111 protein-coding genes and 2 tRNA genes (2 of these 113 running past the window's edge) are annotated in these 110,504 nt (G+C 62.1%); 64 read left to right on the forward strand and 49 right to left on the reverse strand.

Features of this window, described 5'->3' with window-relative positions; all coding sequences use genetic code 11:
• The 4 genes from ACJJVH_RS17080 to ACJJVH_RS17095 all read right to left on the reverse strand — a co-directional run.
• On the reverse strand, nt 1–31 hold the beginning of the coding sequence (locus tag ACJJVH_RS17080) for a glucokinase (RefSeq protein ID WP_412064403.1). The gene continues 992 nt to the left of window position 1, outside the view; only the first 31 of its 1,023 coding nucleotides appear in the window; it begins with the start codon at nt 29–31; its stop codon lies off the left edge, out of view.
• Nucleotides 32–65: 34 nt separating this feature from the next.
• Nucleotides 66–446, reverse strand: coding sequence for a methylglyoxal synthase (locus tag ACJJVH_RS17085; RefSeq protein WP_112801465.1), 381 nt, complete (start codon nt 444–446; stop codon nt 66–68).
• A 100-nt stretch (nt 447–546) separates the two neighbouring features.
• Nucleotides 547–1,581: a penicillin-insensitive murein endopeptidase gene (gene mepA / locus ACJJVH_RS17090; RefSeq protein ID WP_412064404.1), complete on the reverse strand. Its 1,035-nt coding sequence runs from the start codon at nt 1,579–1,581 to the stop codon at nt 547–549.
• 141 nt (nt 1,582–1,722) lie between these two features.
• The gene (locus tag ACJJVH_RS17095; protein ID WP_412064405.1) at nt 1,723–2,292 is read right to left on the reverse strand and encodes a hydrolase; all 570 of its coding nucleotides are present in this window, start codon (nt 2,290–2,292) and stop codon (nt 1,723–1,725) included.
• Nucleotides 2,293–2,328: 36 nt separating this feature from the next.
• On the opposite strand from ACJJVH_RS17095, the gene ACJJVH_RS17100 reads away from it, so the two are divergent.
• From ACJJVH_RS17100 to pncB, 7 genes are all read left to right on the forward strand, one after another.
• Complete coding sequence (locus tag ACJJVH_RS17100; protein WP_412064406.1) at nt 2,329–2,964, forward strand: TetR/AcrR family transcriptional regulator; 636 nt, start codon at nt 2,329–2,331, stop codon at nt 2,962–2,964.
• A gap of 109 nt (nt 2,965–3,073) precedes the next feature.
• Complete coding sequence (locus ACJJVH_RS17105; RefSeq protein WP_412064407.1) at nt 3,074–4,927, forward strand: extracellular solute-binding protein; 1,854 nt, start codon at nt 3,074–3,076, stop codon at nt 4,925–4,927.
• A 172-nt stretch (nt 4,928–5,099) separates the two neighbouring features.
• Nucleotides 5,100–6,191 carry a microcin C ABC transporter permease YejB gene (locus ACJJVH_RS17110; protein ID WP_112801455.1) on the forward strand — a complete coding sequence of 364 codons (1,092 nt, stop codon included), beginning with the start codon at nt 5,100–5,102 and terminating at the stop codon, nt 6,189–6,191.
• Nucleotides 6,191–7,345 (forward strand): ABC transporter permease, encoded by a 1,155-nt coding sequence (locus ACJJVH_RS17115; protein ID WP_112801453.1) that lies wholly within the window; start codon nt 6,191–6,193, stop codon nt 7,343–7,345. The genes ACJJVH_RS17110 and ACJJVH_RS17115 overlap by 1 nt, the downstream gene beginning before the upstream one ends.
• Nucleotides 7,342–8,979, forward strand: a complete 1,638-nt coding sequence (locus ACJJVH_RS17120) for an ABC transporter ATP-binding protein (protein ID WP_412064408.1) — start codon at nt 7,342–7,344, stop codon at nt 8,977–8,979. Before ACJJVH_RS17115 ends, ACJJVH_RS17120 begins: the two co-directional genes overlap by 4 nt.
• A gap of 11 nt (nt 8,980–8,990) precedes the next feature.
• Nucleotides 8,991–9,950: a 2-hydroxyacid dehydrogenase gene (locus ACJJVH_RS17125; protein ID WP_113501984.1), complete on the forward strand. Its 960-nt coding sequence runs from the start codon at nt 8,991–8,993 to the stop codon at nt 9,948–9,950.
• Between the two features lie 178 nt (nt 9,951–10,128).
• Nucleotides 10,129–11,433 (forward strand): nicotinate phosphoribosyltransferase, encoded by a 1,305-nt coding sequence (pncB, locus tag ACJJVH_RS17130; RefSeq protein WP_112801449.1) that lies wholly within the window; start codon nt 10,129–10,131, stop codon nt 11,431–11,433.
• A gap of 32 nt (nt 11,434–11,465) precedes the next feature.
• Here the strand turns inward: pncB and ACJJVH_RS17135 are convergent, their stop codons facing one another.
• The gene (locus ACJJVH_RS17135) at nt 11,466–12,434 is read right to left on the reverse strand and encodes a hypothetical protein (RefSeq protein ID WP_412064409.1); all 969 of its coding nucleotides are present in this window, start codon (nt 12,432–12,434) and stop codon (nt 11,466–11,468) included.
• Nucleotides 12,435–12,603: 169 nt separating this feature from the next.
• On the opposite strand from ACJJVH_RS17135, the gene ACJJVH_RS17140 reads away from it, so the two are divergent.
• Both ACJJVH_RS17140 and ACJJVH_RS17145 read left to right on the forward strand, forming a co-directional pair.
• Nucleotides 12,604–14,766, forward strand: coding sequence for a mechanosensitive ion channel family protein (locus ACJJVH_RS17140; protein ID WP_112801447.1), 2,163 nt, complete (start codon nt 12,604–12,606; stop codon nt 14,764–14,766).
• Nucleotides 14,767–14,856: 90 nt separating this feature from the next.
• A protein-coding gene (locus tag ACJJVH_RS17145; protein WP_412064054.1) for an IS630 family transposase occupies nt 14,857–15,805 on the forward strand; the annotation gives its coding sequence in 2 pieces (ribosomal slippage) (nt 14,857–15,192 and nt 15,194–15,805; 948 coding nt in all).
• Nucleotides 15,806–15,951: 146 nt separating this feature from the next.
• On the opposite strand, the gene ACJJVH_RS17150 is transcribed toward ACJJVH_RS17145, so the two are convergent.
• Nucleotides 15,952–17,010, reverse strand: coding sequence for a LacI family DNA-binding transcriptional regulator (locus tag ACJJVH_RS17150; protein ID WP_112801445.1), 1,059 nt, complete (start codon nt 17,008–17,010; stop codon nt 15,952–15,954).
• 154 nt (nt 17,011–17,164) lie between these two features.
• On the opposite strand from ACJJVH_RS17150, the gene ACJJVH_RS17155 reads away from it, so the two are divergent.
• Nucleotides 17,165–17,452 carry a hypothetical protein gene (locus ACJJVH_RS17155; RefSeq protein ID WP_113356078.1) on the forward strand — a complete coding sequence of 96 codons (288 nt, stop codon included), beginning with the start codon at nt 17,165–17,167 and terminating at the stop codon, nt 17,450–17,452.
• 18 nt (nt 17,453–17,470) lie between these two features.
• Here the strand turns inward: ACJJVH_RS17155 and ACJJVH_RS17160 are convergent, their stop codons facing one another.
• From ACJJVH_RS17160 to ACJJVH_RS17175, 4 genes are all read right to left on the reverse strand, one after another.
• Nucleotides 17,471–18,199 carry an SDR family NAD(P)-dependent oxidoreductase gene (locus tag ACJJVH_RS17160; protein ID WP_412064410.1) on the reverse strand — a complete coding sequence of 243 codons (729 nt, stop codon included), beginning with the start codon at nt 18,197–18,199 and terminating at the stop codon, nt 17,471–17,473.
• On the reverse strand, nt 18,196–19,317 hold the full coding sequence (locus ACJJVH_RS17165; protein WP_113423891.1) for an alkene reductase: 1,122 nt from the start codon (nt 19,315–19,317) through the stop codon (nt 18,196–18,198). Before ACJJVH_RS17165 ends, ACJJVH_RS17160 begins: the two co-directional genes overlap by 4 nt.
• A 136-nt stretch (nt 19,318–19,453) precedes the next feature.
• Nucleotides 19,454–20,254 (reverse strand): alpha/beta fold hydrolase, encoded by an 801-nt coding sequence (locus tag ACJJVH_RS17170; protein ID WP_412064411.1) that lies wholly within the window; start codon nt 20,252–20,254, stop codon nt 19,454–19,456.
• A gap of 86 nt (nt 20,255–20,340) precedes the next feature.
• On the reverse strand, nt 20,341–21,222 hold the full coding sequence (locus ACJJVH_RS17175) for a LysR family transcriptional regulator (protein WP_412064412.1): 882 nt from the start codon (nt 21,220–21,222) through the stop codon (nt 20,341–20,343).
• A gap of 98 nt (nt 21,223–21,320) precedes the next feature.
• Here ACJJVH_RS17175 and ACJJVH_RS17180 point away from each other — a divergent pair, with 98 nt between their 5' ends.
• The 3 genes from ACJJVH_RS17180 to ACJJVH_RS17190 all read left to right on the forward strand — a co-directional run bounded on the left by ACJJVH_RS17180 (nt 21,321) and on the right by ACJJVH_RS17190 (nt 23,572).
• Nucleotides 21,321–22,070: a sulfite exporter TauE/SafE family protein gene (locus tag ACJJVH_RS17180; protein WP_412065189.1), complete on the forward strand. Its 750-nt coding sequence runs from the start codon at nt 21,321–21,323 to the stop codon at nt 22,068–22,070.
• A gap of 171 nt (nt 22,071–22,241) precedes the next feature.
• Nucleotides 22,242–22,694 (forward strand): RrF2 family transcriptional regulator, encoded by a 453-nt coding sequence (locus tag ACJJVH_RS17185; RefSeq protein ID WP_412064413.1) that lies wholly within the window; start codon nt 22,242–22,244, stop codon nt 22,692–22,694.
• A complete protein-coding gene (locus ACJJVH_RS17190; protein ID WP_113385970.1) occupies nt 22,691–23,572 on the forward strand; it encodes an NAD(P)/FAD-dependent oxidoreductase in 882 nt (293 codons plus the stop codon). Before ACJJVH_RS17185 ends, ACJJVH_RS17190 begins: the two co-directional genes overlap by 4 nt.
• 49 nt (nt 23,573–23,621) lie before the next feature.
• Here ACJJVH_RS17190 and ACJJVH_RS17195 read toward each other — a convergent pair whose 3' ends face one another.
• Entirely contained in the window at nt 23,622–24,074 is a 453-nt protein-coding gene (locus tag ACJJVH_RS17195) for a winged helix-turn-helix transcriptional regulator (RefSeq protein WP_112801428.1), read from the reverse strand.
• 226 nt (nt 24,075–24,300) lie between these two features.
• On the opposite strand from ACJJVH_RS17195, the gene ACJJVH_RS17200 reads away from it, so the two are divergent.
• Nucleotides 24,301–25,494: an MFS transporter gene (locus tag ACJJVH_RS17200; RefSeq protein WP_412065190.1), complete on the forward strand. Its 1,194-nt coding sequence runs from the start codon at nt 24,301–24,303 to the stop codon at nt 25,492–25,494.
• Between the two features lie 85 nt (nt 25,495–25,579).
• Here ACJJVH_RS17200 and ACJJVH_RS17205 read toward each other — a convergent pair whose 3' ends face one another.
• A complete protein-coding gene (locus ACJJVH_RS17205; RefSeq protein WP_412064414.1) occupies nt 25,580–26,461 on the reverse strand; it encodes a LysR substrate-binding domain-containing protein in 882 nt (293 codons plus the stop codon).
• Nucleotides 26,462–26,589: 128 nt separating this feature from the next.
• Here ACJJVH_RS17205 and attM point away from each other — a divergent pair, with 128 nt between their 5' ends.
• The gene (attM, locus tag ACJJVH_RS17210; RefSeq protein ID WP_412064415.1) at nt 26,590–27,381 is read left to right on the forward strand and encodes a quorum-quenching N-acyl homoserine lactonase AttM; all 792 of its coding nucleotides are present in this window, start codon (nt 26,590–26,592) and stop codon (nt 27,379–27,381) included.
• 77 nt (nt 27,382–27,458) lie between these two features.
• Here attM and ACJJVH_RS17215 read toward each other — a convergent pair whose 3' ends face one another.
• Nucleotides 27,459–28,352, reverse strand: coding sequence for a helix-turn-helix transcriptional regulator (locus ACJJVH_RS17215; RefSeq protein ID WP_412064416.1), 894 nt, complete (start codon nt 28,350–28,352; stop codon nt 27,459–27,461).
• Nucleotides 28,353–28,445: 93 nt separating this feature from the next.
• Between ACJJVH_RS17215 and ACJJVH_RS17220 the strand changes: the two genes are divergently transcribed.
• Nucleotides 28,446–29,342 carry an SDR family oxidoreductase gene (locus ACJJVH_RS17220; RefSeq protein ID WP_412064417.1) on the forward strand — a complete coding sequence of 299 codons (897 nt, stop codon included), beginning with the start codon at nt 28,446–28,448 and terminating at the stop codon, nt 29,340–29,342.
• Nucleotides 29,343–29,532: 190 nt separating this feature from the next.
• Here the strand turns inward: ACJJVH_RS17220 and ACJJVH_RS17225 are convergent.
• Nucleotides 29,533–29,622: transfer RNA gene (locus ACJJVH_RS17225), tRNA-Ser, on the reverse strand.
• Nucleotides 29,623–29,853: 231 nt separating this feature from the next.
• Here ACJJVH_RS17225 and ACJJVH_RS17230 point away from each other — a divergent pair.
• The 9 genes from ACJJVH_RS17230 (at nt 29,854) to deoA (ending at nt 38,500) form a co-directional block, all read left to right on the forward strand.
• Complete coding sequence (locus ACJJVH_RS17230; RefSeq protein WP_112801419.1) at nt 29,854–30,171, forward strand: hypothetical protein; 318 nt, start codon at nt 29,854–29,856, stop codon at nt 30,169–30,171.
• 371 nt (nt 30,172–30,542) lie between these two features.
• On the forward strand, nt 30,543–31,538 hold the full coding sequence (locus tag ACJJVH_RS17235; protein WP_412064418.1) for a BMP family lipoprotein: 996 nt from the start codon (nt 30,543–30,545) through the stop codon (nt 31,536–31,538).
• An 80-nt stretch (nt 31,539–31,618) separates the two neighbouring features.
• Nucleotides 31,619–33,130, forward strand: coding sequence for an ABC transporter ATP-binding protein (locus ACJJVH_RS17240; protein WP_113356089.1), 1,512 nt, complete (start codon nt 31,619–31,621; stop codon nt 33,128–33,130).
• Nucleotides 33,131–33,137: 7 nt separating this feature from the next.
• Nucleotides 33,138–34,241: an ABC transporter permease gene (locus ACJJVH_RS17245; RefSeq protein ID WP_112801413.1), complete on the forward strand. Its 1,104-nt coding sequence runs from the start codon at nt 33,138–33,140 to the stop codon at nt 34,239–34,241.
• A gap of 10 nt (nt 34,242–34,251) precedes the next feature.
• A complete protein-coding gene (locus ACJJVH_RS17250) occupies nt 34,252–35,223 on the forward strand; it encodes an ABC transporter permease (RefSeq protein WP_112801411.1) in 972 nt (323 codons plus the stop codon).
• A gap of 3 nt (nt 35,224–35,226) precedes the next feature.
• Nucleotides 35,227–35,619 carry a cytidine deaminase gene (locus ACJJVH_RS17255; protein ID WP_112801409.1) on the forward strand — a complete coding sequence of 131 codons (393 nt, stop codon included), beginning with the start codon at nt 35,227–35,229 and terminating at the stop codon, nt 35,617–35,619.
• Complete coding sequence (locus ACJJVH_RS17260; protein WP_113371860.1) at nt 35,616–36,422, forward strand: purine-nucleoside phosphorylase; 807 nt, start codon at nt 35,616–35,618, stop codon at nt 36,420–36,422. Before ACJJVH_RS17255 ends, ACJJVH_RS17260 begins: the two co-directional genes overlap by 4 nt.
• On the forward strand, nt 36,419–37,189 hold the full coding sequence (deoC, locus tag ACJJVH_RS17265; RefSeq protein WP_113356091.1) for a deoxyribose-phosphate aldolase: 771 nt from the start codon (nt 36,419–36,421) through the stop codon (nt 37,187–37,189). The genes ACJJVH_RS17260 and deoC overlap by 4 nt, the downstream gene beginning before the upstream one ends.
• Before the next feature lie 3 nt (nt 37,190–37,192).
• Nucleotides 37,193–38,500 carry a thymidine phosphorylase gene (gene deoA / locus ACJJVH_RS17270; RefSeq protein WP_412064419.1) on the forward strand — a complete coding sequence of 436 codons (1,308 nt, stop codon included), beginning with the start codon at nt 37,193–37,195 and terminating at the stop codon, nt 38,498–38,500.
• Nucleotides 38,501–38,564: 64 nt separating this feature from the next.
• Here the strand turns inward: deoA and ACJJVH_RS17275 are convergent, their stop codons facing one another.
• From ACJJVH_RS17275 to ACJJVH_RS17305, 7 genes are all read right to left on the reverse strand, one after another.
• Nucleotides 38,565–39,089, reverse strand: coding sequence for a TIGR02281 family clan AA aspartic protease (locus ACJJVH_RS17275; protein ID WP_412064420.1), 525 nt, complete (start codon nt 39,087–39,089; stop codon nt 38,565–38,567).
• A gap of 126 nt (nt 39,090–39,215) precedes the next feature.
• Nucleotides 39,216–39,845 carry a uracil phosphoribosyltransferase gene (upp, locus tag ACJJVH_RS17280; protein ID WP_112801400.1) on the reverse strand — a complete coding sequence of 210 codons (630 nt, stop codon included), beginning with the start codon at nt 39,843–39,845 and terminating at the stop codon, nt 39,216–39,218.
• 121 nt (nt 39,846–39,966) lie between these two features.
• Nucleotides 39,967–40,935, reverse strand: a complete 969-nt coding sequence (locus ACJJVH_RS17285) for an adenosine deaminase (RefSeq protein ID WP_412064421.1) — start codon at nt 40,933–40,935, stop codon at nt 39,967–39,969.
• Nucleotides 40,932–42,152: a phosphopentomutase gene (locus tag ACJJVH_RS17290; protein WP_412064422.1), complete on the reverse strand. Its 1,221-nt coding sequence runs from the start codon at nt 42,150–42,152 to the stop codon at nt 40,932–40,934. Before ACJJVH_RS17290 ends, ACJJVH_RS17285 begins: the two co-directional genes overlap by 4 nt.
• A gap of 134 nt (nt 42,153–42,286) precedes the next feature.
• Nucleotides 42,287–42,859 (reverse strand): TadE/TadG family type IV pilus assembly protein, encoded by a 573-nt coding sequence (locus ACJJVH_RS17295; RefSeq protein ID WP_112801394.1) that lies wholly within the window; start codon nt 42,857–42,859, stop codon nt 42,287–42,289.
• Nucleotides 42,860–42,873: 14 nt separating this feature from the next.
• The gene (locus tag ACJJVH_RS17300; RefSeq protein ID WP_112801392.1) at nt 42,874–43,509 is read right to left on the reverse strand and encodes a TadE/TadG family type IV pilus assembly protein; all 636 of its coding nucleotides are present in this window, start codon (nt 43,507–43,509) and stop codon (nt 42,874–42,876) included.
• 154 nt (nt 43,510–43,663) lie between these two features.
• Nucleotides 43,664–44,086, reverse strand: a complete 423-nt coding sequence (locus ACJJVH_RS17305) for a pilus assembly protein N-terminal domain-containing protein (protein ID WP_112801390.1) — start codon at nt 44,084–44,086, stop codon at nt 43,664–43,666.
• 402 nt (nt 44,087–44,488) lie between these two features.
• Here ACJJVH_RS17305 and ACJJVH_RS17310 point away from each other — a divergent pair, with 402 nt between their 5' ends.
• From ACJJVH_RS17310 to ACJJVH_RS17355, 10 genes are all read left to right on the forward strand, one after another.
• Entirely contained in the window at nt 44,489–44,671 is a 183-nt protein-coding gene (locus ACJJVH_RS17310) for a Flp family type IVb pilin (protein WP_113501927.1), read from the forward strand.
• Nucleotides 44,672–44,766: 95 nt separating this feature from the next.
• Nucleotides 44,767–45,279 (forward strand): prepilin peptidase, encoded by a 513-nt coding sequence (locus ACJJVH_RS17315; protein ID WP_412064423.1) that lies wholly within the window; start codon nt 44,767–44,769, stop codon nt 45,277–45,279.
• A 163-nt stretch (nt 45,280–45,442) separates the two neighbouring features.
• Nucleotides 45,443–46,258 carry a Flp pilus assembly protein CpaB gene (gene cpaB / locus ACJJVH_RS17320; protein WP_113356160.1) on the forward strand — a complete coding sequence of 272 codons (816 nt, stop codon included), beginning with the start codon at nt 45,443–45,445 and terminating at the stop codon, nt 46,256–46,258.
• Nucleotides 46,259–46,272: 14 nt separating this feature from the next.
• A complete protein-coding gene (locus ACJJVH_RS17325; RefSeq protein ID WP_113356097.1) occupies nt 46,273–47,805 on the forward strand; it encodes a type II and III secretion system protein family protein in 1,533 nt (510 codons plus the stop codon).
• A 56-nt stretch (nt 47,806–47,861) separates the two neighbouring features.
• Complete coding sequence (locus ACJJVH_RS17330; protein WP_112801383.1) at nt 47,862–48,599, forward strand: CpaD family pilus assembly protein; 738 nt, start codon at nt 47,862–47,864, stop codon at nt 48,597–48,599.
• Nucleotides 48,600–48,637: 38 nt separating this feature from the next.
• Nucleotides 48,638–49,909 (forward strand): CtpF protein, encoded by a 1,272-nt coding sequence (locus tag ACJJVH_RS17335; protein WP_112801381.1) that lies wholly within the window; start codon nt 48,638–48,640, stop codon nt 49,907–49,909.
• A gap of 79 nt (nt 49,910–49,988) precedes the next feature.
• Nucleotides 49,989–51,470 (forward strand): CpaF family protein, encoded by a 1,482-nt coding sequence (locus tag ACJJVH_RS17340; protein WP_113356098.1) that lies wholly within the window; start codon nt 49,989–49,991, stop codon nt 51,468–51,470.
• Nucleotides 51,471–51,478: 8 nt separating this feature from the next.
• Nucleotides 51,479–52,486, forward strand: coding sequence for a type II secretion system F family protein (locus tag ACJJVH_RS17345; protein ID WP_112801377.1), 1,008 nt, complete (start codon nt 51,479–51,481; stop codon nt 52,484–52,486).
• A gap of 21 nt (nt 52,487–52,507) precedes the next feature.
• Nucleotides 52,508–53,485 carry a type II secretion system F family protein gene (locus tag ACJJVH_RS17350; protein ID WP_112801375.1) on the forward strand — a complete coding sequence of 326 codons (978 nt, stop codon included), beginning with the start codon at nt 52,508–52,510 and terminating at the stop codon, nt 53,483–53,485.
• Between the two features lie 141 nt (nt 53,486–53,626).
• Nucleotides 53,627–54,271, forward strand: coding sequence for a LysE family translocator (locus ACJJVH_RS17355; RefSeq protein ID WP_412064424.1), 645 nt, complete (start codon nt 53,627–53,629; stop codon nt 54,269–54,271).
• Between the two features lie 100 nt (nt 54,272–54,371).
• Here the strand turns inward: ACJJVH_RS17355 and ACJJVH_RS17360 are convergent, their stop codons facing one another.
• A complete protein-coding gene (locus ACJJVH_RS17360) occupies nt 54,372–55,199 on the reverse strand; it encodes a tetratricopeptide repeat protein (RefSeq protein WP_112801371.1) in 828 nt (275 codons plus the stop codon).
• A gap of 149 nt (nt 55,200–55,348) precedes the next feature.
• Between ACJJVH_RS17360 and ACJJVH_RS17365 the strand changes: the two genes are divergently transcribed.
• From ACJJVH_RS17365 to ACJJVH_RS17385, 5 genes are all read left to right on the forward strand, one after another.
• Complete coding sequence (locus ACJJVH_RS17365; RefSeq protein ID WP_112801624.1) at nt 55,349–56,740, forward strand: leucyl aminopeptidase family protein; 1,392 nt, start codon at nt 55,349–55,351, stop codon at nt 56,738–56,740.
• 153 nt (nt 56,741–56,893) lie between these two features.
• A complete protein-coding gene (locus ACJJVH_RS17370) occupies nt 56,894–57,286 on the forward strand; it encodes a GFA family protein (protein ID WP_113392565.1) in 393 nt (130 codons plus the stop codon).
• Nucleotides 57,287–57,562: 276 nt separating this feature from the next.
• Entirely contained in the window at nt 57,563–57,907 is a 345-nt protein-coding gene (locus ACJJVH_RS17375; RefSeq protein WP_112801367.1) for a MarR family transcriptional regulator, read from the forward strand.
• A 15-nt stretch (nt 57,908–57,922) separates the two neighbouring features.
• Complete coding sequence (locus tag ACJJVH_RS17380; RefSeq protein WP_412064425.1) at nt 57,923–58,777, forward strand: NlpC/P60 family protein; 855 nt, start codon at nt 57,923–57,925, stop codon at nt 58,775–58,777.
• 74 nt (nt 58,778–58,851) lie between these two features.
• On the forward strand, nt 58,852–59,091 hold the full coding sequence (locus ACJJVH_RS17385; RefSeq protein ID WP_113356103.1) for a hypothetical protein: 240 nt from the start codon (nt 58,852–58,854) through the stop codon (nt 59,089–59,091).
• 33 nt (nt 59,092–59,124) lie between these two features.
• Here the strand turns inward: ACJJVH_RS17385 and ACJJVH_RS17390 are convergent, their stop codons facing one another.
• The 12 genes from ACJJVH_RS17390 to ACJJVH_RS17445 all read right to left on the reverse strand — a co-directional run bounded on the left by ACJJVH_RS17390 (nt 59,125) and on the right by ACJJVH_RS17445 (nt 74,313).
• Complete coding sequence (locus tag ACJJVH_RS17390; protein ID WP_113356104.1) at nt 59,125–60,051, reverse strand: DMT family transporter; 927 nt, start codon at nt 60,049–60,051, stop codon at nt 59,125–59,127.
• A 140-nt stretch (nt 60,052–60,191) separates the two neighbouring features.
• Complete coding sequence (locus ACJJVH_RS17395) at nt 60,192–61,583, reverse strand: amidase (protein WP_412064426.1); 1,392 nt, start codon at nt 61,581–61,583, stop codon at nt 60,192–60,194.
• A 23-nt stretch (nt 61,584–61,606) separates the two neighbouring features.
• Nucleotides 61,607–62,473, reverse strand: coding sequence for an ABC transporter permease (locus tag ACJJVH_RS17400; RefSeq protein WP_113371875.1), 867 nt, complete (start codon nt 62,471–62,473; stop codon nt 61,607–61,609).
• A complete protein-coding gene (locus tag ACJJVH_RS17405; RefSeq protein ID WP_412064427.1) occupies nt 62,470–63,423 on the reverse strand; it encodes an ABC transporter permease in 954 nt (317 codons plus the stop codon). The genes ACJJVH_RS17400 and ACJJVH_RS17405 overlap by 4 nt, the downstream gene beginning before the upstream one ends.
• Nucleotides 63,424–63,512: 89 nt before the next feature.
• Nucleotides 63,513–65,042: an ABC transporter substrate-binding protein gene (locus ACJJVH_RS17410; protein WP_412064428.1), complete on the reverse strand. Its 1,530-nt coding sequence runs from the start codon at nt 65,040–65,042 to the stop codon at nt 63,513–63,515.
• Nucleotides 65,043–65,156: 114 nt separating this feature from the next.
• Nucleotides 65,157–66,158, reverse strand: coding sequence for a P1 family peptidase (locus ACJJVH_RS17415; RefSeq protein ID WP_112801620.1), 1,002 nt, complete (start codon nt 66,156–66,158; stop codon nt 65,157–65,159).
• Between the two features lie 304 nt (nt 66,159–66,462).
• A complete protein-coding gene (locus ACJJVH_RS17420) occupies nt 66,463–66,657 on the reverse strand; it encodes a hypothetical protein (protein ID WP_034489296.1) in 195 nt (64 codons plus the stop codon).
• Nucleotides 66,658–67,169: 512 nt separating this feature from the next.
• Complete coding sequence (locus tag ACJJVH_RS17425; RefSeq protein WP_412064429.1) at nt 67,170–70,097, reverse strand: aminotransferase; 2,928 nt, start codon at nt 70,095–70,097, stop codon at nt 67,170–67,172.
• 129 nt (nt 70,098–70,226) lie between these two features.
• Nucleotides 70,227–70,778: a hypothetical protein gene (locus tag ACJJVH_RS17430; protein ID WP_412064430.1), complete on the reverse strand. Its 552-nt coding sequence runs from the start codon at nt 70,776–70,778 to the stop codon at nt 70,227–70,229.
• Nucleotides 70,779–70,875: 97 nt separating this feature from the next.
• Nucleotides 70,876–71,760 carry a formyltetrahydrofolate deformylase gene (purU, locus tag ACJJVH_RS17435; protein ID WP_112801353.1) on the reverse strand — a complete coding sequence of 295 codons (885 nt, stop codon included), beginning with the start codon at nt 71,758–71,760 and terminating at the stop codon, nt 70,876–70,878.
• A gap of 151 nt (nt 71,761–71,911) precedes the next feature.
• Nucleotides 71,912–73,147, reverse strand: coding sequence for a hypothetical protein (locus ACJJVH_RS17440; protein ID WP_412064431.1), 1,236 nt, complete (start codon nt 73,145–73,147; stop codon nt 71,912–71,914).
• Nucleotides 73,148–73,236: 89 nt separating this feature from the next.
• Nucleotides 73,237–74,313 (reverse strand): glycoside hydrolase family 5 protein, encoded by a 1,077-nt coding sequence (locus tag ACJJVH_RS17445; RefSeq protein ID WP_113392647.1) that lies wholly within the window; start codon nt 74,311–74,313, stop codon nt 73,237–73,239.
• A gap of 196 nt (nt 74,314–74,509) precedes the next feature.
• On the opposite strand from ACJJVH_RS17445, the gene ACJJVH_RS17450 reads away from it, so the two are divergent.
• Together ACJJVH_RS17450 and ACJJVH_RS17455 are read left to right on the forward strand one after the other, a co-directional pair.
• Nucleotides 74,510–76,189: a GumC family protein gene (locus tag ACJJVH_RS17450; RefSeq protein WP_412064432.1), complete on the forward strand. Its 1,680-nt coding sequence runs from the start codon at nt 74,510–74,512 to the stop codon at nt 76,187–76,189.
• A 213-nt stretch (nt 76,190–76,402) separates the two neighbouring features.
• Nucleotides 76,403–78,385, forward strand: a complete 1,983-nt coding sequence (locus ACJJVH_RS17455) for a nucleoside-diphosphate sugar epimerase/dehydratase (protein WP_113356110.1) — start codon at nt 76,403–76,405, stop codon at nt 78,383–78,385.
• A 21-nt stretch (nt 78,386–78,406) separates the two neighbouring features.
• Here the strand turns inward: ACJJVH_RS17455 and ACJJVH_RS17460 are convergent, their stop codons facing one another.
• Nucleotides 78,407–79,276, reverse strand: a complete 870-nt coding sequence (locus tag ACJJVH_RS17460) for a glycosyltransferase family 25 protein (protein WP_412064433.1) — start codon at nt 79,274–79,276, stop codon at nt 78,407–78,409.
• Between the two features lie 259 nt (nt 79,277–79,535).
• On the opposite strand from ACJJVH_RS17460, the gene ACJJVH_RS17465 reads away from it, so the two are divergent.
• The 6 genes from ACJJVH_RS17465 (at nt 79,536) to ACJJVH_RS17490 (ending at nt 85,462) form a co-directional block, all read left to right on the forward strand.
• Nucleotides 79,536–79,868: a hypothetical protein gene (locus tag ACJJVH_RS17465; RefSeq protein ID WP_113356111.1), complete on the forward strand. Its 333-nt coding sequence runs from the start codon at nt 79,536–79,538 to the stop codon at nt 79,866–79,868.
• Between the two features lie 195 nt (nt 79,869–80,063).
• Nucleotides 80,064–81,224, forward strand: a complete 1,161-nt coding sequence (locus ACJJVH_RS17470) for a Gfo/Idh/MocA family protein (RefSeq protein WP_112801344.1) — start codon at nt 80,064–80,066, stop codon at nt 81,222–81,224.
• Nucleotides 81,225–81,236: 12 nt separating this feature from the next.
• On the forward strand, nt 81,237–82,124 hold the full coding sequence (locus tag ACJJVH_RS17475) for a carbohydrate ABC transporter permease (protein WP_112801342.1): 888 nt from the start codon (nt 81,237–81,239) through the stop codon (nt 82,122–82,124).
• Nucleotides 82,121–82,978, forward strand: a complete 858-nt coding sequence (locus tag ACJJVH_RS17480) for a carbohydrate ABC transporter permease (protein ID WP_112801340.1) — start codon at nt 82,121–82,123, stop codon at nt 82,976–82,978. Before ACJJVH_RS17475 ends, ACJJVH_RS17480 begins: the two co-directional genes overlap by 4 nt.
• 36 nt (nt 82,979–83,014) lie before the next feature.
• A complete protein-coding gene (locus ACJJVH_RS17485) occupies nt 83,015–84,244 on the forward strand; it encodes an extracellular solute-binding protein (RefSeq protein WP_112801338.1) in 1,230 nt (409 codons plus the stop codon).
• A gap of 84 nt (nt 84,245–84,328) precedes the next feature.
• Nucleotides 84,329–85,462, forward strand: coding sequence for a sn-glycerol-3-phosphate ABC transporter ATP-binding protein UgpC (locus ACJJVH_RS17490; RefSeq protein WP_113371882.1), 1,134 nt, complete (start codon nt 84,329–84,331; stop codon nt 85,460–85,462).
• Nucleotides 85,463–85,514: 52 nt separating this feature from the next.
• Here ACJJVH_RS17490 and ACJJVH_RS17495 read toward each other — a convergent pair whose 3' ends face one another.
• Genes ACJJVH_RS17495 through ACJJVH_RS17505 form a run of 3 tightly spaced genes read right to left on the reverse strand, consistent with a single transcriptional unit; the run spans nt 85,515 to nt 88,592 of the window.
• On the reverse strand, nt 85,515–86,618 hold the full coding sequence (locus ACJJVH_RS17495) for a D-TA family PLP-dependent enzyme (RefSeq protein ID WP_112801613.1): 1,104 nt from the start codon (nt 86,616–86,618) through the stop codon (nt 85,515–85,517).
• 1 nt (nt 86,619) lies between these two features.
• On the reverse strand, nt 86,620–88,095 hold the full coding sequence (locus tag ACJJVH_RS17500; protein ID WP_412064434.1) for a M81 family metallopeptidase: 1,476 nt from the start codon (nt 88,093–88,095) through the stop codon (nt 86,620–86,622).
• A gap of 11 nt (nt 88,096–88,106) precedes the next feature.
• Nucleotides 88,107–88,592: a hypothetical protein gene (locus tag ACJJVH_RS17505; protein ID WP_112801333.1), complete on the reverse strand. Its 486-nt coding sequence runs from the start codon at nt 88,590–88,592 to the stop codon at nt 88,107–88,109.
• A 255-nt stretch (nt 88,593–88,847) separates the two neighbouring features.
• On the opposite strand from ACJJVH_RS17505, the gene ACJJVH_RS17510 reads away from it, so the two are divergent.
• The 3 genes from ACJJVH_RS17510 (at nt 88,848) to ACJJVH_RS17520 (ending at nt 92,534) form a co-directional block, all read left to right on the forward strand.
• Nucleotides 88,848–89,711 (forward strand): MurR/RpiR family transcriptional regulator, encoded by an 864-nt coding sequence (locus ACJJVH_RS17510; protein ID WP_112801331.1) that lies wholly within the window; start codon nt 88,848–88,850, stop codon nt 89,709–89,711.
• Between the two features lie 102 nt (nt 89,712–89,813).
• Entirely contained in the window at nt 89,814–90,590 is a 777-nt protein-coding gene (locus ACJJVH_RS17515; RefSeq protein WP_412064435.1) for an SDR family oxidoreductase, read from the forward strand.
• A 24-nt stretch (nt 90,591–90,614) separates the two neighbouring features.
• Nucleotides 90,615–92,534 (forward strand): beta-N-acetylhexosaminidase, encoded by a 1,920-nt coding sequence (locus tag ACJJVH_RS17520; protein WP_112801611.1) that lies wholly within the window; start codon nt 90,615–90,617, stop codon nt 92,532–92,534.
• 312 nt (nt 92,535–92,846) lie between these two features.
• Here the strand turns inward: ACJJVH_RS17520 and ACJJVH_RS17525 are convergent, their stop codons facing one another.
• Entirely contained in the window at nt 92,847–93,029 is a 183-nt protein-coding gene (locus tag ACJJVH_RS17525; protein ID WP_112801327.1) for a hypothetical protein, read from the reverse strand.
• A gap of 379 nt (nt 93,030–93,408) precedes the next feature.
• Between ACJJVH_RS17525 and ACJJVH_RS17530 the strand changes: the two genes are divergently transcribed.
• Nucleotides 93,409–93,675 (forward strand): DUF982 domain-containing protein, encoded by a 267-nt coding sequence (locus tag ACJJVH_RS17530; RefSeq protein ID WP_162704031.1) that lies wholly within the window; start codon nt 93,409–93,411, stop codon nt 93,673–93,675.
• A gap of 257 nt (nt 93,676–93,932) precedes the next feature.
• Here the strand turns inward: ACJJVH_RS17530 and ACJJVH_RS17535 are convergent, their stop codons facing one another.
• The 3 genes from ACJJVH_RS17535 to ACJJVH_RS17545 form a co-directional block, all read right to left on the reverse strand.
• The gene (locus ACJJVH_RS17535) at nt 93,933–94,061 is read right to left on the reverse strand and encodes a hypothetical protein (RefSeq protein ID WP_412064436.1); all 129 of its coding nucleotides are present in this window, start codon (nt 94,059–94,061) and stop codon (nt 93,933–93,935) included.
• Nucleotides 94,062–94,426: 365 nt separating this feature from the next.
• Nucleotides 94,427–94,511: transfer RNA gene (locus tag ACJJVH_RS17540), tRNA-Leu, on the reverse strand.
• Between the two features lie 92 nt (nt 94,512–94,603).
• Nucleotides 94,604–96,025 (reverse strand): phosphomannomutase, encoded by a 1,422-nt coding sequence (locus tag ACJJVH_RS17545; protein WP_412065191.1) that lies wholly within the window; start codon nt 96,023–96,025, stop codon nt 94,604–94,606.
• Nucleotides 96,026–96,209: 184 nt separating this feature from the next.
• On the opposite strand from ACJJVH_RS17545, the gene ACJJVH_RS17550 reads away from it, so the two are divergent.
• A complete protein-coding gene (locus ACJJVH_RS17550; protein ID WP_412064437.1) occupies nt 96,210–96,638 on the forward strand; it encodes a hypothetical protein in 429 nt (142 codons plus the stop codon).
• Between the two features lie 25 nt (nt 96,639–96,663).
• Here the strand turns inward: ACJJVH_RS17550 and ACJJVH_RS17555 are convergent, their stop codons facing one another.
• Nucleotides 96,664–96,957: a SelT/SelW/SelH family protein gene (locus ACJJVH_RS17555; RefSeq protein WP_112801322.1), complete on the reverse strand. Its 294-nt coding sequence runs from the start codon at nt 96,955–96,957 to the stop codon at nt 96,664–96,666.
• 193 nt (nt 96,958–97,150) lie between these two features.
• On the opposite strand from ACJJVH_RS17555, the gene ACJJVH_RS17560 reads away from it, so the two are divergent.
• Together ACJJVH_RS17560 and ACJJVH_RS17565 are read left to right on the forward strand one after the other, a co-directional pair.
• Complete coding sequence (locus ACJJVH_RS17560) at nt 97,151–97,885, forward strand: type 1 glutamine amidotransferase (protein ID WP_412064438.1); 735 nt, start codon at nt 97,151–97,153, stop codon at nt 97,883–97,885.
• An 80-nt stretch (nt 97,886–97,965) separates the two neighbouring features.
• Nucleotides 97,966–98,421 carry a GFA family protein gene (locus ACJJVH_RS17565; RefSeq protein WP_412064439.1) on the forward strand — a complete coding sequence of 152 codons (456 nt, stop codon included), beginning with the start codon at nt 97,966–97,968 and terminating at the stop codon, nt 98,419–98,421.
• A gap of 12 nt (nt 98,422–98,433) precedes the next feature.
• On the opposite strand, the gene ACJJVH_RS17570 is transcribed toward ACJJVH_RS17565, so the two are convergent.
• Together ACJJVH_RS17570 and lepA are read right to left on the reverse strand one after the other, a co-directional pair.
• A protein-coding gene (locus tag ACJJVH_RS17570) for an IS630 family transposase (protein WP_412064054.1) occupies nt 98,434–99,382 on the reverse strand; the annotation gives its coding sequence in 2 pieces (ribosomal slippage) (nt 98,434–99,045 and nt 99,047–99,382; 948 coding nt in all).
• 97 nt (nt 99,383–99,479) lie between these two features.
• Nucleotides 99,480–101,312, reverse strand: a complete 1,833-nt coding sequence (gene lepA / locus ACJJVH_RS17575; RefSeq protein ID WP_112801317.1) for a translation elongation factor 4 — start codon at nt 101,310–101,312, stop codon at nt 99,480–99,482.
• A 171-nt stretch (nt 101,313–101,483) separates the two neighbouring features.
• Here lepA and ACJJVH_RS17580 point away from each other — a divergent pair, with 171 nt between their 5' ends.
• From ACJJVH_RS17580 to ACJJVH_RS17590, 3 genes are all read left to right on the forward strand, one after another.
• Nucleotides 101,484–102,056, forward strand: coding sequence for a helix-turn-helix transcriptional regulator (locus ACJJVH_RS17580; protein ID WP_113356122.1), 573 nt, complete (start codon nt 101,484–101,486; stop codon nt 102,054–102,056).
• A gap of 30 nt (nt 102,057–102,086) precedes the next feature.
• Nucleotides 102,087–102,608: a GNAT family N-acetyltransferase gene (locus tag ACJJVH_RS17585; protein ID WP_112801314.1), complete on the forward strand. Its 522-nt coding sequence runs from the start codon at nt 102,087–102,089 to the stop codon at nt 102,606–102,608.
• Nucleotides 102,609–102,851: 243 nt separating this feature from the next.
• The gene (locus tag ACJJVH_RS17590) at nt 102,852–103,766 is read left to right on the forward strand and encodes an EamA family transporter (protein ID WP_113356124.1); all 915 of its coding nucleotides are present in this window, start codon (nt 102,852–102,854) and stop codon (nt 103,764–103,766) included.
• Nucleotides 103,767–103,811: 45 nt separating this feature from the next.
• Here ACJJVH_RS17590 and ACJJVH_RS17595 read toward each other — a convergent pair whose 3' ends face one another.
• Nucleotides 103,812–104,393 carry a TetR/AcrR family transcriptional regulator gene (locus tag ACJJVH_RS17595; protein WP_412064440.1) on the reverse strand — a complete coding sequence of 194 codons (582 nt, stop codon included), beginning with the start codon at nt 104,391–104,393 and terminating at the stop codon, nt 103,812–103,814.
• A gap of 139 nt (nt 104,394–104,532) precedes the next feature.
• On the opposite strand from ACJJVH_RS17595, the gene ACJJVH_RS17600 reads away from it, so the two are divergent.
• Nucleotides 104,533–105,090 carry a DUF308 domain-containing protein gene (locus ACJJVH_RS17600; protein WP_412064441.1) on the forward strand — a complete coding sequence of 186 codons (558 nt, stop codon included), beginning with the start codon at nt 104,533–104,535 and terminating at the stop codon, nt 105,088–105,090.
• Between the two features lie 129 nt (nt 105,091–105,219).
• Here the strand turns inward: ACJJVH_RS17600 and ACJJVH_RS17605 are convergent, their stop codons facing one another.
• Nucleotides 105,220–105,687, reverse strand: a complete 468-nt coding sequence (locus ACJJVH_RS17605) for a truncated hemoglobin (RefSeq protein ID WP_112801607.1) — start codon at nt 105,685–105,687, stop codon at nt 105,220–105,222.
• A 262-nt stretch (nt 105,688–105,949) separates the two neighbouring features.
• Between ACJJVH_RS17605 and mbfA the strand changes: the two genes are divergently transcribed.
• Both mbfA and ACJJVH_RS17615 read left to right on the forward strand, forming a co-directional pair.
• Complete coding sequence (gene mbfA, locus ACJJVH_RS17610) at nt 105,950–106,933, forward strand: iron exporter MbfA (RefSeq protein WP_113371894.1); 984 nt, start codon at nt 105,950–105,952, stop codon at nt 106,931–106,933.
• A 117-nt stretch (nt 106,934–107,050) separates the two neighbouring features.
• Nucleotides 107,051–107,236 (forward strand): hypothetical protein, encoded by a 186-nt coding sequence (locus tag ACJJVH_RS17615; protein WP_113356128.1) that lies wholly within the window; start codon nt 107,051–107,053, stop codon nt 107,234–107,236.
• A 123-nt stretch (nt 107,237–107,359) separates the two neighbouring features.
• Here the strand turns inward: ACJJVH_RS17615 and ACJJVH_RS17620 are convergent, their stop codons facing one another.
• Both ACJJVH_RS17620 and ACJJVH_RS17625 read right to left on the reverse strand, forming a co-directional pair.
• Nucleotides 107,360–107,959 (reverse strand): transglutaminase-like cysteine peptidase, encoded by a 600-nt coding sequence (locus ACJJVH_RS17620; protein WP_112801605.1) that lies wholly within the window; start codon nt 107,957–107,959, stop codon nt 107,360–107,362.
• 235 nt (nt 107,960–108,194) lie between these two features.
• The gene (locus tag ACJJVH_RS17625) at nt 108,195–109,007 is read right to left on the reverse strand and encodes an alpha/beta hydrolase (RefSeq protein ID WP_412064442.1); all 813 of its coding nucleotides are present in this window, start codon (nt 109,005–109,007) and stop codon (nt 108,195–108,197) included.
• Between the two features lie 276 nt (nt 109,008–109,283).
• Between ACJJVH_RS17625 and infC the strand changes: the two genes are divergently transcribed.
• The 3 genes from infC to rplT all read left to right on the forward strand — a co-directional run.
• Nucleotides 109,284–109,820 (forward strand): translation initiation factor IF-3, encoded by a 537-nt coding sequence (gene infC / locus ACJJVH_RS17630; protein WP_028750883.1) that lies wholly within the window; start codon nt 109,284–109,286, stop codon nt 109,818–109,820.
• A gap of 318 nt (nt 109,821–110,138) precedes the next feature.
• A complete protein-coding gene (gene rpmI, locus ACJJVH_RS17635) occupies nt 110,139–110,342 on the forward strand; it encodes a 50S ribosomal protein L35 (RefSeq protein ID WP_003544621.1) in 204 nt (67 codons plus the stop codon).
• A gap of 37 nt (nt 110,343–110,379) precedes the next feature.
• A protein-coding gene (gene rplT / locus ACJJVH_RS17640; RefSeq protein WP_112801302.1) for a 50S ribosomal protein L20 crosses the window boundary here: on the forward strand, nt 110,380–110,504 show its start. It continues 280 nt past the right edge of the window; the window shows 125 of its 405 coding nt (coding positions 1–125); it begins with the start codon at nt 110,380–110,382; its stop codon lies beyond the right edge, outside the window.

Consider the following 110,504-nt stretch of genomic DNA (forward strand, 5'->3'; position numbering starts at 1 on the left):
GGGGGGCATCGCTGTGATTGAGCTCAGGCATGGCCAGGTCCGTGGTCTGCCGCCGGCAAGGCGGACTAAAGGTTCAGTGTTTTGATCAGCCGCTCGGCGGTGGATTCGTTGAGCGCCATCGGAATGTCGTAGACAACGGCAAGCCGCGTCAATGCCTTTACGTCGACATCGTGCGGCAGGGGGGTGAGGGGATCGATGAAGAAGATGAGCATGTCGATCTCGCCGGTGGCGATCAGGGCGCCGATCTGCTGGTCGCCGCCGAGCGGCCCGCTTTTCAGGCGGGTCACTTTCAGATCGGGGCAGGCATCGAGCACCCGGCCACCCGTCGTGCCGGTGGCGACGATATGCCAGCCGGCAAGGGCTGCCTGGTTGCGTCGCGCAAATTCCGCCATCGCGTCTTTTTTCTGATCGTGCGCGATCAGCGCGATGCATTTGCTGCCGGCCATGAAATCCTTGCTCCGCCCACAATTTTCAATCGATTTATTCGCCTTCTATACCAAGGGGGCCTGTTTTGAAAGACACCCCCGGCAACGGCGGATTACGGCTTCACTGCTGCGGGATTCGGCTAGGTGGCGTATTGCCGGAGGCAGGCATCGCATCCGTTTCCACCGTCGGGCCGGCATCCCTGGCGCCGAAGGTGGCGGCGCGGGCGGAAGCGACCGGCGGTGCTGCCAGCACGACCTGGCAGGTCTTCGGCAAATCGGAAACCATGACCTCGCGCGGCTTGACCGGCGGCTTCGTGCTGGGCTTCGGTTTTGCCCATGGCTCGGGACCGAACCACCAGGCAAGCGTCTTGTCGCACCCGTCGCCGGCGGCAACGGGTGCCTGCGGCGTGCAGCCGACCGAGCCGGCCGGGCAGCGGATGCGGATATGGAAATGCGAGTCATGGCCGTATTCCGGCCGCAACTTGCCGAGGTTGGTGCGGTCCCCTGTCCATGTGTCGCACATCTTCTTCTTGATCGCCGGGTTCACAAAAATGCGCTCGACCTCCGGATAGCTGGCGGCGCGCATCAGCAGGCGGGCGTGTGCCGGCGTCCAGACCTTGTCGTTGATCGTCAGGAACCTGTCTTTCGCCAACATCGTGGTGAAGGGCAGGGCTTCGCGCTCTTGCGCCGTCATCCTGTGCCGCGGCATCGGCGTCAGCCAGATGTCGGCGTCGAGGCCGATCTGGTGCGAGGCGTGGCCGTTGAACATCGGGCCGCCGCGCGGCTGCGAGATGTCGCCGACGAGCAGGCCCGGCCAACCGTCGTTCCTGGCCGCATCGCGCGACAGGCGCTCCAGCAGGCCGATCGTCTCCGGCCGTCCCCAGCGGCGGTTGCGCGACAGCCGCATGGCCTGCCAGGTCGGGCCGTCGGCGGGCAGGGCGACCGCGCCTGCAAGGCAGCCCTTGGCGTAGAAGCCGATCGATTGCGGCGGTCCCTGCGTCGGCAGCGTCACGGCGCCGAACATCGCCTTGGCGCTTCCGGGCGAGGGCGTGGCCTGCTGCGCCAGGGCATCGCCGGCGACAAGACCCATCCCGATCATTGTAGCGAGGGAAAATTTGCCGATCGTTCGAAAGGCGCGAGCCGGAATTGAAGCCATGCATATCCTGGAAAGCGGTCGGCTGACGCCGAAGTGATTTGCGGCGAGATTATCCTGAAAAGAGATGAAAGTTAATCCGCGGCAATCACAGATGGCCGACGAGCGGCCGCCTCCCTGGCATAACAAGGCGTTCCGGGCCGGTCAATTCGCCAGAATCTCCGCGGTCTTGCGGATGCGCGACAGCCGCGGCAGCACCTTCGTACAGGCGAAATCCTGCATCTCCTGCGAGAAGGTCGTTACCGCGTCTTCGGCGACGATGACGGCATAATTCGCGGCGTAGGCATCGCGCACGGTCGATTCGACGCCGAAATTGGTGGCGACCCCGGTCAGGATCAGCGTCCTGATGCCGCGGCGGCGAAGCTGCAGATCGAGCTCCGTGCCGTAGAAGGCGCTCCATTGGCGCTTGACGATGGCGATATCAGGCGTCAGCGCTGCCATTTCGGCGGGTGCGGCGAGCGCGGCCGGCGGCAAACCTCCCGGGGGAAGCGCGAAGGTTTCGTCGATCGGCTGATTGACAGCATCGGCATAGTCCGGGGAAAATCCGACCGTCACGAAAACGGTCGTTCCGCCATCGGCCTTCAGCCTGTTCGCGATGGCGACCGTGTTGGCAACGATCTGCTGGCCGGAGTAGGGCGCGAGCGGCCGGCCGAGAACGAGGCCCTGCAGGTCGATGGAAACGAGGGCGGTGGTTTTGGGATCGTAGAGTGGCATCTGGGGCTCCGGGAGAAATATGAGGATATCCTCGCAATGAAAAATATGAGGAAATCCTCACAAAAATCAAGTGAAGAATTGAAGACGCGTGTCCCGAAGCGGCAGCGCGGCCATGATCGCGTCGCCGTTCTATTGGAGGCTGCGGCAAAGGTTTTTGCGCGGAAAGGCTACGACGCCGCGACGATGACCGAGATTGCCGCGGAGGCAAATTCCTCCATCGGCTCGCTCTATCAGTTCTTTCCGACCAAGCCCTTGCTTGCCGAGGCGCTGCATGTCGATCGCCTGGAGCGGCTGAAGGCTGGGCTTCGCGACATGGGGGAACGGAGCGCCGGTCTCTCGGCGGCCGATAGCGGCGAAGCCATTTTCGATGCATTGAGTGCGTTCATGGAGGAGTTTCCCGAATTTGCGGTGCTTGCCGGGCGGCGCGATATTCCCAGGGAGCGCAAGCTGCGCTCCCGAGCGGAGCTGAAGGAACTGATCGCCGGTGTCCTGCGGCAGGCGCGGCCGCCGATTTCGGACGATATCGCGCTGATGTCGGGCATCGTGCTCGAACTGTTGCGCATCGCCGTCGTCGTGACCAGCGAGCCGGATGCCGCCGAGGATCATCGCGTCGTCGGCGAATTGCGCCTCATGCTGCGCAAGCGCCTGGAAGACGCCGCGGCGACAGGCTGATTTCCGAAGCCGCGCTTTGATATCTTTGCAAAGAGGCAAGCTGTGGCGTCCTGCTTTTTGCCCTCATTTGCCTTATGCTGATTCTCAAGAAATCATCGGGAGATCATGAATGGCAGTGTCGCGGTTGAAAGCAGGCTTGGTCGTTTCTCTTTTTTGCCTGCTGGCAATGCCGGTATCCTCCAAGGCCGAGGAGCCTCAATTCCGCATCGGCACCGCCATTCTCGGCGATCTCAAATACCAGCCGGGCTTCAAGCATTTCGACTACGTCAACCCCGACGCGCCGAAAGGCGGCGAGGTGAAGCTGTCGAGCAACGGCACGTTCGACACGCTCAATCCGATCTTGTTCAAGGGAAATCCGGTGGCTGGCATCGCTTCCCTCGGCTCCGGCCTGGTCTTCGACAGCCTGCTGAAATCGGCGGATGACGAGGTTTCTTCCTCCTACGGGCTGCTTGCGGAGGGCGTTTCCTATCCGGACGATATTTCCAGCGCGACCTTCCGCCTGAGGCCCGAGGCCAAATGGGCCGACGGACAGCCGGTGACGCCCGGAGATGTCGTCTTCAGCTTCGACAAGGCGAAGGAGCTCAATCCGCTCTTCACCAGCTACTACAGCCACGTAACGCGCGCCGAAAAGACCGGCGATCGCGACGTGACCTTCACTTTCGACGAGAAGAACAATCGCGAGCTGCCTTCCATTCTCGGCCAGTTTCCGATCGTGCCGAAGCATTGGTGGGAGGGCACGGGACCGGATGGCAAGCCGCGCGATATCTCCCGTACCACGCTTGAGCCTGTCATGGGTTCGGGGCCCTACAAGATCGTTTCGGTCTCGCCCGGCTCCACCATCCGTTACGAATTGCGCGACGACTATTGGGGCAAGGACCTGCCCGTCAATGTCGGCGAGAACAATTTCAGGGCGATTTCCTATACCTATTTCGCCGACAATGATGTGGAGTTCGAGGCCTTTCGCGGCGGCACCATCGACTATTGGCAGGATAATGTCGCAAGCCGCTGGGTGACCGGCTATGATTTCCCGGCCGCAAAGGACGGGCGCATCAAGCGCGAGGAAGTGCCCAATCCGCTGCGCGCTGCCGGTGTCATGCAGGCCCTGGTGCCGAACATGCGCCGCGATCAGTTCAAGGACGAGCGCGTTCGTGAGGCGCTGAACTATGCCTTCGATTTCGAGGAGCTCAACCGCACCATCGCCTTCAATCAATACAGCCGCATCAACAGCTACTTTTTCGGCACCAAGCTCGCATCGTCCGGCCTGCCGCAGGGTGAGGAACTGAACGTTCTGAACGAGGTGAAGGACAAGGTTCCGGCCGACGTCTTCACTGCGCCCTACACCAATCCCGTCGGCGGCAATCCGCAGAAGGCCCGCGACAACCTGCGCAAGGCGCTCGATCTGTTCAAGCAGGCGGGCTACGTGCTGAAGGGCAATCAGATGGTGAATGTCCAGACGGGCCAGCCTTTCTCCTTCGAAATCTTGCTCGGCAGCCCCTTTGTGGAAAAATGGGTGCTACCCTACACGCAGAGCCTGAAGAAGATCGGCATCAACGCCACCGTACGCACGGTTGATTCATCGCAATACATCAATCGCATCCGCAGTTTCGACTATGACATGATCTGGACCGTATGGGCCCAGTCGCTCAATCCCGGCAATGAGCAGATCGATTTCTGGGGCTCCGCTTCGGCCAATCGCCAGGGCTCGCGCAACTACGGCGGAATTTCCGATCCCGGCGTCGATGCCCTCATCAAGAAGGTCATCTTCGCCAAGGACGTCACTGAAAAGGATGCGACCGCAAAGGCCCTCGACCGTGTCCTGCTGGCGCATCACTACGTCGTGCCGCTCTTTTACACGACCAGCTTCCATATCGCCTATTGGGACAAGTTCGAGCATCCGGCGGAACTGCCCAAATACTCCATCGGCTTCCCCGATGTCTGGTGGTCGAAAAGCGCCGCAAAGTGAGCCTCTCTTGCAATAAGGGGCCTGCTGGCTCCAAATGCTCAAGGGCTGATTCGGATAGTTTCAAGCTGATATGACTGCGCCGGCTTGCATCCGGCGGAAGGGAATGTGATTTGATCGACGGACGAATTGAGGCGAAGCGGACGATATCCCTCTTCGGGGGAGCAGCTGGCTGATGGGCGCCTATATCCTGCGACGCCTCCTGCTGATGATCCCGACCATCGTCGGCATCATGGCCATTTCCTTCACCATCGTCCAGTTTGCGCCGGGCGGCCCGGTCGAGCAGGTCATCGCGCAGCTGACCGGGCAGGGCGACAATGCCGCCGGCCGCCTGTCGGGCGGCACCGACATGCTGGCCCAGCAGTCCATCGATGACAGCAGCTCGAAATATCGCGGCGCGCAGGGGCTCGATCCCGAGCTGATCGCCAAGCTCGACAAGCAGTTCGGCTTCGACAAGCCGCCGCTCGAGCGCTTCGGCCAGATGATGTGGAACTATATCCGCTTCGATTTCGGCGAGAGCTTCTTCCGCAACACCACGGTCATCGACCTCATCGCCCAGAAGCTGCCGGTGTCGATCTCGCTCGGCATCTGGATCCTGATCTTCTCCTACGCCATTTCCATTCCGCTCGGCATCCGCAAGGCGGTGCAGGACGGGTCGACCTTCGATGTCTGGACATCGGGCATCATCATCATCGGCTACGCCGTCCCGAGCTTCCTGTTCGGCATCATGCTGATCGTGCTGTTCGCCGGCGGCTCCTTCTTCGACTGGTTCCCGCTGCGCGGCCTCGTCTCGGACAATTTCGCCGATCTCAACTGGTGGCAGAAGATCCTCGATTATCTCTGGCATCTGGTGCTGCCGCTGATTTCGCTGTCGCTCGCCGCCTTCGCCACCACGACGCTGCTCACCAAGAATTCCTTCATCGAGGAAATCAAGAAGCAATATGTCATCACCGCCCGCGCCAAGGGCCTGAGCGAACGGCGCGTGCTCTACGGCCATGTCTTCCGCAACGCCATGCTCATCGTCATCGCCGGTTTTCCCGGCGCCTTCATTTCCGCCTTCTTCACCGGTTCGCTCCTGATCGAGAACATCTTCTCGCTCGATGGTTTGGGGCGCCTGAGCTACCTCTCCGTGGTCCAGCGCGATTATCCGGTGGTGTTTGCGACGCTTTTCATCTTCTCGCTGCTCGGTCTCGTCGTCAGCCTCGTTTCCGACCTGATCTACACCTGGATCGATCCGCGCATCGACTTCGAACGGAGGGACGTGTGATGGACGCAGCCAGCCATCCGGCACCTCCGGCGACGGTAAAGCCGCCGCGCAAGGGGCTCTTTTCGCCGACCAACATTCGCCGCTGGGAAAATTTCAAGGCAAACCGCCGGGGCTACTGGTCGCTCTGGATCTTCCTGGTCCTGTTCGTCCTCACCCTCGGCGCCGAATTCATCGCCAACGACCGGCCGATCCTCGTCTCCTACAAGGGCGAAATCCTGACGCCGATCTTCGTCGATTATCCCGAGGAAAAGTTCGGCGGTTTTCTGGCACAGACGGACTATCGCGCCCAGGACATCCAGGACGAGATCAACGCCAATGGCTGGATGCTCTGGCCGCCGATCCACTATTCCTACCAGACCGCCAATTCCAACCTGCCGCAGGGAATGTCGGCGCCGACCCCGCCCTTCTGGGCGATGAGCAGGGAACAGCGCTGCTCGGGCTATGCCGGTGGCGTTGCCGACCCGAACTGCAACTGGAGCAATTTCAACTGGCTCGGCACCGACGATCAGGCCCGCGACGTGCTCGCCCGGCTGATCTACGGTTTCCGCATATCGGTGCTGTTCGGCCTCGTTCTCACCATCTGCTCGGCTGTCGTCGGCGTCTGCGCCGGCGCGGTGCAGGGCTATTTCGGCGGATGGACGGACCTCTTGATGCAGCGCTTCATCGAGATCTGGTCGTCGATGCCGGTGCTTTACATCCTGCTGATCATCGCCTCGGTGCTGCCGCCCGGCTTCTTCATCCTACTCGGTATCCTGCTACTGTTTTCCTGGGTGGGGCTCGTCGGTGTCGTGCGCGCCGAATTCCTGCGGGCGCGCAACTTCGAATATGTCCGTGCCGCCAGGGCGCTTGGCGTCGACAACCGCACCATCATGTATCGCCATCTCCTGCCGAATGCGATGGTCGCGACGCTGACCTTCGTGCCCTTCATCCTGTCGGGCTCGATCACCACCCTGACCTCGCTGGATTTCTTAGGCTTCGGCATGCCGCCCGGCTCGCCGTCGCTGGGCGAAATGATCGCCCAGGGCAAATCCAACCTGCAGGCTCCCTGGCTCGGGCTTTCGGCCTTCTTCACCATGTCGATCATGCTGTCGCTGCTGATTTTCATCGGCGAGGCCGTGCGCGACGCCTTCGATCCGAGGAAGACGTTCCGATGAGCGAAAACTCCACTCCGCTGCTCTCCGTCCGCAACCTGTCGGTCGCCTTTCACCAGGGCGGAAAAACCTCGACCGCCGTCGACGGCGTTTCCTTCGACATAAGAAAGGGCGAGGTTCTGGCACTGGTCGGCGAATCCGGCTCCGGCAAGTCGGTCTCGGCCAATTCCATCCTGAAGCTTCTGCCCTATCCGGCAGCCAGCCACCCCTCGGGCGAAATCCTCTTCAAGGGCAAGGATCTTCTGAAGGCATCCGACAACGAGCTGCGCGCCGTGCGCGGCAACGACATTACGATGATCTTTCAGGAGCCGATGACCTCGCTCAATCCGCTCCATTCGATCGAGAAGCAGATCAGCGAAATTCTGGCGCTGCATCAGGGCATGACCGGCCACGCCGCGCGCACCCGCACGCTGGAGCTTCTGAACCAGGTCGGCATCCGCGAGCCGGAAAAGCGCCTCAAGGCCTATCCCCACGAGCTGTCCGGGGGGCAGCGCCAGCGCGTGATGATCGCCATGGCGCTTGCCAACCGTCCCGAACTGCTGATCGCCGACGAGCCGACGACGGCGCTCGACGTCACCGTGCAGGCGCAGATCCTCGAGCTCTTGCGCGAGCTCAAGGGCGCGCACGGCATGTCGATGCTGTTCATCACCCACGATCTCGGCATCGTCCGCAAGTTCGCCGACCGTGTCTGCGTGATGACCAAGGGACGTATCGTCGAGACGGGCACTGTGGAAGAGGTCTTCACCCGACCGCAGCATGAGTATACCCGCCATTTGCTGGCGGCCGAGCCGCGCGGCGAGCCGCCGGCGAGCGACACCGGCAAGCCCGTGGTCATGGAAGGCAGCGACATTCGCGTCTGGTTCCCGATCAAGGCAGGCTTCATGCGCAAGGTCGTCGATCACGTAAAGGCGGTCGACGGCATCGATCTGAAGCTCAGGGCCGGCCAGACGCTCGGCGTCGTCGGCGAATCCGGCTCCGGCAAGACCACGCTCGGCCTGGCGCTTGCCCGGCTCATTTCGTCCCGGGGACGCATCGCCTTCGTCGGCAAGGACATTGCCGGCTATTCGTTCCGCGAGATGCGGCCGCTGCGCAACCAGCTGCAGGTGGTCTTCCAGGACCCCTACGGATCGCTCAGCCCGCGCATGTCGGTCGGCGAAATCATCGCCGAGGGGCTCAAGGTGCATGAGCGCTCGCTTTCGGCCGAGGAGCGCGACCAACGCGTCTGCTGGGCACTGGACGAGGTCGGCCTCGACCCGTCCACGCGCTGGCGTTTCCCGCATGAATTTTCCGGCGGCCAGCGTCAGCGCATCGCCATTGCGCGCGCCATGGTGCTGAAGCCACGTTTCGTCATGCTGGACGAGCCGACCTCGGCGCTGGACATGAGCGTGCAGGCGCAGGTGGTCGATCTGCTGCGCGATCTGCAGAAGAAGCACGATCTTGCCTACCTCTTCATCAGCCACGACCTCAAGGTGGTGAAGGCGCTCGCCAACGAGCTGATCGTCATGCGCTTCGGCAAGGTCGTGGAACAGGGCACGTCGGCCGATATTTTCCGTACGCCGAAAGAGGATTACACCAAGGCGCTTCTCGCCGCCGCATTCAACATCGAGGCGGTGCCGACCGCCGCCGTCCAGCAGTGAAGGCCACCGCCATGCCGGCCAAAAGCCCCGTTCTCGTCGATCTGAAGTTCGATCCCGCAACCGTTGCCAAGGTGCTGGAGACGGCTTTTGCCGATCGCGGCAGCATCAATCTGGCGGACCCCGCCAACAAGGGCGCGGATCTCTCCCATATGGATTATGCGCTCCTGTGGAAGCCGGATGCCGATCTTTTCGAGCGGGCGCGCAACCTCAAGGTTATTTTCTCGGGCGGTGCGGGCGTCGATTCGATGATGTCGATTGCCGGCCTGCCGGACATTCCGATCGTCCGCTTCGTCGATCGCAGTCTCACCACGCGCATGAGCGAATGGGTCGTGATGCAGTGCCTGATGCATCTGCGCGACGTGCAGGGGCACATGCGCAATCAGCGCCAGCACGTCTGGGCGCCGCAGCATGGTCCCGAGGCGGCCGACGTCACCGTCGGCGTCATGGGCCTCGGCGTTCTCGGCTGCGATGCCGCCGCCAAGCTGAAGGTCATGGGCTTCAACGTCATCGGCTGGTCGCGCAGCAGGAAGCAGATCGACGGCATGGAAACCTTCGATGCCGGCGAGCTGGACGCGTTTCTCTCCCGCACCGATATTCTCGTCGGCCTGCTGCCGCTGACGCCGGAGACGACGGGCATCTACAACGCCTCGCTCTTTTCGAAGCTCCGCCGCCAGAGCGCGCTGGGCAAGCCGGTCTTCGTCAATGCCGGCCGCGGCAAGAGCCAGGTGCAGGCCGATATCGCGTCTGCGATCCGCACCGGTATTCTCGGCGGTGCCTCGCTGGATGTCTTCGCCGTCGAGCCGCTTTCGGCCGACGATTCGCTCTGGGGTCTGGAAAACGTCATCATCACGCCGCATGATTCCGCGGTGTCGGAGGAAAAGGCGCTCATGCGCCATGTGGAAGAGCAGATCGCCCGCTTCGAGCGCGGCGAGCCGCTGCAGCATCTGGTGGATCGCAGCCGGGGTTACTAAGTGTGTATCGTCGGCTGTTGCCGGCGATACGTGACCCATCGACTCTGGTATCAATTTTCTTTCAGTGACTGGACTTTCGGTCAACATTTTTTGATAACAGGGCACCATACACGCATGCCGGCACGCCCGCTGGCGAGAAGCATGACGTCGGCAGGGCAGGAGACGGGGCAGGAACGACATGACCAAGACGGATATCGCCACCCGCGTCTATAACCATACCTGGAAGCTCGATCCGATTGTCCGCAGCCTGATCGACACGGATTTCTACAAGCTTCTGATGCTTCAGATGATCTGGAAGCTCTATCCTGACGTCGATGCCACCTTCTCGCTCATCAATCGCACCAAGAGCGTTCGCCTTGCCGAAGTGATCGACGAGAAGGAGTTGCGTGACCAGCTCGATCATGCCCGCACGCTCCGGCTCTCCAAGAAGGAGATGATCTGGCTGGCGGGTAACAGCTTTTACGGCCGTGCCCAGATCTTCGAGCCGGAATTCCTCGCCTGGCTGTCGAATTTCCAGCTTCCGGAATATGAGCTTTCGAAGCGCGACGGCCAGTATATTCTCGACTTCCACGGCTCGTGGAAGGAGACGACGATGTGGGAGATTCCCGCGCTCGCCATCATCAACGAGCTGCGCTCGCGCACGGCGCTGAAGGCGCTCGGTCCCTTCACGCTCGATGTGCTCTATGCCCGCGCCAAGGCGAAGATGTGGGAAAAGGTGGAGCGCCTGCGGGAGTTGCCGGGCCTGCGCATCTCCGATTTCGGCACCCGCCGCCGTCACAGCTTCCTCTGGCAGCGCTGGTGCGTCGAGGCGCTGAAGGAAGGCGTGCCGCACGCCTTCACTGGCACGAGCAACGTGCTGCTCGCCATGGATTCAGATCTCGAAGCCGTCGGCACCAACGCGCATGAGCTGCCGATGGTCGCCGCTGCCTTGGCGCGGAATGACGAAGAACTCGGCAAGGCGCCCTATAAGGTTCTGCGCGACTGGAACCGTCTCTATGGCGGCAATCTGCTTGTGGTATTGCCCGATGCCTTCGGCACCGCCTCATTCCTGCGCAACGCACCGGAATGGGTGGCCGACTGGACCGGCTTCCGTCCCGACAGCGCCCCGCCCATCGAAGGCGGCGAGAAGATCATCGACTGGTGGAAGAAGATGGGCCGCGATCCGCGCCAGAAGCTGCTGATCTTTTCCGATGGCCTCGACGTCGATGCCATTATCGACACCTACAGGCATTTCGACGGCCGCGTGCGCATGAGCTTCGGCTGGGGCACCAATCTGACCAACGACTTCGCCGGTTGCGCGCCGACCGAACTCAAGGGCCTCAATCCGATCTCGATCGTCTGCAAGGTGATCGAGGCCAATGGCCGCCCGGCCGTCAAGCTTTCGGACAATCCGCAGAAGGCGACGGGCGAGCCGGCGGAAGTCGAGCGCTATCTCAAATTCTTCGGCGCGGAAGATCGCGTCGATCAGGAAGTTTTTGTTTAGGCGCCGTTCCGGGAAGATGACCGGATTCGGCTTTAATGCCGGACGGCTGCTTCCATCCGGGCGACCCGCCTGAACAGCGTCCAGCGGCCGTTTTCCCAACGGTATTGATCCGGCGAGATGACATAGGGCACGTCGCTGAGATCGGCGCTGATCAGCTCCAGAAGCTGCAGGCCCTCGATGTCGTTCTCATGCGTGAAGAATACCTTGTCGCGGGACAGGAAAGCCGCGATCGGCGCCGCGCCGCCGGATTGGTCCTGCACCTGAGCCCAGAAGTTCGGCACGAAGGCGACGCTGGATTCGAACTGACCGTCCACCTCGACATATTGAAACCGGCTGCGCTTGGCGACCTTGACGCCGGTTTTGGCGAGAAATTTCTGCAGGTTGGCCTGCGCCGTCTCCGCCAGTTCCCTGACATCTATGCCCCAATCCTCCAGCGCCGTCGACATGACGTAGTTGACGGTGGTCTCGCCGTTGACGACGAAGAGCCTGATCAGGTTTTCGGCTTCGTCGAGATAGACGAATTGCGGCGGGCTCGGCTCGTCTTTCACGGCCTGCATCATCTGCTGTCGGGCCACATCGACGAAATCGCGCGCCTTCAGCACCGGCAGAACCCTGGCGAGTTCGCCGTCGTCAGCCATGGCTTCGGTCATGTTGAGATAGTTGAGAAGGGCTTGCGCGCGCGCCGGTCCTCGCTTTTCGCGCAGCGACAGCAGAGCATTGCCGAGAAATTTCGTCATCGTATCGCCGTTGCGTCCGTGCAGCGTCAGGCTGCCGGCCGCCGGGTCGTAATCGGCGCGGATCAGGTCGCCGAAGAATGGCAGGCGCTCCTGCAGATAGGCCGCGAAGCTCGCTTCGTCCTGCAAGGCTTCGTCGGGGATGTTGAGATCGAGCGTCTTGGCTGCGATGGTGCCAGGCGCGGGCATCGGCGATGTCTGCCCGCGAGACGTATCCGCCTTCTTGTCCTTGCCGAAGAGCCTTTTCAGGAAGTTGAACACGCGCATCCCCGGGTACTGAACTTTATCGCTGCGGAACCTAGCGCGGCTGCCGCTGTCGGGCAATGCCGGCGTGATGTAGAGGAGGCGCCTTAAGTGCCTGCTTGCCCGCGTGAAAAACGCGTATAGTCTGCAAGGGCGGGCAGGATGGTCCGATGGCGGGAAGGGCGTGCAGCATATGAGGGATGCCGAGGGTCGCAGGCTGTCGATCGGGACGCTGCTTTTCTGTTTGTTCGCATTGGTCGCGCCCGCCACGACGTTCGCACAGGCCGCGGCGCCGCAACCCGCGGCTCCGCCGCCCGACAAGGTTCGCCAGCTGATCCAGCTGATGAACGAGCCTGACGTCAGGCAATGGCTCGGCGCGCAGCTCAACAATCAACCGGCCGCCGCCGGCGAGCCGGTCACGGCCAACGGCGATCAGATGTCGGTTCTGTCCGGCCTGCTGGGACACACGCGGCATCATCTCGAAGTGGTGTCCGGCGCGGCGATGACGCTCCCGCATGAGGTCATGGCGGCGTCGGAAAAACTGGAGGGCGAGGGCAGGGCCGTTGGCCTGTTGCGCATCGTCATCCAGATCGTGATCCTCTTCTTCCTCGGGCTTGTGGCCGAACTGACGGTTGCGCGTTTCATCAATGCCAGGCACACGCAGCGCGCCGAAAAGGCCGCCGGCACCGAGACGGAGTTGCAGGCGGCGCGGTTTCAGTTCCTGGGCGGCGTCGTGCCGGCCGTCATCCATGGTCTGGTGACACTCGTTCCGCTTCTTGCTTTCGATTGGCCGCCCGCCATCGAAAGCTTTGCGATCGCCTGCGTCATCGCCCTGGTTTCCATCCGGTTGGCGTTTTCCATCGGCAAGCTGATGATGGAGCTGATCGCGATGCGCCGCGCCAACGATATTCTGGATGAGGATGGTGGAACAGCCCGCATCGCCGAGCGGCGGCGCGTGGCAGCCTACTGGTATCGCCGATGCACCCTTTTCGCGGTCTATTTCGCCTGCGGCTGGGCTGTCATTCAGGCCGTGATTTCGCTTGGGTTTTCGGCGGGCGCACGCGATCTCGTCGGCTACGCGCTCGGCGTGGGCCTCTTCCTCATCGCCGTCTCCGCCGTATGGGCGAGGCCGCTTGCGCCGGAAAAACGCGGAGCGAAGACGCTCTCCTGGCTGCTGACGATTTTCTTTGCGGCTCTCTGGTGCCTTTGGGTGGCCGGTTTCGACGGCCTTCTCTGGCTCGGCATCTACGCAATATTGCTGCCGCGCGTTCTCTCCGTGTCGACCCAGGCGATCGAGGCGCTGCACGATGCGGCCGACGGCATTTTCGGCGCCGGAAAGCTGGCGACCGTTCTTCTCGATCGCGGCGTAAGAGCGCTCATCATTACATTCGCCGCTCTCTGGCTGGGCCGGATGCTGGGTGTCGAGGCCCATGCGATGATGAGCGGCAGCGAATCGGTCGTCGGCCGGGTGGCGCGCGGCATTCTGGGCGGCATCGTCATCCTGCTGGTCGCCGATCTCGTCTGGCAGCTGGCGAAAACCTATATCGACGGCAAGCTGATGCAAGTCCTGCCGGCAGTCGGCGATACCGAGGAGATGCGGGCGAGCCGCGCCCGGCTGCAGACGCTGTTGCCGATCTTCCGCAACATTCTGGCCGTCGTCATCGGCATCATAGCGATCATGATGGTGCTGTCGGGCCTCGGCGTGCAGATCGGGCCGTTGATCGCCGGCGCGGGCGTTGTCGGCGTTGCCGTCGGCTTCGGCGCGCAGACCATCGTCAAGGATGTGATCAGCGGCATCTTCTACCTTTGGGACGATGCCTTCCGTGTCGGCGAATATATCGAAAGCGGCCACTACAAGGGTGTCGTGGAATCCTTCAGCCTGCGTTCGGTGAAGCTGCGCCATCAGCGCGGCCCGCTGGCGACCATCCCTTTCGGCTCGCTCGGCGCGGTCAACAACATGAATCGCGACTGGGCCATCGACAAGATCATCGTCAAGGTCACATACGATACCGACCTCGTGAAGCTGAAGAAGATCATCAGGGACATCGGCCAGCGCCTGCTCGAAGATGCCGATCTGGCGCCGAACATCATTCAGACGCTGAAGATGAAGGGCGTCGAGCAGTTCGGCGATTTCGCGATCGAAATCAGGCTGGCGATCACCGCCAAGCCCAACGAACTCTCCGTCATCCGCCGCAACGCACTGGCCCTGATCAAGCAGGCGTTCGACGAAAACGGCATCCAGTTCGCCTTCCCGACCGTTCAGGTGGCAAGCGACAAGGATGCCGCCGCCGCCGCTGCCCGGCAGCTCATGGAGATGCGCACGGCCGCCCTGGATGGCGGGCAGCAAGCCGGCTAGAGCGTTTCCGCTTTTATCTGAATCGGAAGGGATTCCGTTTTTGGCTATTTTGTGATTCAAGATTCTGGCTGGAGTGGAGGCCAGCATCGGATGGCTCGACCTATTTCAAATGATCTTCGCAAGCGTGTTGTTGATGCGATCGAGGCCGGCGAGAGCTGCCGGTCGGTGGCGGCGCGGTTCGCTATTGCGGCCTCTTCAGCGGTGAAGTGGTCTCAGCGTTATCGTTCGAGCGGATCTGTTGGGCCGGGGAAGATGGGTGGTCATCGTAAGCGTGCTCTGGAGCCGTACCGGGCGTTTATCGTGGAACGGGTCAACCAGACGCCGCATCTGTCACTGCATGCGTTGAAGGAAGAGTTGGCCGTACGAGGGGTGAAGGTATCCCACGATACCGTATGGCAGTTCCTGCGGCGCGAGGGGTTACGGTTCAAAAAAAACACTGTTCGCCCGTGAGCAGGCGCGCGCCGACATTGCGCGGCGACGACAGCGGTGGCGGTCCTGGCAGACCGGTCTCGATCCAAGGCGATTGGTCTTCATTGATGAAACCTGGATCAAGACCAACATGGCGCCGCTTCGAGGCTGGGGGCCGAAGGGCAAACGCCTACGTAGCTTCGCCCCGCATGGTCATTGGCGCACTCTGACTTTCCTTGGCGCGCTGCGCTGCGATCGGCTCGTGGCACCTTGTGTCTTCGATGGGCCGATCAACGGCCAGTGCTTCCGAGCCTATGTCGAGCAGCTACTCTTACCGATCCTCGAACCCGGAGACATCGTCGTCATGGATAACCTCGGTTCCCACAAGTCGGTCGCCATCCGTCAGATAATCCGCAACGCTGGTGCACGGCTCTGGTATCTGCCGCCCTATTCACCCGACCTCAATCCGATCGAACAGGCCTTCGCCAAAATCAAACACTGGATGCGCCTGGCACAGAAGCGAACCGTCGATGACACCTGGCGTTACATCGGCAATCTCGTCAAAACCATCGAGCCAAGCGAATGCGGCAACTACTTCGCTAATGCTGGATACGCTTCCGTTAAAACCTGAAACGCTCTAGAGCAATCCCAGGAAAAGTGCGCAGCGGTTTTCCGCCCGGAAAAACGTAAAAGCCCCGGAAGCACCGTGAAACGCGGGACCTCTCCAGCAAGTGTATCGTGTGCCGCTGGCGGATTTCGGCACGGTCCGGAGCGAGATTATTGCTTCGGCGCCGCGGTGCTGCCGCGCACGATGAGGCTGACGCCGATCATCTCGCCCTCGGTCGGCATGGAATCGTGAAGAACGGCCTGCACGGCACGTTGCGCGATCTCGGCAAAAGGCTGCGCCATCGTTGTCAGGCCCGGTTCCACCATGCCGCCTTCCGGCACGCCGTCGAAGCCGATGACGGAAACATCCCGCGGAACCGAAAGGCCGCGAGCACGCAGCCAATTGATCGTCAGCAACGCAATATTGTCGGACATGGCGAGGATCGCCGTTGGCGGTTCGGGCGCCGAAAACAGATATTCGAGCCCGGCTTCGACGCTCGGCTTGTCGTTGATGGTTTCGTAGATCGGCAATGTCTCGCGCCTTATGCCGAAGGCGTCGAGCGCCTGCCAGTAGCCGAGCGCGCGGTTGCGTGAGGTGGAATAGATCGCCCGCTCGATCTCGGCGATGCCGGCCGGTCCGACGTGATCGTCCGAAAATTCCGTCGCGAGCACGCCGAATCGCCTGTGGCCCAATTCGGCCAGATGCCGAGCCGCAACGGCAGCGCCGCCGAGATTGTCGACGCTGATCGAAGGGATCGACGAATCCTCGTCGTTCAAGGCCAGTGCGACGAAGGGCAGTTGCCGCTCGCGCGTCAGCTGAACCAGCTTCTCGCCGCCTTCGACGCAGAGCAGGATGAAGCCATCCACCAATGCGCTCTTGATGTTCCAATCGAGCTTGTGCCGGTCCTTGGCCGAAACGAGTGCAAGGCCGGTGCCGCTGGCATCGCAGACCTGGGAAACGGCGGCCAGCAGCGCTCTCGCCCAGGGATCGTCGAAGAAATAGGCAAGCGGCTCCACCGCGGCGACGCCGATGGCATTGACCTTTCCCGCCCGCAGCAGCCGCCCCTTCAGGCTCGGCCCGGCATATCCAAGCCGCCTGGCCGTCTCCAGCACATGCTCGCGCACTTCCTCGCGCACCACGTCCGGCCGGCTGAAAACATTGGAGGCGGTTCCCTGCGATACGCCCGCCGCCTTGGCGACGTCCGCAAGCCTGATCGTGCCCTTGGCCAATTCAATTCTCCATTGCGTTTCCGATAGATAGTAGCAACGAAATTGTATCGGTTCAATTCTGCTTGACAGCAGAGTTGCCGAGCGTAGGATTGAACCGATTCAAGAAATCATTGTATGAATAAATTGAATCGATTCAAATCTGGAGGATCGAACGATGACAATCAGCTACCTCTTCAGGGATCTTTATCATGATCGCTTTGGCGATCCGGCCAATCCGAACGCCGTCGATCCGCCGTCATCCAAGCGGGAAGCCTCCCCCAGCCGGGGCTTCGTCGGTCGGCTGGCCAGTCTTTTCCGGCATCGGAAACACCCGTCCGCATGGTCCTTCACGATCCCGAGCGAGACGGAGGATACGGGAGGCGAGGCCGAAGGCCGGCGTCGCGCTTCCTGTGAAGATCCGAGGTTCCTGGCGATTGCCAAGGCGTTGTCGCGGAATTGCTAGAAAAACGCCGTCACTTCCCTAGAAGTTTTCCTTGTAAGGCCGCAGATCGAGCTCCTGAGTCCAGGCGGAAGGATGCTGGCGGTGGATATGCCAATAGCTCTCGGCGATGGCATCTATATTCAGGAGACCATCGGCATCGACATCCGGCCGGCGCGAGCGCAAGCGTTCTCCATCGATGCCGCCGTCGATGATGGTGTGGGCGACATGCAGGCCGAGGGGGCCGAATTCCCGCGCCATGCTCTGGCTGATCATGCGAAGGCCGGCTTTGGCGGCGGCGAATTGCGCGAAGCCCGCCTTGCCGCGCAGGCTGGCGGAAGCGCCCGTGAAGATCACGGTGCCGCGGCCGAGCGGCGCCAGGTGACGCGCCGCCTCGCGGCCGACAAGGAAGCCGCCGAAGCAGCAGATGCGCCAGAATTCCTCGAATTGTGCGGCTGTCACGTCGCGAAAGCCGATAGGGCGGTTGATGCCGGCGTTAAAGACGATGAAATCGGGCGGAGCAATGTCGGCTCGCGCCGCAAAGGCGTGTTCGAAGAGCCGGATGACTGCCGCCTCATCCGTCGCGTCCGTTTCGATGGCTTCGGCGCTGCCGCCGGATGCGTCGATGGCAGCCGCCACCTGCTCGATTTTCGCCGGTGTCCGGCCGGCAATGACGACATGATAGCCCTTATCCGCGAGAAGCCGACAGAGTGCCGCACCCAGGCCCCGTTCCGCTCCCACTCCGACGATGATGGCGCTCGGCGTGCTCATTCGGCGGCCTCCCTGACATCCAGCGTTGGATAATCGGTGTAACCCTCGACGCCGCCGCCATAGAATGTGGGACGGTGATAGGCGTTGAGAGGCGCCCCGCGGCGGATACGCTCCGGCAGGTCGGGATTGGCGATGAACAGCCGCCCGAAGGCGATGGCATCGGCATGACCGGCGGCGAGGGCCGCTTCGGCGGTGTCCGGCTGAAAGTTGCCTGCGGCGATCAGCGTGCCCGACCAGGCGGGCCGGAACAGTTCGGCGGCCGACGGCACGTTCTTGTGGTCGACCTCGGCCTGGCCGGCGCCGCTGGCGCGCGGCTCGATCAGATGCAGATAGGCGAGATTGAGCCGGTCCAGCTCGCGAATGACATGGCCGTAGAGACGCAACGGGTCGTCCTCGCCGCTGTCGTTGGCAACGCCGAAGGGCGAGAGGCGGACGCCGACGCGATCCGAACCCCAGACATCGGAAACCGCCTCCACGACCTCGAGCAGCAGCCGCGTGCGGTTCTCGATCGAGCCGCCATACTGGTCGGTGCGCTGGTTGGTGCGCGTCTGGAGGAATTGCTCGATCAGGTAGCCGTTGGCGCCGTGAATCTCGACGCCGTCGAAGCCGGCCTGCCTGGCATTGGCCGCTGCCTGCGCATAGACGTCGAGCAGCAGCGGCATCAGGTCGATATCGATCGCCTGCGGCGTCTCGAAAGGCACGCGCTCGAACGAAGCGGTGAAGGCTTGTCCCTTGGCGGCAATCGCCGAAGGGGCAATCGGCGGGGCACCGCCCGGCTGGTGAGACGAATGGGAAATGCGGCCGACATGCCAGAGCTGCAGGAAAATCCTGCCGCCCTTGCCGTGAACGGCATCCGTCACCGCTTTCCAGCCGGCGATCTGTTCGTCGGTGTGGATGCCCGGCGTTGCCGGCATGCCCTGGCCGGAGCGGGAAATCTGCGATCCTTCGGAAATGATCAGGCCGCCCTCGCTTGCACGCTGGGCATAATATTCGGCATTCAGCGCGGAAGGGACATTGCCCGGCTGGTTCGCCCGCATGCGGGTCAGCGGTGCCATGACGATTCGATGCGCGAGCTGAAGAGGGCCGACGGCGAGCGGCGAAAATAAAGTGGCTGTCATAAAATTCTCCTGCCTGGAGCCAATATTGGTCCCCGGGGCGGAAGGGCCTTTCAGCGGCGATTCGGTCTCGGGAGTTCGAATAAGATGATGTTCATCATTTATTCCAACAATCGGACGTGCGCAACCGAATCCGAGGTCAGATCCTTGCGAGGAAGCCGAGGAGGCTGGCGTTGAACTGCGCCGGCCGCTGCAGCGGGGCGAAATGGCTGACGCCAGACAGAAGAATCAGCTCCGCCCCGGCAATGTGCCGCACGAGATGATCGGCGTGTTCGCGCCTGATGAACTCGTCGTGCTCGCTGTGAACGATGGCGACAGGCACATGGATATCGGCGAGATCGGGAATGGCATAGTTCGGCTCCGTCCGCTGCATCAGGCCGACGGCCCCGACGAAGGCATCGAACTTGTCGGGCGTAGCCGACAGGGCGGCATAATCCTTCGTATGGCGGGAGAAACAGCGCTCGATGACGGGTGTCGGCACGAATTCCCTGGTGCCGCTCGGGTCCATGTTGCAGCCGAAGAAGAAGACGCCGGACACGCGCTCCGGATGGGTTCTTCCAAGGATCATGCCAGTGCAGGCGCCGTCGCTCCATCCGGCAATGGCTGCCTTGCCGATCTTCAGCCGGTCCATGACGGCGAGAACGTCGGATGCCATCAGTTCGTAGCTGTAGGGCTGCTCGTCGCGCGTGCTGCGGCCGTGGCCGCGGCTGTCGATGACGACAACCTGGTAGCCGGCATCGATCAGGGCCGGCACCTGATGGCCCCAATTGCCGCTGTTTCCGAGCCCGCCATGCAGGAGGATGACCGGTCTGCCCCTGCCGTAGGATGCATACCATATCCGCGCGCCGTCGTGATCGGCATGGCCCTCCGTCTCGGCACGCGGCAAGGGTGCGGCGCCCTCGGCTTCGAAGCGATGAAGCTCGTCGTCGCGAAATTCCATATCCACCTCCCATTGCGCCCGTCCCCTCCAGACGGCCATGTGGCGAGATTATTCGATCCCACGCCGTTTTTCCAACGGCGCAACGCTCACGACCCTGCCAAATGCTCGAAAAGATTCCGCGCCGGCGACGGCAAGTCGTCGAGGGAGCGCGTGCAGATCGAAAGCCGGCGCGTGGCCCAGCTGTCGGTGAGGCGCAACGCTGCAATCCTTGCGGACCGGCTGCAACGACGCGCCGCCGTTTCGGGCACGATGCCGAGACCGATGCCGCGGCCGGCCATCTCGCAGATGCTCTCGAATGTTCTCATCCGCACCCGCATCTTCAATCGGGCGCCGAGCCGGGCCGCCTGCGCGTCGATGTGGTCCTGCAGCGCTCCACCCGCAAGCCCGACGAAATGCTCGTGCAGGACATCCGCGAAAGCGACCTGCCTTGCGCCGGCGAGTGCATGATCGCGAGGCACGACCGCCACCAGCCGATCGATCGCGAAGGGCCGCAATATCAGGCCGGAAGTGTCTACGGCGTCGGACAGGATGCCGATTTCGGCGTGCCCGGCTGAAATGGCCCGCGCGATTTCGATGCTTTGCCGCTCCTTGAGGTCGATATCGGTTCGCGGATGCCTAGTCATCCAGTCCACAAGCCGTGACGGCAGGTATTCCACGATTGCCGCGGTATTGGCCACGAGCCGGATGGTTGCCCGCAGGCCGCTTGCGTGTTCGCCGAGCTCGCCGCGCATCTGCGTGAGCTGCCGCTGTATCAGCCGGGCATGATGGGCCAATGCCTCTCCGGCCGGTGTCGGACGGATACCGCGTCGCCCGCGTTCAAGAAGGCTTACGCCGCCATTCGCCTCCATGTGGCGCAGCCGCTCGCTGGCGGCCGGCAGCGAAAGGCCGACATCGGCCGCGCCATGAGTAATGCTGCCGGCATCGACGACGGCGAGGAAAAGGCGAAGGTCGGTCAGGTCGAAACGCATGGATTGGAAAGTATCGCATATTCAGCCTTCGGGATAGCCGAAGGCTGCCTTCGCATCATCCGCATTGTCCCCAGCCCCGTATTTGCTAGGGAGGGGATATCATGGATCATTCGATATCGCTTCTCGCCGCAATTTCCGTCACCTTCTTCGTCGCCGGCATGGTCAAGGGCGTGACCGGCATGGGGCTGCCGACCGTGGCGATGGGTGTCTTGAGCATCCTGATTTCGCCGCTCGCGGCAGCGAGCCTGCTGATCGTTCCGTCCTTCGTCACCAATGTCTGGCAGCTTCTGGCAGGCCCGAGCTTCGGCGCGCTCGTGCGTCGGTTTTTCCTGCTGGTGTTTGCCGTCATCGTCGGAACCTTTGCCGGCTCATATCTTCTGGCCGCCGGCGACACGCGGCTGACGACGGGAGCGCTGGGTGGGGCGCTCATCGTCTATGCCGGCCACGCCTTGCTTGCCCGCCAGCTCCATATGCCTCCGACGCTGGAGCCGCTGCTATCGCCGGTCGTCGGCTTGATCACCGGCCTGCTGACCGGCGCGACCGGCGTTTTCGTCGTGCCGGCAGTGCCCTTTCTGCAGGCGCTGGGGCTGGAGAAGGAAGAGCTGGTTCAGGCGCTCGGCCTTTCCTTCACCGTTTCCACGGTGGCGCTGGCCGGCGCGCTCGCATGGCACGGCGCCTTCCGCCTCGATAATTTCGCGCTGTCTGCGCTGGCGATTGTGCCGGCGCTCGCCGGCATGTGGTCCGGCCAGCTCGTTCGCAACCGCATCAGCCCGGCGACCTTCCGCCGCTGGTTTCTGCTGTGCCTTCTCCTGCTGGGTGCCGAGATGGTGGTGAAGTGCGTTTTCTAGAGCGCCCGCCTTTTCCTGGAACTGCTTCAGGCTGGTGGCTGCATTCGACTTCCCGTTGCGGCCGTTGCCAATTGCGGCGCGCCTCACGCGTTCAAAAAAGCAAGGCGCTCGCCGACAGGATCGGCGGCATCGGCCTTGCATGCCGCAACGAATCGTAATAATTGAAGTTACATGAAGCGCGACAGTCGACTTTCCTCCGTTCTCCACGCCCTGCTCCATATGGCTGAGCAGGATACGCCGGTGACATCCGAAACCCTGGCGCAGTGCATGCACACCAATCCCGTCGTGGTACGGCGTACCATGGGCATGCTGCGCGAGGTGGGTATCGTGCGTTCCGCCAAGGGGCATACCGGCGGCTGGACGATCGCCGCCGATCTCGCGGCGGTGACGCTGCGCCAGCTGCACGAGGCGCTCGGCGAACCGGCCGTCTTCGCCATCGGCAATCGCAACGAGACGCCGGAATGCCTTGTCGAGCAATCGGTCAATTCGGTGCTCGACGATGCCTTTGCGGAAGCGGAGGCGCTGCTGCTCCAGCGTTTTGAGGCCGTCACGCTTGCCGATCTCGCTGCCGAGTTTGCGCGGCGTCATGCGCGATGGCGCACGGAAAGGAATGAATTATCGTGACCCATGATGTCATCGTCATCGGCGGCAGTTATGCCGGAATGGCAGCCGCCCTCCAGCTTCTTCGTGCGCGGCGCAAGGTGCTGGTGATCGACGCCGGCAAGCGCCGCAATCGTTTTGCCGAGGAGTCCCACGGCTTTCTCGGTCAGGATGGCGTCAATCCCGGCGAGATCGCCCGCAAGGCGCGCGCCCAGCTTTCCGCCTACCCGACATTGGCCTGGGCCGAAGGCACGGCCGAGCAGGCCGAGGGCGAGAAGAATGCCTTCGTCGTGACCACGGCAGACGGTGCACGCCACGGTGCCCGGCGCCTGCTTTTCGCGACCGGCGTCTCCGATGCATTGCCTGAGATCGACGGACTGCGCGAGCGTTGGGGCCGGAGCGTCTTCCATTGCCCCTATTGCCATGGCTACGAGCTCGATCAGGGCCGCATCGGCTGCATCGCCACCGGACCGTTGTCGCTGCATCAGGCGCAGTTGCTGCCGGAATGGGGCGAGGTGACGCTGTTTCTCAACGGTTCGTTTGCTCCGGACGCGGCACAGCGCGCCGATCTGGCTGCGCGTGGCGTGGCAATCGAGGAAACGCCGGTCGCAAGGCTCGAGGGAGCTGCCGATGTGCGGCTTGCAGACGGACGCCTGCTGCGGTTTGCCGGGCTCTTCACCGCGTCGCGCAATGCGCCGTCGAGCCCGATTGCCGCGCGGCTCGGCTGCGCTCTCGAAGAGACGCCCTTCGGCACCCAGATCCGGACCGACGCCATGAAGGAAACCACGGTGTCGGGCGCTTTCGCCTGCGGCGACGCTGCGCGCGTACCGCATTCGGTGTCGCTGGCCGTGGGTGACGGCGCCTGGGCGGGTGCGCAGTTACACCGCTCGCTGGTGTTTTAAGGTCGGCTCCGGCGGGTGCTTTTGCCCGCCGAGTTCCGGCACCTTTGCCCTATTTCTCCTCGGGCACCTTCAGGATCAGCGCCTCGTCCGGGCCTATGCGGCGTCCGTCCTGCGCCCGGATTTCAAGCTGTACCGGCTGTCCGCTGGCGCGATCCACCAGCAGCGAATGATCTTCCGCCGGCGCGAAGAGATGGCGTTCGCCGAATTGCCGCAGTGCCACCATAACCGGAAAGAGATCCTTCCCCATCGCGGTCAGGCGATATTCCATGCGTGCGCCGCCTTCGCTGGCGGGAGCCAGCTCCAGGATGCCGCTTGCCACCAGAGACCGCAGGCGCTCGGTCAGAATGTTCTTGGCGATGCCGAGGCTTTTTTGAAATTCGCCGAAGCGGGTCAGCCCGTCGAAGGCATCGCGAACGATCAGCAGCGACCACCAGTCGCCGATGACGTCGAGCGAGCGGGCGCTGGGGCAGTAATCGCCTTTCAGGCTTTTTCGCGCCACCATTCGCTCAGCTCTCCTGGTCTTTTGTCGGCAAGAATGGTTGCATTATTAAACCAACGATGTTACCCGGTTGATGGTTTCATTATTAAACCGAAGAATCGGGAGTTTTGCAATGACGATCGATCAGGACGCGCCGCCGGCCGGCAGCGCGAACGATGCTGCGTGTCTTCGTCCCGTGCCGAAGGGCGCGCTCGAAAGCGCCGGTTTCTCCGGGGAGGGTGGGCCATCGATGACGCCTGCCACGATTTTCCTTTTTGCCGCGGCCAGCGGCCTTGCCGTGGCGAATGCCTACTTCGCCCATCCGCTTCTCGATGTCATGGCTGACGACCTCAAGCTGTCGCGCACGGTCGCCGGCCTGATCGTCGGCGCGACGCAGCTCGGCTATGGGCTCGGCCTGATCCTGCTGGTGCCGCTCGGCGATCTCGTCGACCGGCGCAAGCTCATCATTGTGCAATCGCTGCTGAGCGCCGCGGCACTCGTCTGCGCCGGCTTTTCGTCCAGTGCGGCCATGCTGCTCGGCGCCATGGCCGCCGTCGGATTCCTGGCGGTGGTGACACAGGCCTTGGTCGCCTATGCCGCCAGCCTGGCGCATCCTTCCGAGCGCGGCCATATCGTCGGCATGGTCACGAGCGGTATCGTGCTCGGCATTCTCCTGGCGCGCAGCGTCGCGGGAGCGCTGACAGATCTTTCCGGCTGGCGAACGGTCTATATCGTCTCTGCCGTGCTGACGCTGGCAATCGCGTTTCTCCTCCGGCGTGCGCTGCCGCACCAGCAAAGACCGCACACCAGCCTTTCCTATTTCGGTCTCATCCGCTCGCTTGGCGTCCTGTTCGCGGAAGAACCCGTCCTGCGCATCCGCGCCGTCATCGCCATGCTGATCTTCGCCAATATCACCACGCTTCTCGCGCCGCTCGTCCTGCCGCTGACCGCGCCGCCTTATTCGCTGTCGCATACCGAAGTCGGCCTGTTCGGTCTTGCCGGTGCGGCAGGCGCGCTCGGCGCCGTGCGGGCAGGGCGCTGGGCCGACCGGGGCCATGGCCAGCGTACGACCGGCATCGCGCTCGCGCTGATGCTCGTCGCCTGGCTGCCGATTTCGATGCTCCATCGTTCGATCCTGTGGCTCATTCTCGGCGTGCTCGTCATCGATTTCGGCCTGCAGGCCACCCACGTCACCAATCAGGGCATGATCTACCGCGTTCGACCGGACGCGCAGAACAGGCTGGCCGCCGCCTATATGGTCTTCTACTCCATAGGCAGCGCCGCGGGCTCATCGACATCGACCATCATCTACGCTCACGCAGGCTGGCCGGGCGTCTGCCTGTCCGGCATGGCCATCAGCCTGGCGACGCTCCTTTTCTGGGCGCTGACCCTGCGGGCAACGCCCGGGATGGCGACGCAGGGCGTCGATCAGGGAAAGGGTTAGTTTCCGCCGCAAGCTGGGCTTGGCTTGTGCGGGTAACGCTGGCGGAGAGCCACCTTGCGATGGCGGGAGCCACCGATTTCCAAATCTAGCCGAGAGCTGCCGGCAATTGCGATTCCAGCAGTGACAATATCGTCCGGATGCGGGGCGGAACGGGTTTCATCGTCGGATAAAGCGCGTGCAGATCGAAGCCGGGCACCGCAAATCCGGGCAGCAGACGCACCAGCCTGCCGCTGGCAAGATCCTCGCTGCAAACGGGTTGCTGCAGGACGCCGATGCCAGCTCCATCGAGCAACAGGCTGTGCAGCGGCCGCCAGTGGCTCGTGCTCACGGCGATGTCGATGGCGGCGAGTTCGGTTTGCTGATCCGGGCCGATCAGCGGAAGCCGGCCGTTGTTGAAAAGGCCGGAGACCCGTAGGAAGGGGTGGTCGGCAAGGTCATCGGGTTTTGCCGGCGCCCGGTGCCGGCCGAGATAGCCTGCCGATGCCACCAGCACGCGGCTGATATGGCCGAGTTTTCGCACAATGAAGTTGCCTTCACCGATTTCGCCGAGGCGCAGCGAAATATCGACGCCCTCCGTCACCGGATCGACGATCCTGTCGTTGAGCACCAGCTCGATCTTGAGCTGCGGATGACGCACGCGCACCTGAAGCAGGATCGAGGGTAGGATCACCTCGCCGAGGCCGTGAGGCGCGGCTATGCGAAGCGTGCCGCGCAGCGGCTGGTCGGCGCTGGCCACGGCCAGGGCGTCGCTTGCACTTTCGAGAACCAGCTTGCTGCGTTCGTAAAAGGCGGCTCCGACATCGGTGACGGAAAGCTTGCGCGTGTTTCGCAGCAGCAGCCTTGTGTTGAGATATTGCTCCAGCCGGTCGATGCGCTCGCTGACGGCGGGCTGGCCCATGCCGAGGTCGCGGGCGGCCGCCGACATGCTGCCCCGTTCCACCACCCTGACATAGACGCGCATCGCCATCAACAAATCCATGTCGATAATATATCGGCATGGCCGATAAATGTAAGTGGATAATAACGTCTGGTGATTGGGTCGCCGAAAGGTTAGCGCGTATTCAGGCGCGCAATCGAAATTCGCAGGTCAGACTCATGAGCGATATCAGGCTTTACATGTTTCAATCGGGCACCCAGCGGTGCAGGTTCCACGACATCAGGATGAACCAGGGAAATGGCGCCTCCTATGAAATTCCCGTGCCCTGGTTTCTGCTGACGCACCCGAAGGGCAACGTTGTCATCGATGGCGGCCTCGCGGTCGAGGGGCTTGCCGACCCACGCGCCTATTGGGGCGATGCCGTCGACAGCTATCAGCCTGTCATGCTCGAAGAGCAGGGATGCGTCGCGCAGCTGGCGAAGCTCGGCATTTCTCGCGAGGACGTCCGCTTCGTCGTCTTGTCGCATCTGCACTCCGACCACAGCGGCGCCATTGGCCGTTTTCCCCATGCGACCCACATCGTCCAGCGCCGCGAATATGAATATGCCTTCACGCCGGACTGGTTTGCGGCCGGCGCCTATGTACGCCGGGACTTCGACCGTCCCGGGTTGAAATGGCATTTTCTGGAGGGTGACGCGACCGACGGCTACGATCTCTATGGCGACGGGGCGCTGCGCATGGTTTTCACGCCAGGCCATAGCGTTGGCCACCAATCCTTTCTGGTGCGGCTGCCGAAATCCGGTGCAATTCTGCTGGCGGCCGACGCCGCCTATACGCTGGATCACTGGAACGAAAAGGCTCTCCCCGGGTTCATGGCTTCCGCCGTCGACACGGTGCGATCGGTAGGCAAGCTACGCATGCTTGCCGGACAGACAGATGCCGTGGTGGTCACAGGGCATGATCCGGAGGCTTGGCCCGGGTTCAAACAGGCGCCGGCCTATTACGATTGAGGGCCGACCTGGCGTCCTCCCAAGCGGGCGATGCGGCACGTCGCGAAAGCAGATGCGCGGCTGCCGGCCGGCCATTTTCACGGCCCGGCTGCGGCTTGAATGGCAAGACCGGCATCGCTTTCCGGCTCCATTGCCGCCTGCTGCCGCGGCAGCAGCGACCTGATCCGTTCGGCATCGTCGGGCGTTGCCGGATTGTAGACGATCATGCTGAGGTCCGTCCGTCCATCCACCGAAAAGGCCGAATATTCGAAGGCGAGCGGGCCGAGAACCGGATGACGTATGTGCTTGACGGCCTCGCCATGTATGCCGCGGACGTCGTTATCCCGCCACATGGCCCGGAATTCGGGGCTGATGCGGCAGAGTTCGGCGACGAAGGGCTCGATCTGTGCCGCAGCACCCGCGCGCGCCGCATCGACACGGAATGAGCCCAGCGCGAAGCGTGCCACGCTTTCCCAGTCATATTGCGCCGCGCGGGCACGCGGATCGAGGAAGATGAACCGCAGGATATTGCGCTCCTCCGGCGGCAGGGAGCCGTAGTCCGTCAGCATGATGGTGGCGGCCTGGTTCCAGGCGATGACGTCCCAGGTTGCGGTCCTGATGAGGGCGGGGCTTGGCTCGAGGGCATCGAGCACGCGCTGCAGCCGCGGCGTCACGCTGTCGTTCTTCCGGTAATGCGCTTCCGGCGGGCGGCCGAGGCCGAGCAGGAACAGATGCTCCCGCTCCACCTCCGTCAGCATCAGCGCGCGGGCGATGCGGTCGAGCACGTCGGCAGACGGTGCGCCGCCGCGCCCCTGTTCCAGCCATGTATACCATGTCGGGCTGATATTGGCACGCTGCGCCACCTCTTCGCGCCGCAGCCCCGGTGTCCGGCGCCGTTCCCGCGCAAAGCCGAGGACGGATGGATCAAGCCTGGCGCGCCGGTCCCTCAGATAGGTTCCGAGCAGATTTTCCGTGTCGGGAAGATCGGTCATCCTGTTAGTGCTTTTACTATGATAAGATCACTACTTTACCAGAATAAACGATAGGCCCAAATTTGTCTCCAGCGAAATAAGGAGACTGTGCTCATGCGTGTATTTGTTACCGGCGCTACGGGAAACGTCGGCTCGAACGTCGTCAGGGAGTTGATTGCGGCCGGCCATCAGGTGCTCGGCCTCTGCCGCTCGCAGGAGAAGGCGGCAGCGCTGGCCGCTGCCGGCGCGGACGTCCTTCACGGAACGCTCGAGGATATGGAAATCCTGAAAGGCGGCGCTTCGCAATCGGACGGCGTCATCCATCTCGCCTTCAATCACGACTTCTCGAGATTTGCGGCGAATTGCGAAGACGATCGCCGCGTCATCGCAACGCTGGCCTCGGCGCTTGCCGGCTCGGCGCGTCCGCTTGTCATCACTTCCGGAACACCGATCGCCAATACGGTGCCGGGCGAGCCTGCCAGGGAAGACAATGCGACCGTCGGCTCCGACACGCATCCCCGTGCGGCCTCCGAGGAAGCTGCGACCCTTGCCGGCGAGATCGGGGTCAACGTCTCGGTGGTGCGGCTGCCGCAGGTGCATGATCCGGTTTCGCAGGGGCTGATTACTCCCTTGATCCATATGTATCGGGAAAAGGGCGTTTGCGCCTATGTCGGAGACGGGCGCAATCGCTGGCCGGCGGCGCATTTCTCCGACGTCGCCCGTCTTTATCGCCTTGTCGTCGAGCGCGCCGAGCCGAACGCAAAATATCACGCCGTCGCCGAGGAGGGGGTCGCGATGCGCGATATCGCCGAGGTTATCGGCCGGCGCCTGAACCTGCCGGTCAAATCCATCGGCAAGGAGGAGGCCGGGCAATATTTCGGCTGGCTTGCCATGTTCGCCGGCCACGACATGCCGGCCTCCAGCGCCCAGACGCGGCAGAAGCTGGGCTGGAATCCCACCGGCCCGACGCTGCTCGCCGATCTCGCCGAACTGCAGGTTCCCGAGGCGTGATCTTCATTGCATGACTCCGATCCACTCGCGGATCGGAATCAGACGGGCCGCGTGGCCCAAGGCCCGGCCGGATTCACTGGTCGGGTCTTTTGGCTTGCAGGAGCCGGGAACGCAGGTTTCCGATCAAGAACGGTAGATAGCCGGCAAGATGCGGGATCTCGAGAAAACAGCGATTGGGCAGAAATATATATGGCGGACAGGGAGGGATTCGAACCCTCGGTACGCTTTCACGTACACACGCGTTCCAGGCGTGCGCCTTAAACCACTCGGCCACCTGTCCTTTGGCGTTTCGCACCCGGTCAGGAAGCAAATCGTCGGAACGGCGCGATATATACCGATGAATTTCGCGCAATCAACCCGAATCTGACAGATTTTTGACTTGTCGATGCAAAACTCTGTTTCTCATCCCCATTGCGCTTGTTTCGCGCGCAAATTATCTAGGAGAAAGATGTGGCGGCCTAAGACCGGTCGGCCTGAAAAGGCCGGGCGTAATGTGTATCCGGAGGGGTTCATGCGTTTCCTGCTGCGTTTTGCCAGCCTCGTCGCGCTCGTCGTGGCGGTCATTGCCGGCACCATCGATTCCATTCAATCCGTCGCGGCGTCCGCCGTGGTGCTGACCCCGATGGGCGATGCGTGGAATGATGTCAGCCCCTCGTCGCTGGCACGGCTGCGTTCGGCGATCGCCTATTACGTCCATCCCCAGTTCTACGACACGGTGATGCAATGGCTGCTGTTTCAGCCGGCTTTCGCCGTCTTCCTGGTCATCTCGCTGCTCCTTTGGATGGCGGCCTACAAACGCCAGCCCGTAGCCGGCCGCTTCAGCGTCTGACGGGGCGGCGGAGCGCCTTCCGGCCTGTGCCATCGAGGGAATTCGGCGCTGGCGGCAGGTGCCCGGCGACAGGCTCATTGCGGCGCGGCAGGGGGTAAGGCCCGCGATTGCGGAGGGGCGAATCCGGACCTCGCTGACCAATAAAATTGCAGTTTCGGGCCGAAATTGTTTAAAAAACAGCTGGTTTGGGCGGGCTTTCATCAATTCCCACAAATCTTTACCACCTGAAAAATTTCTCGTGAATTTTTCGTGCAGCCATGCAAGGATGCGCGCCAGCTTGGCCTCGGGGGAGGTCAGCGGTTCCGCAGACATGCCCGGTCAACGGGCTTGCGGGAGGACCCAACAAGATAGAAACAACAGGGCTGCACCACATGAAAAAATCCCTTTTGACCCTTTTCGCCTTGGCTGCCATGTCGGCGACGGCGCTTGCGGCCGACATCAAGCCGGCGATCGTGTACGGAACCGGCGGCAAGTTCGACAAGTCCTTCAATGAAGCCGCTTACAACGGCGCTGAAAAGTTCAAGAAGGAAACCGGCATCGCTTATCGCGATTTCGAGCCGACGGGCGACACCCAGGGTGAGCAGGCGCTGCGCAACTTTGCAAGCAAGGGCTTCAATCCGGTCATCGCCGTCTCCTTCGCCTGGACCTCCGCTCTTCAGAAGGTTGCCGCCGAATATCCGAAGACCGAGTTCGTGCTGATCGACGACAGCCTCGATCTGCCGAACGTGCGCTCGGTGAAGTTCAAGGAAAACGAAGGCTCCTATCTCGCCGGCGTCATGGCCGCCATCGCGTCGAAGACCGGCAAGGTCGGCTTCGTCGGCGGCATGGACATTCCGCTGATCCGCAAGTTCGAGTGCGGCTACGAGCTGGGCGCCCGCGCCACCAATCCGAAGATCGAAGTCTTCCAGAACATGACCGGCACCACGGGCGCCGCCTGGAACGACCCGGTTCGCGGCGGTGAGCTCACCAAGAACCAGATCGACCAGGGTGCCGACGTGGTTTACGCGGCTGCCGGCGCGACCGGCCTCGGCGTGCTGCAGACGGCCGCCGATAACAAGAAGCTGTCGATCGGCGTCGACTCGAACCAGAACTACCTGCATCCGGGCTCTGTTCTGACCTCGGTCGTCAAGCGCGTCGATCTCGCCGTCTACAACGCCTTCAACGATGCCAAGAACGGCAAGTTCACGGCCGGCACCCAGGAACTCGGCCTGAAGGAAGACGGCGTCACCGTTGCCATGGACGAGAACAACAAGCCGCTCGTCACCCCGGAAATGCAGGCTGCCGTCGATAAGGCTCGCGCCGATATCGTCGCCGGCAACATCAAGGTCCACGATTATCTGACCGACAACGCCTGCCCGAAGAACTGATATGAAACAGGGGCGTATGACGTAACAAACCGTCATACGCCCTTTTCTTATCCGGAATCTGGTTTCTGGAGCCCCATATAGTGAGTGAAACGTCTGCCATCGAACTCGTGGGCATCGACAAAAAGTTCGGTGCCGTCCACGCAAACAAAGATATCAACCTGACCGTTGCCAAGGGCTCGATCCACGGGATCATCGGCGAGAACGGCGCCGGAAAATCGACTCTGATGTCGATTATCTATGGATTCTATCAGGCCGACAGCGGCGAAATCCGCATCAACGGCAACCCCATCGCCATCCGTGACAGCCAGACGGCGATAGCGGCCGGCATCGGCATGGTGCACCAGCATTTCATGCTGGTCGATAATTTCACCGTCCTTGAGAACGTGATGCTGGGCGCCGAAGGCGGCGCGCTGCTCGCCAAGGGCGTCGCCGCCGCGCGTGCCGAACTCGGCCGGCTGGAGAAGGACTACGGCCTCGAGGTCGATCCGGATGCGTTGATCGAAGAGCTGCCCGTCGGCCAGCAGCAACGCGTCGAAATCCTGAAGGCGATGTACCGCGGCGCCGAGATCCTCATCCTCGATGAACCCACGGGTGTCCTGACGCCCGCCGAGGCGGACAATCTTTTCCGCATTCTCCGCGTGCTGCGCGACCAGGGCAAGACGATCATCCTCATCACTCACAAGCTGCGCGAAATCATGGCGATCACCGACACGGTATCCGTCATGCGCCGCGGCGAGATGGTTGCGACCCGCAAGACCGCGGAAACCACCGTCGAGGAACTGGCCGAGCTGATGGTCGGCCGCCGCGTGCTGCTGCGTGTCGAAAAGGGCGCCCCCAATCCGGGCGATGTGCTGCTTTCGGTACGCAATCTCACCGTCCGGGACGGGCGCGGCGTCACCATGGTCGACGACGTCTCCTTCGACGTCCGGGCCGGCGAGATCGTCGGCATTGCCGGCGTCGCCGGCAACGGCCAGTCTGAATTGCTGGAGGCGATCGCCGGTATCCGCAAGCCCGCCTCGGGCGAAATCCTGCTGCACGGCAAGCCGATCGGCAATGCCGATCCCGCAGCCCTGCGCGAACTCGGCCTTGCCCATATTCCGGAAGACCGCCACCACATGGGTCTCGTCCTCAAGTTCGAGGAATATGAGAACTCGATGCTCGGCTATCATCGCGACGCCAAATACGGGCGCGGCGGCATGCTCGACCTCGATGCCATGCGCAAGGACGCCATCGAGAAGATCGAGAAATACGATATCCGCCCGCCGAACGCGCGGCTGAGGACCGCCAATTTCTCCGGCGGCAACCAGCAGAAGATCGTGGTCGCCCGCGAGATCGAGCGCGATCCGAAGGCTCTGCTGATCGGCCAGCCGACGCGCGGCGTCGATATCGGCGCCATCGAATTCATCCACCGCCGCATCATCGAGATGCGCGACGCCGGCAAGGCGATCCTGCTGGTATCGGTGGAGCTGGATGAGATCCGTGCGCTTTCGGATCGTATCCTCGTCATGTTCGCCGGCCATATCGTCGGTGAGAAGTCGGCTGAGGCCGGTGAACAAACGCTCGGCCTGATGATGGCCGGCATTGCCGCGTGAGGCGTTTATGAGCACGGCTTCCGTTCCGCTCCCCAATTGGATCAACTACGGCCTGATCCCCGTTCTCAACCTGATCGTCGCTTTCCTGATCTCCGGCCTCGTCGTCTGGTTCATCGGCGAGAGCCCGCTCGACGCGCTCGTCCTGCTGCTGCAGGGCGCGCTCGGCAACGGCGAAGGCATCGGCTTCACGCTGTATTATGCCACGAGCTTCATCTTCACCGGCCTTTCGGTCGCCGTCGCCATCCATGCCGGCCTGTTCAACATCGGCTCGGAAGGCCAGGCCTATGTCGGCGGTCTCGGCTGTGCCCTCGTGGCGCTGATGCTCGACCGATACGTGCCCTGGTACGTGACCATGCCCTTCGCGGTCATCGGCGCGGCGATTTTCGGCGCCTTGTGGGCTTTCATCCCCGCCTGGCTGCAGGCCAAACGCGGCAGCCATGTCGTCATCACCACCATCATGTTCAATTTCATCGCATCGGCGATGATGAACTTCCTGCTGGTGCATGTGCTGATCGTGCCCGGCAAGATGGCGCCCGAAACCCGCACCTTTCTGGAGGGGGGCCAGCTGCCGAAGCTCGACTGGCTGATGAGCATTTTCGGCTCGACCATCGGTGCCGCGCCGCTCAACGTGTCCTTCCTGATCGCGCTGGTCATGTGCTTTCTCGTGTGGGTGCTCGTCTGGCGGACCAAGCTCGGTTATGAAATGCGCACGCTGGGCCTCAGCCCGTCGGCCGCCGTCTATGCCGGCATTCCCTATGCCCGCACGGTCATCATCGCCATGCTGATATCGGGCGGCCTTGCCGGCATGATGGCTCTTAATCCGGTCATGGGCGCCTCCGCGCGCCTGCAGGTGGAGTTCGTGCTCGGCGCGGGCTTCGTCGGCATCGCCGTGTCGCTGATGGGCCGCAACCACCCGCTCGGCATCATTCTGGCGGCGATCCTGTTCGGCATTCTCTACCAGGGCGGCGATGCGCTGTCCTTCGACATGCCGAACATCACCCGTGACATGATCGTCGTCATCCAGGGTCTCGTCATCCTGTTTGCCGGCGCGCTCGAATATATGTTCCGACCCGCGCTCGTGCGCATCTATCAGAAATTTGCCAGGACGTGAGGAGCTGACGATGGAATATTACGAGCTTCTCATCAGCATATTGGGATCGACGATTCGCCTGTCGATTCCGCTGATCTTCACCGCGCTTGCGGGCCTCTTTTCCGAGCGCGCCGGCATTTTCGATATCGGCCTCGAAGGCAAGATGCTCGCCTCGGCCTTCGCCGCGGCCTGCATTGCCTCGATCAGCGGCTCGCCCTGGGCGGGCCTCGGTGCCGGCATCGTCATTTCGGTCGTCTTCGGTCTGCTGCATGGTTTCGCATCGATCACCAATCGCGGCAATCAGATCGTCTCGGGCGTCGCGATCAACTTCCTGACGGCCGGGTTGACCGTCGTTCTCGGGCAGGCCTGGTTCGGACAGGGCGGCCGCACGCCGACCTTGCCCGGCACGGCGCGCTTTTCCGCCATTACCCTGCCGGGCGCCGATGCGATCCGCGACGTTCCTTTCATCGGGCCGCTCTATGCCAACGTCATCTCCGGCAACAACATCCTGACCTATCTGGCCTTCCTGGCGGTGCCCATTTCCTGGTGGATCCTGTATCGCACCCGCTTCGGCCTCAGGCTGCGTGCCGTCGGTGAAAATCCCGGTGCCGTCGACACGGCGGGCATCTCCGTCGAGTGGCTGCGCTATCGCTCGCTGATCGTTGCCGGCATTCTCTGCGGTTTCTCCGGCACCTATCTTGCCATCGCCCAGTCGGCCGCCTTCATCAACAACATGTCGGCGGGCAAGGGCTATATCGCGCTGGCGGCGCTGATCTTCGCCAAGTGGAAGCCGGTGCCGGTCATGTTCACCTGCCTCCTGTTCGGCTTCCTCGATGCCTTCGCCAATTTCATGCAGGGCAAGACGATTCCGGGCATGGGCGAGGTGCCGGTGCAGATTTTCCAGGCGCTGCCCTATATCCTCACCTGCATCCTGCTTGCAGGCTTTATCGGCGTCGCCAAGCCCCCGAAGGCGGGTGGCGTGCCCTATACCAAGGAGCGCTGAACCATGTCGCATGATCTGTTCGAAGCTGCGCGCGGCGCGATGGCTTTCGCTCACGCCCCCTATTCGAAATTTCCCGTCGGCGCGGCGATCCGCGCCGAAGACGGCAAGATCTATACCGGCGCCAATATCGAGAACCTGTCCTTCCCGCAGGGCTGGTGCGCCGAGCCGACGGCGATCAGCCACATGATCATGGGCGGTGCCAGGAAGATCGTCGAAATGGCCGTCATCGCGCAGAAGCTGCCGTTGTGCCCGCCCTGCGGCGGCTGCCGGCAGAAGATCGCCGAATTTGCCGGCAAGGAGACGCGCATCTATCTTTGCGACGAAACCGGAGTGAAGAAGACCATGACCATGGACGAGATGCTGCCCTTCAGCTTCGAAACCGAGATGCTCGGATGAGCGCGGCCGTCGACCTCCTCACCGAGAAGCTCGGCGACCTGAAGCCGCGCTACGGGGTCATACTGGGTTCCGGCCTCGGTTCGCTCGTCGATCAGGTTCAGGACGCCGTGCGCATTCCCTATGCCGACCTTCCCGGCTTCCCGGTCAGCGCCGTGTCCGGCCATGCCGGCACGCTGGTTGCCGGCAAGCTCGGGGATGTGCCTGTCATTATGCTGTCCGGCCGGGTGCATTACTACGAAAAGGGCGACGCCAATGCCATGCGCGCGCCGATCGAGACCCTGAAGGCGCTCGGCGTCGATACGCTGATCCTGACCAATTCCGCCGGATCATTGCGGGAAGAGATGCCGCCGGGCTCGGTGATGCAGATCACCGATCACATCAACTATTCCGGCATGAACCCGCTGATCGGCGAGGAAAGCGACAGGCGCTTCGTCGGCATGACCAGCGCCTATGACACCGACCTGATCATGCGCATGCGCAAGGCGGCGGAAAAGGCTGAGATCAAGCTGTCGCACGGCGTCTATATGTGGTTTTCTGGACCGAGCTTCGAAACGCCGGCGGAGATCCGCATGGCGCGAATCCTGGGTGCCGATGCCGTCGGCATGTCGACGGTGCCGGAAGTCATCCTGGCGCGTCTTTTCGGGCTGAGGGTTGCCGCCGCCTCCGTCATCACTAACTATGGTGCTGGCATGACCGGTGGCGAGCTCTCGCATGACGAGACGAAGGATATGGCTCCGGTCGGCGGCGCACGGCTCGCCGCTATCCTGAAAGAAATGATCGCTGACGAAGGAGATCCACAATGACGGGCCATTCCCTGAGAGAAACGGCAGCTGTTGCGCTTTCCCTTCTCGACCTGACCAACCTGAAGGATGACTGCACGCCGGCGCAGATCGAGGCGCTGTGCGCCCGTGCGCAATCGCCCTATGGCAATGCCGCCGCCATCTGCATCTGGCCGCGCTTCGTCGCCCAGGCGCGGGGCATTCTCGGAACCGACCATGCCGTGAAGATCGCGACCGTGGTGAACTTTCCGGCGGGCGACATGGAAGTGGCCGATGTTGCCGCCGAAGCGCGCGAGGCGATTGCCGACGGCGCCGACGAAATCGATCTGGTCATTCCCTATCGCGCCTTCCTCGCCGGCAACGAGCAGGCCGTCACCGATATGGTCGCGGCCGTGCGCGCCGAATGCAAGGGGCCGGTTCTTCTGAAGACCATCCTCGAAACCGGCGAGATCAAGGATACCGCGCTGATCCGGCGTGCCTCGGAACTGGCAATCGAGGCTGGCTCCGATTTCATCAAGACGTCGACGGGCAAGGTTGCCGTCAACGCGACGCTTGAGGCTGCCGATATCATGTTGCGGGCGATCCGCGCCAGCGGCCGCAAGGTCGGCTTCAAGCCGGCCGGCGGCATCGGTTCGGTTGCCGATGCGGCTCTGTATCTGAGGCTTGCCGAAACCATCATGGCACCCGATTGGGCCATGCCCTCGACCTTCCGTTTCGGCGCGTCGAGCCTGCTCGACGATATTCAGAACGTGTTGGCCGGCGGTGAGTCCAAGGCGGCGTCCGGTTACTGATCCATGATCCCGCAGGAAATCATCCGGCAGAAGCGGAACGGCGCTATTCTTTCGGCCGCGGATATCGATGGTTTCATCGGCGCGTTGGCGCGTGGCGAGCTGGCCGAAAGCCAGATCGGCGCCTTTGCCATGGCGGTATGGTTTCGCGGCATGACGCGCGAGGAAACGGTGGCGTTGACGCTCGCCATGGCCCGCTCGGGCGATACGCTCTCCTGGGAAGGCATCGGCAGGCCGATCGCCGACAAGCACTCGACCGGCGGCGTCGGCGACAATGTCTCGCTGATGCTGGCGCCGATCGCCGCCGCCTGCGGTCTCGCCGTGCCGATGATTTCGGGCCGCGGCCTCGGTCATACCGGCGGCACGCTCGACAAGCTGGAATCCATTCCCGGCTATGGCATCACGCCGGATGCGGCCCGCTTCCGCGAGGTGGTCGATGAGGTCGGCTGCGCCATTATCGGCCAGACCGGCGCACTGGCGCCGGCCGACGGCAAGCTTTATGCGGTTCGCGACGTTACCGCGACGGTCGATTCCGTTCCGCTGATCACGGCCTCGATCCTGTCGAAGAAACTGGCCGCAGGGCTGCAAACGCTGGTGCTCGACGTCAAGATCGGCAGCGGCGCCTTCATGACCTCGCAGGAGGAAGCCGAGACGCTGGCGCGCTCGCTGGTGGACGTCGCAAACGGCGGTGGGGTCAAGACCTCGGCCCTGATCACAGACATGAACCAGCCGCTCGCCAATGCGGCCGGCAACGTCGTCGAACTTCAAAACTGCCTCGATTTCCTGAAGGGCAACAAGGCAGGCACACGGCTCGAAACGGTCGTCCTCGCCTTCGCCGCCGAAATGCTGGTTCAGGCCGGAATCGCCGCAAACGCTGCCGAGGCCGAGGGCAGGGCACGCGAAGCCTTGGCATCCGGCAAGGCGGCGGAAATCTTCGGCCGCATGGTGCATGCGCTCGGCGGCCCGGCCGACCTGCTCGAGCGCCCGGATCGCTATCTCGTGGCCGCGCCGGTACAAAAGCCGGTTCTGGCTGCCGCCGACGGATGGCTCGGCAGCTGTGATGCCCGCGCGATCGGCATGAGCGTGATCGATCTCGGCGGCGGCCGCCGCCGCCCGCAGGACAAGATCGACCATCGCGTCGGTTTCAGCAACCTTCTGCCGCTCGGCACGAAAGTCCGCAAGGGCGACCGTATCGCGACTGTCCACGCAGCGGATGAAGCCGGCGCGGAGAAAGCTGTCGCCGATCTCTCGGCCAGTTACCGCCTCGTCGATACGGCACCGGCTGTGACGCCCGTCATCATCAGCCGAATCTGACGGAAGCAGCCTGCTGCTGAAGCGGTCTTATGGATGTAGGACGGCCGGTTGAGGCTCGATTGCCTCACTGCTTCAGCAGCAGATTGCCATTCTGAACTCCGAAGGAGCTCAGCTTTTTCACGAAGCTCATGCCGATCAGCGTCGTATTGAGAGCGTCGTCTTTCGCCACCACGGCGTCGACATCGCGCACGCGTATATTGCCGATCTCGAGCCGAGCAAGCTTGACGAGGGCGACCTTGGCAGCACCGTTCGCCGTTTGCGTCGTGTAGCGATAGTCGAGATCGACGCTGCTGAAGCCGAGGCTGCGCGCGGTACTTTCGTTGATCGCGACGTAGGTTGCGCCCGTATCGATCAGCCCGTGAATGGACCGGCCATTGATCGTGAAGTCGCCCTGATAATGCCCGTTTGCATCGGCGCGCAGCAACACGCTGCCATAGGAGACGGGGGCCTCCACCTTTTGTGGCGCAGGCGAAGCCGCCTCCACGGGGGCCGGCTTTTCCGAATTCTCGCCGAAGCCGTTCACGAGCATCGGCACCTGGGTCGCCGCAGCGGCTATGATTCCGGCAAAGACAAGAACGCGAACGAGCATGGACACAGCCCCTCCTGCGGGCCATGTCATCAATAATGGATGTTTGCTGAAATGCTGCTAAGGCAATCAGTAAAAAGCCCGGCAGTTAGGAAACTACCGGGCTTCAGCAAAAGTATATGGTCGTTTTTACTTCGTGCCGTACATGCGGTCGCCGGCATCGCCGAGGCCGGGCACGATGTAGCCAAGCTCGTTCAGATGGCTGTCGATCGCGGCTGTGAAGACCGGAACGTCCGGGTGCGCCTTGCGGAAATTGGCGATGCCCTCCGGAGCCGCCAGCAGGCAGAGGAAGCGGATATTGTGCGCGCCACGTTCCTTCAGCTTGTCGATTGCGGCAATCGAGGAATTGCCGGTTGCGAGCATCGGATCGACGACGATGATCAGGCGTTCGGATATATCCTCGGGCGCCTTGAAGTAATATTCGACCGGCTGCAGCGTTTCGTGGTCGCGGTAGACGCCGATATGCGAGACGCGGGCCGAGGGTACGAGATCGAGCATGCCTTCGAGCAGGCCGTTGCCGGCGCGCAGGATAGAGGCGAAGACCAGCTTCTTGCCCTCGAGGATCGGCGCATCCATCGGCTGCAGCGGCGTCTCGATGGTCTGGATCGTCAGTTCCAGGTCGCGCGTGACTTCATAGCAGAGCAGCGTCGAAATCTCGCGCAGCAGCCGGCGGAAGCTTCCCGTCGACGTGTCTTTCTTGCGCATGATTGTGAGCTTGTGCTGCACAAGCGGGTGGTCGATGACAGTGACGCCGTCCATGGTTTCAGCCTTCCAGTAATTCCGTGATATGAGATGGTTCTTTCACGGAAATCGCCTCCGGTGCAAGAAAATAGGCCACTTTGCGGGATTTCATCCCCAATCTGCGGCCTGAACCTTGCGTTTACACTCTCGAAAGCAACGCCGCCCGTGTCGCCTCGTCCACGAAGGCCGCTTCGATCGCCGTGCGCGTCATCGCGTCGATCTCGTCGTCGCCAAAGCCGAAGGCTGTCGAGGCCAGCTCGTATTCGCGCTTCAGCGACGTATGGAAGAACGGCGGATCGTCGGAATTGATCGTCACCTTCACGCCGGCATCGCGCAGCTTGCGCAGCGGGTGCGACTGGAAATCCGGGAAGACCTTGAGCGCGATGTTGGAGCCGGGGCAGACCTCCAGCACGGTGCCGAGATCGGCAAGACGCTTGACGAGATCCATATCCTCGATGGCGCGCACGCCGTGGCCGATACGATCGGGGCGCACCAGGTCTACGGCGTCGGCGACGGAAAAGGCGCCACAGACCTCGCCGGCATGAATGGTGATGCCGAGGCCCGCCTCGCGGGCGATGTCGAAGGCGCGGGCGTAATCGGCCACGCGGCCCATGCGCTCTTCGCCGGCCATGTTGAAGCCTGTTATCAGCGGGTTGTCGCTTTTCGCGGCGTATTCCGCCGCCTTCACCACGCGGTCCGGGCCGAAGTGGCGCTCGCCGGTCACGATCAGCCGTGCCTCGATGCCGGTCTTTGCCTTTGCGGCACGGATGCCGGCGGAAACGCCCGCCATATAGGCGTCGGCGCCGAGGCCGATGCGACCGCCATGGTCGGGCGAGACGATGAGCTCGCTATAGATCGTGCCGATGCCGGCAAGTTCTTCCAGATAGGTTTCCGTCAGCAGCGCATAGTCTTCCTCGGTGCGGTAGACCTCGGAAACCTTGTCGTAGCAGACGAGGAATTCGGCGAAATCCTTCCAGAGGTAGACGCCGTCCCTGAGGAATGCACTGGTGTCGACGTCGTACTTCCGTGCCTGCGCCAGCGTCAGCGCCGGCGGGGCGGCACCCTCCAGATGGCAGTGCAGCTCCACTTTCTTCAGATGCGATGTCAAAGGAAGCTCCTCCCGTGCTGTCCAGCCGCAATTCCCAGATGCCGTGCGACCGTCTCGCCGATATCGGCATAGGTCTGGCGGATGCCGATGGAGCGCGAGCGGATGCCCGGTCCATACGCCATGACCGGCACGCGCTCGCGCGTGTGATCGGTGCCGCGCCAGGTCGGATCGCAGCCGTGATCGGCCGTCAGAATGACGAGATCGCCGGCCTTCAGTTTCTTGTGCACCTCCGGCAGGCGCGCGTCGAAGGCTTCGAGCGCGGCCGCATAGCCCGGCACGTCGCGGCGATGGCCGTAGATCATGTCGAAATCGACGAAATTGGTGAAGACCAGATCGCCGTCGGCAGCCTCGTCCATCGCCGTCAGTGTCGCATCCATCAGCGCCATGTTGCCATTGGCCTTGATGACCCTGGAAACGCCCTGATGGGCGAAGATATCGCCGATCTTGCCGACGGCGTGTACCTTGCGCTCGGCCTTGACGAGGCGGTCGAGCAGGGTCGGCTCCGGCGGCAGAACCGAGAAATCGCGGCGGTTGCCGGTACGCTCGAACGTCGCCGCGGTCTCGCCGACGAAGGGGCGGGCGATGACGCGGCCGATATTGTAGGCGTCGACCAGCGTGCGTACGGTCTTACAGAGGGCGATCAGCCGATCGAGGCCGAAATGCCGCTCATGCGCCGCGATCTGGAAGACGGAGTCCGAGGAGGTATAGCAGATCGGCTTGCCGCTGCGGATATGTTCCTCGCCCAGCCTGGCAATGATATCCGTACCCGATGCATGACAATTGCCGAGGATGCCGGGCAGGTCCGCTGCCTCGCAGATGGCTTTCACCAGCTCCGGCGGGAAGGCGTCGCCCTCGGCCGGAAAGTAACCCCAGTCGAACATAACCGGCGTTCCGGCGATTTCCCAATGGCCCGAAGGCGTGTCCTTGCCGCGGGAGATTTCGCTTGCGCAGCCGTAAAGGCCGTAGAGCTTTTCCGGCAAGGGCATGCCGGCTGGATAGTTGCCCGTCGCCGCCTTGGCGATCTCCAGCAGTCCGAGGCCGGACATGTTGGGCAGCGCCAGCGGCCCCTGGCGGAGACCCTCGCGGTCGGCCGCGCCGGCAGCGCAGAATTCGGCGATATGGCCGAACGTATCCGCGCCCTCGTCACCGTAGCTTGCCGCGTCCGGGCCGCCGCCGACCCCGAAAGAATCCAGAACAAAGAGAAAGGCGCGCGCCATACATCACCCGCTATAGAATGTCGTCGCCCCGGATGAGGTCTTCCGTGGCATGGGACGTCACCCATATAACGGAGGCATCGACTTGGCAATTTTCCGTTTTGGAATAGCGCTGCGGGTATTGCGGCGACGGGCGATCAGCAGTCGCTGCAGCTGATCGAATTGCCGACACGCTGCCGGTAATAATACTGTCGGCTGATGGTGATCTGATTGGTGCCGCTCGGCAGGAAAGTCGGACCGAAGCTGAGAAGCTGATAGGGTAGGGCCAGCTCGCTGCGAACCAGGAAGGTACTCGCCTGGTTCATGTTGGCCGGAACCGTAACGGTGGTGCCGGAGGCATAGGGTCTCGTCCCGTCCTGTGCCCAGGACCAGGCGACGGTCGCCTTGCCGGTGGCGTCGATCGTGATGCCGGTGATCTTCAACGTCAGGCCGGTCGTGCTGTAGGGCGCGAAGATGGCGCCTGCCACCGAGGGCATGGTCGCCAGCACGGATTTGGTGACGCTCGACTGCTGCGAGACGATGTCCGCGATCGACCCGGCGGAGCGGCTGGCGCGCTTGGAGACGTTGAGGCCGACGGTAAGCTCGAAGGCACCGAGATAGAGCATCAGCAGCACGGGGAAAAGGATGGCGAATTCGATAGCGCCGACGCCGCGCTCATCGCGGGCAAAACGCCTGAGGATGCCGGAAGACATGGTTTCCTTCTCCCCCATGTTGGCCCGGCCGCTCACGGATAGTTCTCGTTCTGGAAGGCGGCCGTTGCGACGATGAGATAGACCGACGCCGACCCGTCGGTCGGCCTTATGTTGGTGAGATAGGGACGCAGCAGATCGGTGATGATCTGCCAGCGATAGTAGGCGCGCACCATGTTCAGCGTCTTGGCGCCGCCAGGCGTAAACGTAAAGCCTGACGTGTCCAGATCGGAATAGGAATCGGTCGAGGATTTGCGCGGGATCGTCGTCGGCATGGAGGCGAAGCTCGAATAGCTCTTCACATCGAGGTAAAGATTGGCCGGCGTCTGCAGTTCGGATGAGGAGCAGGTGATGAGCACGGAGATCTGATTGCAGAATGCCTGCCGGAACTGCTGCGACGTGGTATATGAGGTCTTGCTGGAATCGGTGGTGATCTGCCCCGTTCTGATCTGGCGTGCCAGGGTATCGACGGCATTCGAAACGACCTGTTCCGCCGTGAAGGCGACAAAGGTCTCGATGATGGCAAAGACGATCAGGAAATAGGGAATGGCAAGCAACGCAAACTCGATCGCCGCCGCTCCATCCCGAGAACGGACGAATTCACGCAGGCCGCCCCGGGCACGCCGTCGTGCAGGGCTTGTATTGGCGAGAAGGTCGTCGACTTGTGTCATGGGAAATCCGCGGCGATTTACACGCGGACGACACTAGAATTGCTTTCTTGATAATCCGTTTCTCTTCTCTATTCATATTTAGAGGAAGGCAGGATTATTGATTGCTTCGCAAGTCCTCAAAAGTACTTTCGAATATTTGCTTTATCGAATGTAACTATTGTGCCGTCGCGGAGGCAGTCGCCGTACTGTTCTGCTGGGCATGCTGCTCGCAATTGGGCGCGCACGACAATACGGCTCGGTCCGTCTGGCGGTAGACGCGCACCGTGTTGCCCTCGTCGATCGACACCAGGATCTGCTCGTCCACGATGGCATTGCCGTCGGCATCGAGTAGAATGATGTTCGTCGTGCCGAAGCTGCGGCCAGTCAACACGATGGTTTTCGGGTCGGCGACCGTGGCGTCTGCAACCTGTGAATTGCCGATAATGACCTTGCTGACGGGGCGATCGAGCTTCAATACGCGCGCATGATCCATATACACGCGAAGCATGCTTTCTCCGGCAGCCTGTGAAAACTGTGGAATCGCGCCGGCCAAGGCAACGATACCGGCTAGGAATGCTGTTCTGCCGCCGATTGGCATGGCTTGGCCTCGTAAAGCATATGGGGAAAGACTTGCTCGATAGAATGAGAAAGAATGGTGAATGAACGATTAAGAAGACCTGTCCTCGTGCGAATATGGTGCGAATGTCCCATATTCAGGCTCCTTCGCTGCTTTCTTGTACGGAGTATGGGTTACTTCGAGACGAATCGAATAGCACCCTAATATTCATGCATCTAATAATTTCCGTTTGGCTGAAGATTTTCTTTAAAAATGCGACAGAGGACATGAGTTGCGTATTAACTATTCTATTTGGGCTTTTGTATTTACTGCGCATTAACCGCATTCTTTAAAGCGATGGAAACGGCGGATGGATACGGTGCAACTCATCCGATCAACGGCAACAGTTGACGGACGTGCTGTCAACAAAGTGGAGTTTATTTCATGTCCAAGCTTATTTCGCGCTTCCTGAAAGATGAATCGGGTGCGACCGCCATCGAATACGGCCTGATTGCCGCCCTGATCTCGGTTGCCATCATTGCCGGTGCAACCACCCTGGGCAACACGCTCAGCACCACGTTCAACAACATCTCTAACCAGATGAATGCGGCTTCGACCGCGCACTAACCGGTCGAGCTGCTTAGATAGCTATGTTTAGTCTGGAAACCGCCCAGTAAAAATGGGCGGTTTTAGCTTCCATTCTACGGATTTGGGGTAATGTCATGCTTGAGGTCGCGGTATTACTTATATTTCCGCTCTGCATGTCGATTGCGGCCATCTCCGATTTATTGACTATGACGATCCCCAATCGGATCTCGCTCGCGCTAGCGATATCCTTCCTGATATTCGCGCCTCTCTGCGGAATATCACTTCCAGAGCTTGGTGCGCACTTTGCCGGCGCCGGGGTGATCTTTGGGGCCTGCTTCGCTCTTTTCGCATTGAACGTCATGGGCGGCGGCGACGCCAAGTTGCTTGCCGCTGCCGCGCTTTGGTTCGGCCTCGATCCTTCCCTTCTGTCATTCGTCGTATATGTCGCGCTCATCGGTGGTTTGATAACCGTCGTCATCGTTCTCTTGCGATCGCAGTCCCACATCATCATGGCGATCGGCCTTCCCCTGCCGAATTCGCTGCTGCATGCCAAGAAGATCCCTTATGGCATCGCAATCGCTATCGGCGGAATTCTCGCCTTTCCGGCTTCGCCGCTCGTTATCGCGGCGACGAAACGGCTGCTCTAGGCTGCAATTCGCGAGTACAATTTTACTTTCTATGTGAAGACGCTCTAATTTACATCAAGTAATCATGGTTAAGTAACAATAAATGTAACGTACCATTAACCATAATTACACCAATTGCCGGGCATTCTACGGGGCGAAGAATCTTGTTCCCCAAGGAATGACCATGAAACCCGCTCGCATAATGATACTCGCTGTGGCAGCCGTTGCCGCCGGCATGGCCGGTCTGCTGGCGATGCGCCTGGCTGGTTCACGCAATATCGTGCCGCAGCAGGTGGCGGCGGTGGTGCAAAAGGAAACGACCGTCAATGTGCTCGTCGCCAGCGCCAATCTGCCTGTCGGCGCGAGGCTGGACGAGAAGGCGATCCATTGGATGGGATGGCCCGAAAGCGGTATCGTCAAGGGCTTCATCACCCAGACCGAGCGACCCGATGCGTTGAAGGATCTGACCGGTGCGGTCGTTCGCCTGCCGATATTCGAGGGCGAGCCGATCCGCGAGGAGAAGGTTGCCGATTCCAGCAGCCGCATCCTGTCCTCGCTGCTGCCGGCAGGCAAGCGGGCCGTCGCCACCGAGATTTCCGTCGCCACCGGTGCCGGCGGCTTCATTCTTCCGAACGATCGCGTCGATGTGATCATGGTCCGCAAGGGATCGCAGCAGCAGCTCGTTACCGAGACCGTACTCAGCAACGTCCGCGTATTGGCCGTCGATCAGCAGATCGAGGAGAAGCAGGATGGAAGCAAGGCCGTGGTCGGCGCGACGGCGACGCTGGAACTGACCCCGGATCAGACGAAGGTCCTGGCCGTCGCGCATCAGATGGCCGACCGCCTGACCCTGGCATTGCGCTCGGTGGCCGATGCGCAGCAGCCCGATACGGCTGCGGCCGACTATCTGCTGGCCGGCGACAATGGCGGCGGGCTCGTCCAGGTCATCAAATCCGGCGCGATCGTGACCGATGGCGCGACCGGCCCGAAACCACAATGAGAAGGGGCAGAAACATGTTTACGCCAAGCAGGAAAGCCAGCCTTCCTCTCTCTGCAATTCTCTCCTTCTCGGTCGCTTTCGCCGGTCTGCCTCTGGCCGGCCTGCCGGCCTTTCTCCGCACGCCCTCGGCCTTTGCCGGCGGCTCCGACAGCATCGTCACCATCGCCGGCCTCGGCACCAAGCGCACGTTGAAGCTCGGTCTCAACAAGGCGCTCGTGGTGGACCTGCCGGCCGACGCGCACGATATTCTGGTGTCCGACCCCAAGATGGCCGACGCGGTGACGCGAACGTCGCGTCGCATCTATCTTTTCGGCAAGACGGTCGGCCAGACCAACATCTTCGTCTTCGGGGCCGACGGCAAGGAAATCGTCAGCCTCGATCTCCAGATCGAGCGTGACATCGCCGGCCTGCAGGACAACATCAAGCGTTTCATTCCCGACTCCGATATCAACGTCGAGATCATCTCCGACAATATCGTTCTCACCGGCATGGTGCGCACGCCTCAGGATTCGATTCGCGCGCAGCAACTGGCCCAGGCCTTTCTGAAAGGCGGCGAGGCGACGACCCGCACGGAGACCGCATCCGGAAACGGCGGAACCGATTCCGTCGCCCTCTGGGCCGAGGGGCGGCAAACGTCTCAGATCGTCAACATGCTGCAGATCGAGGGCGAGGATCAGGTAACGCTGAAGGTCACGGTCGCCGAAATCAAGCGCAGCGTCCTGAAGCAGATCGGTTTCGACAATCTGGTCAGCAATTCCTCCGGCCTCGGTGTCGCGCAGCTCGGCAGCATAGGAAATGTCGGCACGACAAACTTTCTCGGTGTCAATGGTGATCCCACCAATGCCACAGGTGCGGGGGGCCTTTCGACGCTCTTCAAATATGCCCTCGGCAAGTACAATATCAGCACCTATCTGAACGCATTGGAACAGGCCGGCGCCGTCCGCACCTTGGCCGAGCCGACCCTGACGGCGATTTCCGGGCAGGCCGCGACGTTCAACTCCGGCGGCCAGACGCTCTATTCCACGACGGACAAGGACGGCAACACGACGATCACGCCGTATACTTATGGTATCACCCTGGCGTTTACGCCTGTGGTCCTTGCCGGCGGCCGTATCAGCCTGCATGTGCAGACCCAGGTGTCGGAACCGGTCGCCTCGTCATCGACCCCGACCTACAACCAGCGTGCCGCCAATACCTCGGTGGAGCTGCCGTCCGGCGGCTCGATCGCCCTTGCCGGTCTTCTGAGCGACAATGTCCAGCAGACGACTTCGGGCACGCCGGGCGCATCGAAGATCCCGATCCTGGGTGCGTTGTTCCGTCAAAAGAGCTTCCAGCGCGATGAAAGCGAACTGGTGATCATTGCGACGCCTTATCTCGTGCGCCCGGTGGCGCGCGACAAGCTGGCCCGCCCGGATGACAATTTCTCGCCGACGAACGATGCCGGCATCTTCTTCATGAACCGTGTCAACAAGATCTACGGCCGCAGGGATGGTCCGCCGGTCGCCGACGCCGATTTCCACGGCACCGTCGGCTTCATCTACAAATGAGGGGGAAACGGATCATGACGCGCGCCTTTTCAACGGGTTCAACCAGAGATCAAAAGATGGCCAGCCTCGAACGCAATGCGCCCCGTACCGTCCGGCCCCGGTTCCCCCGGCTGGCGCTCATCCTGCCGGCCCTGATGCTGGCGGGCGCCGTCACCGGCTGCGCCGGCTCCCCGGACGGCATGACGACGAGCGCCATCAGGGACGATTATCGTCAGCGGCATCCGATCGTGCTGACGGAGAAGGAGCACAATATCGACATACCGGTCGCCGCCAGCGACCGCCGTCTGACGACTGGCATGCGCGACGTCATTCGCGGCTTCGTTCAGGATTATCGCGCGCATGCCAGCGGCACGGTCGAAATTCTGTCGCCGCGCGAATCGGTAAACAGCCTCGCGGCGTCGGCGCTGAGCCAGCAGATTCGCCGCGAGCTGGTCGCGAACGGTATTCCGTCCGGGCGCGTCGTCACCAGCTACTATGCGGCCGGTGGCCCCGGCGACGCGGCGCCGATCCGCTTGCGCTTCACCGCGACCACGGCAGCCACCAACAGCTGCGGGCAGTGGCCCGACGACCTTGCCGACAACGCCTTCGATAATCAGAATTATTACAATTTCGGCTGCGCGACCCAGCATAATCTGGCAGCCCAGGTCGCCAATCCGACGGATCTGGTCTCGCCGCGCGCGATGACGCCGATCGATGCCGATCAGCGCAGCAAGGTCATTGACAACTATCGCAATGGTTCGACCCCGACGAGTACCGCCACGCTCGGCGGCTTCGGTGGCTCTTCCAGTCAGTAAACACGAGGACGAGCCCGTCGGCGGAACAGGATGAGATCATGAACGCCATCGAATACGATATTGATTCGACTGCCACGGAGACCGAGGAAGGTTCGCGCTCCGGCAATCTCGATAATCTGCGACCGCTGCCGCGCATTTCCGTGCATGCCTTTTGCGAAAGCGAACAGCTGCAGCGGGTGATGGACCAGTGCGCCAACGACCGCCGCATGTCCAAGGTCAGCCTGCGGATCACCAGTGGCGGCGTAGCGGCGGCGGCGAACATGTTCGCGTCCGCGCCCACTCCGAATCTGATCATTCTGGAAACGCGCGCCAATCCTCGCAACCTGCTGGCCGAACTCGAGCCGCTCGCCTCCGTCTGCGATCCGAGCACGAAGGTCATCATTGTCGGCCATTACAACGACATCGGCCTCTATCGCGAGTTGATCCGCAACGGCATTTCCGAATACATCGTGCAGCCCACCGACATGTTCGACCTGATGGCGGCGATGACGGCGATTTTTATCGATCCGGACGCCGAGCCGCTGGGGCGCAGCATTGCCTTCATGGGTGCCAAGGGCGGGGTGGGCGCATCCACCATCGCCCACAATTGCGCCTTTGGAATTTCGAGCCTGTTTTCCACCGAAACCATTCTTGCCGATCTCGATCTTCCTTACGGCACGGCGAATATCGATTTCGATCAGGATCCGGCCCAGGGGATCGCCGAAGCCGTCTATGCGCCTGAGCGCCTGGACGAAGTCTTTCTCGACCGGTTGCTGACAAAATGCTCGCAGCATCTGTCGCTGCTGGCGGCGCCCTCGATGCTGGATCGCGCCTACGATTTCGACGGGCACGCTTTCCTTCCGGTGCTCGACGTTCTTCAGCGCAGCGCGCCCGTAGCGGTTCTCGACGTTCCCCATGTCTGGACGGAATGGACGCGTTCGGTGCTTGGCGCCGTCGACGAGGTCGTCATTTGCGCGGCACCGGATCTCGCCAACCTGCGCAATGCCAAGAACCTGATCGACGCGCTGCGCAAGTTGCGGCCCAACGACAAGGCGCCGCATCTCGTCCTCAATCAGGTAGGCATGCCGAAGCGTCCGGAAATCAATCCTTCGGAGTTCTGCGCACCGCTGGAAACGGATCCGATCGCCATCATTCCCTTCGACATCAACCTGTTCGGCAACGCGGCCAACAGCGGGCAGATGATTTCCGAGACGGATCCGAAGTCGCCGATAGCGGAAACCTTCTCGCAGATATCCCACATCGTCACGGGGCGCGTCGCTTTGAAGAAGGCAAGAAAGGGCGGTCTGCTCGGCCTCCTGAAGCGGAAGTAGTCGTTTGATTTTGCATGATTTTTTCGAAGGAAGCCCCTTCATGAAGGTCATGCGGCAGCAGTAGAATTGGATCGAAAGCATGTTTGGCAAACGCGGAAGTGAAGGTCCTGCAAGGAGCGGCGGCACGATGCCTCCGCCGGCACAGGCGCGTGCGCCCGCCGCAGGTGCGCCCACGGCACCGGCCGTGCTGATCGAGCCGTCGCGCGATGTCTCGCAGCCGCGCCAGCAGGTCACGCCGCCGCCGATGCAGACGCCCAGCCGTCGCCGGCCTGCGCGCACCGAAGAATATTACGATACGAAGTCGCAGGTCTTTTCCGCGCTCATAGATACGATCGACCTGTCGCAGCTTTCCAAGCTCGGCAACGAAGCCGCGCGCGAGGAAATTCGCGATATCGTCAACGATATCATCACCATCAAGAACTTCGCGATGTCGATTTCCGAGCAGGAGGAACTGCTCGAGGACATCTGCAACGACGTGCTCGGTTACGGTCCGCTGGAGCCGCTGCTCGCCCGCGACGACATCGCCGACATCATGGTCAACGGATCGGGCCAGACCTTCATCGAAGTCGGCGGCAAGACCATCGAATCGGAAATCCGATTCCGCGACAATGCGCAGCTTCTCTCCATCTGCCAGCGCATCGTCAGCCAGGTCGGCCGGCGCGTCGATGAATCGAGCCCCATCTGCGACGCGCGCCTGCCCGACGGCTCGCGCGTCAACGTCATCGCCCCGCCTCTGGCGATCGACGGTCCGGCGCTGACCATTCGTAAGTTCAAGAAGGACAAGCTGACGCTCGATCAGCTCGTCCGCTTCGGCGCCATCACGCCGGAGGGCGCGACGCTGCTGCAGATCATTGGGCGCGTGCGCTGCAACGTCGTCATTTCCGGCGGCACCGGTTCGGGCAAGACGACGCTGCTCAACTGCCTGACCAATTATATCGACCGCGACGAACGGGTCATCACCTGCGAGGACACCGCCGAACTGCAATTGCAGCAGCCGCACGTCGTCCGTCTCGAAACCCGTCCGCCGAACATCGAGGGCGAGGGTGAGATTACCATGCGCGATCTCGTCAAGAACTGCCTGCGCATGCGCCCCGAACGCATCATCGTCGGCGAAGTGCGCGGACCCGAGGTCTTCGACCTGCTGCAGGCGATGAATACGGGCCACGACGGTTCCATGGGCACGATCCACGCCAACACGCCGCGCGAATGCCTGAGCCGCATGGAATCGATGATCGCCATGGGCGGTTTCAGCCTGCCGGCCAAGACCGTTCGCGAGATCATTTCCTCATCGATCGACGTCATCATCCAGGCTGCGCGCCTGCGCGACGGCTCGCGCCGCATTACCCAGATTACCGAGGTGATCGGCATGGAAGGCGATGTGATCATTACCCAGGATCTGATGCGCTACGAAATCGAAGGCGAGGATGCGAACGGCAAAATTATCGGCCGGCACGTTTCCACAGGCATCGGCAAGCCGCATTTCTGGGATCGTGCCCGCTACTACAACGAGGAACGGCGCCTGGCCGCCGCCCTCGACGAGATGGAACAGAAGGCGCAATAGGATTTACGATGTTCGGTGCCGATCCAATCGTGCTGTTGATTGTTTTGCTGACGGCGGTCTCCGCCGCCGCGGTCTGCTACGGCATCCTTTATTCACGGATCGAGACACAGAAGAAGGCTGAAAGCCGGGTCAACCGGGTCAAGCAGGCAGAAACCGACCGCGTGAAGGTCAAGGCGGCGCGGGATCGCGTCCAGGAAATGTCCAAGCGGCGCAAGTCGGTGCAGGACACGCTCAAGGATCTGGAGCGGCGCCAGTCCGAAAACAGCAAGAAGAAGCAGTCGCTGAAAGCGCGCCTGGCGCAGGCCGGCCTGTCGTTGACGCCGTCACGCTTCTACATTTTCAGCGTGCTCTTCGGCTTCTTCGTCATGCTGGTCTTCCTCATTGTCGGCGTGCCGCCCCTCGTCATCCTGGGACTTTTCTTTGCCGCTGCCTTCGGCCTGCCGCGCTGGGTCATCGGTTTCCTCATCAAGCGCCGGCAAGCCAAGTTTCTCGACGAGTTTCCGAATGCGCTCGATCTCGTTACCCGTTCGCTGCGTTCCGGCCTGCCGCTCAACGATGCCGTGCGGCTGGTGGCCGCCGAGGCGCGAGAGCCGGTGAAGGCGGAATTCCGGCGCGTGGTCGAGGCCCAGCAGGTCGGTCTCAGCATGTCGGATGCCTGCGCGCGCATGACCAACCATATGCCGCTGCAGGAAGTGAACTTCTTCTCCATCGTCATCACGATTCAGGCCCAGGCGGGCGGCAACCTGTCGGAAGCTCTGGGCAATCTCTCGAAGGTGCTGCGCGAGCGCAAGAAGATGAAGGCGAAGGTCAAGGCGCTGTCGATGGAGGCAAAGGCATCCGCCGTCATCATCGGCGCGCTGCCCTTTATCGTCATGCTGCTCGTCTACCTGACGTCGCCGCAATACATGATGATCCTGTTCACCGATCCGCGCGGCCATCTGATCCTGATGGCGGCGGGTATCTGGATGTCGATCGGCATCTACATCATGCGCAACATGGTCAATTTCGAGATCTGAGCGGAGGGAGCCGCATAGCCCATGTCCGATCTGGCAGCCAAATTGACCGATCCGAGCACGATTCTCGCCGTTGTCGTCGCCATCGCCGTCTTTGCCACCTTCTATACCATCGCCATGCCCCTGCTGGAGCGCGGCGACCTCAACAAGCGCATGAAGGCCGTATCGACGGAGCGCGAGCAAATTCGTGCGCGGGAGCGGGCGCGCCTGAGCGCCGAGGGCGGCAGGGCATCGCTGCGAAGCCATAACAATCGAAACGTCAGGCAGATCGTCGAGCGCTTCAACCTGCGAAACGCGCTCGTCGATGCCAATACCGTCAATCGCCTGCGCGCCGCCGGCCTGCGCTCTGAAAACGCGCTCAACATGTTCCTGGTGGCGCGGTTTCTGCTGCCGTTCCTCTTCCTGGTGCTTGCGATCGTCCTCGTTTTCGTTCTCGGCTGGTTTGCCGCAAAGCCGCTGCCGATCCGCCTGCTCGGTGTCATCGGCACCGCCTATCTCGGCTTCTATACGCCGAACATCTACGTTTCAAACCGGATGGCCAAGCGCCAGAAGTCGATCAAGCGCGCCTGGCCCGATGCTCTCGACCTGATGCTGATCTGCGTGGAGTCGGGCATATCGATCGAAGCCGGCATGCATCGCGTGTCCGAGGAAATGGCGGAGCAATCCCCGGCGCTGGCCGAGGAAATGGTGCTGACGACGGCCGAGCTTTCCTTCCTGCAGGATCGCCGCACCGCCTTCGACAATCTTGCCGCCCGCACGCAGATCGAGCTCGTGAAATCGGTGACGCAAGCGCTCATCCAGGCCGAACGCTACGGCACGCCGCTCTCGCAGGCGCTGCGCGTGATGGCTCAGGAAGGCCGCGACGAGCGCATGAACGAGGCGGAGAAGAAGGCTGCCGCGCTGCCGCCGAAGCTGACCGTGCCGATGATCATCTTCTTCCTGCCGGTGCTGATGGCCGTCATTCTCGGCCCGGCGATCATCCAGGCCATGGACAAGTTCTGATTTGCCCGCTTGCCGCAGCATGCGGGCGTGACTAATCTCGCGAGACAATGCCGCAGTTGCGCCGGGCGTGCGATCTTTGGAAAATGCCGGAGGTTCCTGTGGCCGGCGGGGTTGAAATTCAGCCGTTTCGGGAGGTGCCGCATGTCATCCATGGCCGTATTTTTCAGCGTCATCGCCGCGGTCTTCATTGGAGCCGTCAGTCCCGGCCCGAGCTTCGTGCTCGTCTCGCGCATCGCCGTCTCCCGCTCGCGCAAGGCTGGTCTCGCCGCTGCCTTCGGCATGGGAACCGGCAGCGTCATTTTCGCCACTCTGGCCCTGTTCGGCTTGAGCGCGCTGCTGATGAAGGTGGAATGGCTGTATCTCGCGCTGAAGGTCGGCGGCGGGCTCTATCTGATCCATATCGGCATCCGCATCTGGCGCAGTGCCGCCGATGCTCTTCCCATAGATGCGCCGGTGACGCCGGCGGCGGGCGGGGTGGCGCGCAATTTCCTTTTTGCGCTCGGCACGCAGCTCAGCAATCCAAAGACGGCCATCTTCTACGGCAGCATCTTTGCCGCACTTCTGCCGGCCGTTCCGGCTCCCTGGCTGCTCCTTGTGGTTCCGCCTGCGGTTTTTTTGGTCGAGGTCGGCTGGTATACGGTGGTGACGCTCGCCTTTTCATCGAACCGTCCGCGTGCCGTCTATCTCGGGGCGAAGCTCTGGATCGACAGGGTGGCCGGCGCCGTGATGGGCATGCTCGGAGCGCGGCTGGTGGCGGAAGGGCTGCCGCGCCACATCTGGCGCTGAACGGAGCAGGTCGTATATCTCACGGAAACGCTCGACGGTGTAAACGTCGGCCATTATGCGTTTCGCGGGTAAAGCCTTTGTGGCCCCGGCGGCAATGTCGCTATTGGACCGCCTGTTTGCTATCGCTGCTGGCGGCAAGCTTCTGCCAGGAATTGCGCTGCGCCAGCATGCCGCGCAGATAGGCGACATTGGCGTTTGCCTGCTCCGGCGTCAATTCTTGCCGGGCGATCTGTTCGGCCTCGGCGAAGCGCCCTTGCAGCCCGACGACCAGCGCGAGATTCTGGCGCACGCGGCTGTCCGCGCCCGGCTGGGCAACGGCGGAGCGGAGGTAGCTCTCGGCATTCTTGAGATCGCCGGTCAGCACATAGGACATACCGAGATTGGACAGGACCGTCGGTTCGTTGGGCGCCAGCACCAGGGCATCGCGATATTTGGCGCGCGCATCGCTGGATCGGCCAAGCTGGTCGAGGATTGCGCCCTGCGCCGAGACCAGACGCCAGTCCGGCCGGTCCGGAAGCTGGGCACGGTCGATGGTCGACAGCGCTTCGTCGAGCTGGCCTGCGGCCGCCTGCGCCTTGCCGTAGGCGGCAAGCACGCCGCGATCGGTCGGATTGGCGATCGCCACCTGCTGCATGACGGCGAGCGCCTGATCGTTGCGGCCGCTCATGCGCAGGGCGTTGGCATAGTTGACGCCTGCATCGCGATCCCGGGGATTGGCGTCGTAGGCCTTGCCGTACATTGCGGTCGCCTGCGCGAGATCGGTGCTGTTCATCGAGTCGAGAGGTCTCGACGCCGTGGGGATCGAGCCGGTCGTCATCCTGTCTTTTCCGGTCGTCGAGCAGCTTGCGAGCGCCAGCGCCAGAAGCGCTGCGGAAGCGCCGCGCAAAAGGAAGGTTCTGAATGGAGACGTGGTTGAGACGGCGGGCATGTCGCTTATCCCTGAATTCCTTAAGTCTTGCGCCCGGCCTAGAATCGGAACAGGGAAAGGTTCGACGCAATGTTCGCTCCAGCAATAATCTGTTAACCCTAACAGACGGTTAACTCTCGATTCCCTGAAGTCACTGTCAAAGGATGGTCATGGCCCCCTATCAATTCATCGAGCGCGCGACGCCTTTCAATTCGAAGGGTGGCGCAACGCTGCCGATCTTTGCCGTCACTCCGGCGCATATCGAGACCGGAACCATCGATCCGATCGCCCTCGATTGGGCCCGCAAGGCCGGTTACAAGGCCGAAAGCGGCTCGCTGCTGCTGATCCCGACGGCGGACGGACATCTGGGCGGCGCACTGTTCGGCCTGGGCTCAAATCCCTCCGAGCAGCCCTTCCTGACGGGCAGGCTGGCCCGTAGCCTGCCGGCCGGCGATTGGCACATCGAAACTGCGCCGTTGACGGCAAACCGGCTCTCGCTCGGTTTCGGCCTCGGCAGCTACCGCTTCGAGCGCTACAAGTCCGAGAAGGCGACGGCGCCGACGCTGATGATTCCCCGCGATGCCGATGCCGCCGATATCAAGCGCCAGCTTGCCGGCGTCTTCCTTGCCCGCGATCTCATCAACACGCCGACGAACGATATGGGCCCCGAGCAGCTCGAAGGCGCCTTCCGGGCGCTTGCCGAACACTATAAGGCCGAAATGTCCGTTATCATCGGCGACGATCTGCTGAAGGAGAACTTCCCGCTCGTGCATACCGTCGGGCGGGCAAGCGCCGATGCGCCACGCCTCCTGGAAATGCGCTGGGGCAAGAAGGGCCATCGCCGCATCACGCTGGTCGGCAAGGGCGTGTGCTTCGACACCGGCGGCCTCGACATCAAGCCGGCATCCTCGATGCTGCTGATGAAGAAGGACATGGGCGGTGCCGCCAATGTCATGGGCCTGGCGCTGATGATCATGGATGCCAAGCTCAAGGTCGATCTGCGCGTCATCGTGCCGGTGGTCGAAAATTCGATTTCGTCCAATGCCTTCCGCCCCGGCGATATCTACAGGAGCCGCAAGGGCCTTACCGTTCAGATCGACAATACGGATGCCGAGGGACGGCTGATCCTGGCCGACGCGCTTGCCTATGCCGACGAGGATGCACCGGATCTGATGATCGACATGGCGACGCTGACGGGCGCGGCCCGCGTCGCGCTCGGCCCCGACCTGCCGCCCTTCTTCACCGATGACAGCGATCTCGCCCGCGATCTGACCGAGGCGAGCCTGGAGACGGACGATCCGCTGTGGCGGATGCCGCTTTACATGGGCTACGACAAGGATATCCGCACGAAATTCGCCGATATCACCAATGCCCCTGCCGGCGGCATGGCCGGCTCCATCACGGCGGCCCTGTTCCTCAAGCGCTTCGTTACGAAAACGCCGAGCTGGGCGCATTTCGATATCTATGGCTGGGCGCCGAGCGAGCGGCCGCATTCGCCCGGCGGCGGCGAGGCGCAGGCGATCCGGGCGCTGTATCATCACATCCGTCAAAGCGTCCGCTGAAATCTGCGGCAGCCGGGTGAAAATCGCCCGGCGCGCAAAACCGGCGCAGGTGTGCGGACAGGCGGTCGGGACCTGTCCTCCGCCATCAATTGCAAGGGCGGCGCTCTTCGTTGTAAATAATCCGCTCGTTCTTGCTTGTGGAGGAGACGGAGCATGGACCGATTTACGGGCGGTTGCCTGTGCGGCAGCGTCCGGATCGTGGCGTCGGGACAGCCGTACCGGGTCGGCCTTTGCCATTGTCTGGATTGCCGCAAGCATCATGGCGCGCTTTTTCACGCGTCCGCCATATTCCCGCAGGATGCGGTGGCGATCGAGGGGCAAACCCGCGATTATGCCGGGCGTTTCTTCTGTCCTCGCTGCGGCTCATCCGTTTTTGGGCGTACGGCAGACGAAATCGAGGTGAACCTCGGATCGCTGGATGCGCCCGACCAGCTGACCCCGACCTATGAGCTTTGGACCATCCGCCGGGAGAGCTGGCTGCCGCCGTTTCCGGTCGCGGCACGATATGACCGTGATCGGGATGGCTCCAGCCGCTCCGAGGGGTAGAGCCATTCCCGGAAAGTGCGCAGCGCTTTTCCGTCCGGAATCGCGGGCAGACAGAGAGATAGAGCGGTTCGCGACAGGCTTCGCCGGGCCGCATTCGTCCATGCCGCGCGGAAGACGCTTGCCGCTCTTCGTTGCCTCGTTGATATCTGGCTCGCGTTTACCGGGAACCCAATGCCCGGTAGCATCGTTTTGCGCTCAGGAAAAAATACATCCCTTGAAACAACCACAATCCTCCAGCAAACTGGAACGGTAGCGTAACGAATCTCGGGGTTGCCCTTGCCGCTTGAACTCTCTGCCTCGCAGGCTCTAGGCCTCTGGCATGGCGTGACGCTCGCTCAGGTGCGCCGCGAGGACCATGATTTGACGCTACGGCAGACGGCGATCCTGCTGCAGATCTATCTCGTGCCGCCACCGCATACCGTGCGCGGTCTCGCCGCGACGCTCGGCGTCACCAAGCCGGTCATCACCCGGGCGCTTGACACTATGGGCGAGATGGGATTGGTCGATCGCGTGCGCGACGAGCGTGATCGCCGCAATGTCATCATCAAGCGCACGGTCGCCGGCGCGCTTTATCTGGAAAAACTCGGCGATCTCGTCATCGAGCACGGCCGCAAACTGTAATCTGGGAATTTCGTCATGACGCTCGACCGCCGTCTCAATGCTTTCAGGCCCGATCTCGCGGAGGTCTCTCTCAAAGGTAAGGTGGAGACCGAGCGCTTCGTCGAAGGCAGCAGCGCCCGCGTCGCCGTTCCGGTCGTCGCGCTTCGGCCCAGGCCGGATCTCGCCTTGGGCATCGATACCGAGCTGCTGATGGGCGAAGAGGTGACGGTTTTCGAGCGCCGCGACGGCTGGTGCTGGGTCAAGGCGCTGGCCGACGGGTATGTCGGCTATCTCCCCGAAGCCGCGATCAAGGAGGGGACGGCAGCGCCGACGCATGTCGTGGTGCCGCAGCGCACCTTCCTCTATCCCGAGCCGGAGCTGCGCAAGCCGCATGCCGGCGTCCTTTCCATGGGAAGTCTCGTGCACGTCACCGGCACGGCGGAGGCGCGCGGCAATCACTATGTCGTCCTTGAGGACGGCACCGCCATCTTCGCCAAGCATGTACGGCCGATCGGCGAGAACTGCGGCGGCGATTTTGTCGATGTCGCCTTGCGCTTCCTCGAGACGCCCTACCTCTGGGGCGGCCGCTCGGGTCTCGGCATCGATTGTTCCGGGCTCGTGCAGCTGGCGCTGTCGATGACGGGCCGCGCCGCGCCGCGCGATACGGACATGCAGGCCGCCGGCCTCGGCCAGCCGATCGAACGCGAGGCATTGAAGCGCGGCGATTTCGTCTTCTGGAAGGGACATGTCGCGATCATGGAAGACCCGGAAACCATCGTTCATGCCAATGGCCACACCATGACCGTCGCGCGGGAGAATTTCGCCGCCGCTGTCGAGCGGATCGGCTGGCTCTACGAACGTCCGACGGGCTACCGCCGCTTCGTCGACTGATCCCTCATCGGAACCGTCTTTTCGCTCGTTCGTTATCTCTCTGATCGAAATATCCTTTCGAGAGGAGAAGAGACATGCCCATCACGGCCATGGAAAAGACAGTCCGGGATATTCTGTTCGACAACCGTATGCGCAGGAACGGCAAGATCGACAGGCTCCGCCAATTGCGCAGTGAAGCGCGCGCTATCCAGCGTGCCGGCAGCGAAAGCGCGATGAGCGCGGACGACGGCCTGCAGGACGACCTTCGCGTCATCGAAAAGGCATTGCGCGATCTGGATGCCGATGTCGTGGAAAAAGGTGCCGCCACCCTGTAGCGGTGGTGCCCGCAGCCCTGACGCACCCGAGTTTCAAGGCGTGCGTGGCCGCGCAATCCAGATTCCGGCGATGATGACGATGCCGCCGAGGGCCTGCAGCAGCGTCACGTTTTCGCCGAACAGCACCCAGGCGAAAAGGGCCGCTGCGATCGATTCCAGGAAAATCACGAGCGAGGAGAATACGGTCGGCAGCCGTCCGAGCGCTACCGAAAGCAGACCCTGTCCGCCGGCATGGCTGATGAGGCCGAGCGCCAGAAGCACGCACCATCCCGAGGCCGAGTGCGGCAAGATCCGCGGTTCGAAGAAGAAGGCGACGAGGAAGAGGATCGCCGAGGTTATGATGCTGAGCTCGAAAGTGACGCGGGCGGCATTCGTCCTTGGACGCGCCGCACCCACCGCCAGGAAATAGAGGCCGAAGAAAGAGCCGGTGATAATCGCCAGCGCATCGCCGACGGCCCGGCTCGGATTGAAGGCCAGGCTTTGCGCCACCAGCGCCGCGCCGCCCGCAAGACAGACCAGAAGCCCGATGAACGTGGTGCGATCGACCCTCTGCCTCAACAGAAGCCACCCGAAGATGACGACCCACAGCGGCGCCATCGTCGCGAAGAAGGTGGCATTGGCGATGGTGGTTCGCAGGATGGCGAGATGCCAGAAGAGCAGATCCCCCGTAAAGGCAATGCCGGCGAGAATGGTCGGTATCGTAAAGCTGGCGCGAGGCGCATCGGCTTCCGCGGCCTCTGCATATCGCATCCAGATCCAGAGGATCGGCAGCGCCAGGAAGACACGCCAGAACGCGCTGGCGAACGGCCCGACATCGGCCAGCCGAACGAGGCTCGGCGAGATGCTCATGGCCAGCGCCGCAAGAAGCATCGCCACCATGCCGAAAGCGAGGTTTTTCGTATCGGCGCCGTCACGGAGGCCGGAAGCGCGCGTATCGTATTCGGTATCCGGCTGTGACATTCTCGTGCCTTTGCAAGTCAAATGATTTGAAGTGCAAATCTAATACATCCGCAAAGAGTATTTGGCTCCATTTTGATGGCGTTCATGCAATTTTGTTTCCATGCCGATGCAGATTTCGTCCGCTGGCGGCAGGAAACTTCTCACACCGGCGGCTTCGGCCAGTTCGTTACGCCGCCGGTCCATGTTTCATAGGCCTTGGACAGGCGAAGCACGCGCATGTCATCGAAGCGGGGGCCGACGATCTGCAGGCCGATCGGCATGCCGGAGCGCGAGAAGCCGCAATTGATCGACGCGGCCGGCTGCTCCGACATGTTCCAGGGGACGGTAAAGGCGATGTGTTCGAAGGGCAGGGCGGGATCGTTTGTGGGAGAAGCCCATTCGGCGGGATAGGAGACGATCGGATTGGTCGGCGAAAGCACGGCGTCCACCTCTGTAAACAGCCTGCCGCAGCTTTTGCGCATCTCGATCGTCTGGTTGAAGCCGCGCACCGCTTCGACGCCGCTGATATCGGCGCCGCCCTTCGCCCAGCTATGGATATAGGGCAGGATCAAGCTGCGGCGCTCCTCGCTGAGACCCATGATGTCACCCCAGAAGCGCGCGCGCCAGAAGGCATCGAGCCCATCCAGCATCTGCCGGGTCAGCACCGGCGCGACGTCGGCGATGACGGCGCCGGCTTCCTCGAATCGTTTGGCGGCGGCAATGACCGCATCGCGCACCTCGTCATCGACAGGCAGGCCGCAGCCTGCGTCGAGCATCAGGCCGATCTTCATGCCGCCGACGTCGATATCCAGATCCATCCAGTCGATCTCGTTCGGCGGCAGGCTGGTGCCGTCGCGCCAGTCCGGCCGCGACAGCGCCGCCATCGCGAAAGCGGCGTCCTCGACCGTGCGGGTCATCGGCCCGGCGCATCGGCCGACATAATAGGGATCGACCGGGATGCGGCCATGGCTCGGCTTGAAGCCGAAAATGCCGGTCCAGCCGGCCGGCAGGCGCACGGAGCCGCCGATATCCGTGCCGATGTGCAGCGGTCCGTAGCCGGCTGCGGCCGCCGCCGATGCGCCGGCGCTCGATCCGCCCGGATTCTGGCTGGGGTCCCACGGATTGCGGCTGAGTGTGTGAAAGCTGGATAGGCCGGAGGAGAGCATGCCGTAATCGGGGCAGGTGGTCTTGGCGAAGATCACCGCGCCGTCCTCGCGCATGCGCGCGGCGACCGGCGCGTCCTCGGCGGCGGGAATGAGCTCGACGGCCGCGGTCCCAAGCGGCACCGGCTGCCCCCTGGTGGCGATCAGCTCCTTCAGCGTCACCGGAATGCCGTCGAGCAGCCCCAGCGGTGCACCCTTTGCCCAGCGTTCTGTGGAAGCGGCCGCCTGCCTGCGGGCATCCTCGGGGTCATAGGCGTAGAGCGCAGCGATCGTCGGCTCCCACGCCTCGATGTGCCGTTCCAGCACCAGCCAGTACTCGCTGGGGGACAGGCTCTTGTCGGAAAATCCGCGCCTGAGGCTTCGGATGGAAAGATCGGTCGGTTCGGTCATGGTCTCTACTCTTCATGTCTCAATCAGCGTGTCGCCTCGCGGGGGTCGAGGAGATCGCGCAGCCCGTCGCCGAGCAGGTTGAAGCCGAGCACGGAGAGGGCGATGGCAAGGCCCGGCAGGAGTGCGAGCCATGGCGCGACGTGGAAATAGGTCTGCGCATCGGCGAGCATCCGTCCCCAGGTCGGCGCCGGAGGCGGCACGCTCAGGCCCAGGAAGGCAAGTCCGGCCTCGGTCAGGATCGCAAGGCCGAGCTGGATCGTCGCCTGAACGATGATACCGCCCATGATGTTCGGCAGGACATGGCGCAGCGTTATGGCGAGTTGGGTGTTGCCGATGGCGCGCGCCGCCAGCACGTAGTCGCGGCTCCACGCCTGCAGCGCCGCGCCGAGCGACACTCGGGCAAAGACCGGCACCATGAACACCGCGATGGCGATAATGGCGGTCATGCGCCCCGTCCCGAGAAACGCGCCGAGAATCATGGCCGAAAGGATCGGCGGCAGCGCGAAGATCACGTCGCAGGCGCGCATGACCAGCGTTTCGAAGAGACCGCGCTGAGCGGCGGCGGAAACGCCGACGATCGTTCCGATCGTCCCGCCGATCGCGACCGATGACACCGAGATCGACAACGAATTCCAGCAGCCGGCCATCAGCATCGACAGCACGTCATGGCCGAGCTGATCGGTGCCGAGAAGCCCGAAGCCGAAGGGCGGCTGCAGCTTGTGGGCGATCTGCATCTTCGCCGGCGGCACCGGCGTCCAGAACAGCGAGACGATGGCGACGCAGGCGAGGGAGAGAATGATGAGGGCGCCGACGATCAGGTTGGGGCGGCGCAGCGCGCGAAACCTGCGGCGATGGGGTCGGGCGGCAGCTCTGGCTTCGGTGATCGTCATCGTGCCCCTCCGGCGCGCAGTCGGGGATCGATGGCGAGATAGGAGAGATCCACCAGGAAGTTCACGACGATGACGAGGCCGGCAAAAAACAGCACGACATCCTGAAGCACGATGATATCGCGCTGGCTGAGCGCCTGATAGGCGAGGCGGCCGAGGCCGGGCAGGGTGAAGACGTTCTCGATCAGCACGGCGCCGGCCACCAGGAAGGTGAATTGCAGCCCGAGAATGGTCAGCACCGGCACCAGCGCGTTCGGCACCACATGCTCCCAGAGCACGCGGCTGCGTGACAGGCCCTTGGCGACGGCCGTGCGGGCAAAATCCTCATGCAGCGTGTCGAGCACCGCCGAGCGCGTGACCCTCGTCAACACCGCCGCCTGCGGCAGCGCAAGCGCGACGGCCGGCAGAACGAGCGATTTCAGGGCCTGCCATAATCCGCTGTTCCAGCCGGGAAAACCGCCGGCCGGCATCCAGCCGAGCGAGGTGGCAAACAGAAGCACCAGCAGCAGGCCGACCCAGAAGCCCGGCACCGCGATGCCCATCTGCGAAAACAGCGCGGCAAGAATATCGAAGAAGCCGCCCCGCTTCGCCGCCGCCGCCACGCCGAGCGGTACGGCGATCAGCACGGACAGCAGGATGGCAAGGGCCGCAAGCGGCAGGGTGACAGCAAGCCGCTCGGCGATAAGGCCGGCAACCGGCACGCCGTAGGTATAGGATTTGCCGAGATCGCCCGTCACTGCACCCGCAAGCCATTGCCCGTAGCGGACGATCAATGGCTGGTCGAGGCCCATGTCGTGCCGGAGTGCGGCCAGCGTTTCCGGCGTCGCCGAGGTGCCGAGCGTGATGGCGGCGGGATCGCCCGGCAGCAGGGCCATGACCGCAAAGACCAGCAGCGAGACGGCGATCAGCGTCAGGACGAGTCCGAAAATCCGGCGGGTGAGAAGTACGATCATAGCATGTCCATGGCCGATCATGCCCGGCATCGAAATGGCTTGCGGCGGGCGGCGTGGGTCCGCCCGTCGGCATCGTCATGCGGAAGCGGTCAGTCGTCCCAGGACACGTTCGTCAGCACGTTCGAAGGGATGGGCTCGTTCTCCCACAGACCCTTCAGCTTCTTGTCCCAGACGCCGAGCTTCGGCATGACGAAGAGGAAGAGCGCCGGCACGTCCTCGGCAAGAATGGTCTGTGCCTCGCCATAGAGCCTGTTCTGCTCGGCTGGATCGGCGGTGAGCTGGATCTTCTTCATCAGCTCGTTGAACACAGAGTTCTTGTAGTTGAAGTAGTAGGGGTCGCGCGAATAGATATCGATGTCCATCGGCTCTGCATGGGCGACGATGGTCATGTCGTAGTTGCGGCCGCTAAAGACGTCCTGCACCCATTTCGCCGGAAATTCCGTCGGCTCGATGTTCATCGTCACGCCGATCTCGGCAAACATTGCCTGCATCACCTGTGCGCTGCGTGGCGCATAAGCCATCTGCGGCGTCTTGATGGTGAAGGTGAAGCCGTTCGGGTAGCCGGCTTCGGCAAGCAGCGCCTTGGCCTTGGCGGGATCGTAGGGCAGGGTGCCGGTCAGGTCCTTGTAACCGGGGTCGTTGGGCGTGTAGTGGCTGCCGATCGCCGTTCCGAAGCCGGACCACGCGCCTTCGATGATCGTCTTGCGGTCGAGCGCCATCATCAGCGCCTGGCGCACGCGCTTGTCGTCGAAGGGCTTGCGCGTGTTGTTCATGCCGGCCACGACCTTGAGTTCGGTGTTGCCGACCTTGGTCGTCAGCCTGGGATCGCCATCGAAGGAACTCATCAGCTCCGGTGCGGCGAACTCCGGAAAGGCATCGACGTCGCCGGCCTTCAATGCTGCGGCTTCCGCCTGCGGATCGGAAATGAAGCGGAAGGTCACCTTATCGAGCTTCACGTCGACCGACTTGTTCCAATAATCGGGATTCTTGATCAGATCGACATGGTCGCCCTTCGCCCAGGCGGAGAATTTGAACGGGCCGGTGCCGACGGGCGTGGTCTTGTCGTTGGCGGAGGATTTCGGCCCGACCATGACGGAACTCGGCCAGCCGAGCCAGTAGAGCAGGCCGCCGGTCGGCGAGGAAAGATGCAGCACCAGCGTTGCCGCATCCGGCGTATCGATCGACGCGATGGTCGAAAAGAAGCGCTTCTGCGGATTGACGGAATCGCCGCCTCGGGCGCGATCGAGCGCGAACTTGGCGGCAGCCGAATCGAAGGCCTCGCCATCGTGGAATTTCACGCCGGTCTGCAGCTTGAACGTATAGGTCAGCCCATCCGGCGAAATCTCCCAGCTCCTGGCGAGCTGCGGCACGATCTTGCCGCTTTCGTCGATGGCGACCAGCCCTTCGAAGATGTTCTGCCATGTCACCTGACCAATTGCGACCGGCGCGGCGATCGTCGGGTCGAGGCCCGCCGGCTCGACGCTCATGCCGAGATTGAGCGTCGTCTTCGCAGCCTCGGCCTGCGTCAGGCCCATCATCAGCAGGCCGGCGGATAATGCGGCGGCGCAGGCAAGCCGCCGCGCGAAGTCGCCAAGGCTCGTGCGTGAAAACTTGGTCATCTCGGTTCCCTTGCTTTTGCCGCAACGCCGGTCTTGCTGCCGGCACGCGGTCTTTTTTACGATACTGTCATTTCGCAGGCGCACACACAATTCCGAAAATCTGTGCTTGTGCGGTCAAAGCGTCCGCGGCCCGGCGAAGCGGTCCCGCCACGCGGGCTGCGCGCCCTCGACCGGCAGGGCCGTCGCCTCGTAGACGCCGCGGGCGATGGCGCGCGCCATGACGATGGCGGCGAGGTGGCAGAGTTCCATGAAGCTCGGCATGTCGTCGCGGGCGTGCTTGCCGGTGGACGCGGCAAACACGGTATCGCCGTCGAGCGGCAGATGTGTCGGCAGGAGCGCCCGGGCAAAGCCGTCATGGGCCGAGATGGAGAGGCGGTGCGCTTCCGCCTTGGTCAATTGCGCATCGGTGACGACGGCGCCGATGGTCGTGGCGGTGATGTTGGTGCCCTTCAGCCGCAGGCGCGAATCGATGTTTTCGGGCATGCCGAGGCCACCGAATTCGGCACTTTCCTCGAAAGGGGCGGCCCAGAAATGCGGGCCGTCGCCGATGGTGGCGGAGCCGAGCGCATTGACGGCGACGATGGCGGCGATCCTGTATCCCTTGCTGCTGACGGCGCTGGCCGAGCCGAGCCCGCCCTTGACCGTTGCCGTCGTGGCGCCCGTGCCGGCGCCGACCGAGCCGAGCGCGAACGGCCCTTTGGCTGTGGCCTTGAATGCGGCATAGCCGAGGTCGCGATAGGGCGAATGCAACCCCCAGTCCTTGTTGCCGCCGTTTATGAGATCGAACAGGATCGCCTGCGGCACGATCGGCACCAGCGCACTGCCGACCTGCAGGCCCCGGCCAATGTCCCGCAAGCCCGCCTGCACGCCGCCGGCCGCATCGAGCCCGAAGGCCGAGCCGCCCGACAGCACGAGGCCGTCCACCGTGCCGACCGTCATGGCGGGGTCCAGCAATGCCGTGTCCCGCCCGCCCGGTGCGCCGCCGAGGACGGTGCAGGAGGCGACCGCCGGTTCATCGAAGACGATGGTGGTGACGCCGGAGCCGAGCGCAAGATCGGTGGAGTGACCGACGGCGACGCCTTCGACATCGGTCAGGAGATTGAGATGATCAGCCAATGAAAAATCCTTCGCCGTTTGCAACGCGAGGTCGTCTTGGCGATAGGACCGTAAAGAGGATCAAAAGACAAGATGGGTTTGGTCGGGGGGAGTACTGTGCGGGCCGCCCCTCGTGGCTCGAGACTCCGGCTTTCAGCCTGCGCGCCTCACCATGAGGCGGAGAGAATGCAGCGATAAACGACGAAAAGTCTATGCGCCGACTTGATGCGAGAGACCAGCCCTCGTGGTTAAGAGGCCTGCAGGGCCGCTTCGAACCACGAGGGCGGGTGATTTTGTGGTGCAGGCGTCGAGGCGAGCCGATCCATCAAACATGGATCGGCTTTGCCTGCTGGCGAGAGAGGAGATCGCGGATCGCAAGCCTTACTTCGTCCGCGTTTCTGAAATGCTGCTCGTCCAGATCATGGACGTGATATTTGACAGCGATGAACTTGAGCCGATCCTGATCCGGAACGACGATGCCGACGGGAACGCCAGCGTACTCGATAACTTGCTTCTTCATAAATAGACTCCCTCTGCGCACGCACGGCGCAGACATGGCGAATTGACTGTTTGATTCCGGTAGGGAGGACGAACGTCACATTCGACAGCACGGGCGGGAGAGCGCGCCCGAGCGGTCATTGCCAAGCACGGACCGCCCAAGGATCGAAGCGATGACTTTAATATTCAGCATGTCACTTCCTCAGTTGGCGTTGTACTTGACGGGGCTCCAACGACGGAGCACCGCGATCCGGTGCACTATTATCCACTACTTTAGTAGATAATAGCAATTACATCATCGGAAACATATTCCGAAAGATGTCAAAATGTCGACGATCGGGAAAATAAAATTCCGAGCCTGACAGGTTGCGGGGAAGACTGTGTTAAATGCCTTCGTGCTGATGTCTGTGTCGGAACGGCTCGCCGATCACCGACTGACAAATAGGAACCGGCGCGAGATTCGACAATGCCCCCGCGGCATTAAAATTCCCGTGCCGCTAAATCACCTCAATGGTTAACGGGGCGAAGAGAGCATCAAAATCCGCTCTCAAGCGCCTTTTCCAGGGCTTTCACAAAGAAATCGGCGCTGTCGGGTGCAAGGCAGAGCGGCGGCTTGATCTTCAACACATTCAGGTGATCGCCGGTCGGCTGCATGACGACGCCGAGATCGAGCAGGCGTTCGCAAATCGCGGACGTTTCCTCGGTCGCGGGCGTCAGTGCCTCCCGGTCGCGCACGAACTCGACGCCGAGATAAAGCCCTGTGCCATGCACGGCGCCGATCAGCGGGAAGCGATCCATAAGAGCGATCAACCCCGCCTTCAGCCGTTCGCCGACGACGCGGGCGTTTTCCTGCAGGTTCTCGTCCCTGAGAATGTCGAGAACGGTCATGCCGACGACACAGCTGACCGGGCTGCCGCCGGCCGACGAGAAGAAATAGCCTTCCTTCTCCAGCGACTCGGCGATCTCCCGGCGGGTGATGACGGCGCCGAGCGGATGGCCGTTGCCCATGCCCTTGGCAATGGTGATGATATCGGGCGCAACCTCTTGCGTTTCGAAGCCCCAGAAGTGCTCGCCGAGCCGGCCATAGCCGACCTGCACCTCGTCGGCGATGCAAAGGCCACCACGCTGGCGAACGGCGTCGTAAACGCCGGCAAGGTAGCCATGAGGCAAGGCGATGCCGCCGGCATTGCCATAGACCGGCTCGGCGATGAAACCGGCGAGGCCATCGCCCTTTTCGTCGATGGCCTGCAATTTGGCGGCGACGTCATTGAGATAGTCGGCCCCCGAATCAGGACCTCGGAACGGACCGCGATAGATGTTGGGCGAGAGGACCGGGTGCACCCAGTCCGGCCGCGTGGTCAGCGCCTGCGGGTTGTCGGCGATCGAGGTGGAGACGGCATCGCTCGCCACCGTCCAGCCGTGATAGGCCTCCAGCAGGCAGAGCATGTTCTTCTTGCCGGTGTGGGCCCAGGCAAGGCGGATGGCGAGATCATTGGCCTCCGAGCCGCTATTGACGAGGAAGACGCTGTCGAGCCCTTCCGGCGCCAGCGTCGCCAGCCGTTCGGAAAATTCGGCGACGGCGGCATAGTGGAAGCGGGAGTTGGTATTGAGCCGCGACCATTGCTGCGCGATCGCGGCCGTTAGCCGGGGATGGCCGTGCCCGAGCGTGGTGACGTTGTTGACCATGTCGAGGTAGCAGCGCCCCTGCATGTCGAACAGGAATTCGCGCCAGCCACGCTCGATTTGCGGCGGCAACTCGTAATAGTGCTTCTGCGGTTTGGCGAAGCGGGCATTGCGCAATGACAGGAGCGCAGCCGCGTCGGCTCGCGGCGCTTCGCATGACGGGTTCAGGAGAGCGACGGGCGAGGGGCAAACGGCCGACCAGCCATCCGCCTGATCCGCCGTCGCAAAAAGCGGCGGCGCGAGATCGGGCACGCGGCAAAGCTGCACGCGCAATCCTCCGATTGCCGAGCCCTCGCTGCCGATCGTGCCTATTGCTGCGCCCTGTTCGATGGCCGCCCCATCCTCGAGAGCGCTCTCGATGCCGTCCAGATGAAGGCTCATCTCCTCGCCGGCCAGCACGAAATGCTGGCCTTCACGTTGCAGGAGGCCCGGAAAAGGAGCCGTAACCGCGGTTCCGGCCGGCAGGCAGACATCGCAATGCAAGGCAAAATTCTGCGGCGGCGCCAAGCTGAGCGGGTTCGCGAGGGACAGGCGGAATTCGCCGTAACGGGTTGCAGCCGCGCCGGATGCCATGGCGGTCTGGGCCAGCAGCCGCCAGTCCATGTCGGGCTTCTGCCAGTTGCCGTCGATGAAATCGGGTCCGGTAACGGAAAGATCGACGGCTGCGATCTGCGAGGGATCGATATCGGGCAACAGCGGCGACCAGCCCTCGGTCGAGATCGGAGCGACATCCAGGCCGATCGCCCGCAGGATCGCCGCTTCCATCACATCCGGCTGCGCGCCGGTCGCGACATCGAAGATCTGACGCTCGAAATCGAGGTTGCCGCGCACGTAGTCGTTGTCCGGATCGATGGCGAGCTGTTGCTCGCCGCTGGCGGCAAGGATGACCGCGCGTGCGACGATCAGCGGCCACAGCGCCTTGGCCTCCACCTCCTGAAGGGGGTAGACCGCATGATAGGCCTTGATGGCGGGAAGAATGTAGAAGGGATTGCCTTCGGCATGATGCAGCAGCGAGGCGCAGGTGACGGCGAGATCGCCGACCAGCCAGCCCTGGATGATATCGCCGAAGTCGATGACGCCGTCCGGCACGAGCTGGCCATGCGCATCGGGATGGCTGACGACATTGTCGTCGGTGACGTCGTGATGCACCGGCTGCACGCGCAATTCGCTCGCCAGCGGCTGGATACGCTTGACGGCCGCCACCATCGCCTTGGCGATGCGGTCGCGCGCTTCATGATCGGTTATCGCCGACAGGAGCTGTACGGCGACCGGTCCTGCCCGGCGAAGATCCCATTGCAGGTTCCGGTGGAGGCCGGGGTGATCGAAATCGGCAAGGTCGCGGGCAAGCCGGGCCGAAAGCGCGCCGAGCCCTGCCGTTGCGGCGAGAGGCAGATGCTTGCGCTGCGTCAGCGTCCGGCCGGGGAGAAAGCCGAGCAGGCGGACGAGATACTCCTGCTCGCGGATGGCGACGCTGAGAATGTCGCGGCCGTTCAGCGCCGGCACGACCTCGGGCACGCGCGGAGCGTCCGGTTTGGCATGAAGGTGGCGAATGGCCGCATTCTGTGCCTCCAGCTCGACCGGCTCGTATTCGGCACGGCATATTTTCAGCACATAGGCATTGTCGCCGGCCTCGATGCGGTAGTTGCGGTCCTGCTGGCTGCCGAGCTCGGTCAATGTGCCGCTCAGGCCGTAATGCGTCTGCAATATCTCGGCTGCCTCCTCCGGCGTCACGTCCGGTCTGGGCAGTTGCATACGGTTTACGAGCGTGGCGTCGGCCATGGCATCCCCCGGATGGTTCATTTGCGTCGACACTAAACCATTCCATCTTAAAGAAAATCACCCAAAACAGATAGGGTGGTCGAGCAATCAGCAGGAAGATAGGCCGCAGATCGTGTCCGGCTAGATCCTCTATTCGACCTCGATGGAATAGCTGCAACCTGCCAGCGTCTTGCCGGGATGGCTGTCGACGGTCGAGACATCGAGCAGGATGCGGGTATCGAGCACCGTGTCTGAATTTTCCTGCCGCTCCTTGCGCGAAACGATTTCCTTCTCGCCGAGGAACTTGTTCGCCCGGTCGACCGAAGCGGTCACGCCGAGTTGCTTTGCCAGCGGATGCGGATCGGCTTCGTCGAGCACGGCGAGCGGCCCGGTGGAGGCAAAGGCAATCCTGCTCGTCTGCCGCCCGAACACGGTTACAGGCGCCGAAAGCTGGAATTCCCGCAGGAGGGGATTGCCGGACGGCAGCTCGCTCAAGCCGAGCGTCTTCATGGCCGTCGCACTTTCCGGCCCCGTCAGCCACAGGGCGAATTCATTGTAGCTCGGCACGTCGTAGGTCGTGCATTCGATCAGCTTGGCCAGATCGATCCTGGAAGGATCCTTTTCCGCCGTTTCGGCATGCGATGCCGGCGTCGACAGGAGGAACGCCGCCAGCAGCAGCGTCCCATTGCGATGAAATGACATGTCCTCTCCTTGATCACCGGGACGATTCGATACCGGCGGTATCACATCGCGCTTCGACGTAAAAAGGAAAGGGAGCCGGCCGAAATCGTCTCGCGCCTCAGCCCATGCGCTCGGAAGCGTAGGAGCCCGGGCTTGCCGGGAAGACGACGGTGCGGTTGCCGTTGAGGAAGGTGCGGAAGTGGATATGCGCATGTATGGCGCGCGCCAGCACCTGGCTCTCGACATCGCGGCCGATCGACACATAGTCGTCGGCGGACTGCGCATGCGTGATGCGCGCCGTGTCCTGCTCGATGATCGGCCCCTCGTCCAAGTCGGCCGTCACGTAATGCGCCGTCGCCCCGATCAGCTTCACCCCGCGCTCGTAGGCCTGCTTGTAGGGGTTCGCCCCCTTGAAGGACGGCAGGAAGGAATGGTGGATGTTGATGATGCGGCCGGACATCTTCCGGCACAGCGCATCCGAGAGAACCTGCATATAGCGGGCGAGCACGACGAGTTCGGTGCCGGTCTGCTCGACCAGTTCCAGCAGCTGGGCCTCGGCCTGCGGCTTGTTGTCCTTCGTCACCTTGATGTGATGGAAGGGAATGTCGTGGTTGACGACGACCTTCTGGTAATCGAAATGGTTGGAGACGACGCCGACGATGTCGATCGGCAGCGCGCCGATCTTCCAGCGATAAAGGAGGTCGTTGAGGCAGTGGCCGAAGCGCGAGACCATCAGCAGCACCTTCATGCGCTTCTTAGCATCGTGAATCTCCGCATCCATCGCAAATTTCTCGGCGATCGGCTTGAAGCCCTCCACCAGCGCCGCCTCGCTGACGCCTTCCTCGGAGATGAAGGAGACGCGCATGAAGAACTTGCCGGTGTCGAGATCGTCGAACTGGCTGGAATCGACGATGTTGCAGCCCTGTTCCGCCAAATAATTCGATATCGCCGCAACAATCCCCCGCGTCGACTTGCACGTCACTGTCAATACATAGCTCGTCATGTCTCTTCTCTCTTATATCGAGGATGCCGCCTGCTTAGATGAAATCGGAGGTCCGGGAAATCCCTCCCCCCGGCCATGTTGCGATGGATATTTAGGCAGGATGCGAGGAAAAAGCCGTTCCCATTGCGCCTTCCGACAGCGCATCCCCGCCTCAGCCGGTGGCGACCAGGGCAAGCTTCGCCGGTTGCTTTGCCTGGGCGCCGTCGTGGAATTTCAGGAAGCCGACCAGAAGCCAGACGAGCCCCGCCGTCTTCATGGAGAAGATGGCGGTAGAGCCGATCATCAGGTTCAGGAACAGGAAGAGGGAGAGCGCATGGCCGAGACGCCGCTGGTTGACGGTCTCGCCGCCCGGATAGAGCGAGGCGTAAAGCCAGAACAGGATCAGGCCGAAGATGGTCGCGCCATATATGATGTAGACGTATCCGCTGTCGAAGAAGATGCCCACCTGATCGAGCTGCAGGCCGATGGTGCTTTGCAGGTCCATGCCGAGAAAAGCCTTCACCGTGCCGTTGATGCGCCCGACGAAATTATCGCCCGTCACCGTCGGCTTGAGGGCGTGAATGACGAAGCCGGCGACGATGATCACGGGCATGGTCAGGAGATCCAGCGCCTTCGGGAGCCAGGGATAGATGAAATAGCCGGCAACGCAGATGAGGCTGAAGATCAGCATCGTGCGCGTGTCGTTCGTCAGCAGGATCAATATGACGGTCGACAGGAACAGCAGCCGGTCGAACAATTTCAGCCGGTTGGAAAAGCTGATCAGATACAGCACCATCACGCCGCAGAAATTGGCGAGCGAAACCTGTTCCAGGAAAATGGATGACGACCGGTGGTCGATCAGGCCGAAGGAAAACCGGCCCTCGAAGCCGAGCGCGCCGCGAAAAAGGCCGAGGTCGCTATAGGTGGCCGGCGGTACGCCGCGCGTGTTCTGGAAATATTCGGCCGGATGGAACAGCGCGACATATTCTTTCACCGACACGATTTCGCAAATCAGCACGGCGAGCACGATAAGACAGGAGATCTTGAAGGTGAGCTTGACGGTGCGTTCGTTGGCCAGCCGCCCCATGATCGAAAAGGCGAAGATGATCATGACGTTGCGGAGATGGTCGATATAGGCCTGCTTGTTGATGGCCATGACGAAGATCGTCAGCACGATCGTCAGCAGCAGATAAAAAAGAGGCGCGATATCCTCCTCATAGATTCCTTTCGTCAGGAGGTAGCTGAAACTTGCGATCTGGAGCAGCACCTCGCACAGCACGACGGCGTTCGGCGTCAGCGGCGTGATATTGTGATTGATGAAAGCGAGGATGCAATTATAGCAGACCGCCAGCAGCGAAATCGTAAGAATGACGAAATTGATCGGCTGCTTTTCGCCTGAACTTTGCATGAGATATCCGGGGTCGTGACGTCTTCGCTGGCTGCGGGCAGCATATCAGCCCGATGATTCGCGACAAAGAGCCGGCTGCTTGCGGCCGGTCATTTCGCGGGCTTGACCAGCGCGCACGATGCCGCCAGCGAGGTCTTTCGGCTCAATCCTTCGGCGAGAACCTTCATCTGCGGCTTGTCGCGGCCATTGTGCGGCTGCACGTTGAGCGGCTCTTCCGGCGGCCACCAGTCGCCGGCCGCCCAGTAGGTCCAGCCGAGCCAGACATCGCTGTTGGCGTTCATGATGCCCAGAACCTGCTTGAGCCCGTCGAGGCAGCCGCTATTGGCGGCGACGCCGAATTCGCCCAGAAACCCGCGCTTTCCATTCTTGCGCAGCCAGTCCGTGACGTCGTTCAGACCCTTGCTGGCGCTGTCGGTGCCATCGCAGACTGGATGGGTGCCGGAACTGTCCGCATCGAGATACTGGTGGAATTCGAAGGCGTAGAAACCGATCGGATCGTTGACGCCGAGCATGACCGTTCCGTTCGCGCCGCCCAGTACGTCGGCGGACCAGCTATGCGCGCCTGTCCAGTTCGTGCCGGGAACGAGAATGAGATTGCGAGCGCCGACGGTTCGAATGCTGCGGATGGCGGTATTGGCAAGGTCCAGCCAATCGGGCGTCCTGATGTCGTGCGGCTCGTTCATCAGCCCGAAGGCAACCCCCTTCCGATTTGAGAACTCGGCCGCAAGCCGCGCCCAGAAGTCCCCGAAAGCCAGATCCGTCGCGGGCGCATGCTTGAGCTGGGTCTTGTCGTAGTAGCCGTAATTGTGGGGATCGAGGACGACGGCCATGCCGTGTTTCTGGATGAGATCGACGGCATCCTTCAGCCGCTTCAGCTCGTCGCCGTCCAGAGGCTGGCCAAGCACCGGTTGCAGGCGCTCCCAGCGGAAGGGCAGGCGCACGACGTTCATGCCCTTTCCGGCAAAATAGCGCACGGTCTGTTCGGAGGGATAAGTATAATTCACGTTGGCGACGCCGCCGAGATCGCCATACTCCGCGCCGGAAAGATTGATGCCGCGATAACAGAGCTGCGGCGCGGCAAGGCCGTTTTTCGCCTGCGTCGCGAAAGCGAGCATGGCCGCTGCGGCCAGCAGCAGGCGTAGCGCTGTCGTGCTCTTTGCTGTCATTGCATGCTCCCGGGTTTCCGTGCGGATGTGCATTTCTCATAGGGATCATGGTGTTGAGCAATGATGAAGGGACGGGTCGCGCCCGCGCCCGCGTCGCGATTTCCTTGGAGCGTCCTTAATGTTCCGTTAGCCAAACGTTTCTAAACTCAAGACATCTGCTGCGTGGAATTCGCCTGCGAAGCATTGAAAGTCTGGCATGAGCTCAATGGAACGAAGCAAGAGATCGGACCAACTTGAGGGTTGGCACGGTATCGAGCCGTCTGACCCACGGCACGATGGCGTGCGCGTGCGCAGTCCGGTCCTGCGCCCGCGCGACTTCGTTGACGCAGCTGAGCCGGCTGTATCCTCCCGATCGCCTGAAATGCCCGACCCTGGTCCGGAGGTTTCCGCGACCGATGCGGTTGCGGGCTCATCCGGGCGCGAGGAGGCGGCAATCCCGCAGCCCGTGACGGAGCCGGTTGTGATCGCCGCTGCCCCGGTTGTGGAGCCGGCGGTTGCCGCGACGAATGCGACCGCACGGCCGGCATCGATACCGGCGGCGAATATGCCGCTGCTCGATCTTCACTCCGCCATTCGTTCGATTTGGTCGAAAAAGCTCGTGGTTCTCGTCCTGGCCGGCATCGGCGCCGCGCTGGGTGGCGCCGTCGTTCCGCTGATACCGCAGAAATTCACGGCCGAAACCAGCCTTTATTTCGACCCTCGTCCTGTCGGCGGCGCCGATTCCTCCCAGCAGCCTCCAACGGCGCCGGAGTTGATCACCACGATGATCGACAGCCAGACCCAGATCCTGTCTTCCGGCAAGGTGCTCGGCCGCGTCGTCGATGCATTGAAGCTCGATCAGGACCCGCAATTCAATGCAGGCGCCACGGGCGAGGCGGCGAAATACATTGCGGCGGCGGCTCTTGCGAAAGCCGTGCAGATCGCCCGCGAATCCAGCACCTACGTCGTGACGGCAAAGGTGACGACCGGCGATGCTCAGAAATCGGCGAGGATTGCCAACCAGCTTGTGACCTCCTTTATGGAAGAGGAGAGCAAGGCGGCCGCGAACAGCTACAAGAGCAGCAACACCGCGCTGGATTCGCGCCTCGAGGATTTACGCCAGCAGGTGCTTGCCGCCGAAAAGGCCGTCGAAGCCTATCGCGCCGACAACGACATGGTCGCTGTCGAAGGCAATTTGATCTCCGACAAGCGGCTGACCGCCCTGAACGACATACTGGTCACCGCCCAGCAGAAGACGATCGAGGCGAAAGCCCGCGCCGAGGCGGCCGGCAAACTCAGTTTCGAGGATGTCGTCTCCAACAGCCCCACATCGGGAGCGACGTCGACCGCGCTGAGCAGCCTGCGGCAGCAATATGCGGCGCTGGCGGCCAATGTCGGCAGCCTTCAAAGCCAGCTTGGCGCCCGCCATCCGCGCTTGCTGGCCGCCAGATCCTCGCTGGAAAGCCTTGCCGGAGAAATCCGGGCGGAATTGCAGCGGCAGATGACGTCGGCGCGCGCCGATTACGAACAGGCGCAGAAGGCCGAGCAGGATATCGCCAAGGAACTGGCGGTGCAGAAGGCCTCGCAGGTCAATACATCGGGCAAGCTTGTCGGCCTGAACGAGCTTCAGCGCAAGGCAACCGCCGCCCGAGATGTCTACGAAGCGCTGTTGAAGCGGTCCGGCCAGGCCAGCGACGCGCAGGATCTGTCGCAGAGCAATATTCGTGTGATCTCGGAAGCCGAGCCGCCGCTCAAGGCGGACGGGCCGAGCCGGAAGGTGATGATGGTGGCCGGCCTGATTGCCGGCGCAATCTTCGGCGCCGGCCTGGGCATGGCCTTTGCGATTCTCCTCGGCCTGTTTCGGCACCCCGTCATCCGCGGTTATTTCGGCAAGTGATCACTTGTTTCCCTTTTCCCGCCCGCAGCTTTTTCAGCATCGATGATGCAATTGTGCGCCGAGTGTTCTAGATGTAAATCGGCGCTGGGAATCATTGAAACATGCTAATGAAAGCGTAATGCAATCATCATATGCCTTTGGTGCATTGTGAGACAATCTATGCGAGAGAAGCGGTATGCTGTCGCGCTGTCCGACGCCGGGGGGAGCTGAGGGATGGTGCCAGCGGATAAACTCGTTCTGCCGTTCCTGGCACTTCCGCGCCCGACCAAGCGCGCGCTTGCATTGCTGGTCGATGCCAGCCTCTGTGTGCTCACCGTCTGGTTCGCCTATTGCCTGCGCCTTGACGATTGGGTCATTCTCGAAGGTGTCGAATGGCTGCCCGCCATCGTCTCCCTTCTGCTCGCCATACCGATCTTCATCGTCCTCGGCCTCTATCGTGCCATTTTCCGATATGCGGGTCTTTCGGCCTTCGTGACCGTCGTCAAGGCGGTGGCGATCTATGCCCTCGCCTTCATGACGATCTTTACCGCGATCAGCGTGCCCGGGGTGCCTCGCACGGTCGGCATTTTGCAGCCGTTGTTGTTGCTGATTGCGATCGGCCTGTCGCGCATGTGGACGCGCTACTGGCTCGGAAATGCGTATCAGCGGCTCCTGAACCGCAATCAGCTCGCCAAGGTGCTGATCTATGGCGCCGGCGCCTCCGGGCGGCAGCTTGCGGGCGCGCTTGCCAACAGCGCCGAGCTGAATGTCGTCGGCTATCTCGACGACGACCGGAATCTGCACGGCAGCATCATGGGCGGCCTGCCGATCTACGATCCCGCGGATTTGCCGGCGCTCGTGGTCTCGGGCGATATCAAGGGCGTGCTGTTGGCCTTGCCGAACGCCACGCGGCAGCGGCGCAATGAAATTCTCGAAAGCATGCGCAAGGCTCGCGTTACCGTGCGAACGATGCCCGATCTGACGGCGCTCGCCCAGGGGCGCGTCGCGGTCTCGGATCTGCGCGAACTGGATATCGAAGACCTGCTCGGCCGCAACGTGATCGCTCCCGACCGCGATCTGATCGAGAAGAATATCCGCGGCAAGGTCGTCATGGTGACGGGCGCCGGCGGCTCGATCGGTAGCGAGCTTTGCCGCCAGATCCTCAAGAACGGGCCGTCCTCGCTGTTGCTGGTCGAACAGAGCGAATTCGCGCTCTATGCCATTCACGGGGAGCTGGAGAAGGTGGCCGCCTCGGCCGGCCACGCCGATGTTCGCATCATTCCCTTCCTTGCCTCCGTGCGCGACGGCCAGCGGATCCGGCAGATCATGGAGGCATGGCGGCCGAAGACCGTCTACCATGCCGCCGCCTACAAGCATGTGCCGCTCGTCGAGTACAATCCCGTCGAAGGCATCCGCAACAATGTGCTGGGAACGTTGATAACGGCCGAAGCCGCCCGCGATTGCGGTGTCGAGAATTTCGTCCTCATCAGCACTGACAAGGCCGTGCGTCCGACCAATATCATGGGCGCAAGCAAACGGCTGGCGGAAATGGTGCTGCAGGCCATGGATGCCGACCGCAAGCCCGGCACCGGCAGCACGAATTTCGCCATGGTCCGCTTCGGCAACGTGCTCGGCTCTTCGGGTTCGGTCGTACCGCTGTTCCGCCAGCAGATCCGCGACGGCGGGCCGATCACGCTGACGCATCCCGATATCACCCGTTATTTCATGACTATCCCCGAGGCATCGCAGCTCGTGATCCAGGCGGGCGCGATGTCCGGCGGCGGCGATGTCTTCCTGCTGGATATGGGGGAGCCCGTGCGTATCGCCGATCTCGCCCGGCGCATGGTGGAATTGTCCGGCCTGACCGTGCGCGACGAAGACGAGCCCGATGGCGATATCGAACTGGAGATCACCGGCCTGAGGCCTGGCGAGAAGCTGTACGAGGAATTGCTGATCGGCGACAATCCGCAAACGACAAGCCATCCGCGCATCATGCAGGCCAAGGAAGATTTCCTGCCCTGGGCGGAGCTGTCGAACCGGCTTGCCGCGCTGGAGGCGGCGCTGAACGAGAACGACATTCCTCAAGCCAGAGCCCTGTTGCAGAAGCTTGTTTCCGGCTATACGCCGAACAGCGAGGTGGTCGACCTTGTCTACCGCGAGCGCGAGCACGATCTGACGGTCGATCAGCCGAGCCTCGACAATGTCGCGCAGCTATAGAGCTTTTCCGCGCCGCCGGCGTCAGCGCTTTATGGCTTTGGCCGCCGTTGCATGCTTGACCTTGATGGCGTAGCGCCAGCGGCGCAGCTGATCGCATGTGCGGAACCAATGTGCCGTCAGCCGCAACAGGAAATGCCGCTTGACGGCCCGGTAGTGTACGCGCTTGCCGATCGTGGTGTCGGCGCGGTGCGGGCTGAAATCGACAAGATTTTCAAAGGTCGTGAACGTCTCCACACCCGTCGACCAGCCGCGCTCCAGGGCGACATCATAGGGAAGGAGCATGGGCTTCAGCGTCGTCAGCAGCTTTCGGGCGGCCTTGCGGTTGACGATGTAGCAGGCGGCTGACCCCTGGGGGCCGTGCATACAGCGGCCGATGACATCGTTTTCACTGGTCTGACAGATCTCCTTGAAGCCGACGAGGCGATGGTTGACCAGCTTCACCAAGCGGGCGCCGTGGACGCTTTCCATTGCCGCGATCGCGCGCGGGATCAGCCTTTCGTTAAGTTCTACGTCGTCTTCCATGATGATCGCCATCCTGTCGCCGCTGGCGACAAACTGCTCCAGCGCGAGCAGATGGCTGCGGTAGCACCCATATTCTCCGGGCAGAAGCTTGCGGCCGTTGTGATAGATGAACGAATGCGGATGAAAATCGACACGGTCCTCTTCCGCGACCACGCGACCATCGACGGCGGGAATGCGTGTAACGTGCAGATCGTATTCCACGGCCTGACTGCACAGGCGCTCCCAGCGATCGCGCGAGCGATCGAGGTTTATGACATAAATGCGAACCTGCTGAGTGATGTCGCCAGCGATCTCAAGGTCAGCGAGACTGGTCCGATTAATCTGTTCGAGAATGACTGTTACTCCTGCAAACAGAAATCGCGCCGACACTGACTAAGATGATGTTTTTCTACTATATACCATGTTCATGAATTGTCGCAAACCGGGATTGCGCGCCCATGTTGCATTCGGCGATAAAAGCATTTTCTTTGGTGTAATGTAGCGTGAACACGTCCCGGACGACGCATACGCCGCCGTTTGCGCGCGATTTTGACGAAGGGGCCATTGGCGTGTACCCCTTGCGCTATTATATCCGCAATAGGCGGCATCTTCCTGCCGCGTTCGCATGAGCAAAGGATTGTCACAATTCATGTGGACCAGATCGAAAATCGCCATGGCTGCCCTGTTCGCTGCGTGCCTTGCGCCTGCCGCGGCATTTGCCGACAATCCGCTTCTTCCCAAGCCATATGTCGCTCCCGTTTATCCTTACAAGGACCTGCCGGGCGTGAAGGCGCCTAAAATGGCGGCCGACGAGAAATTTCAATGCCGCACGACGACCCTTTATGCGGACTATTTCCGCGAAGGCCTTTTCTACCGGAGCTTGCCGCGTCTCGGTTACGTCTGCGAGCAGGACGGCGTCATTTCCAGCAGCACCCGCAAACCCAACTATAAATATTGGCAATACAACGGCCCGGACAGGTGAAGCCGCGGGCGGCCTGCCGAAATAAGCGGCAGCACACCTAAAACTTGCGCGGTTTCAGCTTTAAAGCCGTGCAGGTTAGGGCGTTGTTCTGAAAATAAATTTCATGTTTTTGGTTAAACGCGCGAACGTCGTTGACGAATGCGAAAATTTGTCCCAAGGTTACGAAAATAAATTACGTAATGGGAACGCAAAAGCATGCGAGTTGGAATCATTGGGCTGGGATTCCGTCTGGGATATCTGGGCTATGTCTTCAAGGCGATCGACGAGAGCTTCGAAATTGCCGGATATGTCGATCCTGAGCCTGCGGGCCTGCCCGGCTTGCTCGAACAGGGCATTTCCGCCGGAAAAGCTTACGCAACGCCGCAAGACCTGATTGCCAACGAGAAGATCGATCTTCTGATGATCGGTTCGCCGAACCACATGCATCTCGATCATATCCGTATCGGGCTTGAGGCGGGCCTCAAGATCTTCTGCGAAAAGCCGATCGTCACGACGATCAGGGACAGCATCGAGCTTGCCCGTCTCATGGCGAAGTTCGGCCATGAGCGCCTCAATGTCGGGCTGGTGCTGCGCTACTCGCCGATGTATCGCGATCTCTTGGCCGCCCAGGCCGAGGGAAAGCTCGGCCACGTCGTTTCCATCGAGGCCGCCGAGCATATCGAGCCCTATCACGGCGCCTTCTTCATGCGCGACTGGCGCCGCTACGAACATTATTCCGGCAGTTTCATGCTGGAGAAATGCTGCCACGACCTCGATCTTTACAATGGCGTCGTGGGCGCGCGCCCGGAAAGGGTCGCAAGCTTCGGCGGCCGCAAGAGCTTCATTCCGGAAAACGACCCGGCAAGGGAAGGCATCAACGACCTCGAGCTGTTTCATCGCAAGCCGAGCGGCTGGATGGGATCGGACAAGGTGTTCGACAGCGACGGGGACATCATCGACTATCAGGTGGCGATCGTCGAATATGCCAATGGCGTCGGCATGAACTTCCACACCAATCTGAATGTGCCGGACCAGTTCCGCCGCTTCGCCATCATGGGCTCGCGCGGCATGGCCGAGGGCGATTTCATTCGCGGCTACTTCAACGTTCACGAGATGCTCACGGGCAAGAAGGTGATCGAGAAGACCTATGCGACGCGAACGGCGCTTTCGCAGCACTACGGCGCCGACGAGCAAATGGCCGCCGACATCATCTCTCATGTCAAATCGGGCCAGCATCTGCCGGTCTCGACCCTGAACGCACTCGAAGCGGGCATTCTGGCGCTCTCGATGGACGAGGCGCGCATGAAGCGGGCCGTCGTCGACCTCCGGCCGATCTGGGACGAGTTCGACGAAGCGCTTCATTCAAGAGCTGCCTAGGGAGGGGCGCAGATGGGTGTTCAACGCAGCACAGTCATCTTCGCCTGGGTCCTGCTTTTTCCGGCTATCCTCTACGTCGCCGTCATCGTCGCCTACCCGCTGGTCGACACCATAATCCTGTCCTTCACCGATGCCTCGTTGAAGAAGGTGACGAATTGGGTCGGCCTGGAGAACTACGCCAAGATCTTCAACGACACCTTCGCGGGCGTGATCGTCCGGACCTTCATCTGGACGTTCTTTTCCGTGTCGCTGAAGATGATCATCGGCACGCTGGGGGCGGCGCTGTTGAATTCGGCGGTTCCGGGCCGGTCGCTGTTCCGGGTGCTGACCATGCCGCCCTGGATCGTGCCGATGGCGATCGGCATCTTCATGTGGGGCTGGATGTATAACGGCCAGTTCGGCATGATTTCGGGCCTGCTGCAGCGGTTCGGCATCGTCGACGGCCCGGTGGCCTTCCTTGCCTATGGCAGTTCGGCCTTCTGGGCGACGATCGTCACCGACGTCTGGATCGGCGTGCCGATGGTCACGCTTTACATGCTGGCGGCCATGCAGGCGGTCCCGCACGATCTTTATGAAGCAGCCTGGACGGACGGCGCCGGCCGGTTCTACCGCTTCCGCCGCATCACCTTGCCACTGCTCGTTCCCTCTCTCGTCACCATGTCGATGCTCTCGCTGATCTCGACGTTCAATTCCTTCGACATCATCTGGATCCTGACCCGCGGCGGCCCGAACGGCGAAACGACGACGATGATCATCGACACCTATAGGACGGCGATCGGATCTTACAAGTACGGCGAGGGCGCGGCCCGTGCCGTGCTGATCTGCATCTTCCTATCGCTCTTCTGCCTCGCCTATTTCCGCCTGACCAGCCGCTTTTCCACGGGAGCCAAGCAGCGATGAGCCAGCCTTCGATGATCCATCGCTACAAATGGTACGAGCTCGTCGGCATCTATGCCGGAATCCTGCTGTTCCTGGCCTTCGTGCTGGCGCCTTTCATCGAAGGCTTCCTGGTCTCGCTGAAGCCGCTCAGCCAGCTTTTCTCGTCGCCCTACCGTTTCATTCCCGAAAACGGATCGTTTGCGGCCTACCGGACGATGTGGACCAGCGTGCCGGGATTCGGCTGGTATATCTTCAACTCCTTCCTGATCTCCGGCTCGATCACCATCATCGTGCTGATCCTGGTGGTGCCGGCGGCCTATGCCTTTGCGCGCTTCGAGTTCAAGGGGTCCGGCCCGCTGCTGGGAGCCTTCCTGGCGGTGAAGATGTTCTCCGGCGCCGTGCTGCTCATCCCGCTGTTCCGCCTCATGCGGTCCTTCGGCGTGCTGAACACCTATTTCGCCATGATCGTACCGGGCGTCGCCTTCATCATCCCCACCGGAATCTGGCTGTTGCACACCTATATCCGCCGCATCCCGCGCGAGCTGGATGAAGCCGCCTATGTCGACGGCGCAAGCCAGCTCTACACCCTGCGTCGTGTCATCCTGCCGATCGCCATGCCCGGCATTGTCGTTGTCGCGATTTCCTCGTTCATCGAGGCATATGCACAGCAGTTCATCTATGCGCTCACCTTCAATTCGAAGACGGAATACATGCCGCTGCCGGTCGGGCTCTTTGCCTATTTCGGCCGGCAGGAGGTCGTCTGGAACGAACTCATGGCCGCAAGTTTCGTCGGCATCGCGCCGGCGCTGGTCGTGATCTTCTTCCTGCAACGGTATCTCGTCAGCGGTCTGACCGCCGGCGCGGTGAAGCAATAAAATCAATCAACCACCAGAGAGAACGGGAGCTTAAACGTGACATTCCATTTCAAGACGGGGCTTCTCGCCCTTGCTTTGCTCGGCTCCACCGCGCTTGGCGCCGTGAATGCCCAGGCCGCCGACAAGGAAATCAGCTGGATCTATTGCGGCGACAGCATCGACCCGATCCATGTGAAATATATCAAAGAGTGGGAAGACAAGAATCCGGGTTGGGCGGTCAAGCCAGAACTCGTCGGCTGGGAATTGTGCCAGGATAAGGCAACGACGCTTGCCGCTGCCGGGACGCCAGTCGCCATGGCCTATGTCGGTTCGCGTACGCTCAAGCAGTTCGCTGACAACGACCTGATCGTTCAGATCCCGATGACGGATGACGAAAAGAAGGCCTATTATCCTGGCATCGTCGATACTGTCACTATCGATGGTCAGCAGTGGGGCGTGCCGATCGCCTTCTCCACCAAGGCGCTCTACTGGAACAAGGACATCTTCAAGCAGGCCGGTCTCGATCCGGAGAAGCCGCCGACCACCTGGGCTGAGGAAATCGCCGACGCCAAGCAGATCAAGGAAAAGACCGGCATCCCCGGCTACGGTCTGTCGGCCAAGACCTTCGACAACACCATGCACCAGTTCCTGCACTGGGTTTACACCAACAACGGCAAGGTGATCGACGGCGACAAGATCGTCCTCGACAGCCCCGAAGTGCTGGCCGCTCTTCAGGCCTACAAGGACATCACGCCTTATTCCGTCGAGGGACCGACGGCTTACGAGCAGAACGAAATGCGCGCCATCTTCCTCGATGGCAAGGTCGGCATGATCCAGGCCGGCTCCGGCGCCGCCGCTCGCCTGAAGGAAACGAAGATCGACTGGGGTGTCGCTCCGCTGCCCCTCGGCCCCTCCGCCAAGGGTCAGGGCACGCTGCTCATCACCGACAGCCTTGCCGTCTTCAAGGGCACCGGCGTCGAGGACAAGGCCATCGAATTCGCCAAGTTCATCACGTCTCCCGGCCCGCAGGGCGAATACGAGCTGCAGGGCGGCGCGGGCCTGACGCCTTTGCGTCCGTCTCCGCTGGTCGACGAGTTCGTCAAGAAGGATCCTTCTTGGAAGCCGTTCATCGACGGCATCGCCTATGGTGGTCCCGAGCCGCTCTTCAAGGACTACAAGGGCTTCCAGAACGTCATGATCGCGATGGTCCAGTCGGTCGTCACTGGCCAGGCTCAGCCGGCGGATGCGCTGAAGAAGGCCGCTGCCGACCTCGAGCAGTATAAATAAGCCTGCAAGTCACCGGGCCGCGCGCCATGCGCGCGGCCTTTGGAGCCCTGCCCGCCCATCGGCGGCGCCGCGCGGAGACAGAGTTTGGGAAAGCTGCACCTTAATCAGGTCAAGAAATTCTATGGTCATTTCGAGGTCATCAAGGGCGTCGAGCTCGACGTGACGGATGGTGAGTTCATCGTCTTCGTCGGTCCGTCCGGCTGCGGCAAGTCGACCCTGCTGCGCATGATCGCCGGCCTCGACGAAGTGACCAGCGGCGACATCATGATCGACGGCGTTCGCGTCAACGATCTGCCGCCGGTCAAGCGCGGCATCGCCATGGTCTTCCAGTCCTATGCTCTCTATCCGCATATGTCCGTCTTCGAGAACATCGCCTTCCCCTTGCGGGTGGAGAAGATGGCGGAAGACAAGCTCAAGACCAAGGTGGAGCAGGCCGCCCGCATTCTGCATCTGGACCAGCGCCTGCAGCAGAAACCGGGCCAGCTTTCCGGTGGCCAGCGCCAGCGTGTCGCCATCGGCCGCGCCATCGTGCGCGAGCCGAAGATCTTCCTGTTCGACGAGCCGCTGTCGAACCTGGATGCCGCGCTGCGCGCCGACATGCGCATCGAACTGGCGAAGCTGCACCGCCAGTTGCAGGCGACCATGATCTACGTGACTCACGATCAGGTCGAGGCCATGACCATGGCCGACCGCATCGTCGTCCTGAACGCCGGCGAAATATCGCAGGTCGGTGCGCCGCTGGAGCTGTATCACAAGCCGTCGAATACCTTCGTCGCCCGCTTCATCGGCAATCCCAAGATGAACTTCCTGCCTGTGACCTGCACGAATGTCAGCGATGCGGGCGTGGAGGTCGACTACAAGGGCCAGAAGGCCCTGCTGCCCGTAACGCCGCGCCAGGACACCGTCGGCAAGGCGCTGACGCTCGGCATCCGGCCGGAACATGTGCAGCTCGGCGGCGGCGATCTATCCCTGACCATCGTGCCGACGGTCGTGGAGCGCCTGGGCGCCCAAACCGTCGCTTATGCCACGGCTGACGGGATCGACGAGAATTTCTGCGCGACCTTGGCCGGCAGCGCTGCCATCCGCATGGATACACCGCTCCAGACCGGCATTCGCATCGGCGATTGCCACCTCTTCGACGAGAGCGGCCAGGCCTTCGAGCGGCGGGTGGAACTGACCGAAATCGACATGGAACTGCTGAACCGGACCGCCTCCTGAGACAGGCGGCTGCCGGACCGTCTCCGGCAGCTGGGGCGGGCGAGAGGTCGCGCTACCAGACCAGACCGCGCGCCGCCACATCCTCGACGCGCGTGACGACACCATCGCGATGAAACACCATCCGGTCGAAGAGATTGGAAACGACGCAAGTGTGGTTGGGGATGATGCGGATCTTGTCGCCGATCTGCGGGCGAGGACCGGCGCACTTCGACAGGTCGATGACGCCATGCTCCTCCGAAAGCCCCTTGATGACGGCGTCGGGATAGCCGACCACCTGACCGTAATCGGCAAAGCCGAGAAGATCCGAGGTAAGCGCCTTGGAGCCGGCATCGATGACGGCGCGGTCCTCCGTCGGGCGCGAAACGACGGTGGCGAGGATGTGCATGGCGCAATCCTCTTCCCGGCAATGGCCGGCCCGCACCATGGAGCGGTCGTTGTAGATGTAGGTTCCGGCGCGATGTTCCGTGGCCGCGGTCACGAGATGCGCCTCGAAGAGGCTGGGCGTGCCGCCGTTGCTGACGATCGGGCACTCGATGCCATCGGCCTTCAACAGCCTTACGGCTTCCGACAGGAATGCCTGTATCGCAGCGGCGCTGTCCGGCTTCGGATAGGTCATAAGGCCGCCGAAGACGAGGCCGGGCTTGCTGGCGATGTATTGGCCGAGCCTTGCCGCGTCTGCAGGCGATTGCACGCCGCAGCGCGCGCCTCCGGTATCGCACTCCACCAGAACGGTCAGCGGCTTGCGGCTGGAGAACCAGCCGGAAAGGCCATCGACCGTGGTCGCGCTGTCGGCAACGACCTTCAGTCCGGCAATGCGGTCGTTCAAGGCGGAGAGGCGTGCCAGCTTCTCCGGTCCGAGAATATTGAAGGTGATGAGGATATCCTCGAAGCCCGCATCGGCGAAGACTTCCGCTTCGGTGATCTTCTGACAGTTGATGCCCCTGGCACCGGCCGAGACCTGTGCGCGTGCAAGGGCGGGAATCTTGTGCGTCTTGATATGCGGGCGGAAGTTCAGGCCGTGCTCGTCCATATAGGATTGCACGCGCGCTATGTTGCCCGCCAGCCGGTCCTCGTCGATGATCGGGCGCGGGGTCGACAGCCCCTCGATCCGGTCGCCGGGCCTGGGGCTGACTTCCAAGGCGATGTCATGAGCCATGTCAGGCGTCTTTCCGTTCTTCTGCAAAGGGGTCCGCCACCATCGGCCAGATATCCTTTCGCGCGCGGCGATAGGGCGTGCGCGCCGGATTGTTGGGATAAGGCGTTCCTGCGGAGCAGTAAAGGATCTGCGATGCGATCCTGGAGAAGGACGCGTAGAAGTGATTGGTCGACTTGATGACGAGGATCTTCCGGGTCGCCGGCTCGATGCCCATGACGGAGAACAGGCTCGGATCGAAGCTCTGCGCGCGCGTCGAATTCAGGATGATGTCGATGCCGTCGAGCTGGATATGCGCGGCATCCCCGAAAGGCGCGAAGCTCTCGCCGAAGCGCATCTCGGCGTTGGTGACGAGACGGACGATCCTGACATGACCGTCGATGGGGTTGCCCGTGCCCGGCGCCGATTTTGCCCCGAAGCGCAGCGGGATTTTCGCGCCTTCCCCGGCCGCCATGCAGATCTGCACGGCCATCGGGTCCCAGATCGTGCCGATCGCCGTGTCGGTGGCGCCGCGATCGAGCAGCTCCTGCAGGATGACCGTTGCGTCCCCCGCCGTGCCGCCGCCGGGATTGTCCCAGACATCGGCGATGACGACTGGCCCCGAACTGGCGGACATCGCCTCGCTCACCGCCTGCTTCTCATCGATCTGCGGCATGATGAAGGTGCCGCGCCTGGAGAAGAGTTCCAGCCCGAGCTCGCGGGCGACAGCGGCTCCCTTATCCAGCTTGTTATCGGTGACGACGAGCAGCTTGGTGCCCATCTCCGGCACGTCGCCGGCCATGAAGCCGTGGACGACCGATATCGACAGGATATCGGCGTCGCTCTTTTCCATCGCCATGATCTTGTCGATGAAGGAGCGCATCGGCTCGCGCGATGTCGGAAAGACATCGATCATGCGGCAATCGAAGACGGACATGACCGGCTTGACGCGGCCTTCCAGCGCGTCGATGGCGATGCGCCAGAGATCCTCGGCGCGATCGACGAAATCCGTATGCGGGAATTCCTTGAAATAGACGAAGAAATCCGCAGCGGAGACACGCTTGCCGGTCAGGTGGCTGTGCGGGTCGAGTTCGGCGCAGACCAGAATATCCGGCCCCACGATTTCACGGATGCGCGACAGGAAGTCGCCTTCCGTATCCTCGTAACCGTCTGCGACCATGGCGCCATGCAGCCCGAGAACGACGGCATCGACAGGCATTGCCGCCCGCAGCTGGTCGAGAATTTCGTCCCGCAGTTCCTCGTAGGTCTGGCGGTTTACCAGGCCGGCGGGATCGGCCCAGGTGGCGGTGCCCTCGATCACGTCCCAGCCCTTTTGCGCGGCGATACGCCGGCCGACGGTTATCGGAGCGGAACACAGCGTTGGCGTTGCAGGATGCATGCCCGGGCGGGCATAGAGAGAGGCTTCGAATGCGCGCCGGTCAACGCAGATCGGGGAGAAGGTGTTCGTCTCGGTCGCGAAGGCTGCCGTGAAAATGCGCAATGCTTTCGCCTCTATTCCATGGGGTTCGGCAGGTAGCCGGTGAAGCCGCAGATTTTCCAGCGTCCTTCATGCAGGCGGCAATAATAAAGCGTCTGCCATTTCATCACGTCGATGCCGCCATCCGACTTCTTCAGGCTGCCGTCGAACTTCTTGCGCACCAGCGCCATCTCGCCTTCGATCTCGATGTCTTCGAGCGTCGTCGTGGTGAAGATGGCCGTGCGGGGGTCTTCGGCGAAGGACTGGGTGGCAAAGTCCCGGGCCTGGCGCAGCCACTCGTCACGATAGGCCGCAAGGGTCGGGAAGGCGAGGCGCCACTTGTCCGGGCTGACTTCGCGCTTGCCGTCGATGCCGATGAAGCCCTCTTCCACGAAATCGCCCGAAACCATCGACCAGTCGGCGGCGAGAAAAGCCTCGATGTCGCGCGGAACGAGCATCTCCCAGATCGAATGCCGTGCGATATCGTCGGCAGGGAAGGGATTCTTGAAAGGATCACGCATGATAGCAGCCGCCATTTAAATTCTTTTCATAATTGACGATTTTCACTGGCAAAACTCTGCTTTGTATGGTCATTTGTCAATGTATCAAGAAAATAATTTGCAGAAACCGGATGATGGCCATCCCATGTCAGGATTTCCGCTGAATGGGGATAAACGACAAGCCGCATTTGCTTGCGGAAACGGCGAGACTGCGATGGATTGCGTCGCCTGCTACGTGTCACACGTAGAGGAAGCAGCGATAAAAGGGGGAGGCTGATGGATATCTTCACGACCATGCAGGACGAGAGGGGCCGGCTTTCGCAATCGGAAATCCGCATCGCCGATATCGTCCTCAACGATTTCGAATTCGCGGTCAATGCTTCCATCATTGAGCTCGCGGGCAAGGCGGACGTCTCGCCGCCCACGGTGACGCGCTTCTGTCGTCGCCTCGGCTGCGAAAGCTTTTCCGATTTCAAGGTGCAGCTGGCGCGCACGGCCTATGTCGGCATGCGCTATCTGAAGCCTGAACCGAAGAGCATCGCGCCGGCCGATGTCGCCCAGGATATTATTACCAAGGCGCAGAACGCGCTCTTCCTGCTGCATCGCGGGCTGGATGTCGCCGCCATCGAGCGGGCGGCAAACCGGCTTGCCGGCGCGGAGATGATCTATGCCTTCGGCTCCGGCGGCAATTCATCCATGATCGCCACCGAGCTGCAGAACCGTCTGTTCCGGCTTGGCCTCCGCATCACCGCGAGTTCCGACCACAGCATGCAGCTGATGATGGCGGCCGCCGCCAAGCCGACGGACGTGCTGATCGGCTCGTCCTTTTCCGGCCGCAATGCCGAGCTGGTGCGCGCCTTCATGCTGGCGCGCGAGGCCAAGGTGCCGACCATTGCGCTGACGCAGAGCGAAAGCCCCGTGGCGCGCGCCGCCGAGATCACGCTGCCTGTCGACCTGCCGGAGGGCGACAATATCTATCGGCCGACATCGACCCGCATCGCCTATCTCGCCGTGGTGGACATTCTCGCCAGCCTGATCGCCTACCGCATCCAGCCGCAGGCGACGGTGACGCTGCGCCGTATCAAGCAGCAGCTCGTCACCCATCGCGACGGCGACGACCGCCAGCTGCTCGGGGACTAGGACACGGGTTCACCGCGGCGCCGCCGGCTTTCCGCACCGGCTTGCGGATCAAATGACAAGAGAGCGGCGGGCATCCGCTGCGACTGAATCGAGGGAAGCCATATGAGCAAATCCGTTGCCATCGTCACAGGCGCGGCCGGCGATATCGGCCGTGCGATCGCAAAGCGCCTTGCGGATGACCACGATGTCATCCTGCTCGCCGATATAGACGAGGCGGCCGTGCGGAAAGCGGCGGCGGAACTCGGCCCGGCCGAGCGTTTCGTCCCGCACAAGGCGGATATCACCGCCGAAGCCGACGTTGCCGCCATGGCAAGGACCGCGTCGGGATCGGGCCGCCTGCGGACACTCGTCAACAATGCCGGCGCGGCCCGTGCGGTCAGCCTTCACGACACCACGCCCGCAATATGGCGGGCCGACAATCTCCTCAATCTCGAGGCGGCATTCCTGTGCTTCCGCGCCGTCGAGGACATGCTCAAGGCCTCGAAAGGGTCGGTGGTCAATATTGCTTCGGTCAACGGCATGGCCGTTTTCGGCCATCCTGCTTACAGCGCCGCCAAGGCCGGACTTCTGCATTTCACACGGCTGGTCGCGGTCGAATACGGCAAATTCGGCATCCGTTCGAATGCGGTGGCGCCGGGCACGGTGCGCACCCAGGCCTGGGAAGTACGCGCCGCGGCGAATCCGAATGTCTTCGAGGAGGCCAGGCGCTGGTATGCGCTACAGCGCGTGGTCGACCCCGTCGACGTCGCCAATGCCGTGTCCTTTCTCGCAAGTCCGCTCGCCTCGGCCATAACCGGCGTCTGCCTGCCTGTCGATTGCGGCCTGACGGCCGGGCAGGCGGAGCTTGCCCACACCTTCTCCCAATCCGATCACTACTGACATTTATCGCCAAAGGGAAACATGATGCAGCCGTCCTCCTATCATCTCGAAAACACCTGGTCTCCCGAGGGCGGAAAGCACGGTCGACTGACCCTGACGCTTTTCAATTTCTCGGATGCGCCTCTTTCGAATTTTCACCTTGCCTATACGACGCTGACGCGCCTCGTCGATCCGCAAGCCTGCGACAATGCCGTCTTCGTGCGCCGCAATGCCAATTTCCACGAGTTCGCGCCGCCGGCCGGCCTGTCCATCGCGCCCGGAGAAAGCTGGACGTTCACCGTCTCCGCTCTTCACCGGATTGCGCGGCATTGCACCGATGGCGCCAAATCCGCTTACGTGACGCTGGCGGATGGCAGCCATGTCACGGTCTTCACCTCCGACCTTTTGCTTGCCGATCGCGTCAGCGAGCCGCCGCCCGTGCTGCTGCCGGAAGGCAGGCTGGACCTTCCCTATGCCATCCAGCCGTGGCCGGCTGAGATCGACCTCAAGCCGGGCGAGGATTTTCCGGTCGTGCTCTATCCCGCCAAGGGCTCCGATGCCGCGAGCGTAAAGGCGCTTGCCACGGCACAGGCGCTCTTCCGCCGCCTGTTTCCCTCAAATCACGTCCCCTTCAGCCTCATTGCCGCGCCGCAGGGCAGGGTGCTGCGCTTCGTCGAGCGGCCGGCGCTTGACCGCGAAGCCTACGAGCTTTCCTTCTCCGGCGATGAGGTCGTGCTTTCCTTCTCCGCCGCCGCAGGGCGTTTCCATGGCCTGACGACGCTGGCGCAGCTTCTCGACGGCGCACGGCGGGAACCCGGCAAATTCCGCTTTCCGGTTTCAGGCGTGATCGCCGACCGTCCGCGCTACGGCTGGCGCGGCTGCCATCTCGACGTATCCAGGCAATTCACGCCGAAGGAAGACGTCCTGCGCCTGCTCGATATTCTCGCCTGGCTGAAGCTCAACATCTTTCACTGGCATCTGACCGACGACGAAGCCTGGCGGCTGGAGATCCGCGCCTATCCGCAGCTGACCACGACGGGCGTCCTGCGCGGGCCGGACGAGCCGCTGCTGCCGCAGCTCGGCAACGCCGCCGAACCGGTCGGCGGCTTCTATTCGCAGGATGACGTTCGGCAAATCGTCGCACACGCCACGGCACTCGGCATCGAGGTCATCCCGGAGATCGACATCCCCGGCCACAGCACCGCGACCCTCGTTGCCCTGCCTGACCTCACCGATGGGCAGGAGGCGCCGGACAGCTATCACTCCGTCCAGGGCTTCCCGAACAATGCCCTGAACCCGGCCATCGAGCTCACCTACGAGTTCCTTGCCAAGGTCTTCGACGAAATGGTCGAGCTCTTCCCGTCCGAATATATCCATATCGGCGGCGACGAGGTCGCCAACGGCTCCTGGCTCGCCTCGCCCCTGGCACGCAAGCTGATGGAGCAGGAGGGCATATCGGGGACGTTCGCGCTGCAGTCCTACTTCCTGAAGCGCATCAAGGCCATGCTGACCGAGCGCGGCCGCAAGCTTGCCGGCTGGAACGAAGTCGCCCATGGCGGCGGCGTCGATCCCAGAAGCACGCTTCTGATGGCCTGGGAAAAGCCGGAGGTCGGCATCGAGCTGGCGCGCGAAGGCTATGAAGTCGTCATGACACCGGGCCAGGCCTATTATCTCGACATGGTGCAGGCCGATGCCTGGCAGGAACCGGGCGCGAGCTGGGCAGGCACGGTCCCGCCGGCCCATACCTATGCCTACGAGGCCGAGGGCGATTTCCCCGATGAACTGAAACATCTGATGAAGGGCGTGCAGGCCTGCATATGGCAGGAGAATTTTATCTCCCGCGACTATTTCAACCGCCTCGTCTTCCCGCGTCTGCCGGCCATCGCCGAGGCCGCATGGACACCGAAGGCGCAAAAGGACTGGCTGCGCTTTGCCGCCATCGTGCCGCTGAGCCCGCGGCTCTAGGGCAATTCCGGGAAAAGTGCGCAGCGGTTTTCCGTCCGGAATGGCGTAAAACAAAGGGATAGAGCGGTTCATCGATTCCGTGAAACGAGGAACCGCTCTGGCATTGCCGACGGAGGCTGGTATCGGCCGCCGGCACCCGATCATGCCCGAAGCCGCCGAACGAGCGTTTCGGCGGTTTTCCCATGTCCGGTGTCATCTTGGAACCCTTCCGCTTTTCCTCCAACCGCGAACACGCTCTATCCTTATGTTTTTACGGAATGTTTCACGTAGTTTCGGACGGCAAACCGCTATGCGCTTTTCCCTGGGATTGTTCTAGCCGGCCTGGATGGTCGCCATGTCGGTCGGGAAGAAGCCGGCCCAGGCCATTACCGTCATGGCTGTGATGACGAGCAGATACCACATGCTGACGTAATCCCCGACCAGACGGCGGTTCAACGCGGCAAAGAGCAGAGCGACACTGAAGGCGAGCCAAAGCAGATTGCAGACGTGGTCCATTTTATCGTTCCCCTTGTTCGTCTCACCCTCCCGGCCTGAAAGGTTAACCGGATGAAGATGCGGGAGATAGCGCTGTAGCGGGAAGGAGGTTTGCGCAGAGCGAAAGGCGCGGGTGAGCGGGCCGATAGCTCAGGTATCAAGACGAGGGCATCTGCGTGCTGCATTCCGAATCGGGCCGAGGCTTGATGACGCGCTGGGAAAATCCTGATGGCATGCCCGCAGCCCAGGAACATCTCGCCGTCCATCCCCGTTATCGCTTCACGATATGAGGCGAGGAGGTGCATCCATGGACTACTATATGACGATGGCCGCATGCGTCGGCACGGGATCATTCCTGATCGCAGCGCTGATGGCGCTCTATCGCTGAGGAGGCATGGCCATGGAACACGGTGACTGGAACAATCCCGTCATAGTCGAACTCGACGGCGCGGGTCATTTCGCAATCATAACCAATGCGCTCGATGCCGCGAACTGCATGAGCGAGGAGTGGCCGGTACTTGGCGGTCCTGCTGTGGACGAGGCGGTGTTGGTATGCCTGGATGCCGTGCTCGGCAAGGCGTCCGCCGAGGAATCGCGGCTGGCTTTCCTGGAGGCTGCACGCGAGGCCGGGCTCAGCGTGAGGCCCGACACCGAAAGCCTTCACTAGAGCAATTCCAGGAAAAGTGCGCAGCGGTTTTCCGTCCGGAATCGCGAATAAACAAAGGGATAGAGCGGTTCATCGATTCCGTGAAACGAGGAGCCGCTCTAGAGTGTTTCCGCTTTTCTTCGAATTGCGAAAACGCTCTATCTTTTTTTGACGTAGATCCGGACGGAAACCGCTGCACGCTTTTCCTGGAGCCGCTCCAGTTCGATATCGAACGGCTGGGAAAAGCAGGCATGGAGATCGCTCGAAGCCTCAAGGGCTCAGACAATCCAGAAGATCAGGGCAAGGATCACGATAACGGCCAGGATGAAGCCCACCATCCTCCCGAGCCCCTGGTTGACGTTGCCATGACCGACGATCCGATAGTACCAGTCATTTTCTTGGTTCATCGAAAATCCCTCAAGGTTTCCCTTATTAGGTCGCAGCCGTCTCGGCCGTCAACGATTTAGAGAAATTCCAGGCAAGGTGCGAAGCGGTTTCCATCCGGATTTACGCCAAACAAGCGGATAGAGGGAAGCCGCGATTCCATGAGAAGCTGAACAGCTCAACGATGGCTGGGATGCAGGATGCGGATCCGTTCGGTGCAGAGGCAAGTCCGATGGCTCAAAATACCATCGGCCGCTGGCATCGTGAGCCGCCGCAGGCATGTTTCAAAACCGGCGCCAAACGCGCCTCCGGTGAACCGGAGTGCCAATTACAAGAATCTGCTTGATTTTGAAATGATTGAGAAATCCACGTTTCTCAAGAAAGGAAATGGTGCCCAGAAGAGGACTCGAACCTCCACGCCTCGCGGCACAGGTACCTGAAACCTGCGCGTCTACCAATTCCGCCATCTGGGCGACGGACACGCATGTAAGGGGGTGGCCGTCCGGTGTCAACAGGGTTTTTGAAGTTTTCGTGGCAATCGTGAAAAAAGCGGCGGGAACCCGGGTCAAACCCGGGCTGCGGCCCATGCGGTGATCAAGCCAAGTCCCTGTTCCAGCAGGGCCTTTGCCTCGTTTTCTCCTGCCGCTTCCACATAGCAGCGCATTTCGGGCGCATTGCCGGAGGGACGGAAATGAATGATTCGGTTATCCACAAGCGTGACCCGCAGCCCGTCGATGTCGCTCTTGGAGGCGACGGCGGCGACCGGTTTGAGGAAATCCGCGAGATTGGCGTCGGAGGCGCGCAAATAAGCCATCAGCGCCGCGCTGGTTTCGACCGGGAAATTCTCCAGACGATCGGCGGCGGCAAAGGGAAGGCGGTAGCCGCCGGCGACGGCCGAAAGCGGTTTGCCTGCCGTTGCGGCCGCATGGAGCGTCGCAAGGATCGGCAGGAAGCTGTCGCGCGTCGGCAGCGGATCGAAGGGTTTGCCCTCGACGGTGAAGCGGCTCGCCGTCAGCGTGCCGCCATTGGCTTCGAAACCCATGATATTGGCTTTGCCGGCAGCGATCGCCTCGTCCATGCCGGCAATCACATAGGGTGAGCCGACGCGGGTGCGGATGACGGCATAGGAACCGGCTGCCTCGATGCCGGAATTGGACGTGACCGGCGTGACCACGACGTCGGCGCCGAGAAAATTTGCGGCGATGAGGCCGAGCAGATCGCCGCGCAGCGGCTCGCCGGTCTCGTCCGCCACCAGCGGCCGGTCGCCATCGCCGTCGGCCGAAACGATGGCGTCCAGCCCGTGTTCCGGCGCCCAGCCTTTCATGAGGCGGATCGTCTCGGCCGAGACCGCCTCGGTATCGACCGGAATGAAGCTTTCGGAGCGGCCGAGCGGCACTACGCGGGCGCCGTAATGGTCAAGCACCTGGCCGAAGAGATCCCGCGCCACCGTGCTGTGCTGATAGACGCCGATGGTGAGACCGGCGAGGCTGCCGGCGGGCAGCAGGCCTTTGTTGCGTTCCAGGAACAGCGCCTCGGTTTCAAACGTGCGGTTCTCGGCTTCATCGGGCGTTTCGTCGAGTACCGAATCGCCGATCGCCAGTGCTTCCTCGCTGATCGCCACTTCGTCCCGCTTGTCGATCTCGCCGTCCGGCCGGTAGAATTTGATGCCGTTGCGGTCGGCGGGGATATGCGAACCGGTGATCATCAGCGAGGCCGCCTTCTGCTGCAGCCCGTAAAGCGCCAGCGCCGGCGTCGGCAACGTGCCGCAGTCGATCGGCGTCAGGCCCGCGCGCTTCAGCGCGCCGATGCAGGTGGCGGAGATCGCGGGGCTCGATTCACGAAAATCGCGGCCGACGAGGACGATATCGCCTGATTTGGCATGGCCGCTCTTCAGCAGATAGCGGGCGAAAGCCGTCGCATAGAGAGCGGACGCCCGTCCGACCAGATCCGCGGATAGGCCACGCAGGCCGCTGGTGCCGAATTTCAAGCTGCTCAAGACAATCTCCTTTGGAATGCTCATGCTGTTATGGAGGAAGCCGCCTTGCCGATCAACTGACCGAGAACAACTGGCTGCCGGCACCGGTAGCACTGGTTTTGCATTCTCTGCGACCCCAGATAGGCAAGAGCGGCAAAAAAGATATCGTATCGCCGCAGGCGGGAAGGAGCGTGCCATGACTGTTTTCGGCAGAATTGCGTGCGGATGCGTTCTCGCACTCGCCTTGCTGGCGCAGGCGGGTTTCGCCGCGGCTGCCTCGAATTCGCCGAAGATCGTCATTCCGCCGCGCAGCACCAATTCCGTCATCTGCGATTTCCGGGGCTGCTTCGGGTTCGGGGAGCGGCAATTCTATACGCGGCCCGGCCAACCGCTGCCGATTACGCCCCCTTATACCGGCGGGGCAAATCGCTACGACAGCCCGCGCGTGCAGATTCCGCCGCGCGAAACCTACACGCCGCCGAAGACCGTCTATCCGTCGCCGGCCCAGCAGCGCACGCGGCATCAGATGTGGTGTACCGAACGCTACCGGACGTACAATCCGGGCACCGATCTCTATTCCACCATCCATAACGGCTTCAGGCCGTGCCGTGCGCCTTTCGATTGACGGTCTGGGGCTTGGAAGCGGCGCCTCAGCTTTCCAGCGAAGCGCGGTCCGTATGGCCGAGATCGCGCTCGGGGTCGATGATATCCCGCACCCGCTGCTTCAGCTCCTTCGGGCCGGGGAAGCCGCCGTCGCGCTTGCGTTCCCAAAGGAGCTCGCCGTCGATGCGGATTTCGAAGACGCCGCCCGTGCCGGGGATCAGCGCCACCTCGCCGAGACTGTCGGTGAAGGTCTGCAGCAGTTCCTGCGCCATCCAGCCGGAGCGCAGCAGCCAGTTGCATTGGGTGCAGTAGAGAATGGTGATCCGGGGCTTGTCGGTCATCGCATGGTCCTCAATGGGGTCCTCAATTGTTTGCTGACATTTAGGCTCAACTTTAACCGGCCGCAAGCCGAGCCGTTCGGGAGGACGCATGGCTGTTTTCGGTTCTGTGAAGCAGTGCGGCTGCTCTGGGCTCTTGCCTGTCGTGTCTCCCCATGCTCATCTTCGGCCAGACCATGGTTTGGGGATTATCGGAATGCGCGTCGCCATCATCGAGAACATGAACAACACGCCGCTCGGTGCCCTCGGCATCGCGCTCGAGGAGGCCGGGGCCGAGATAGACTTGTTTCGTCCGTGGGATGGCGAGGCTCTGCCCAAGGATACGCTATCCCATGACGCGCTGGTCGTGCTCGGCGGCGAGCAGAGCGCGCGCGACGACCATACCCATCCCTACCTGCCGGAGCTGGCGCGGCTGATGCGTCTTTTCGAGAGCGAGGACAAGGCCGTGCTCGGCATCTGCCTCGGCAGCCAGCTCCTGGCGCGCGCCTACGAGGCGGAAAACCGTCTCGGCATCGCTCACGAATTCGGCTGGAAGACGGTCGGCCTCACCGACGAGGGCAGGGCGGACCCGTTGCTGGCCGATGTCGGCGACGAGTTCACCATCTTCCAGTGGCACTCCGATACGTTTGCCTTGCCGGCGGGCGCCGTGCATCTGGCGGCCAATGGCGTGACGCGGAACCAGGCCTTCCGCATCGGCCGCGCCACCTATGGCACTCAATTTCACTTCGAGGCCAATGCCGCCGTGGTCGACCGCTGGCGCAGCGAGTTCAAGGAGAGCATCGAGCGCAACGAGCCGGGCTGGCTGCAGAAATATCCGGAGTTTGTCGCAAGATACGCCGCCGCGGCCGAGACCGCCGGTCTCGCGATCGCGCGGGCCTGGGTGAAGACCATAGAAACGCAGGAGGAGCTTTCTCGGGCCGCACAGGCCTGACGGCTTGCAGTTTCAGGCAAAGGTCCGGCAATGCCGGGCCCGCGCGCCGATAAACCCGAAGGACGGGAGGAGACGACATCATGAGCACGCTGGAACTACCCTGCGAAGGCAGCTGCCGTTGCGGGCAGGTGCGGCTGAGGATCAGCGCCAAGCCCATGCTCACCATGGCCTGCCACTGCACCGGTTGTCAGCGCATGACCGGGGGGCCTTATTCGCTGAGTGCCGCGATCCCCTCGCAAGGTTTCGAGGTGACGGAAGGCGAGCCGGTCATCGGCGGCCTGCATGGCGACGTCATTCACCATTATTTCTGCCCGCATTGCATGAGCTGGCTGTTCACGAAGCTGGAAGGCGTCGACTGGTTCGTCAATATCCGCGCCACCATGCTCAACGACGTGAGCTGGTTCACGCCCTTCATAGAGACCTGGATAAGCGAAAAGCTGCCATGGGTGACGACGCCCGCCAGGCACAGCTATGCCGCGCTGCCGGCGATGGAAGAATACGAGGGCCTGACGAAGGAATATATGGGGCAGGGGTGAGGCTAGAGCGTTTCAGGTTTTAACGGAAGCGTATCCAGCATTAGCGAAGTAGTTGCCGCATTCGCTTGGCTCGATGGTTTTGACGAGATTGCCGATGTAACGCCAGGTGTCATCGACGGTTCGCTTCTGTGCCAGGCGCATCCAGTGTTTGATTTTGGCGAAGGCCTGTTCGATCGGATTGAGGTCGGGTGAATAGGGCGGCAGATACCAGAGCCGTGCACCAGCGTTGCGGATTATCTGACGGATGGCGACCGACTTGTGGGAACCGAGGTTATCCATGACGACGATGTCTCCGGGTTCGAGGATCGGTAAGAGTAGCTGCTCGACATAGGCTCGGAAGCACTGGCCGTTGATCGGCCCATCGAAGACACAAGGTGCCACGAGCCGATCGCAGCGCAGCGCGCCAAGGAAAGTCAGAGTGCGCCAATGACCATGCGGGGCGAAGCTACGTAGGCGTTTGCCCTTCGGCCCCCAGCCTCGAAGCGGCGCCATGTTGGTCTTGATCCAGGTTTCATCAATGAAGACCAATCGCCTTGGATCGAGACCGGTCTGCCAGGACCGCCACCGCTGTCGTCGCCGCGCAATGTCGGCGCGCGCCTGCTCACGGGCGAACAGTGTTTTTTTTGAACCGTAACCCCTCGCGCCGCAGGAACTGCCATACGGTATCGTGGGATACCTTCACCCCTCGTACGGCCAACTCTTCCTTCAACGCATGCAGTGACAGATGCGGCGTCTGGTTGACCCGTTCCACGATAAACGCCCGGTACGGCTCCAGAGCACGCTTACGATGACCACCCATCTTCCCCGGCCCAACAGATCCGCTCGAACGATAACGCTGAGACCACTTCACCGCTGAAGAGGCCGCAATAGCGAACCGCGCCGCCACCGACCGGCAGCTCTCGCCGGCCTCGATCGCATCAACAACACGCTTGCGAAGATCATTTGAAATAGGTCGAGCCATCCGATGCTGGCCTCCACTCCAGCCAGAATCTTGAATCACAAAATAGCCAAAAACGGAATCCCTTCCGATTCAGATAAAAGCGGAAACGCTCTAAGCCTCACTCATCCCCCATCTTCAGCGCGGCAATGAACGCTTCCTGTGGAATTTCGACCTTGCCGAACTGCCGCATGCGCTTCTTGCCTTCCTTCTGCTTGTCGAGCAGCTTGCGCTTGCGGGTGGCGTCGCCGCCGTAGCACTTGGCGGTCACGTCCTTGCGCAGCGCCTTCACCGTTTCGCGCGCGATGATGCGCCCGCCGATGGCGGCCTGGATCGGGATCTGGAACATGTGCTGCGGGATCAGGTCCTTCAGCTTCTCGCACATGACGCGGCCGCGCTTTTCGGCGGCGGAGCGGTGCACCAGCATGGAGAGCGCGTCCACCGGCTCGGCATTGACGAGGATCGACATCTTGACGAGATCGCTCTCGCGATAGTCGGTCAGGCTGTAGTCGAAGGAGGCATAGCCCTTGGAGATCGACTTCAGGCGATCGTAGAAGTCGAAGACGACTTCGTTGAGCGGCAGGTCGTAGGTGATCATGGCGCGGTTGCCGACATAGGTCAGCTCGGTCTGGATGCCGCGGCGGTCCTGGCAGAGCTTCAGGATCGAGCCGAGATAGTCGTCCGGCGTCAGGATCGTCGCCTTGATCCACGGCTCGCGGAATTCGGAAATCTTGACGACGTCCGGCATGTCGGCCGGGTTGTGCAGCTCGATCTCGGTGCCGTCGGTCATGGTGAGCTGATAGACGACCGAGGGCGCCGTCGCGATCAGGTCGAGATTGAATTCGCGCTCCAGGCGCTCCTGGATGATTTCGAGGTGCAGGAGGCCCAGGAAGCCGCAACGGAAGCCGAAGCCGAGCGCGGCGGAGGATTCCATCTCGAAGGAGAAGCTGGCATCGTTGAGGCGCAGCTTGCCCATGGCCGAGCGCAGGTCTTCGAAATCGGCGGCATCGACCGGGAAGAGGCCGCAGAACACCACGGGCTGCGCCGGCTTGAAGCCCGGCAGCGGCTCGGCGGTCGGGCGCTTGTCCTCGGTGATGGTATCGCCGACGCGGGTGTCGGCCACTTCCTTGATCGAGGCGGTGATGAAGCCGATCTCGCCGGGGCCCAGGCTGTCGACGGCGACCATCTTCGGCGTGAGCACGCCGACGCGCTCGATCTGGTATTTCGCGTCCGTGCCCATCATGCGGATGGTCTGGCCCTTGGTCAGCGTGCCGTCGATGATGCGCACGAGAACCATGACGCCGAGATAGGTGTCGTACCAGCTGTCGACCAGCAGCGCCTTCAGCGGTGCCTTTTCGCCGCCCGCGCTCTTCGGCGCCGGCAGCTTGTTGACGATGGCTTCGAGAACGTCGGGAATGCCGAGGCCGGTCTTGGCCGAAATCAGCACGGCGTCGGAGGCGTCGATGCCGATCACTTCCTCGATCTGATCCTTGATGCGGTCGGGTTCGGCCGCCGGCAGGTCGATCTTGTTGAGGACGGTGACGAGCTCATGATTGTTGTCGATCGCCTGATAGACGTTGGCGAGCGTCTGCGCTTCCACGCCCTGCGAGGCGTCGACAACAAGCAGCGATCCCTCGCAGGCCGACAGCGAGCGCGAGACTTCATAGGCGAAGTCGACGTGTCCGGGCGTGTCGATCAGGTTGAGGATGTAGGTCTCGCCATTCTGGGCCTTGTAGTGCAGGCGCACGGTCTGGGCCTTGATGGTGATGCCGCGCTCGCGCTCGATCTCCATATTATCAAGCACCTGCTCCGACATCTCGCGTTCGGCAAGGCCGCCCGTCGTCTGGATCAGGCGGTCGGCCAACGTCGATTTGCCGTGGTCGATATGGGCCACGATCGAGAAGTTGCGGATATGCGAAAGCGGAGTGGTGGAATTGGTGCTCATGCGCGCCATATAGCAGCGCCGCCCCGCGCCGCAAAGCGGAAAAGCGGGACTTTAGCGGCTATCTTGACGTTATGTTAGCCTTTTTCAGCCCGACGTCGCTGTCCGTCATAATCCACTTGATTCCATCATGTGGCCGTGTATTTCTTATATAGTGGAATTTCGGGATGCGAGACGCGAACAATGGCGGATGATGCTCTGGAACTGGCGATCGGCGCGCGCATCAAGGAGCTGCGGATCGCCCGCGGCCTGACGCTGGATGAGCTCGCCAACGCATCGGCCGTCAGCCGCGCCATGATCTCGCGCATCGAGCGGGCGGAAGCGAGCCCGACGGCCTCGCTGCTGTCGCGGCTTTGCGCGGCCCTTGGTCTTTCGCTTTCGGCCTTCTTTACCGAGGAGGACGAGGAGATATCGCCGCTTGCCCGCCGCGAGCAGCAGGCGATCTGGCGCGATCCGGGAACCGGCTATGTCAGGCGCGCCGTCTCGCCGCCGGGCACGGGCTCGAAGGTCGATGTGGTCGAAGTGGTCTTCCCCGCCGGTGCCCGCGTCATCTTCCCGCCGAATACGGCAAGCGCCGGCATGACCCAGCATGTCTGGCTGTTCGAAGGCGAGATGGAGGTGACGCATCGCGATATCATGCATCGCCTCCTGCCTGGCGATTGTCTCTTCATGGGCGTCGGAGACGGCCACGCCTTCCATAATCCCGGCGAGGTGCCGGCGCGCTACGGCGTCATTCTCGATCGCGGCCGCTCATGACAATCCCCAAGACAACCCCAAGGACCTTTCATGCCCGACATTCTCCTTCTTTCCGCCGCTGAGGCTCGCGCCGTCCTGCCCGATCTTTGCGACGTGCTTGCCGATTGCGTCAATGGCGGTGCTTCCGTCGGCTTCATGCAGCCTTATGGACCGGATGATGCCATGCCTTATTGGCAGGCCGTCGCCGACAGTGTCGAGAGCGGCGCGACGCTGCTGCTCGTCGCCAGGATCGAAGGCAGCGTCGTCGGCACGGTGCAGGTCGGTGCGGCGCAGATGCCGAACCAGCCGCATCGCGGCGATCTCAAGAAACTCCTGGTGCACAGGTCCGCGCGAGGGAAGGGGCTTGCGCGTCTTCTGATGGAGGCGGCTGAGCGTGAAGCGGCCCGCATCGGCAAGACCTTGCTGGTGCTCGATACCGCCACCGGCAGCGATGCGGAGGCGATCTATCCGCGCCTCGGCTGGCAGCGCGTCGGCGTGGTGCCCGATTATGCCCTGTGGCCGGAGGGTGGCCTTTGCGATACGACGCTCTTCTACAAGCGCATCGCTCCTTAAAAAAAGCGGACGGACTCCGCGAAGACAGCGGGGCATTCGGCAATCTGGGTTCGTTGTCATAGCTTCGCCTCCATGCATATGGAGGCAGCCTTGCGTCCGCAGGGCCGATCTGAAGGCTGCCCGCGCGCCGAGGGTTCCGGCGTCCGGGAGGAGCTTGCATCAAAGCACCTGATCTCAGGATGAAAAGTTTGAATTTGCCAGTCTCTGGTCCGGCCTCTACAAACCGCGGCAACGGGAGAGATCATGGACCAGAAGCTTATCGAGAGTGGCACGGATGGCGGCGCGATGCTCATGCCGCATCCGGATGTGGCGCCGTCCACCGGCGGCATTGCCGCCGGCGTGCTCATGTGCGTGATGTCCATGTCGTCGATCCAATTCGGTTCGGCGCTGTCGGCCTCGGCGATTGCAACGTTCGGTCCGACAGGAGCGACATGGCTCCGGCTCGCCTTCGCGTCGGTCATACTGGCTGCGATCGTCCGGCCGAAGGTGACGCGCTACAGCCGCGGCCAATGGATCGGCGTGCTGGCGCTCGGCACCGTATCGGCGCTGATGACGATTTCCTTCTTCTCGGCGATCGCCCGCATTCCGCTGGGTCTTGCGGTCGCCATCGAATTTCTCGGGCCTTTGCTTGTCGCGACCCTGGGTTTCGGCCTGAGCCGCCAGCTTCTCTGGCCTCTCTTTGCCGGCGTCGGCGTTCTGCTGCTGGCCTATGACGGAGAGCAATGGGTGGGCAGCCTGCCGGGCATTCTCTTTGCCTGCGGCGCGGGGGCGGGCTGGGCCTGTTATATCCTGCTGACGAAGAAGGTCGGCAATGCGTTCAAGGGTCTCGAAGGGCTTTCCATGTCGCTGCTCGTTGCGGCAGTGGTCGCCACACCCTTCGGCTTCGCATCCGCCGTTCCGCATCTGACGGTCTCCGGCCTTCTTGAAATGGCCGGACTGGCGGTGCTTGTTCCGTTGCTTCCCTATGCCCTAGAAATGACGGCGCTGCGGCGCATGCCGACCTCATCCTTCGGCATTCTCATGAGCCTCGAGCCCGGCATCGGCGCTTTTGCCGGCTTCGTCATCCTGTCGCAGCCGATGACGGCATCGCAAATGTTCGGCACGGCGCTCGTCGTTGCCGCCAGCATCGGGGCAACGATTTTCGCCGCGAAAAGCTGAGCGGCCCCCTCAGCCGTTCGTTGGCGATTTCGGCCCGGCATTTTCCTACCGCGCCCGCAGCCGGTCGATCTGCGGGGCGACGATTAGGATGAAAAGCCCGGGATCGCCGAATGCCCTGGCCGAGAGCATTGCTCCATGCACCGAGGCCATCAGCATGTGAGCCTCTTCTTCCGGCGGCTTGTCCAACCGGAACAGGCCTTCCTCAGCTCCCGATCGCAGCACCGACGCGAGCCATCCCGCGAGGCCATGGAAATGGGCGCGGACCTGCGATGCGACCTCTTCCGGCAGCATCTGCATTTCGCCGGCGAGCATCGCGCAGACGCAGAAGGGCAGCGAGGCATCCCCGATGCAGGAATGCCAGTAGTTCACATAGGCCTGCAGCTGCCCGGCGGGGTCGGAGATCCGTTCGTGCAGGGACTTCAAGCCCGCTTCGGTCTGCTGCCTGTAGCGATCCACCAGTGCCGAAACCAGTTCGGCCTTCGTGGGAAAGTGGTGGTGGATGCTCGCCTTCCTGATGCCGATCGTAGCCGAGATATCGGCATAGCTGAACCCGTTATAGCCTCCCGCCACGATGAGAGACTGCGCGATGTCGAGGATCTTTTCCGAGGTGGAAGTCGTTGATTTCATGTCGCTGCCTACCTTCTGGTAGGCTTGCTGTCAAGGCCGCTGCGGTGACTCCCGCTCTCACAAAACAGTGTTCGAGCGGTGCGTTGACTCAAATGATTTAACTTCCTACTAGTAGGTAGGCAACATAAGGAACCTGCCGATGCAAAACCGTACTTCGAGCCAGTCCGACTGGCTGCGATCCTATTATTTCACGCGCGCCCTGTTCTCGACGGCCTGGATTTCCGCCGCCATTCTCTTCCGCGGGCAAGCGCTATCGACCGCACTTCTGCTGGTGATCTATCCTCTGTGGGATGCCGTCGCCAATCTGATCGACGCCCGGGTAAACGGCGGCCTGAAGGCCAATCCGTCGCAAACATTGAATGTTGCGGTCAGCGTGATCACGACGCTCGCCGTTGTCGCGGCGGTCAGCCACAGCACCTATGTCGTTCTGGCCGTATTCGGGGCCTGGGCCATCCTCTCGGGTCTGCTGCAACTTTATACGGGGGTAAGACGCTGGCGCGCCTATGGCGCCCAATGGGTGATGATCCTGAGCGGCGCGCAGTCAGCCCTTGCCGGCGGCTTCATGATCAGCCGATCCCTTGGCGCAGCGGCGCCGACGATTCTGGATATCGTTCCCTATGCGGCGTTCGGCGCATTCTACTTCCTGCTTTCGGCAATCTGGCTTGTCGTCGCGGCCTACCGCAAGGCGCATGCATAAGCGCTGTCCTGCTTTGCGGCGGCAAGCTCGAAGCCGCTTGCCGCCGTCGAGAAAGCACGGACAGTGCCTGCGCCATTGCGATCTTTCTTGGCGTCTACCGCTGAATTCGGTATTTCCGCGTCGGATGCCTTAAACAGTCTTCCGGGCGGGATCGTCGAGTGCCGGATTATAAAAGAGCGACAGCGTCAGGCTCCTGGCGATGCGTTCAGCCGTCGCCATGAACCAGTCCTTCGCCTGCTCGGAAGGCGCGATATCGGTAAGCGTCGCCGAGAAAAGCGCCAGCCATTCCGGAAAAAGGTCGGGAGCCATGCCCTCGACGCCCAGATGGGCCTGGACCGGTTTGCCGCCATAGGCGCCGTTCTTGAAGGCGACAGACGACCAGAAACGCTTCATCTTTTCCATATGGTCGGGCCAGCGCCCGGCAAGACGTCCATCGAACACCGGGCCGAGTCTCGGATGCGCCTGAACGCGCCCGTAGAACGTATCGACCAGCCTGTCGATGAAGGCAGCGTCGATCCCCAGTTCGGCCATCTCTGCCGCGGCCTTTTCGCGAATGCCGGCAAGATGTGCCGCGCGGGCCTGTAGGTCATGTTCCATCATATTCTCCGAGCGCCCGGGCGAGATATCGCCGCGGCCGGCGTCCATACTTAACTTATGTATGCAATTCGCCGGCATAGCCAAGACGCCATGGTGCCGTTGCGGCAATCTGTCGAAGTGGCGCCGCGCTAGACGTACCACGCCTTCCCAGCATCCGCAAAATTTGCCGGCGTGATTTTCCCTTGCGACAGCGCCTCCGTGCTTGACCCCCGCAACGACCCACTTTAGAATTAGAATAATTCTAAAGTTATGAGGCTTCCCGATGCTGCTAGGTCTGTTCCGCCCCGCGAAACGTCATTTCACCTCCCTTTCCGAACAGGAGATCCTGGCGATTGCCATTGCGGCGGAGGAGGACGATTCGCGCATCTATCTCGCCTATGGGGATATACTGCGTCCGAATTATCCCGACTCCGCCAAGGTTTTCGAGGATATGGCCGAAGTCGAGGATACGCACCGCAAGACGCTGATCGACATGCATCGCCGCCGCTTCGGCGAGCGTATTCCGCTGATCCGGCGCGAGCATGTGCGCGGCTTCTACGAGCGCAAGCCCGACTGGCTGCGCAAGAACCTCTCCCTCGACGCCATTCGCGAGCAAGCCGAGGCAATGGAGCGGCAGGCCTATAGTTTCTACGTCGAGGCGGCCAAACAGGTTTCCGACGCCTCGACGCGCCAGCTTCTCGGCGATCTCGCGCTGGCCGAACAAGGCCACGAGGATGTCGCCCGCCTGCTGGAAGACAAGCACGCCCCGGAAGCGGTCAGGCAGGAGGAGGACGCCCAGGCGCGCCGCCAGTTCGTGCTGACCTATGTGCAGCCGGGTCTTGCCGGCCTCATGGACGGGTCCGTCTCCACCCTGGCGCCGATCTTCGCGGCCGCCTTTGCCACACAGCAGACCTGGCAGACCTTTCTCGTCGGCTTGTCGGCCTCCGTCGGCGCCGGCATTTCCATGGGCTTCACCGAGGCGGCGCACGACGATGGCAAGATTTCCGGCCGCGGCTCGCCGATCAAGCGCGGCCTCGCCTGTGGCATCATGACGGCGCTCGGCGGCCTCGGCCATGCGCTGCCCTACCTCATCCCGCATTTCTGGACGGCGACGATCACGGCCGCCGTCGTCGTCTTCTTCGAGCTCTGGGCCATCGCCTTCATCCAGAACAAATATATGGAAACGCCATTCCTGCGTGCGGCCTTCCAGGTCGTTCTCGGCGGTTCTCTGGTGCTCGGCGCCGGCATCCTGATTGGCAATGGCTGAGGAGCGGCAAACCTTCCCGTTCACGAAATGTTAAAGTTCGGAACGCCCGCCATCGTTGGCGGTTAGCATCCCGAGGCCGCTTTAGGCCTCATATGCTAACCCAAAGGAGATGATCCAATGGCAAACCAAGGTGGAAGCCACGAACAGCACGTAAAGGCTGGCCAGCAGAGCCACAAGAATATGGACGACAATACCAGGAACGCCTCGTCCTCCGGCTCGCGTGAGCAGCACACCGGCGGTTCCCGCGGCGGCACCCACGAGCAGCATGTCAAGGCGGGGCAGCAGAGCCACAAGAACCATTAGGGTTCATGGCGATGGTCAATTCGTCCACGCCTGCGGGTGAGGACTGTTCTTATCACATGAGGAAACGCGAAAGGCCGGCCCGATCGGGGCCGGCCTTCATGTATGAAACGGATGGCTGCTCGCTTACTTGACGGCGCCGACCAGGATGTCGTTGCCATTCTCGATGGTAACCCAGCGGCCCGCATTGAAGCTCGCCTGACGCTTCAGGTAGGAATAAGGGGTCCTGTACCAGACCTTCACATCGTCCTCCAAATTGTCGAGGATATAGTCGCCCTGCTTGGTGCGCAGCGTCAGCACGGCATGGCCTTCGCCATCGGGTTTGCGCACCACCGTCATCAGCAGGTTGGAAGCGGAGATGCCGCTCTTTATCAGCAGCTTGCGCTTCAGCAGGGCAAAATCCTCGCAGTCGCCGGCGGTCTTCGGATATTCCCAGTATTCTTCCTGACCGTAGACTTCCATGTCGGTCGCCGGACGAATGGTCTTGTTGACGCGCAGGTTGATCTGGTTGACCAGCGCCCAGGAGGCGGCGTTCATGTCGACGGGGCCGACATTGCGGGTCGGGCCGCACTCGTCGGTGTGTCTCTGGCAGAAGTCATAATGCCCGATCGGCTGGGAAGTGACATCGCCGACGGTCATCGACGCGGTCTGTTGAGAGGCCGGCATCGCCGACGTCGACATCGCAACTATAGCAGCGAAGGCAATCAATACGCCCTTAATACGCACGCCCACTATCCTTGTATCGTCCCTGCATTTGTTAACAAATTGTTAATGTAGGGGGGTGCGCCAAGTCAATCGTTACTTAAGTGTTAACACCGGAACCGGCCCATATGGTTAATTTCGGCACAATCCAGGGGCTAGCTGCCATAATTCCATGCGCCCTGTGATTACGCAGGCGCAGGCGGGCCGCGCCCGACAAGGAGAGCGAGCCGATCGTTACTCGGAGGTTATCTATTTGTTTTTACCGCGTATTATGCAGCGCCAGCGTTTCCGCGACGCTCAGCATCCGCTCGATATCCTGCGGCCGCGACAGACGATGGTCGCCATCGCGCACAAGCGTCAGCACCACGTCGTCGGCGGGCAGGTGCTCGACAAGCTTTAACGAATGCGCGAAGGGCACGTCGGCATCCTCCATGCCCTGTAATATATGGACCGGGCAGCCGGTCTCGACGATGCCGGTCAGCACGCGGTTGGCACGGCCGTCCTCGATGAGGGCCCGGGTGAAGATGTTCGGCTCGGAACTGTATTCCGAAGGCTCCTCGAAATAGCCGCGCTCCTCGAGCGATCGCCGTTCCACCTCTGAGAGATTGGGCTCGATGAGGTCGATCGTGAAATCCGGCGCCGGCGCGATCAGCACGAGGCCGGCGATAGCGGGGGCCTTCTTGCGCTTGCGCAGTTCCTGAACGGTCCGCAGCGCGATCCAGCCGCCCATCGACGAGCCGACAAGGACGATCTTCTTCGGCCTGGCGTGCTCGATGACCTCGAGCGCCTCCTCCAGCCAGCGCGAGATCGTGCCGTCGGTGAACTTGCCGCCGGATTGGCCGTGGCCGGAATAGTCGAAGCGAATGCAGCCCACGCCGAGCCGCGCCGCCAGCGCATCCAGCTCCACCGCCTTGGTGCCGCTCATGTCGGATCGATAGCCGGATAGCCAGACGAAGCTGACGTTCCTGGCACCCCTGCCAGCGGCGCGCTGAAGCATTGCGATCTGGCGTTCGCTCTCGCCCGTGCCGACGGGAAGGAAGGTCGGTTGCATGGCAATGGCTGTCTCGGACATCGAAAACTCCCGGATTTTCTGCCTATAGAACAGATTCGCGCCCGCATGGCCCAAAAAATCCTTGGTCTTTGCGCAAGAGTTTCTACATTATGGGCGAACGATATTGTGTCCCCGATGCATCTTGCGCCTCCGGACACCGTATTGACATGCAGGAGGTGCTTTTTTCCTGCCGTCATGCTATTGACTTCAACACAGCTTTTACGACATTTCCGTCAGTTGCGCCGATGGGGAGCGGGAGGCTGCAGCTATCCGAAACAATTCGTGGAGAATACGACCATTCGCAGACCCTTTAAAACCGATGCGCCCGTAAAGGACGGGCCACGTTCCAACAGGGAAATTCGCATTCCCAAAGTTCAGCTCATCGCAGCTGACGGCGCGAATATGGGCATCGTCCCAACCGACCAGGCATTGAGAATGGCAGAGGAGGCCGGTCTCGATCTGGTAGAGATTTCCCCCAATGCAGAACCGCCTGTGTGCAAGATCCTCGACCTGGGCAAGCTGAAATACGCCAACCAGAAGAAGGCCGCCGAGGCGCGCAAGAAGCAGAAGATCGTCGAAGTCAAAGAAATCAAGATGCGCCCCAACATCGACACCCATGACTATGAGGTGAAGATGAAGGCGATCGGCCGTTTCTTCGAGGAAGGTGACAAGGTGAAGGTGACCTTGAAGTTCCGTGGCCGCGAAATGGCTCACCAGGAACTCGGTATGAAGCTTCTTCAGCAGGTCAAGGAAGATACGCTCGAGATCGCCAAGGTGGAAGCCGAGCCGAAGCTCGAAGGCCGCCAGATGATGATGGTGCTTGCGCCGAAGTGAGGCGCAAGGCGAGTTAAGAGGTCGGAGCCGTCCCATTGGGCGGCTTTTTCCTTTTGTGCGCCGGATCGAGCGCTGTCATCGATCTGCAAAGATTCCGGCGTCCGGCCCGTTGCACTTGTGGGCAACTGCGGTTATAAGCGCGCGTCCGAACTGACCGGCAGGGCATGCCGTGGCAGTTCAGAATGCTGGCGGAGCGGTTCGTCACCGGATCCGCAGTTCAACAACAAACGCTCCGGCACCTTTTGCAGCCCGGCCTGTCCGGACCTGTGTGAAGGGCTTTTAGCAAAGCGCGCCAGGAAGCATCGAAGGAGTAGCAAAATGCCCAAGATGAAGACGAAGTCCTCTGCCAAGAAGCGGTTCAAGATCACCGCGACCGGCAAGGTCAAGGCAGCCGCTGCTGGCAAGCGCCACGGCATGATCAAGCGTAGCAACAAGTTCATTCGCGATGCCCGCGGCACTATGGTTCTCGCAGAACCGGATGGCCGTAAGGTTATCAAGAACTACTTGCCGAACGGTCTCTAAGACTATTCGTAACGCTATAGACTAAGGAGATCATGAAATGGCACGCGTAAAAAGAGGCGTTACCGCCCACGCCAAGCACAAGAAGGTTCTGAAGGCAGCCAAGGGCTTCTACGGCCGCCGCAAGAACACCATCCGTACCGCCAAGGCCGCCGTCGACCGTTC

The organism is Rhizobium sp. SYY.PMSO (assembly GCF_046840415.1).
In the GTDB taxonomy this organism is placed as follows: domain Bacteria; phylum Pseudomonadota; class Alphaproteobacteria; order Rhizobiales; family Rhizobiaceae; genus Rhizobium.

What these genes read in the sequence shown, in the direction of transcription:
- ACJJVH_RS17425 (WP_412064429.1), bottom strand. Translation starts at nt 70,097, where the DNA reads ATGGCCGACGCCACGCTCGTAAACCGTATGCAACTGCCCAGACCGGAC.
- ACJJVH_RS17140 (WP_112801447.1), top strand. Translation starts at nt 12,604, where the DNA reads ATGAGGGATGCCGAGGGTCGCAGGCTGTCGATCGGGACGCTGCTTTTC.
- ACJJVH_RS17400 (WP_113371875.1), bottom strand. Translation starts at nt 62,473, where the DNA reads ATGACGATCACCGAAGCCAGAGCTGCCGCCCGACCCCATCGCCGCAGG.
- ACJJVH_RS17505 (WP_112801333.1), bottom strand. Translation starts at nt 88,592, where the DNA reads ATGCGTGATCCTTTCAAGAATCCCTTCCCTGCCGACGATATCGCACGG.
- ACJJVH_RS17260 (WP_113371860.1), top strand. Translation starts at nt 35,616, where the DNA reads ATGAGCGCGGCCGTCGACCTCCTCACCGAGAAGCTCGGCGACCTGAAG.
- ACJJVH_RS17255 (WP_112801409.1), top strand. Translation starts at nt 35,227, where the DNA reads ATGTCGCATGATCTGTTCGAAGCTGCGCGCGGCGCGATGGCTTTCGCT.
- ACJJVH_RS17560 (WP_412064438.1), top strand. Translation starts at nt 97,151, where the DNA reads ATGCGCGTCGCCATCATCGAGAACATGAACAACACGCCGCTCGGTGCC.
- ACJJVH_RS17495 (WP_112801613.1), bottom strand. Translation starts at nt 86,618, where the DNA reads ATGGCTCATGACATCGCCTTGGAAGTCAGCCCCAGGCCCGGCGACCGG.
- ACJJVH_RS17340 (WP_113356098.1), top strand. Translation starts at nt 49,989, where the DNA reads ATGTTTGGCAAACGCGGAAGTGAAGGTCCTGCAAGGAGCGGCGGCACG.
- deoC (WP_113356091.1), top strand. Translation starts at nt 36,419, where the DNA reads ATGACGGGCCATTCCCTGAGAGAAACGGCAGCTGTTGCGCTTTCCCTT.
- ACJJVH_RS17095 (WP_412064405.1), bottom strand. Translation starts at nt 2,292, where the DNA reads ATGCCACTCTACGATCCCAAAACCACCGCCCTCGTTTCCATCGACCTG.
- ACJJVH_RS17100 (WP_412064406.1), top strand. Translation starts at nt 2,329, where the DNA reads ATGAAAAATATGAGGAAATCCTCACAAAAATCAAGTGAAGAATTGAAG.
- ACJJVH_RS17395 (WP_412064426.1), bottom strand. Translation starts at nt 61,583, where the DNA reads ATGACCGAACCGACCGATCTTTCCATCCGAAGCCTCAGGCGCGGATTT.
- ACJJVH_RS17215 (WP_412064416.1), bottom strand. Translation starts at nt 28,352, where the DNA reads ATGACCGATCTTCCCGACACGGAAAATCTGCTCGGAACCTATCTGAGG.
- ACJJVH_RS17390 (WP_113356104.1), bottom strand. Translation starts at nt 60,051, where the DNA reads ATGTCACAGCCGGATACCGAATACGATACGCGCGCTTCCGGCCTCCGT.
- ACJJVH_RS17330 (WP_112801383.1), top strand. Translation starts at nt 47,862, where the DNA reads ATGGCCAGCCTCGAACGCAATGCGCCCCGTACCGTCCGGCCCCGGTTC.
- ACJJVH_RS17380 (WP_412064425.1), top strand. Translation starts at nt 57,923, where the DNA reads ATGACGCTCGACCGCCGTCTCAATGCTTTCAGGCCCGATCTCGCGGAG.
- ACJJVH_RS17085 (WP_112801465.1), bottom strand. Translation starts at nt 446, where the DNA reads ATGGCCGGCAGCAAATGCATCGCGCTGATCGCGCACGATCAGAAAAAA.
- deoA (WP_412064419.1), top strand. Translation starts at nt 37,193, where the DNA reads ATGATCCCGCAGGAAATCATCCGGCAGAAGCGGAACGGCGCTATTCTT.
- ACJJVH_RS17450 (WP_412064432.1), top strand. Translation starts at nt 74,510, where the DNA reads ATGAGCTCAATGGAACGAAGCAAGAGATCGGACCAACTTGAGGGTTGG.
- ACJJVH_RS17200 (WP_412065190.1), top strand. Translation starts at nt 24,301, where the DNA reads ATGACGCCTGCCACGATTTTCCTTTTTGCCGCGGCCAGCGGCCTTGCC.
- ACJJVH_RS17290 (WP_412064422.1), bottom strand. Translation starts at nt 42,152, where the DNA reads ATGGCGCGCGCCTTTCTCTTTGTTCTGGATTCTTTCGGGGTCGGCGGC.
- ACJJVH_RS17475 (WP_112801342.1), top strand. Translation starts at nt 81,237, where the DNA reads ATGGGTGTTCAACGCAGCACAGTCATCTTCGCCTGGGTCCTGCTTTTT.
- ACJJVH_RS17125 (WP_113501984.1), top strand. Translation starts at nt 8,991, where the DNA reads ATGCCGGCCAAAAGCCCCGTTCTCGTCGATCTGAAGTTCGATCCCGCA.
- attM (WP_412064415.1), top strand. Translation starts at nt 26,590, where the DNA reads ATGAGCGATATCAGGCTTTACATGTTTCAATCGGGCACCCAGCGGTGC.
- ACJJVH_RS17105 (WP_412064407.1), top strand. Translation starts at nt 3,074, where the DNA reads ATGGCAGTGTCGCGGTTGAAAGCAGGCTTGGTCGTTTCTCTTTTTTGC.
- ACJJVH_RS17175 (WP_412064412.1), bottom strand. Translation starts at nt 21,222, where the DNA reads ATGCGTTTCGACCTGACCGACCTTCGCCTTTTCCTCGCCGTCGTCGAT.
- ACJJVH_RS17530 (WP_162704031.1), top strand. Translation starts at nt 93,409, where the DNA reads ATGGAACACGGTGACTGGAACAATCCCGTCATAGTCGAACTCGACGGC.
- ACJJVH_RS17520 (WP_112801611.1), top strand. Translation starts at nt 90,615, where the DNA reads ATGCAGCCGTCCTCCTATCATCTCGAAAACACCTGGTCTCCCGAGGGC.
- ACJJVH_RS17480 (WP_112801340.1), top strand. Translation starts at nt 82,121, where the DNA reads ATGAGCCAGCCTTCGATGATCCATCGCTACAAATGGTACGAGCTCGTC.
- ACJJVH_RS17515 (WP_412064435.1), top strand. Translation starts at nt 89,814, where the DNA reads ATGAGCAAATCCGTTGCCATCGTCACAGGCGCGGCCGGCGATATCGGC.
- ACJJVH_RS17230 (WP_112801419.1), top strand. Translation starts at nt 29,854, where the DNA reads ATGCGTTTCCTGCTGCGTTTTGCCAGCCTCGTCGCGCTCGTCGTGGCG.
- ACJJVH_RS17590 (WP_113356124.1), top strand. Translation starts at nt 102,852, where the DNA reads ATGGACCAGAAGCTTATCGAGAGTGGCACGGATGGCGGCGCGATGCTC.
- ACJJVH_RS17135 (WP_412064409.1), bottom strand. Translation starts at nt 12,434, where the DNA reads ATGCGCGTGTTCAACTTCCTGAAAAGGCTCTTCGGCAAGGACAAGAAG.
- upp (WP_112801400.1), bottom strand. Translation starts at nt 39,845, where the DNA reads ATGGACGGCGTCACTGTCATCGACCACCCGCTTGTGCAGCACAAGCTC.
- ACJJVH_RS17335 (WP_112801381.1), top strand. Translation starts at nt 48,638, where the DNA reads ATGAACGCCATCGAATACGATATTGATTCGACTGCCACGGAGACCGAG.
- ACJJVH_RS17580 (WP_113356122.1), top strand. Translation starts at nt 101,484, where the DNA reads ATGGCGGATGATGCTCTGGAACTGGCGATCGGCGCGCGCATCAAGGAG.
- ACJJVH_RS17550 (WP_412064437.1), top strand. Translation starts at nt 96,210, where the DNA reads ATGACTGTTTTCGGCAGAATTGCGTGCGGATGCGTTCTCGCACTCGCC.
- rpmI (WP_003544621.1), top strand. Translation starts at nt 110,139, where the DNA reads ATGCCCAAGATGAAGACGAAGTCCTCTGCCAAGAAGCGGTTCAAGATC.
- ACJJVH_RS17310 (WP_113501927.1), top strand. Translation starts at nt 44,489, where the DNA reads ATGTCCAAGCTTATTTCGCGCTTCCTGAAAGATGAATCGGGTGCGACC.
- ACJJVH_RS17355 (WP_412064424.1), top strand. Translation starts at nt 53,627, where the DNA reads ATGTCATCCATGGCCGTATTTTTCAGCGTCATCGCCGCGGTCTTCATT.
- ACJJVH_RS17165 (WP_113423891.1), bottom strand. Translation starts at nt 19,317, where the DNA reads ATGACAGCCACTTTATTTTCGCCGCTCGCCGTCGGCCCTCTTCAGCTC.
- ACJJVH_RS17350 (WP_112801375.1), top strand. Translation starts at nt 52,508, where the DNA reads ATGTCCGATCTGGCAGCCAAATTGACCGATCCGAGCACGATTCTCGCC.
- ACJJVH_RS17300 (WP_112801392.1), bottom strand. Translation starts at nt 43,509, where the DNA reads ATGACACAAGTCGACGACCTTCTCGCCAATACAAGCCCTGCACGACGG.
- ACJJVH_RS17445 (WP_113392647.1), bottom strand. Translation starts at nt 74,313, where the DNA reads ATGACAGCAAAGAGCACGACAGCGCTACGCCTGCTGCTGGCCGCAGCG.
- ACJJVH_RS17535 (WP_412064436.1), bottom strand. Translation starts at nt 94,061, where the DNA reads ATGAACCAAGAAAATGACTGGTACTATCGGATCGTCGGTCATGGCAAC.
- ACJJVH_RS17250 (WP_112801411.1), top strand. Translation starts at nt 34,252, where the DNA reads ATGGAATATTACGAGCTTCTCATCAGCATATTGGGATCGACGATTCGC.
- ACJJVH_RS17160 (WP_412064410.1), bottom strand. Translation starts at nt 18,199, where the DNA reads ATGAGCACGCCGAGCGCCATCATCGTCGGAGTGGGAGCGGAACGGGGC.
- mbfA (WP_113371894.1), top strand. Translation starts at nt 105,950, where the DNA reads ATGCTGCTAGGTCTGTTCCGCCCCGCGAAACGTCATTTCACCTCCCTT.
- ACJJVH_RS17600 (WP_412064441.1), top strand. Translation starts at nt 104,533, where the DNA reads ATGCAAAACCGTACTTCGAGCCAGTCCGACTGGCTGCGATCCTATTAT.
- ACJJVH_RS17305 (WP_112801390.1), bottom strand. Translation starts at nt 44,086, where the DNA reads ATGCCAATCGGCGGCAGAACAGCATTCCTAGCCGGTATCGTTGCCTTG.
- ACJJVH_RS17625 (WP_412064442.1), bottom strand. Translation starts at nt 109,007, where the DNA reads ATGTCCGAGACAGCCATTGCCATGCAACCGACCTTCCTTCCCGTCGGC.
- ACJJVH_RS17595 (WP_412064440.1), bottom strand. Translation starts at nt 104,393, where the DNA reads ATGAAATCAACGACTTCCACCTCGGAAAAGATCCTCGACATCGCGCAG.
- ACJJVH_RS17585 (WP_112801314.1), top strand. Translation starts at nt 102,087, where the DNA reads ATGCCCGACATTCTCCTTCTTTCCGCCGCTGAGGCTCGCGCCGTCCTG.
- lepA (WP_112801317.1), bottom strand. Translation starts at nt 101,312, where the DNA reads ATGGCGCGCATGAGCACCAATTCCACCACTCCGCTTTCGCATATCCGC.
- ACJJVH_RS17120 (WP_412064408.1), top strand. Translation starts at nt 7,342, where the DNA reads ATGAGCGAAAACTCCACTCCGCTGCTCTCCGTCCGCAACCTGTCGGTC.
- ACJJVH_RS17470 (WP_112801344.1), top strand. Translation starts at nt 80,064, where the DNA reads ATGCGAGTTGGAATCATTGGGCTGGGATTCCGTCTGGGATATCTGGGC.
- ACJJVH_RS17195 (WP_112801428.1), bottom strand. Translation starts at nt 24,074, where the DNA reads ATGGTGGCGCGAAAAAGCCTGAAAGGCGATTACTGCCCCAGCGCCCGC.
- ACJJVH_RS17115 (WP_112801453.1), top strand. Translation starts at nt 6,191, where the DNA reads ATGGACGCAGCCAGCCATCCGGCACCTCCGGCGACGGTAAAGCCGCCG.
- ACJJVH_RS17385 (WP_113356103.1), top strand. Translation starts at nt 58,852, where the DNA reads ATGCCCATCACGGCCATGGAAAAGACAGTCCGGGATATTCTGTTCGAC.
- ACJJVH_RS17235 (WP_412064418.1), top strand. Translation starts at nt 30,543, where the DNA reads ATGAAAAAATCCCTTTTGACCCTTTTCGCCTTGGCTGCCATGTCGGCG.
- ACJJVH_RS17565 (WP_412064439.1), top strand. Translation starts at nt 97,966, where the DNA reads ATGAGCACGCTGGAACTACCCTGCGAAGGCAGCTGCCGTTGCGGGCAG.
- mepA (WP_412064404.1), bottom strand. Translation starts at nt 1,581, where the DNA reads ATGGCTTCAATTCCGGCTCGCGCCTTTCGAACGATCGGCAAATTTTCC.
- ACJJVH_RS17365 (WP_112801624.1), top strand. Translation starts at nt 55,349, where the DNA reads ATGGCCCCCTATCAATTCATCGAGCGCGCGACGCCTTTCAATTCGAAG.
- ACJJVH_RS17205 (WP_412064414.1), bottom strand. Translation starts at nt 26,461, where the DNA reads ATGGCGATGCGCGTCTATGTCAGGGTGGTGGAACGGGGCAGCATGTCG.
- ACJJVH_RS17315 (WP_412064423.1), top strand. Translation starts at nt 44,767, where the DNA reads ATGCTTGAGGTCGCGGTATTACTTATATTTCCGCTCTGCATGTCGATT.
- ACJJVH_RS17360 (WP_112801371.1), bottom strand. Translation starts at nt 55,199, where the DNA reads ATGCCCGCCGTCTCAACCACGTCTCCATTCAGAACCTTCCTTTTGCGC.
- ACJJVH_RS17325 (WP_113356097.1), top strand. Translation starts at nt 46,273, where the DNA reads ATGTTTACGCCAAGCAGGAAAGCCAGCCTTCCTCTCTCTGCAATTCTC.
- ACJJVH_RS17420 (WP_034489296.1), bottom strand. Translation starts at nt 66,657, where the DNA reads ATGAAGAAGCAAGTTATCGAGTACGCTGGCGTTCCCGTCGGCATCGTC.
- purU (WP_112801353.1), bottom strand. Translation starts at nt 71,760, where the DNA reads ATGACGAGCTATGTATTGACAGTGACGTGCAAGTCGACGCGGGGGATT.
- pncB (WP_112801449.1), top strand. Translation starts at nt 10,129, where the DNA reads ATGACCAAGACGGATATCGCCACCCGCGTCTATAACCATACCTGGAAG.
- ACJJVH_RS17220 (WP_412064417.1), top strand. Translation starts at nt 28,446, where the DNA reads ATGCGTGTATTTGTTACCGGCGCTACGGGAAACGTCGGCTCGAACGTC.
- ACJJVH_RS17185 (WP_412064413.1), top strand. Translation starts at nt 22,242, where the DNA reads ATGAAGCGCGACAGTCGACTTTCCTCCGTTCTCCACGCCCTGCTCCAT.
- ACJJVH_RS17410 (WP_412064428.1), bottom strand. Translation starts at nt 65,042, where the DNA reads ATGACCAAGTTTTCACGCACGAGCCTTGGCGACTTCGCGCGGCGGCTT.
- ACJJVH_RS17370 (WP_113392565.1), top strand. Translation starts at nt 56,894, where the DNA reads ATGGACCGATTTACGGGCGGTTGCCTGTGCGGCAGCGTCCGGATCGTG.
- ACJJVH_RS17295 (WP_112801394.1), bottom strand. Translation starts at nt 42,859, where the DNA reads ATGGGGGAGAAGGAAACCATGTCTTCCGGCATCCTCAGGCGTTTTGCC.
- ACJJVH_RS17245 (WP_112801413.1), top strand. Translation starts at nt 33,138, where the DNA reads ATGAGCACGGCTTCCGTTCCGCTCCCCAATTGGATCAACTACGGCCTG.
- ACJJVH_RS17345 (WP_112801377.1), top strand. Translation starts at nt 51,479, where the DNA reads ATGTTCGGTGCCGATCCAATCGTGCTGTTGATTGTTTTGCTGACGGCG.
- ACJJVH_RS17525 (WP_112801327.1), bottom strand. Translation starts at nt 93,029, where the DNA reads ATGGACCACGTCTGCAATCTGCTTTGGCTCGCCTTCAGTGTCGCTCTG.
- ACJJVH_RS17275 (WP_412064420.1), bottom strand. Translation starts at nt 39,089, where the DNA reads ATGCTCGTTCGCGTTCTTGTCTTTGCCGGAATCATAGCCGCTGCGGCG.
- ACJJVH_RS17510 (WP_112801331.1), top strand. Translation starts at nt 88,848, where the DNA reads ATGGATATCTTCACGACCATGCAGGACGAGAGGGGCCGGCTTTCGCAA.
- ACJJVH_RS17605 (WP_112801607.1), bottom strand. Translation starts at nt 105,687, where the DNA reads ATGGAACATGACCTACAGGCCCGCGCGGCACATCTTGCCGGCATTCGC.
- ACJJVH_RS17170 (WP_412064411.1), bottom strand. Translation starts at nt 20,254, where the DNA reads ATGGAATTTCGCGACGACGAGCTTCATCGCTTCGAAGCCGAGGGCGCC.
- ACJJVH_RS17615 (WP_113356128.1), top strand. Translation starts at nt 107,051, where the DNA reads ATGGCAAACCAAGGTGGAAGCCACGAACAGCACGTAAAGGCTGGCCAG.
- ACJJVH_RS17430 (WP_412064430.1), bottom strand. Translation starts at nt 70,778, where the DNA reads ATGTCATTTCATCGCAATGGGACGCTGCTGCTGGCGGCGTTCCTCCTG.
- ACJJVH_RS17440 (WP_412064431.1), bottom strand. Translation starts at nt 73,147, where the DNA reads ATGCAAAGTTCAGGCGAAAAGCAGCCGATCAATTTCGTCATTCTTACG.
- cpaB (WP_113356160.1), top strand. Translation starts at nt 45,443, where the DNA reads ATGAAACCCGCTCGCATAATGATACTCGCTGTGGCAGCCGTTGCCGCC.
- ACJJVH_RS17465 (WP_113356111.1), top strand. Translation starts at nt 79,536, where the DNA reads ATGTGGACCAGATCGAAAATCGCCATGGCTGCCCTGTTCGCTGCGTGC.
- ACJJVH_RS17110 (WP_112801455.1), top strand. Translation starts at nt 5,100, where the DNA reads ATGGGCGCCTATATCCTGCGACGCCTCCTGCTGATGATCCCGACCATC.
- ACJJVH_RS17455 (WP_113356110.1), top strand. Translation starts at nt 76,403, where the DNA reads ATGGTGCCAGCGGATAAACTCGTTCTGCCGTTCCTGGCACTTCCGCGC.
- ACJJVH_RS17155 (WP_113356078.1), top strand. Translation starts at nt 17,165, where the DNA reads ATGACAATCAGCTACCTCTTCAGGGATCTTTATCATGATCGCTTTGGC.
- ACJJVH_RS17555 (WP_112801322.1), bottom strand. Translation starts at nt 96,957, where the DNA reads ATGACCGACAAGCCCCGGATCACCATTCTCTACTGCACCCAATGCAAC.
- ACJJVH_RS17405 (WP_412064427.1), bottom strand. Translation starts at nt 63,423, where the DNA reads ATGATCGTACTTCTCACCCGCCGGATTTTCGGACTCGTCCTGACGCTG.